This window comes from Pseudomonas sp. AL03 (genome assembly GCF_029960815.1).
In the GTDB taxonomy this organism is placed as follows: Bacteria; Pseudomonadota; Gammaproteobacteria; order Pseudomonadales; family Pseudomonadaceae; genus Aquipseudomonas.
Window position 1 is genome coordinate 169,626 of record NZ_JASBRE010000003.1, and the last position, 115,343, is coordinate 284,968.

The following is a 115,343-nucleotide window of genomic DNA, read 5'->3' on the forward strand; positions in this document are numbered from 1 at the left end:
TCGACACCGCGGGCGATCAAGGGTGTCGGTGCAGCATTGCTGCTGACCTCGGCCCTCGCCTCCATCGGCCACACGTTTCACGATGAAGTGGAACGAGCCAAGGCTCTGATGCGTAATCCAATCCCCGTCCCCTCGACTGCTACCGTCGGCGTTAAGGCTTAAACGACGCCAATACACGCTCGACATTCGCTACCAGCCCCGCGAGTGTGTTTACCGTCCGGAAAAACGCAATCTGGATAGCTGACGCAAATTCCCGTCGAGGTAATAGTCATCGGTCCAGCTGTCATCCGCCGCCAACGGCTGGACCTGTTTGAGCGCGAGTTTCTTGGCGAAATAGCGAAAGCGGTAATGCTCGTAAAACCGCAGCAGCTCCAGACCATAACGGTCCGCCAGATCGGTATTGCCGCGAATGATCAAGTAGTTCTCGTCATTGCCATTGCTGGCCGCGGCACTGAGGTTATGGCTGCCGCTGATGATTGTCGGCGCATCGCTGGTGAAATCTGTCACCACGGCTTTGGTGTGCACCAGCAGGTTGCCCTTCTGGCCTTTCATGTTCTCTCTGAGCCAGCCTTCCAGCCCGGTGTTGAGCAGCGCGGTGGCGGCGAATTCGGCGGTGCGGTCGGCGTGGAAACCGGTGATCCGGCTGGCGGTGTTTTGCAGGCCGTAACGCAAAATGTCGTCGTGGGGCTGGCCGAGCAAGGCGTTCAGGATGTCGTCGGGCAAGGCGAACGCGGTGACGAACAGCACGTCCTTTTTCGCGGCGTTGATGATCTCGACAAACTCATCCAGATCCCCTTTACCCGAGCGCGGTGAGAACCCGGCGAACACCGGTTGCAGCGGATCCATCGGGTTGTTTTGCGTGAGCCACTTTCGGGTGGCGCCGACATCCGCCGGGTTAGCCCAGACCTGCTCGAAGGTGCGCAGATAGCTGGCGCTGACTCGCGTGTCGTCCAGCACATGCACCACGTTGGCCTGGCGGTAGACGCCGTTGGGCGTGAAATTGGTGCTGCCGCAAAGCACCGCTTCGGGCTGCCGCTGTCCCGCTGCGTCGAGCCGGCTCAGCAGCATGAATTTGTTGTGGAAGATGTTATGGGTGACCCGTCCGCGCTTGTTCTCTGCCGGGATGTTTTCCAGGCTGGCCTCGTTCATGGTGGTGTCTTCATCGTCCGGCTGGGCGTGATACAGCACGCGAACGTTTACCCCACGTGCGAACGCTGCATTGACGGCATCGACGATGGCCTGCAATTCATACTCGTAGATGGCAATGTCCAGCGCCCACTGGCCATCTACCGCACGTTCGATAAAACCCAGCAGACGCCCGAGCAAACCGTTTTCCAGCCATTGCCGCGGGGCATCCGGCCAGGCTTCGATGGGCAGGTTCTTGTTGGCGGTGATCAACGCGTCGAGCTCGGGAAATTTACGCTGGAACGCCTGGCTGGCGGCGACCGCACGGTTGAAGATCACGCTTTGGTTATTCGGCAGGCCATTGTCGGAGGTGACCGTCACTTCCAGAAACTCACCCAGTTGCGGCGCATCAACGGTGCCGTAGGCCAGGTGGATTCGGTAATGGATCGTCATCCCCGGATTGACCGCGTAATCGGCCCAGCGAAATTTCTGCAACGGCGCGATATCGCTGGGGGTGGCGTGAAACTGGGGAAACGTATGCACCTTACCGGGGAAGGTCAGCCTGTTGAACAGGAACAGCCAGGGCTTGGGGCCTTGCTGTTTTTCGATGGCGAAACCCAACAGGCCTTTGCGGCGGGGCTCGGCCAGGTCCATGGCCAACAGCACGCCATTGGTGCCGGCGTAGGCCTTGACGCGGAAATCATCCTGATGGTTTACAGCTAGAACACGCATGCTTCACTCCTGTGATTTTTTCGGCTCACGCCATATCATCGATATGTCGATACTCGGCCTGCAACTCGGCAGCCATCACCTTAGCCCGTCCAAGCCGAATCGGCCCGCGTTCGATGTCGATCAGCAGCCCCGGACAATCAAGCGCCGACAACCTTGACCAGTCCTTCAATCGGCCATCGGTGACCAACAACAATCGCTGCTGTTCCGCCGGAAAGCGTTTTTGCCGTGCTGTCAGCCATTGCCCCGCCTCTCCCAGCGCCGCCAGTAACGGCGTACCACCCCCCGCTCCCAGGCCATCAAGCCAGTTGCGTAAACCGGCGGAGGCTTTCAACCCTTGCACTTGCCATTTCGGTAGATTGCCACTGGCGGTCAGCAACGCCAGGCGCGCACGCTGGCGATAGGCCTCGTCGAACAGCTGCGCCAGCAAGCCCTTGGCATCGCTCAACGCTTGATGGCGGCGGGTCGAGGCCGAGGCGTCGACGATCACCAGCCACAGTTCGTGGGGCGAACGGGTGCGCAAGTGAAACAAGACATCGTCGCGATGGCGCGGGCGGCCATTCAGCAATGTGCCGGGCCAATTGATCGAGCCGTTACGTGCCGCGTGACGTTTACCCTGTTTGCCATTGTCCAGCCGTCCGGCGCGGAGTCTGGCATTCGCCCCCGCGTCAGATCGAGGGCGAATGCCTAGGGCTTTTTTGGCCAGCTCGGCACCTCACGTCGTGCGCCGACCGGTAACGCCTGGGCGGGCATTTCCCCCCATTGGCCCTGGCCTTCACTCGGGTTGGTATTTTGGGTCGAGGGCGGCTGACTGTGTTGCGGCGCCGGTGGCGACGGCTCGCGGCGGCGATGGCGCAAGGCAAATTCGGCGACGGCGTCGATATCTTCCTCGGCGATTGCGCTCGCCCCGCGCCACGCTGCATGGGCACGCGCCGCGCGCAACCAGACCAGGTCGGCCCGCAAGCCATCGACGCCAGCGGCAAAGCAGCGCTCGGTAATCTGTGCCAGCGCATGATCGTCGAGAGGGACACTTGCCAGCGCGCTGCGCGCTTTCTGGCAACGTTCGCGCAGAGACTGCTGCTGGCTTTCCCACTCAGCGCAGAAGCTGTAGGGATCGCTGTCGAAATCCAGCCGACGGCGGATGATCTGACCCCGTTCGGCTGGTGCTGTGTGACCACTGAGGACGACGTTCAGGCCAAAACGGTCGAGCAGTTGCGGACGCAGTTCGCCCTCTTCCGGGTTCATGGTGCCGATCAGCACGAACTTCGCCGAATGCCGATGGGAAATGCCGTCACGTTCGATCAGATTGGTGCCGCTGGCGGCCACATCCAACAGCAGGTCCACCAGGTGATCGGGCAATAAATTGACCTCATCAACGTAGAGCACACCGCCGTCAGCCTTGGCCAGCACGCCGGGGGAAAACTGCGCGCGCCCCTCGCTCAGGGCAGCGTCCAGGTCGAGCGTGCCCACCAACCGTTCTTCGGTGGCGCCCAACGGCAATGTCACGAATTGGCCGCTGGCCAGCAGGTCCGCCAGGCCTCGGGCCAGCGTTGACTTGGCCATGCCGCGGGGGCCTTCGATGAGTACACCGCCGATTTTCGGGTCGATGGCGGTCAGGTAGAGGGCGAGTTTTAGATCGTCGGCGCCGACCACGGCTGAGAGAGGGAAATGGGGGGTGTCGGTCATGTCGGGTTTCTCATCATGGTCGGTAGCGGGATCGTTCCCACGCTCTGCGTGGGAACGATCAGCTAACGATCCGTTAGCTGTCTTCTTCTATGTCGAGCAACAAATTTTCTAGCGCTTCGCGATACTCACCCGGCTCCTTCCACATCCCCCGCTGCTGCGCCTCCAGCATCCGTTCAGTCATATCACGCAGCGCATGCGGATTATGCTCACGAACAAAATCCCGGGTCGCCGGGTCCAGCAAATACGCCTCCGCCAGCAATGCATATTGGTGATCGTCGATCAGCTGCGTGGTGGCGTCGAACGCAAACAGATTATCAACCGTTGCCGCCAGTTCAAACGCGCCTTTATAGCCGTGGCGCTTCACGCCGTCGATCCACTTCGGATTGGCTGCCCGCGAGCGGATCACCCGGTTCAGCTCTTCCTTCAACGTGCGGATCTTCGGCAAGTCCGGCTGACTGTGATCGCCATGGTAACTGGCCGCGGCTTCACCACTGAGGCTTTCTACGGCGGCGAGCATGCCGCCCTGGAACTGGTAATAGTCGTTGGAGTCGAGCAAGTCGTGCTCACGGTTGTCCTGGTTTTGCAGCACGGCTTGGACTTGGCTCAGGCGCTGAGCGAACTGCTCTCGCGCCGCAGTGCCTTCGTCAGAACCGCCGTAAGCGTAGCCGCCCCAGTTCAGATAAACGTCGGCCAGGTCATCGCGGCTTTGCCACAGACGACCCTCGATGGCGCCCTGCACGCCCGCGCCGTAAGCACCCGGTTTGGCGCCAAAGATGCGCCAACCGGCCTGACGCCTGGCTGCGTCTTCATCCAGCCCCGATTGCATCAACGCTTCGCGCTCGGCGCGCACCTTGGCGGCCAGGGGGTTGAGGTCGTCCGGCTCGTCGAGGGCGGCGACCGCTTGCACAGCGGCGTCGAACAGACGGATCAAGTTGGCAAAGGCATCGCGAAAGAATCCGGAGACGCGCAAGGTCACGTCCACGCGCGGACGGTCCAGCAGGCTCAGCGGCAAAATTTCGAAGTCGTCGACCCGCTGACTGCCCGTCGCCCAGACCGGGCGCACGCCCATCAGCGCCATGGCCTGGGCGATGTCATCGCCGCCGGTGCGCATGGTCGCGGTGCCCCACACCGACAGGCCGAGTTGGCGCAGGTGATCGCCGTGGTCTTGCAGGTGTCGTTCAAGAATCAGGGTGGCCGACTGGAAACCGATGCGCCACGCGGTGGTGGTCGGCAGGTTACGCACGTCCACCGAGTAGAAATTGCGCCCGGTCGGCAGCACGTCGAGTCGACCGCGACTCGGCGCACCACTGGGGCCGGCCGGCACGAAGCGACCGCTGAGCGCGTCGAGCAGACCGCGCATTTCCGCCGGACCGCAGGCGTCCAGCCGAGGAGCGACGACTTCACGCAGGCTGTCGACGATGGCTTTCACCTCTGACCAACATGATTCGTTCAGCAGCTCAACTTCAGCGCTCAATGCCTGCTCGATCAGTTGCGCCGCGAACAGTTCCAGACGTTCGCGGGTATCACCGGCTGTACGCCAGGCTTCATCGGTGAGGGTTTGCAGTTCAATCGGACGCGGCCCGGTCCAAGGTTCGGCGAGCGCGCAATCCAGCGGATCGAAGCCCAACGCGAACGCCTTGGCCAGCGCCCGCAGCAGACTTGATTGGGCGCCACGCCCATCGCCACGCGGGATACGCAGCAAGGCCAACAAGGTGTCGATGCGCAACCGCCCGGTCGGCGACTCGCCGAACACATGCAGACCGTCGCGGATCTGCGACTCTTTCAAGTCGCACAAATACGTGTCCAGACGCGGCAGCCAGATCGCCGCATCGGCATCACTGTCGAGCTTCTCGTCCAGTTGCAGTTCGCGGTCGATGTGCGTCTCGCGCACCAGTTGCAGGATGTCGCGCTGCAATTCCCGGGCACGGCGCGGATCGAGCAATTGCGCTTCGTAATACTCGTCGGCGAGTAATTCCAGGTTGCGCAACGGGCCGTAGGTTTCGGCGCGCGTCAGCGGCGGCATCAGGTGATCGATGATCACTGCCTGGGTGCGGCGCTTGGCCTGGGCGCCCTCACCCGGGTCGTTGACGATAAACGGATAGATGTTCGGCAGCGGCCCGAGCAACGCATCCGGCCAGCAATTCTCCGACAGCCCGACGCCCTTGCCCGGCAGCCATTCGAGATTGCCGTGCTTGCCGACGTGGATCACGCCGTGGGCACCGTAGGTGTTACGCAACCAGAAGTAGAACGCCAGATAACCGTGAGGCGGCACCAGGTCCGGGTCGTGATACACCGCGCTCGGATCAACCTGATAACCGCGTGCCGGTTGAATGCCGACGAAGGTCAGGCCAAAGCGCAGCCCGGCGATCATCATTCGCCCGCCACGGAACATCGGATCGCTTTCGGGCGTGCCCCAGCGTTCCAGTACGGCCTGGCGGTTGGATTCGGGCAAGGCGTTGAACATCAGCAGATAGTCGTCCATCGCCAGGCTTTGCTGACATGGACGCTGGTCAAGGGTGTCGAGGTCGTTGCTGACGCCACCGAGCAATTGCTGGATCAACGCGGTGCCAGTGTCCGGCAACTCCGCTGGTAGCGGATAACCTTCGGTGTGCAGCGCACGGAGGATATTCAGCGCGGCGGCCGGGGTGTCGAGGCCCACGCCGTTGCCGATACGACCATCACGAGTCGGGTAGTTGGCGAGGATCAAGGCGATGCGCTTCTCGCCATTGGGCACGCGCGCCAGATCAATCCAGCGCCGCGCCAGTTCGGCGACAAAATCCATACGTTCAGGTTGCGGCCGGTAGCAGACCACGTCCGACTGGCTGCGCTCGCTGCGCCAGGCCAAGTCCTTGAAGCTAATCGGCCGGCTGATGATTCGGCCATCCAGTTCCGGCAGCGCGATGTGCATTGCCAGATCGCGTGGACCGAGGCCCTGTTCACTGGCGCGCCAACCGGGCTCGTTGTCCTGGGCGCAAATCGCCTGAATGACCGGGATGTTGCGACGAAACGGTCGCCGGTGCGGCGCTTCGGGGCTGGATTGAGCGAAACCGGTGGTGTTGAGAATCACGCCGGCGTCGACTTCATCCAACCAGTCCTCGACCGCCGTCAGGCAGCCGGGCTCTTTCAAACTGGCCAGCGCAATTGGCAACGGGTTCAACCCCGCCGCTTGCAAACGCTGGCAGAAAATATCGATGAAACCGGTGTTCGCCGCTTGCAGATGCGAACGGTAAAACAGCACCGCCGCCACCGGTTGATCGGCCTGCCAGTCGGCTTGCCAATCGTGAAGGGCTGCGGGGCTTTTTTGCGGAAGGTAGATCGCCGTGCGCGGCAGAGTTTGCGGCTCGGCCCAGGCGTAGTCGCGATCCAGCCAACGATTGGCGAGGCAGCGGAAAAAATCCAGGGCATTGCTCATGCCGCCCTGACGCAAAAACTGCCAAAGCCGATCGCGGTCGCAGGCTGCCACGGTGCTGAGGTCGCTGAGTTCCGGGTCCGGGCGGTCATCGCCGGGCACCAGAATCAGCTGCACGCCGCGCTGGGACAACGCCACCAAGCGCTCCACGCCATAACGCCAATAGGCGATGCCGCCGTGCAGCGAGATCAGAATCACCTTGGCGTGGCGCAGCACTTCGTCGACATACAGGTCGACCGACGCATGATTCTGCACCTGCATCGGGTTGGCCAGGCGCACGCTCGGGTAATCGTCAGGCAACTGCTGCGCCGCTTCGGCGAGCAGCGCGAGGCTGGAGTCGCCACTGCACAGGATCACCAGCTCGGCGGGGGTTTGTCCAAGGTCGGCAATGTTGTCATCCGACACGAAACCGCCGGGTTGGGTCCTGAGCAGGTGCATGGCTTAAACGCTGAGCGCAGCGCGCAATTGCGTTTCGAGTAGAACTCCGTCCAGTTCCTGGCCGATCAATACCAGGCGCGTGGTGCGCGCTTCGTCGGCGCCCCACTGACGGTCGAAATGCTTGTCGAAACGTGTGCCCACGCCCTGGATTAACAGGCGCATTGGTTTGTTCGGGATGGCGGCGAAACCTTTGACACGCAGGATGCCGTGCTGAACCACCAATTGAGTCAACGCGTCCAGCAGCAGGCTTTCGTCTGCCTGGGGCAGTTCGATGGAGATCGAATCGAAAGCATCGTGATCGTGATCGTCCTCACCTTCATGGTGGTGATCGTGATGGCTGTGGCGGCTGTCGATGTGTTCTTCGGAACCGGCGCCGAGGCCGATCAGCACGTCCAGTGGCAGACGACCGCTGCTGGCTTCGATGACTTTTACGGCAGGCGGCAACTCTTCGGCAACTTCCAGGCGCACACGGGCCAGGTCTTCAGGGCTGATCAGGTCGGCCTTGTTGAGGATCACCAGGTCGGCGCTGGCCAGTTGGTCGGCGAACAGCTCGTGCAGCGGCGATTCGTGGTCCAGGTTCGGGTCGAGTTTGCGCTGGGCATCGACCTGGTCCGGGAAAGCCGCGAAGGTGCCGGCGGCGACCGCTGGGCTATCGACCACGGTGATGACCGCGTCAACGGTGCAGGCGCTGCGGATTTCTGGCCACTGGAAGGCTTGCACCAGCGGTTTTGGCAGGGCCAGACCCGAGGTTTCGATGAGGATGTGGTCGAGGTCGCCGCGACGGGCGACCAATTCGCGCATCACCGGGAAGAATTCTTCTTGAACGGTGCAGCACAGGCAGCCGTTGGCCAATTCGTAAACGCGGCCGTTGGCTTCTTCTTCTGTGCAGCCGATGGAGCACTGCTTGAGAATTTCGCCGTCGATGCCCAGCTCGCCGAACTCGTTGACGATCACCGCGATGCGGCGGCCCTGAGCGTTGTCGAGCATGTGCCGCAGCAAGGTGGTTTTGCCCGAGCCGAGGAAGCCGGTAACGATGGTGACAGGGAGTTTGGCCAGTGTTTTCATCGGATGCCCTTTGGCAAGGTGGCGGGCATACGGGACGACGACCGGCAACGCGGACGCGCGTGCCTGAAGAGTTCGCCACCGGATCACCCCGCCCGGTTGAAAGTGAGAATCTGTGTCGAGGCAGGTCTCCTGGCTGACGGCTTGCCAGTCGTTCGACTGACGTTGGCTGCGCCTTCCCGCGGGCCCGATAGACAGGGCTTACAGTGGCGTGGCAGCCAACAGAACCGTTCACAGTTGCGGGGGCAGCCGCGGCATCGACCGCGTTCCCTTCTTAGCTTCGGCAGACGCCGAAGAACCTCGAAAGCGCAAGGCTACGCATCGTCTCGGGGCGGGTCAATGTTCACTTGAGCTCGCGAAGGGCGCGACTCGGCATCCAAGTGAGAACCCTTGCCAATTGACGCCCAACCCCCGCCCATGCTCTCCTACACGCCTTGTTACGGGTGCCCTTCACAGGGTGAAACGGGAAACCGGTGAATCATGTGCTTTACTCTAAAGCCATGTCAGTCCGGTGCTGCCCCCGCAACGGTAAGCGAGCGAAGCGTCAGATCCACTGTGCCAGCAGTTCGGCATGGGAAGGTGATGTTTGCAGGTCAAGGCGAAAGCCAGCGCCCCTCGTGAGCCCGGAGACCGGCCCGCAACACAAAGTGACCATTACGATCACTGAATAACAAACCCGCGGTGGGCGGGCGCTGTTTGAACCCCTGCGCGCCCGACTCGCAGGGGTCTTCCATGCGCTCTATTCACCCGCTGACAGACCAGAGGGAAGCGCCATGTCGATCATCAGCAGTACCGGCAGCAACACCGATAAGAGCACCGCCAGCACCACCACGCCCCTGACTCAACGCCTGACCGCCGCTGTGTGTGCGTCGATCCTTGGCGCTAGCCTGGTGTATTTCGCCGGTTTCTCGCACATCGAAGCGGTGCACAATGCCGCGCACGATACCCGCCACAGCTCTGCATTCCCGTGCCATTGAGACCTGTTTACATGATCAAGCGTATTGCGCAAACCGCAGGGTTCACCGGGCTGCTGGCCGCCCTGTTGCTGACCGTGCTGCAAAGCTTCTGGGTGGCTCCGCTGATTTCGCAGGCCGAGACTTACGAAAAGTCCGAGCCCGCCGCTGTTGCCGTTCACGAACACGCAGCAGGTGTTGTCGCTGCTCACACTCACGACGCCGGAGCCTGGGAACCGGAAGACGGCTGGCAGCGCGTGCTGTCGACCACGGGCGGCAACCTGGTGGTAGCGGTCGGTTTCGCCCTGATGCTTGCCGGTCTTTACACCTTGCGCGCGCCGACTCGTACTTCCCAAGGCCTGCTCTGGGGCCTGGCCGGTTATGCGACGTTCGTGCTGGCACCCACCCTCGGCCTGCCACCTGAGCTGCCGGGCACTGCTGCTGCCGATTTGGCGCAACGGCAGGTCTGGTGGATCGGCACAGCCGCCTCCACGGCGGTCGGCATCGCCTTGATCGTGTTCAGCCGCCACTGGTTGATGAAAGTGCTCGGCGTGGCCATTCTGGCCGTTCCTCACGTGATCGGCGCACCACAACCGGAAGTCCACTCGATGCTGGCTCCAGAAGCCCTGGAAACTCAATTCAAAATCGCTTCGCAACTGACCAACGTGGCGTTCTGGCTGGCCCTGGGCTTGATCAGTGCCTGGTTGTTCCGCCGAAAAAGCGATGGTCAATCCCACGCATGACTGACACCAGCGCAGCGCCGACCCTGGTAGTTGGCCTGGGCTGCCAGCGCGGCTGCCCCGTCAGCACGCTGCGGGCGCTGCTCGATCAGGCGTTACAGGCTCATAAAATCGAACTTCACCAGATCAAGGCTCTAGCCAGCATCGACCTGAAGCGCGAAGAACCTGGTTTGATCGAATTGGCCGAACAGCTAGCACTGCCACTGATGTACTTCAGCAGCGAACAACTGGCCGGCTATCAACCGCAACTCAGCCACCGCTCGGACATCGCGTTCGAACGCACCGGCTGCTACGGCGTCGCGGAAAGTGCCGCCCTGGCCCTGGCCGAACAGTTGGCCCAGGCACCGGCAAAATTGCTGATTTCACGACAAAAATATGCCCAAGCCACCTTGGCATTGGCCTGCGTCGCCTGAAATCCTCAATAATCCCCGTCTTTGATCATGAGCAATCTTCATCTGAAGCTTTGTCCAGCCCCTTTTTCTCACAGGAACCGACGATGACCGTCTACTTCATTGGCGCAGGTCCCGGCGACCCGGAACTGATCACCGTCAAAGGCCAACGGCTGATTCGAAGCTGCCCGGTGATCATCTACGCCGGCTCCCTGGTGCCCGCCGCCGTGCTGGAAGGCCATCGCGCCGAACACGTGGTCAACAGCGCCGAACTGCATCTGGAACAGATCATCGAGCTGATCAAGACTGCCCATGCCAAGGGCCAGGACGTGGCTCGTGTACATTCCGGTGATCCGAGTCTTTACGGTGCCATTGGCGAGCAGATTCGTTACCTGCGCGAACTCGACATCCCTTTTGAGATTATCCCCGGCGTCACGGCCACGGCGGCCTGCGCGGCACTGTTGGGCGCCGAACTGACGTTACCCGATGTGTCGCAAAGCGTGATCCTGACCCGCTACGCCGACAAGACCGCCATGCCCGCGGGCGAAGAACTGGGCAGCCTGGCGCAGCATGGGGCGACCATGGCGATTCATCTGGGGGTCAATCATCTGCAGAAAATCCTGGTTGAATTGCTGCCGCACTACGGCGCGGACTGCCCAATCGCGGTGATTCACCGAGCGACCTGGCCGGATCAGGATTGGGTGGTGGGGACGCTTGAAGACATTGCCGCGAAGGTTGAAGCCAAGGGGTTTCGGCGCACGGCGTTGATTTTGGTGGGCCGAGTGTTGGGCAGTGATCACTTCAGTGAGTCATCGCTGTACCGCGCTGGGCATGCGCATTTGTATCGCCCATAAAAAAACGGCACTCACGGGGCGCCGTTTTTTTATGTTTGCAGCGAACACCTTACTTAGTAGTAGGCGTTTTCTTTCTGCGTGTGGTCGGTGACGTCACGAACACCCTTGAGCTCGGGAATGCGCTCGAGCAACGTGCGCTCGATGCCTTCGCGCAGGGTGACGTCTGCCTGGCCGCAGCCTTGGCAACCGCCGCCGAACTTCAGTACGGCGATGCCGTCTTCGACCACATCGATCAGGCTGACCTGACCGCCGTGGCTGGCCAGCCCCGGGTTGATCTCGGTTTGCAGGTAGTAGTTGATGCGCTCGTTGACCGGGCTGTCAGCGTTGACCATCGGGACTTTGGCGTTTGGCGCCTTGATGGTCAGCTGGCCGCCCATGCGGTCGGTGGCGTAGTCGACTACCGCATCGTCCAGGAAAGCTTCGCTGAACGAGTCGATGTAAGCGGTGAAGCTTTTCAGCCCCAGCGCCGTGTCTTCAGGTTTTTCTTCGCCCGGCTTGCAGTAAGCAATGCAGGTTTCGGCGTACTGAGTGCCAGGCTGGGTGATAAAGACGCGGATGCCGATGCCTGGGGTGTTCTGCTTGGAGAGCAGATCAGCCAGATAATCGTGGGCGGCGTCGGTAATGGTAATAGCGGTCATGGAAACTCCTCGCAGGCTTGGGCGCAGTTTACGCCAATCATCGCGCCGCACAAAGTCCTAGTATTTTTGTCGGGAAAGATGCGCCTGTCGATGAACATCTGATCACCGCAACCCCTGTAGGAGCGAAGCTTGCTCGCGAAAGCGGTCTGATAGTCGACATCTATGCTGAATGTCAGCCCCCTTTCGCGAGCAAGCTTCGCTCCTACAGGGGTTCGGCGGTGCGTGTTCAGGCTTTCAATCAAAGATTCTCGTACCGGTTCATGTCCAGCACGCCCTCTTCCACCGGATCGGTCTCGTGGACGTACCGGCTCAGGTCATGGAAGTAGAACCAGAACTGCGGATGGCTGCGGCGAATACCCCAGCGCTCGACGATTTTTTCGAAGCGATGGGCGTCTTTGGCGTTTTCCATCTCGCCCACAAACTCAGGCACTTGCTCCGCCGGGATGTTGAACATGAAGTTCGGATAGCTGCTGAGCACACCCGGGTAAATGGTCACGGTGTCGAGCCCTGGCTGATACCGCAGCGACTCACCGAGCAGGAACGCCACGTTACTGTGCGCGCGGTTGCGCAGCAGGCTGTAAACCTCGCGTTTGCCGCTCTGGGTTTCGATGCGCAGCAGGGTCGCTTCCGGCAACTGATCAATGACCTTCAATCCGGCCGCCGGACGCGAAGTCAGGCGACTCAAGGCCTGCTCGGCGCTCTGCAATGCCGGATCGATGTTCGGCCGCGAGCAATAAGCGCCGTCACACCGGTTGATCGGATCAGGCTTGGCGTTGAGGTCGCCGTAACGGGCCAGCAACTGCATGGCGAAATCGCGTTTCGGGTCCTTTTGGTCCAGCACCAGCGCCGTCTCTTTGTCGTTATCGATGGACTCGTAGTCCAGCCACATCTTGAATTTCCCGCCGCTCTGGTACCAATCGTCGAGGTAATCATCCCGCGAATCGGCGGGCATCAGACGCAGGAAGTTTTGCTCGGCGCCGTTGCGAATCAAGTCGAAGTACAGGCGCGTTTGCGCCTGATGGGAGACGTTGCCGAACACGTCGAAGTTGACCGCCAATTGATAATAGGTGCGCTCCAGCAGCGGAAAGTCGAACAGCCACATCGTTTGCGGCACGTCACCGATCAGGCCCTTGTTCACCGAGGCGCTGTCGAAATGCCGGAAAATGCTCAGCAGCGCGTTGTCGTCGCCGGCCCACAAGGTCGACCAGCTCGGGGCTGGCGTATCGGCGTAACTGTCACGGCGCAGCGCCTCGTACTCGTTACGCTTGTCGCGATATTCATGCCACAGGCTCAGGACACTGCCGACATCATCGTTCTGCCCCGGCATCGCCAGCAACGGCGTGGCCTGACCGCGGTAGTTCGGATCGATGATGTAGAGGTCGTGCTCTGGCGCCTGGAACAGTGCCCAGAAATTATCGCGGATCACGTCGGTGGCGATCTGACCGCGGCACACCGGGCCGCGAATGAAGGTGCGCACGAAGTATTCGGCGTTATCGAGCATGAACTGATAACGCGCCTGGGCCGGGATCGCCTCGAACGTGCTGAACGGATTGGCCCGACGCTCCGGCCCATAGCCTGGCAACGCGTTGACCTGCCAGTTGCCGTTGTAGAAGAGGCTTTTGATCCGCGCCATCTTCGCCGCGCTCAACGGGTAAGTGATGTGGGTCTTTTGCACAATCACGCCTTGCACCGGCCACAAGCGGTAATACACCTGAGTACCCGGATCGTCATTCGGGCGGCGTGTGTTGATCAGGTCGATCGGCTGGCCGGTCGGCGTGCGTGAACGTACCCACTGAAAGAAATGCCCCGGCTCGCCGTCCTTGAAATAGAGATGAGCGAGAAACCAATGCTCGAACAACCAACGCCCCACCAGGCTCTGTCGCGCGCCCGGTGCGTTGAGCAGGTTTTCCCACTGCACCACCTGCAACGCTTCTTTGGCACTCGGTACAAGGCCTTGCTCGTCAATCGGCGCGCCGGACGCCAGCCAGCGTTGCAGCGTCTGGTATTGCGGGTCGGTCAGGCCGGTGACCGCCAGCGGCATGCCCTCTTGGGGGTGTGAACGGGCGTAGCCGTCGAACTCGGCCGGCATGGCGCACCTGTTTTCCCGGTTAAGACCAAGGACGATGTCTTCCGGCAACCTGGCGTTGGGTTGCAATGGGGTTTTGTGGCCCTGCTCCAGCATCCGTGCCATCAGCGATGCTTGGCTGCCTTGAGCGTCGAGCACCGAATAGAAGTCCTTTTGCTGCCAGGCACGTTTACCGAAAGCGTCATAAAACAGCCGGGTCGGCGCGGCAGCCTGGCTGCGTTCGCCGTCGTAGACCGGGACCTTGGTCGCGCCCCGAGCAGCCCCTTCACCACTGCCCAGAATGAGCTGACAGGCGGAGTCATAGCAGGCGTGGCAGGCCACACACTTTTCGGTGAAGATCGGTTGGATGTCGCGGCTGTAGGAAATCGCAGAGGAAATCACCGGACCTTGCGCGGCGGCGTCCCAGCTTAAAAGCAGCATAAACAGGCTGGTGATGACGCGATTCGACATGTCCCTGGTCTCAATCATGAAAAGCGTCGCGATTCTACCGGTCTGGCCCCCACACCATCATGAGCGATATTCATGCAAAACCGGGACATGCTCTAAAACCACGCAGGTTTGCTATTATCCCGCCCCTTCGTCATGGTCTTTCCGAGTAGTTCAAATGTCCGATCGCAGTGTTCGCCTTCAAGCTCTCAAGCACGCCCTCAAAGAGCGCATCCTGATTCTCGATGGCGGCATGGGCACAATGATCCAGAGCTACAAGCTCGAGGAGCAGGATTACCGGGGCAAACGCTTCGCCGACTGGCCAAGTGACGTCAAGGGCAACAACGACCTGTTGATCCTGACGCGCCCGGACGTGATTGGCGCCATCGAGAAAGCCTACCTGGATGCCGGCGCCGACATTCTGGAAACCAACACTTTCAACGCCACTCAGGTTTCCCTGGCCGACTACGGCATGCAGGGCCTAGCGTACGAGTTAAACGTAGAAGGCGCTCGGCTGGCGCGCAAGGTGGCCGATGCCAAGACCCTGGAAACACCGGACAAGCCGCGGTTCGTCGCTGGCGTGATCGGGCCGACCAGCCGCACCTGCTCGCTGTCGCCGGACGTGAACAACCCCGGCTACCGCAACGTGACCTTCGATGAACTGGTGGAAAACTACACCGAGGCCACCAAAGGCCTGATCGAAGGCGGCGCCGACCTGATCCTGATCGAAACCATTTTCGACACCCTGAACGCCAAAGCCGCGATCTTCGCCGTGCAAGGCGTGTTCGAAGCGTTGGGCATCGAACTGCCGATCATGATTTCCGGCACCATCACCGACGCCTCCGGCCGAACCCTGTCGGGCCAGACCACCGAAGCGTTCTGGAACTCCGTGGCTCACGCCAAACCGATCTCGGTCGGCCTGAACTGCGCCCTCGGCGCCAGCGAGTTGCGCCCGTACCTGGAAGAGCTGTCGAACAAGGCCAGCACCCACGTGTCGGCGCACCCGAACGCCGGCCTGCCGAACGAATTCGGCGAGTACGACGAACTGCCATCAGAAACAGCCAAGGTCATCGAAGAATTTGCCCAAAGCGGTTTCCTGAATATCGTCGGTGGCTGCTGCGGCACCACGCCGGGCCACATCGAAGCCATCGCCAAAGCCGTGGCCGGTTACGCACCGCGCGAGATTCCGGAGATTCCCAAGGCCTGCCGCCTCTCAGGCCTGGAGCCGTTCACCATCGATCGCAGCTCGCTGTTCGTCAACGTCGGCGAGCGCACCAACATCACCGGTTCCGCCAAGTTCGCCCGCCTGATCCGTGAAGACAACTACACCGAAGCCCTGGAAGTCGCCCTGCAGCAGGTCGAAGCCGGCGCCCAGGTGATCGACATCAACATGGACGAAGGGATGCTCGATTCGAAGAAGGCCATGGTGACCTTCCTCAATCTGATTGCCGGTGAGCCGGACATCTCCCGCGTCCCGATCATGATCGACTCTTCCAAGTGGGAAGTGATCGAAGCCGGCCTCAAGTGCATTCAGGGCAAGGGCATCGTCAACTCGATCAGCATGAAGGAAGGCGTCGAGCAGTTCATTCATCACGCCAAACTGTGCAAGCGCTACGGCGCCGCCGTGGTGGTGATGGCCTTCGACGAAGCCGGACAGGCCGACACCGAAGCGCGCAAGAAAGAGATCTGCAAGCGCTCCTACGACATTCTGGTCAACGAAGTCGGCTTCCCGCCGGAAGACATCATCTTCGACCCGAACATCTTCGCCATCGCCACCGGCATCGAAGAACACAACAACTACGCTGTGGACTTCATCAACGCCTGTGCCTACATCCGTGACGAACTGCCCTACGCGCTGACTTCGGGCGGTGTGTCCAACGTGTCGTTCTCGTTCCGTGGCAACAACCCGGTGCGCGAGGCGATTCACTCGGTGTTCCTGCTGTATGCGATTCGCAACGGCCTGACCATGGGTATCGTCAACGCCGGTCAACTGGAGATCTACGACCAGATTCCGGCCGAACTGCGTGACGCCGTGGAAGACGTGGTGCTCAACCGCACGCCGGAAGGCACCGACGCCCTCCTCGCCATCGCCGACAAGTACAAGGGCGATGGCAGCGTCAAGGAAGCCGAGACCGAAGAGTGGCGCGGTTGGCCCGTCAACAAGCGTCTGGAGCATGCACTGGTCAAGGGCATCACCACGCATATTGTTGAAGACACCGAAGAATCCCGTCAGTCGTTCACCCGGCCGATCGAAGTGATCGAAGGCCCGCTGATGTCCGGCATGAACATCGTCGGCGACCTGTTCGGCGCCGGCAAAATGTTCCTGCCGCAGGTGGTGAAATCCGCTCGCGTGATGAAGCAGGCCGTGGCCCACTTGATCCCGTTCATCGAACTGGAAAAAGGCGACAAACCGCAAGCCAAGGGCAAGATCCTCATGGCGACGGTAAAAGGCGACGTCCACGACATCGGCAAGAACATCGTCGGCGTGGTGCTGGGCTGTAACGGCTACGACATCGTCGACCTCGGCGTGATGGTGCCGGCCGAGAAAATCCTGCAAGTGGCCAAGGAGCAGAAGTGCGACATCATCGGCCTGTCCGGCCTGATCACGCCTTCGCTGGATGAAATGGTCCATGTGGCCCGTGAGATGCAGCGTCAGGACTTCCATCTGCCGCTGATGATCGGTGGCGCGACCACCTCCAAGGCGCACACAGCGGTGAAGATCGAGCCCAAGTACAGCAACGACGCGGTGATCTACGTCACCGACGCCTCTCGCGCCGTGGGCGTGGCGACACAGTTGCTGTCCAAGGAATTGAAGCCGGCCTTCATCGAGAAGACCCGCCTGGAATACATCGAAGTCCGCGAGCGCACCGCCAACCGCAGCGCCCGCACCGAACGCCTGAGCTACCCGGCGGCGATTGCGAAGAAGCCGCAGTTCGACTGGAGCACGTACGAGCCAGTGAAACCGACCTTCACCGGCGCCAAGGTGCTGGAGAACATCGACCTGAAGGTCTTGGCCGAATACATCGACTGGACGCCGTTCTTTATCTCCTGGGACCTGGCCGGCAAATTCCCGCGCATCCTCACGGATGAAGTGGTCGGTGAAGCCGCCACGGCGTTGTACGCCGACGCCCAGGAAATGCTTGCCAAACTGATCGACGAGAAACTCATCAGCGCCCGCGCGGTGTTCGGCTTCTGGCCGGCCAATCAGGTGCGTGAAGATGACATTGAAGTCTATGGCGATGACGGCAAGCCGATTGCCAAGTTGCATCACCTGCGCCAGCAGATCATCAAGACCGACGGCAAGCCGAACTTCTCCCTGGCCGATTTCGTGGCACCGAAGGACAGCGAACTCACCGACTACGTGGGTGGTTTCATCACCACCGCCGGGATCGGCGCCGAAGAAGTGGCCAAGGCCTATCAAGATGCCGGCGACGACTACAACTCGATCATGGTCAAGGCACTGGCCGACCGCTTGGCCGAGGCTTGCGCCGAGTGGCTGCACCAGCAGGTTCGTAAAGACTACTGGGGTTACGCCAAGGACGAGACACTCGACAACGAGGCGCTGATCAAAGAGCAATACACCGGCATCCGCCCTGCCCCGGGCTACCCTGCCTGCCCGGATCACACCGAAAAATCCGCGCTGTTCAAGTTGCTGGACCCTGAAGCCGCAGAAATGAAAGCCGGCCGCAGCGGCGTGTTCCTTACCGAGCACTACGCCATGTTCCCGGCGGCAGCGGTCAGCGGTTGGTACTTCGCTCACCCGCAGGCGCAGTATTTTGCCGTGGGCAAGATCGACAAGGACCAGGTGCAGAGCTACACGTCGCGCAAGGGTCAGGAGTTGAGCGTGACCGAGCGGTGGTTGGCGCCGAACCTGGGTTACGACAACTAATAGAGGCAACTCGGTCCGATCGTTCCCACGCTCTGCGTGGGAATGCAGCCCGGGACGCTCCGCGTCCCAAAAGCGGACGCAGAGCGTCCATTGAGGCGTTCCCACGCAGAGCGTGGGAACGATCTATCGCTGCAATATTGTCTATGCTTACGGCTCACACATACGTGACGAGGGGTTTATGGACGATCCAGTCGACAACAAACCGCCGACGTTCTGGCAGATGCTGCACAGCATCATGGCCGCGGCGTTCGGGGTGCAAAGCGGGAAGAACCGGGCCCGGGACTTCACGCACGGCAAGCCGAGTCATTTTGTGATTCTGGGGATTTTGTTCACCGCAGTGTTTGCATTGACGCTGTTCGGCATCGTGCAGCTGGTAGTGCACTTGGCCGGGGTTTAGCGCATCAAGGTTTGCAGAGTGAACGGATAGCGATACGACGCCGGCTGGCCCTTGGCTGAAAGACGACGGAAGTTCACACCGTAATCCGGTGATGCACCCATGGCCAGCAATCGCTTGGCCTGTGCCTTGTCGATCAGTTGCAACAACGGGATCTGCCGGTCACGGCCGCCGTACTGGCTCAGGTCCACGCCCTGCTCAAGGTCATGCAACGCCACCAGTGCCCAGCCGCCCAACGTGAAGTGCCCGCCCAACAACACGCTTATGCGTCCGTCGACCGTCGCCTGCAACGCTGCTGGCGAGGTGTTGACCGCACTGAACAACGCGTCCTTGCCGGGCATCCCGCCCATCTCCGAATACGCCTGCATGGCGCCAAACGCCATTTCGTCATTGGCTGACCACACCAACGAGACCTTCGTGTAACGCCGGAACAGCAGTGTGGCCTGTTCATACGCCCGATCCCGGGTCCAGCCGCTGTAAACCAGCTGGCGCAAGCGCACTTCAGGGTGCTCGGCCAAGGCCCGCATCATGCCTTGCTCGCGCAGTTGCGCCGAAGGTGTGATCTTCAGGCCGGAAAACGCCAGCAACTCGATGACCTGACCGGGGGCCACGGGCGGATGCTGGCGAATCAGTTCCTTGAGCATCAGGTAGCCGCCCTCCTCATCGTTGGGCACCAGGCTGCCCAACCGATCAGCGCGATCCCCCAGCAGACTCAGCTGATTGGCCGTCAACGAAGCGTTGACCATAAACAACTTCACCCCGCTGCCCTCGGCCAGACGCAGGATTTGCGGCGCGACGTACTGTTCGTTGACGAAAACCAGATAGTCCGGACGATTGTCACCCTGCAGCGCCAGGCGAGCTTGCGCCAGCGTGAGCTCGGGCATGCGCTGGGAATAAAGAATCTGTAGGTCAATGCCCAGATCCCTGGCCGCCGCCTGCATGAATTGCGAATAGCTGACCCAGAAAGCTTCCTGAGTGGCTCCGGGATTCAGGAACAGCACTGATTCCGCCCGCGCACCGGGTCCGTAAACCGCGCCGCACATCAGCAGGAATGAGTAGAAAAACTTCAACATTGATCGTCCGAGCCCCCGGCAATTCGCCGCGCATTATAGCCAGCGAAGTCCCGGAAAACGCTTTTATTCGGGTTATTGTCCGACAATCGTCGGAATCGGGTCCGGACGGGGTCGGTTATTGATGGCTGACCCAGAATACCGCTGTGCCCACGACCAGAATGATCAAAAACAGAATGGCCCAAGCATCGACCGTGCTGTCAGGCTTTGAAACTTTGGAAGGGTTGCTCATTGCATCGCCTCTTGTCGGTTTGATCGGTGATTGCAGAAAGACTCGAGCACAGTTAAGACGATGATTGCCCGCACCACAAATGTGGGTTTTACCGTGTTGCTCCTCATTAGTCGTTTTGGTTCTTTACATATACTCAAACATCACTTTTGCGCATAACTGCAAACTGGTATCTTGCCCCGGCTCCGTTGGGAGTGCGCGGCCGTGCGCGCAGAATTGCCGAGGCAGCATCGGAGACTTCTAGGCGAAAAACGCAACTGGATCCGACCGGCCCAAGCCTGAGAACAGGACTTATATGTACGTATACGACGAGTACGATCAGCGGATCATCGAGGACCGCGTCAAGCAGTTCCGTGATCAGACCCGACGCTATCTGGCAGGCGAGCTGAGCGAAGAAGAATTCCGCCCCCTGCGCCTGCAAAATGGCCTTTATATCCAGCGCTTCGCGCCGATGTTGCGGGTGGCGGTGCCTTACGGCCAGCTCACTTCGCGCCAGACGCGAATGATGGCCAGGATTGCCCGTGACTATGACAAAGGCTATGCCCACATCAGCACCCGGCAGAACGTACAGTTCAACTGGCCGGCGCTGGAAGACATCCCGGACATCCTTGCCGAACTGGCGACCGTGCAGATGCACGCGATCCAGACCAGCGGCAACTGCTTGCGCAACGTCACCACCGACCAGTTCGCCGGTGTCGCTGCCGACGAGTTGATCGATCCGCGCCCATGGTGTGAGATCGTCCGTCAGTGGACCACGTTCCACCCGGAATTCGCTTACTTGCCGCGCAAGTTCAAGATCGCCATTAACGGTTCGACGTCCGACCGTGCGGCCATCGAAGTCCATGACATCGGCCTTGAGCCGGTGCACAACGCTGCGGGCGAGCTAGGCTTCCGTGTGCTGGTGGGTGGCGGTCTCGGCCGTACCCCGGTGGTGGGCGCATTCATCAATGAATTCCTGCCGTGGAAAGACCTGTTGAGCTACCTCGACGCCATCCTGCGGGTCTACAACCGCTACGGCCGTCGTGACAACAAGTACAAAGCGCGGATCAAGATTCTGGTCAAGGCCCTGACACCTGAAGTCTTCGCGCAAAAAGTCGACGCAGAAATGGAACACCTTCGCGGTGGCCAGACCACGCTGACCGAAGCCGAAGTGCATCGCGTGACCAAACACTTCGTCGACCCGGACTATAAGGCTCTGGACAACCAGACCGCTGAACTGGCCGAGCTCGACAAACAGCACCCTGGCTTCGCTCGCTGGCGCTCCCGCAATACCCTGGCCCACAAGAAGCCAGGTTATGTGGCCGTGACACTGTCCCTGAAGCCAACCGGTGTTGCACCGGGCGACATCACCGACAAGCAGCTCGATGCCGTTGCCGACCTGGCCGATCGTTACAGCTTCGGTCAGCTGCGCACCTCTCACGAGCAGAACATCATTCTGGCCGACGTTGAACAAAGTCAGTTGTTCGCGATGTGGGGCGAGTTACGTGAACAGGGTTTCGCCACGCCGAACATCGGCTTGCTGACCGACATCATCTGCTGCCCGGGCGGCGACTTCTGTTCCCTGGCCAACGCCAAGTCGATCCCGATTGCCGAATCAATCCAGCGTCGCTTCGAAGACCTGGATTACCTATTCGATATCGGCGAACTGGACCTGAACATTTCCGGTTGCATGAACGCCTGTGGTCACCACCACGTCGGCCACATCGGCATCCTCGGGGTGGACAAGAAAGGCGAAGAGTTCTACCAGGTTTCCCTGGGTGGCAGCGGAAGTCGCGACGCCAGCCTGGGTAAAATTCTCGGCCCGTCCTTTGCCCAGGACGTCATGCCTGATGTGATCGAAAAGCTGATCGACGTGTACATCGAACAACGTACCGAAGACGAGCGTTTCATCGACACTTATCAGCGTATTGGCATTGACCTCTTCAAGGAGCGCGTCTATGCAGCGAATCATTAAGAACAACGAAGTCGTCGACGAAACCTGGCACCTGTTGCCCAAGGATTTCAACATCGACGAAATCACCAATTGCGACGACTACATTGTCCCGCTACAGCTGTGGCGCGAACACAGCCGTATGCTCAAGGCCCGCGACGGCGGGTTGGGTGTGTGGCTGGACGCTGACGAAGAAGCCGAAGAAATCGGTGAAGACGTGGCAGACTTCAAGGTGATCGCCTTGAATTTCCCTGCCTTCACCGACGGCCGCAACTATTCCAACGCCCGTTTGCTGCGCGACCGTTACGGTTTCAAAGGCGAGCTGCGGGCGATTGGCGATGTGCTGCGCGACCAGCTGTTTTACCTGCATCGCTGCGGTTTCGACGCGTTTGCCATTCGCGCCGATAAAGACCCGTACGAAGCCCTTGAAGGTCTCAAGGACTTCTCGGTGACCTATCAGGCCGCCACAGACGAACCGCTGCCGCTGTTCCGTCGCCGTTGATCGTGATGCCTTGAACCTCCATCCGGAGGTTCAAGGCGTTCTCCCCTCCCGTCAAGGCACTGGATGCTCTCCTAGCGGAATTGGCCGTCCCATGGCTATCCAGTTGCTGTAAAGGCGCGCCCGATCTTCCAGCACGGTAAACAACCTGAACGGATTCTCCGCATCGGCGAGTGTCGTTTCGACACATTGCCGCAGCCAGCCCCACAACTCCTCTGAAGCATCCGCTTCACGCAGCAATCGCCATACCCGGGCTTGCAGCAACCAGTAACCAACGCGGAAATCCGCCGTCAGGCTTAACCCGTCCATGCCCCGCAGAAACGCAGCACCCGAGGGTTTTGCCGCGAACCGCTGCCAGATCTCCTGCCGGGATGTCCGCAATAGCTCGTCACCTTCCTCCAGCCACGGTATCGCGCTGCCATAATCAACGCCCGGCTCGCTCAGCCAGAGATTGATGCCGGTGCGCTCCCGATGTTCGACCAGTCGTATCAGCGTATCCTCATCCGTGAGCGGGTTGCCCCAAAGCCGTATCCGATCCTTGGCGACAGCCTGATTCAGTATCGCGTCGGGAACCCGAGTGATCCGGTTGTCGCGCAAATCCAGCGAAGTCAAATACGGGTCATTGGCAATGCCCACCGGGCATCGGGTAATACCGGTGTTTCTCAGGTTCAGAACGCGCAATTCGTTCAAGCCCAGCACCACAGGCGGGACGGCCAACGGATTATCACTCAGGTCCAGCGTTTGCAAACTGAGCAGATCGCAAAAATGCCCGGCGGTGTCTTCTTTGAACGCTAGAAACGTGGCGTTGAGATTCAGTGTTTCGAGCCGGTTCATTTGCCGAATCGTCGAGGGCAGCTCACCCTCCAGCACGCCAGCGGCGTTGAGGCGGCGCAGGTCGACATTTTTCAGATTCAGGGAATGCAGGTTCGGGAAACTCTCCAGAAACGCATTCAGGCTCTCGCGCTCGAGCAGGTGCAATCCGTGCATCGACAGTTCGATGACCTCGTCGAAACGAACGTTCATCGCCGGCAAACGGTGATAGTCCTCAAAATCCAGATTGAGTTTGTAACCGGCAACCCCTTCGCCAGAAAGGACGCGATCGGTGTCAGCCGAACGCTTTTGCCAGATGGCGATCAATTCGTCGGCCAGTTCGTTGCGGGTTTGGCGTTCGTAGTCGATCACGTGCTGCAACATTTCAACATTGTGCGCCGCCACCTGTTGAGCGTTCATGCCTGCAGCGTCTTCATCGCCCAGCGTGAGGAAGTCCAGATCCATATCATCGACATCCAGCAACGACTGATCGACCCAGTAGCGCAGATCAATGCTCAATTGCTGCAACTGTAACTTCAGACTGTCCAGAAGCGCTTGAGCCCCAACGCCCGCCGCTCGAAGCAGTTCATCAGCTTGGGCGTTGGTGAAATCCGGATAAAGATCCTTGACCTGCAGCCGCATCATTTCATGGGTCAGCGCCGCAGCTTGCGGGGTGTGCGGAAATCCGCCGCCGCGCAAACCCTGGGATTCAAAAGGCAATCCGCTATCCATTCGATTCAACCCGAGCATCAGCTCGGAACGTGTGATCGCCTGCTCACCGAGGCGAAGCCGTAATTCGCCGGCCTGATCCAGCGAGCGCAAGGACAACGCCTCGCGCTCCTCGGCAGACAACGCACCGAGTAGCGCGCAAAACAAATCCGACTTTGCGGTGGCGGTATCCGCCGCTGCAGAATTTCGATAGCGGTTACCGGTCTTGATCAACCGACGGCAGTCCGGCGAATCGAGCGGGCCGCAGCGATCCAGTACCCGGCCACTGATCGAACCCTCAAGCACTTCGATTCGCAAGCGCCTGGGCCAACCGGGTAAGCGCCCAAGTGAATGCAGGGCGAGGATATCGGATTCGGGGTGATCGATCGAGTGCAAGTAAAGACTCTCATAGGCGCGATTGAGCCTTACGTGGCCTTGATACTGTCGGGCCTTGCCGTCCAGGCGCTTGAACACCTGAAGCGCCTCGACAGCATCGACCGGCCGCACGATTTCGACGCCCGAGCGGTCCAGGATCTGCTCCACGACGGCTTTCGGCAAACCGGGATACTCCCGTTGAAACAACCGAACCCATTCGTGCTCCGACTGCTGGAGTGCCTGATAACGCGTATTGAACAATTGCGCTCGCGCTGCCGGGTCGACAATCGCTTCAAGCGCCTGATCGAGCTTGAATCGGCTGATGGTGTCGACCAGCAGCGGAGTCGGCGCACGCCCGACCTGCATCAGGCGCAACATGTCGTCGACGGTACTGATTCTGGCGATTTGGCCCAGCACCTCATCACTGAACGAAGCAAACGGGGCGCACACACCACGGATCAGCTCCAACCGTGTCAGCACCGACGGTGGCGCTTGCCCGGGTGTGAGGAGAGCCGTCGCGTCGGGCAGAAGCTCGGTGCTCGGTTCGCTGACGGGCTCCGAGGACTCGTGGAGTGTTTCAGCCACTCTGCCCGCGCTTGCGCCTTCGCCCTTGAGAGCCGCGACAGCCCCGGCCAACGGTAGCGCATTGAGCAAGCCGAACACGGTGCGCGTCACGCCTTCGGAACGTTTTTCGGCGGTTTGGCCGTTGACTGCCTGATTGATGCCGTAGCCGGCATCGATGAGCCCGGCCAGCGCCAACAACCCTTCGCCACCGGGAACAAACAGTGCCAACGGACCAAACTGGTTGATCCACCGCACCAGCGGTTCAACTACCGCACTCAGATTGTCTCGATTGACCTGAGCATCGTCACGGATGGATTTGACGCTGGCCATGGCCGCCCGCTTCATGGTCAACACCAGTTGCGCAAACGGATCGACTGCGGCAGACGCACGCTCAACGTCGATGTAGTCCTGCGGCTCCCAATAGCCGTCATCGTTGAAGAAACCGGCGTTCTTTGTCAGCCTGTGCTTTCTCGGGTAGATCGCCATCCCCTCCAATGCAGTCAAGACACCCGCATGAAAGGTGCCGTCCTCACGGTCATCATCATCAAAGTGCGCGGCCAGGGCTTGTTTTGTGTCAGCCCCCTTTGCTTGCGCCACGACCCATTCGCGCAAGTGGTGGACGTCGACAAACTCATGCAACGGCGAAGAGTTCGCCGGGATGTACAACAAGATCCTGGTGCCCGCGCGTTGGCGAAAGCACCAGATATCAGTCGAGGTGTGGCGATAGATCGTCAGGCGACTGGCCTCGACTTGCGCACTGACGCGGGTCGGGGTTTGCAGGTCGGTGGTGGTCAACGTGCTCCAGGCTTGATCCGCCGGCAATCCGCTTGCCTGCATCGCCAGCGCCAGGCCCTCATGGCTCAGACTGCCTTCCTGATATTGCAGGCAGGCACTCATGATAAACGCTGCCTTGACCGACGTTCTCAGCGCGTACGGTTCGGCCCGCACGATCCGCTCATCAGCGGGCCAGGCAAGATCGAGATAATCCTGAAAGTGAGTCTGCAGATCCAATGTCCACACCCACCGCTTGAAATCGGCTGGTCTGAGGGCGATTTGCGTGGTGGGGCCGAAGGCTTGTGGCACCGTCTGACGGTAGATGCCTTCGTAGGTTTCGTGGTTGCCGCTGCCGTGGTAGGCAAACTCATCGACATTGGCCACGATGTGGACGCAAGGGCCGATGTCGGGCGGCGTGTACAGGCCGAATGCGGTTTCGCCGAAACGACCGTCGCCGACGGTTTGATAGTTGGACAGCAGCGCCTGTAACAGTGTCTGCGAGTTTACCACCCGACCTTGCTGGCTACCGTCCTGATAGGGATGCCCATGGTAGTTGTAGTCGAGCGTTACCAACAAAGTCGTCTGCGGCTCAATGCCCGGCCCCCATTTCTCCTTGATCAACTGTGCGCCGAACTGTTCGGGAGATTGCGGCAGCGCTGTGTTCACTGTCGACCTCAGTTCTTCACCCATCGGCAGGACGGGCGAACTCGGCACACTAACGTTGTCACGCAGATGGTCATTCATATGCATTCCATTGCAAACATAAGGAATAGCACCATAAGCCGCTATTTTTGGATCGGCAGCAGGAAGGATCGTCTGCGCACTTAGGAGAATTCGCTGATGGTTGAGGGCAGGGGGTAATTCGAAGATGACAGGACAAAAAAACCGCGGCGCACGCCACGGTTTCATTTGTTTACGGACGCGCAGTGAAGCTTTACCAGAAGCGTTGTTGAGTCAATCGACTCCACCCGCTCAGCAGCACGCGATCCACCGAGCCACTGGCCGCCATGCCGATGCGCTCTTGCAAGCTTTTGCGTTCGGCGTAGTGCAGGTGATAAAGCTCGGATTTTTTCGCCCGTTCGGCGAGGTACTCATCGCTGGTCTTGAGTTCGTCCACCAATTGCTTGTCCAGCGCCGCGACACCGAGCCAGATTTCACCGGTGGCCACTTCGTCGATGGCCAGTTGCGGGCGATAGCGGGAAACGAAGTTCTTGAACAATTGGTGAGTAATGTCCAGGTCTTCCTGGAACTTCTCGCGGCCCTTCTCGGTGTTTTCGCCAAACACCGTCAGGGTGCGCTTGTATTCGCCGGCGGTCAGCACTTCGAAGTCGATGTCGTGCTTCTTCAGCAGGCGGTTGACGTTAGGCAACTGCGCAACGACACCGATCGAGCCGAGGATTGCGAACGGCGCACTGATGATCTTCTCGCCGATGCACGCCATCATGTAGCCGCCGCTGGCCGCGACCTTGTCGATGCACACGGTCAACGGCACGCCGGCATCACGGATGCGCGCCAGTTGCGAGGAGGCCAGGCCGTAGCTGTGAACCATGCCGCCGCCGCTTTCCAGGCGCAGCACCACTTCATCCTTGGGCGTGGCGAGGGTCAGCAGCGCGGTGATTTCATGACGCAGGCTTTCAGTAGCGGATGCCCTGATATCGCCGTCGAAATCCAGCACGAACACCCGAGGTTTGGCTTCAGGTTTTTTCTTTTGCTTTTTCTCGGATTTAGCCTCGACCTTGCGCAGCGCCTTGAGCTGGTCCTTGTCGAGCAAGGTTTGCTCCAGGCGTTCGCGCAGCCCTTTGTAGAAATCATTGAGTTTGCTGACTTGCAACTGGCCGACCGACTTGCGCCGACCTTTGCTGCGCAACGCCGCGAAACTGGCCAGGACCACCAGAATGGCGATCACCAGTGTCACGGTCTTAGCCAGAAAAACTGCGTACTCGGCAAAAAACTCCACAGGGACTCCTTTAATACGATGCGCTGCAAAAACGCGCGCGGGATTACCTCCAGCATACCCATGCACCGGCTCGGCGGCCAGCCGTGAAACCTCTGGCAACATGCCTGTAACGGGCATTTCAAACAAGCGTATGTTTTTTCATTGACAGCTCACCGTCATCCTCATAACCTCGCCGAACCTTCAACGTACCGGGATGACGCGGACGTGGGCAGTATCTATTTGATTCGACATGGCCAGGCCTCCTTTGGTGCAGACGACTATGACGTCCTGTCGCCGACCGGTATTCGCCAGGCAGAAGTCCTCGGCCAGCACCTCGCTGAGCTGGGTATCAGCTTCGATCGCTGCCTTTCGGGCGACCTGCGCCGCCAGCAGCACACGGCCAACAGCGCACTTGAACAGTTCGCTGCCGCAGGCCTGCCGGTTCCAGCCCTGGAAATCGATTCCGCTTTCAATGAGTTCGACGCCGACGCGGTGATCCGCGCACTGCTGCCGGCCCTGTTACCGGACGAACCCGAAGCGCTGCACATCCTGCGCAATGCCGCGCAAAACCGCGGTGAGTTCCAGCGCATCTTCGCCCTGATCATCGAGCGCTGGCTCGCCGGCACCTATGACACACAGGGGCTGGAAAGCTGGCTGGGCTTCGTCGAGAGAGTGCAAGCCGGTCTGCAGAGAGTCCTCGAAAGCGCCGACAACACCCAGAAAATCGCCGTGTTCACTTCCGGCGGCACCATCACGGCCCTGCTCCACCTCATTACACAAATGCCAGCAAAGCAGGCGTTTGAACTGAACTGGCAAATCGTCAACACCTCGCTCAACCTGCTGAAGTTTCGTGGTCGCGAGGTGGCTCTGTCTTCTTTCAACAGTCATGCGCACCTGCAACTGTTGAAGACCCCGGAACTCATCACGTTTCGCTGAGTCCGGACTATTGTGACCCTGGCTGTATTCACCCAGCTCTAATTACCCAAGAAAGGATCGAACCATGACCTCCGTAGCTGATGCCGTACAAGCAATGAAAGCCAAGTTCAACCCAGCCGCTGCTGCCGGTCTGGACCTGGTATTCGGTTTCCGCATCGACGACACCCAGAACTTCTCGCTGATCATCAAAGACAGCACCTGCGAGCTCAAGGAAGGCGAAAACCCGGACGCCCAAGTCACTCTGGTGATGGACGGCGAAACCCTGAAAGGCATCGTCGACGGTTCGACCGACGGCATGCAAGCGTTCATGGGCGGCAAACTGCGCGCTGAAGGCGACATGATGCTGGCCATGAAACTGTCCGAGCTGTTCCCGGCCTAAGCGCGCCGCTCCCGGCCTTCGGGGGCACGTCTGGCTGCAAACGAATCCCGCCTCTCGAGGCGGGATTCGTCGTTTTTCGGTCTCGGAAAACAGCTACCTGTGGATTTGCCGTCTATATTCCTTCTGGCCGCCTGCGTCAGACATCGGCTGTTTGCCCTCGCTTCTTTTGTGAAGAGCCTTTGCGCGGAGCACTGCCCATGAGCCCACCTGACGACCACGACGGAATTAATCGCCGACGTGTATTGCAAGGCCTTTCGGCAGGTGCCGTCGGTGCCTGGATCAGCCCGCTACCTGCAGGGAGTAAAACCATGCCCGACGCCCCCGCCGACCTCATCCTGTACAACGGACGCCTGCACACCGTCGACCGCAAAAAACCTCAGGCCAGTGCCGTCGCGATCAAAGACGGACGCTTCGTGGTGGTCGGCAGCGATGCCCAGGCCATGGCCCTGCAGGGCCCTGGCACACAGATTATCGACCTGCACGGTCGCACGGTGATTCCCGGCCTTAACGACTCGCACCTGCACCTGATCCGTGGTGGCCTCAACTACAACCTCGAACTGCGCTGGGAAGGCGTTCCCTCACTGGTCGATGCGCTGCGCATGCTCAAGGACCAAGCCGATCGCACACCCACACCGCAATGGGTGCGGGTGGTCGGTGGCTGGAACGAATTCCAGTTCGCCGAAAGACGCCTGCCGACCCTCGACGAACTGAACAAGGCTGCGCCGGATACCCCGGTGTTCGTCCTGCACCTCTACGACCGTGCCCTGCTCAACCGTGCGGCGTTGAAAGTGGTCGGGTATACCCGCGACACGCCGAACCCGCCGGGTGGCGAAATCCAGCGCGATGCCAATGGCGACCCGACGGGCATGCTGATCGCCCGCCCTAACGCGATGATTCTCTACTCGACCCTGGCCAAAGGGCCGAAACTGCCGCTGGAATATCAGGTCAACTCGACCCGCCAATTCATGCGTGAACTCAATCGCCTCGGTGTCACCAGCGCCATCGATGCCGGCGGCGGATATCAGCATTATCCGGACGACTATCAAGTCATCCAGCAACTGGCTAAAGACCAACAGCTCACGGTGCGCATTGCCTACAACCTGTTCACGCAGAAACCCAAGGAAGAGCTGACCGACTTCAAAAACTGGACCAGCACCTCCCACTACGGTCAGGGCGATGACTTTCTACGGCACAATGGTGCCGGGGAAATGCTGGTGTTCTCGGCGGCAGATTTCGAGGACTTCCTCGAGCCACGCCCCGACCTGCCGCAAACCATGGAGCAGGAACTGGAACCGGTGGTCCGCCATCTGGTGGAACAGCGCTGGCCGTTCCGTTTGCACGCCACGTACAACGAATCCATCAGTCGCATGCTCGACGTGTTCGAGAAGGTCAACAGCGACATTCCGTTCGATGGTTTGCCGTGGTTCTTCGACCACGCCGAAACCATCACCCCACAGAACATCGAACGGGTGAAAGCCCTCGGCGGCGGCATCGCGATACAGGATCGCATGGCATTTCAGGGCGAATACTTCGTCGAACGTTACGGCGCCAAGGCTGCCGAAGCCACGCCGCCCATCGCTCGTATGCTCGCCGAAGGTATACCGGTCGGCGCCGGCACCGATGCCACGCGTGTGTCCAGCTACAACCCCTGGACCTCGTTGTACTGGCTGGTCAGCGGCCGCACCGTCGGTGGTCTGGCGCTGTACCCGCAAGGCTTGAGCCGCGATACGGCGCTGGAACTCTTCACCCACGGCAGCGCCTGGTTTTCCTCCGAGCAAGGCAAAAAAGGCCAGATCAAGGTCGGACAACTGGCGGACCTGATTGCGTTGTCGGCGGACTACTTCCACATCGAGGATGAAGCCGTCAAATGGATCGAATCGGTACTGACAATCGTCGACGGAAAGATCGTCTACGGCAGCGTCGAGTTTGAAAAACTCGGGCCGCCTCCAATCCCAGTGGTGCCTGAGTGGTCGCCAGTGACCAAAGTACCAGGCCATTGGAAACCACTGGCGCCGCTGACGGCGCAGGTTCATCAATGTGTCGGGGCTTGCGCGGTGCATGCCCATCGCCATGAACGGGCGCGGTTGTCGTCGGCGCCGGTCAGTGACTTCGCCGGGTTCTGGGGGGCCTTTGGCTGTTCGTGTTTTGCGTTTTGAACTGAGCCGCTAAAAGATCGTAGCCTGCGGCAGCTCCTCGATCCCTGTAGCAGCTGGCGAAGCCTGCGTTCGGCTGCGTAGCAGTCGTAAAATCGGCACATGCGGTGTGTCAGGAAGACCGTGCAGCAGGATTCACGACTGCTGCGCAGCCGAACGCAGGCTTCGCCAGCTGCTACATGAACTGATCCGGCGGTATCCGTTTACAATGCCTGCACTTCCCCCTCCGGCCGCCCCATGGACATCGACCTCGCCCGCACCTTTCTGGAAATCGTCCGCCACGGCAGCCTTGCCGCCGCCGCCGAAAAACTCCACGTCACCCAGACCGCGATCACAGCGCGCGTGCAGAAACTCGAGAGTCAACTGGGCAGCACGCTGTTCGTGCGTAATCGGGCCGGCGCCCGTCTGACGCCTAACGGTGAAGCCTTCGTGGTCTACGCCAATCAACTGGTCGAAACCTGGGAAGCGGCGCGACGGGACTTGCCGTTGCCCGAGGGTTACCGCGACGTGTTGCACATCGGTGGCGAAGTCAGTCTGTGCAACCCGCTGATGCTCAGCTGGGCTGGCGAGTTGCGCGAGAAGATTCCCAGCCACGCACTACGGATGGAAATCCGTGACGGTGAAAACCTGCTGCGTCAACTGGAACTGGGGGTTCTGGATGCGGCGCTGGTCTACCAGCCCGAGTATTGGCCGCGCCTGCAAGTCGAGCAGGTACTGGAAGAAAAACTCGTCCTCGTCCGGCTGGCCGCACGTCCCGATCCCTACGTGTACATCGACTGGGGCCCGGACTTCCGCCGCCAGCACGATGCGGCCCTGCCGGAAAAAGCCAAAGCTGCGTTGAGCTTCAACCTCGGCCCACTGGGCTTGCAGTACATTCTGGAAAACGGCGGCAGCGGCTACTTCCGCACCCGGGTGGTCCAGAGTTATCTAGAAAGTGGTGTGCTGGAGCAAGTGCCCAAAGCCCCGGAATTCAGCTACCCGACCTATCTGGTTTACTCCCGCGACCGCGATTCGGCGACCCTGCAACGAGCCTTCGACTTGCTGCGAGAAGTGATCAAGTCCGACGATGACTGGTCGCAGCGCTGGAACCCGCTGACCTGAGTCCGGTTTGCACCGGATCATGGCGCTTGCGACCTGCTGGTTCAGCCCGCCTGAAACGTCGGGATCGTCTAATCTGCTGGAGATAACAATAACCACAGGTGAACGCAGTGAGGCAGACCACCGAAGCATTCCGCGCTCGCTACCGCGCAGACATTCATCCGCTTTACAACCCATGGCTACACGGCGCCTTTGTGCTGCTGTTCGGGTTGCTGGCCATTGGTGGATTCTGGAGCACCGTGCATCAAGTTCAGCCATTGCAATGGCTGGCAATGCCGCTGGCCCTGCTGTTCTTCAACTTTGGCGTTTACAGCGTGCATCGGCACCTTGGGCATCACAAAAAAAGTTTCGCGCGGATGTTCTACGCCCGCCACGCGGGCGACCACCACAGTTTTTTCGCCCCCGGCCACATGACCTACGACAACGCCAGGGACTGGCGGGTAATTCTGTTTCCGGCCTGGCTGATCGTATTGCACACGGTTGTCATCACCCTGCCCATCTGGTGGCTGCTTAAGCAGTTCGACGCCAACGTCGCCGGAATGTTCGGCGGCTGCCTGGTCCTCGGATACCTGACCTATGAAGTGTTCCACGCCTGCGAGCACTTGCCACCCGCGAACCCCGTCACACGTTTACCGTGGATCCGCCAGATGCGCCGCCTGCACGAACTGCATCACCGTCGTGAGCTGATGCAGGAACGCAATTTCAACATCGTTTTTCCGCTGATGGACTACCTGTTCGGCACCCTCTATTGGGAACCGGAGCCGACCGACCTGCACTTGACGAGAACGCCCATGACGCGCATGCAGCATCAGATCGACATCGCTGGAAACCCGATTGACGTGCTCGCCTACGCCAGCACCGTGACCCGTTGGCCGGAGTGGCATCCATCGTCGCTCAAGGTTGATGGCCAGAACGGTCCGCTGCATGCCGGGGCGCGGTTTGAGGAAGACATCAAGGCTGGCGGGCGTGAGGGACACTTGATCTGGGAGGTTAACGAATACCTGCCAGGACGCCGCTGGAGTGCCTGGGCCCGAGGCGATCACGGGTTGTCTTTAGTGGTGACTTACGAGTGCGAAGCCTTGGGCGACAGCACACGTTTTGTCCGCACCCTGGAGTATCAGTTCAGCGGCCTGGCGATGCGCCTTGCCAACCGACTGCTGCTCAAGCGGCGTATCGATCGTGAGTCGGCAGCGTCGATGCTGGCGTTGCGCGAAATGGCGCAAAAACAGTGGGCCCCGGCAGGAGTCAGCGCGTGAGTCGAACCGTCAAGTTTCGCCATGTGGTGTTGCTGGTGATCGTTGCCATCGGTGCCTTTCTGCTGCTGATGCCGACCAAGGTTCAACCGGTGGCCTGGGCCCCGCCGCCGGCGCCCTCCCTCACCAGCGGAATCTACGCCGACAATCAGCGACTCAAAGGTGTGGAGCGCGTCGGCGCTACGGATATCGACGGGCCGGAAGCGTTGCTGCTGGAGGAAAACGTCCTCATCACGGGTTTGCATGACGGCCGACTAATACGTACAAGCCTCGACGGCAAGGTCACCAAGGTCCTGGCCGATACGGGCGGCAGACCCTTGGGCCTGGCCCGTCACCCCAACGGTCTGCTGGTAATTGCAGATGGGGTCAAGGGCTTGCTGTCACTGGACGCTCAGGGCCGATTGATTCCATTGACCACGACAGCCAATGGTGTGCCTTTCGGTTTCACCGACGACGTGGCCATCGACAAGTCTGGGCACTATGCCTATTTCAGTGATGCTTCCAGCCGCTTTGGCTATGGCAGGGACGGAGAGGCGATCATCGAGCACGGCGGTGACGGCCGCTTGCTGCGTTATGACTTCCAGACCGGCAAGACGGCGGTCTTGCTGGATAGGCTGGAGTTCGCCAACGGCGTGACCCTGGGACCGGACGATGCCTTTGTGCTGGTCAACGAAACGGGTGCCTATCGCATCAGTCGTTACTGGCTGAGCGGGCCGAAAACCGGCACCCACGATCTGTTCATCGACAACCTGCCAGGGTTGCCGGACAACCTCGCGTTCAATGGCCGCGACCGCTTCTGGGTGGCGCTTTATGCACCACGCAACGCACTGCTCGATGCCACCGCGCCGCATCCATTCGTGCGCAAGATGATCGTGCGAGCAATGACTGTCCTGCCTGAACCGGTGGAGAAACGCGCCTTCGCGTTGGGCCTGGATCTGGACGGTAAAGTGATCGCCAACTTGCAGGACGGCAGCCGCGACAACTATTCGCCGATCACTACTGTTCGCGAGTATGGGGAGTGGTTGTATTTCGGGTCGTTGAAGACCAAACATATGGCGCGATTGCCGTTGAGCAAGGCATTGCAATAAATGCAGGAGCGAGCGATTGCCATTACCGCGAATCCACCCTGCTCTTCACTGGAGAACTTTTCTTTGCCGGGGATGAGTGGATCGGTCATGGGGCACCTCGCATGGAGCCGTAAATTCGGACTCTGAACATTCGAGGTGCCGGTATTTATCGCCGTTCCAATTGTTCAGTCACCGATCGTCGGTGACCAGACAGGGCGCGTCAGGACGGCGTCTGGAGCCGATCAACGATCTGTTGCTTAACCAGCACGCGCTTCTCCTTGAGTTTCTTCAGTGCGTCATCGCTGGGCGCATCCGATTGGGCGGTTTCGCCCTTTACGACCTCGGCGTCCGCCTGCGAATACTTGTTGATCAGTGAATCCAGTAACGGATCCTTGGTGCGTTTTTGCTGGATATCTTCCTTTGAAAGTTTGAGATCCTGATAAAGGTCGTGTGGCACCGGCATGGAACACCTCCGTTTGTTGATCGGAGGCAAACGCGATCAATGGCGTTCACCAACCATCAGAATGGCCTTGGTTAGCGGGTTCTGTCGACCGCCTATCAGACCAGCGGTGCCCGTTCGTCGCCCTACCGCAAACGCAATAAAACCTTTGCCCACTCGTCGGCCTCCACAGATTAACGATCACTCGATCACCCATGAAAACCTGTGTGGAGAATAACCAATGGACGGATTTACCCTGCGCCACCTCACGTTGGCCGTTGCCTTGAGTACCAGCATGGGCACGGCTTTCGCTGCCACTTCCAATGACTTCGTCGACAGCGCGGCCGCGGGCGGTATCGCGGAAATCGAAACGAGCCGATTGGCCCTGGAAAAAAGTTCATCGGCGGACATCAAGAAATTCGCCAACATGATGATCACCGACCATTCCAAGGCCAACGATGAACTGGCGGCGCTGGCAAAAAAAAATGACATCGAAGTGCCGGACAACACCACGCTGGTCAAGCAGGCGAAAGAGAAAATCCTCGACATGCGCGATGAATCCTTCGATGCGGCGTACGCCAACAATCAGGTGAAGGCTCACGAAGACACCATCGAGCTATTCAAGAAAGAAGCCAATACGGTGACAGACGACAAAACCAAAGGCGCCACGGAGCTGAAAGGTTTCGCGCAAAAAATGCTGCCGGCGCTGGAGAAGCATCTGGATATGGCGAAAAAGCTCCAGGCTGCGCACCCCAGCAAATAACGCACCCACAAAAAAGGCCGCATCGTTTGATGCGGCCTTTTCAATGGCTTGACTAGCCGCCATCAGTGTCGATATCGGCATCGGTCTCATCCCCAGATTTTGGCCGATCGGGACTCGGCTTGAAACCCGGACTGAACTCATTATCGTTATCCGTGTGGATATTCTTCTGGTCAACCGCTTTGTCTGCGCTTTCGGGTTCGGCGGTTTTTGCGTCTTCTTCAAGACCACGGTCATCGTTCATAAGTACCTCATTCGTCACTGCAAATGCGCGGCTGAAACAGTCGCGCTTTGTAGATTCGAAACCTCCCCGGGGACAGGGTTCCATCGCAAAGGAAATTCAAGGTCAAAAGCCGCAACCCTTTGACTATGCTCAAGTGACGGACACTGACTGATCATCTCACCCTGGAGCCCGTCGATGAAGCGTGACATCCGTTTGCTGATCGTCGACAACAACGTCGCTACGCGCTACGCCCTGCGCCGGCGCCTGGAGCGCTACGGCTATGAAGTGCTCGAAGCCGGCACGGGTAGCGAAGGCCTGGAGCTGATCGAAAGCGTAGCGATCGACGCGCTGATCCTCGACGTCAATCTGCCGGACATGAGCGGTTTCGACATCGTGCGCAAACTGCGCGCCGAACCCGCCACCGCCCTGCTACCGGTGATTCACGTATCGGCGGCCTCGATCCAGACCGGCGACATCATCACCGGCCTGGACGCGGGTGCCGATGCCTACCTGATCCACCCGGTGGATGCGGATGTACTGCTCGCGACCTTGCGCACCTTGCTGCGGGTGCGTGAAACCGAAAATGCCCTGCGCGAAAGCGAGGCGCGGTTTCGTGAAATCTTTGTCAATGTGTCGGCGCCCATCGCGGTGCTGGACGCTGAGTTAAAGGTGCACGAATGCAACCATGCCTTCACGCAGCTGATTCAGGACAACCTCAACCCGGACGCCCTGCGCGAGTGCTTTGCCGAAGACCAGGACGCCGTCATCGAGGAACTGCGTCTGCGTCTGGCCTATGGCGAGCGCTGGAAAGGCACGCTGAGCATGCGGGTCCACGGCGAGGCTCGCGAAACCGAGTGGCAAATTTCGCCGTACCGCACGCCGGAACTGAGCCTGGTGTTTGTCGAGGATGTCACTGAACACCGTCACCGCGAACGCTCGCACCTGGCCCGGCTTGACGACGCCACCACCCAGTTGGCCAAAGAAGTCGCCGAGCGGGCGCGAACCGAAGCTCAGCTGCTGCAAGTGCAGAAAATGGATGCACTGGGCAAGCTGACCGGGGGCATCGCTCACGACTTCAATAACTTGCTGACCGGCATCATCACCAGCCTGGAATTGATTCTGAAACGGATCGCCGCCTCACGCACCGACAAGGTTCAGTTTTACGCCGAAGCCGCCTTGAACTCGGCCATGAGTGCCGCGTCCCTGACCCATCGCCTGCTCGCCTTCGCTCGCCAACAGCCACTCGATACCCGGCCCGTGGACATCAACGAGCACGTGCGTTCCCTTGAGGAACTGCTGGTGCGCACCATCGGCGAGCGCATTGCCCTGAAACTCGAATTGACCTCTAAACCCGCCATCGCCCTGGTCGACCCCATTCAGCTCGAAAGCGCGATGCTCAATCTGGTGATCAACGCTCGCGATGCCTTGCCCCAGGGCGGCAACATTTGGGTCAGCACCTATGCCGCCTATTCCCATGGCGACCCCAATCTGGCCGACGGTGCGTATGTCGCGTTTTCTGTGCGCGATGACGGTACCGGTATCGAACACAGCGTGATCGACAAAGTGTTCGACCCGTTTTTCACCACCAAGCCGCTGGGCCAGGGCACAGGACTGGGGTTGTCGACCCTCTACGGTTTCGCCCGGCAATCGGGTGGCGATGCGCACATCCGCAGCGTCGCCCGGCGCGGCACCGAAGTCACCCTCATGCTGCCGGCCAGTTCCGACTTCACGGCCGACGACGCCGAGTCAACCACCGTCGATCATCAGGGTGACGGCCAACATGTGTTGATCGTCGAGGACACGCCGTCGGTGCGCATGTTTGTGGCCGAAGTGTTGGTGGATGCCGGTTACCGTTGCACGCAGGTGGGCGACATCGAAAGTGCCCTCGAACGCCTGCAACACGACGACTCCATCGACCTGTTGCTGACCGACGTCGGTTTGCCACGCATGAGCGGCCGCGAGTTGGCCGATGTGGCACGGGGCTGGCGCGAAAAGCTGCCGATCCTGTTCATGACCGGTTATGCCGAAACCGCGATCAACCGTCAGGTGTTCCTCGGCAATGGCATGGAAATGCTGATCAAGCCGTTCCAGATCAATGAACTGCTGGACAAGGTTCGACGCACGCTGGACGGTTCGTGACCGATCATCAACCGAGGGTTCTGGCCAAAAACGGTGCGGTCCGGCTCTTCTTGCTTTTGGCGACTTTCTGCGGCGTGCCTGCAATAACAATCTTCCCGCCCTGATCCCCCGCCCCCGGGCCAATGTCGATCACCCAGTCACTCTGCGCAACCACGCGCATTTCATGTTCGACGACGATCACCGTATGCCCCGCCGTCACCAGCGTATTCAACTGTTCGAGCAAGCGATCGACATCCCTTGGGTGCAATCCGGTGGTGGGCTCGTCGAGCACATACAGCGTGGCCCCACGCTGGTTGCGTTGCAGCTCGGTGGCCAGTTTGATCCGTTGGGCTTCGCCGCCCGACAGCTCGGTCGCCGGCTGACCGAGGCGCAAGTAACCCAGGCCGATATCGCGCAGCACCTCCAGCGAGCGGTGAATACCCGGTTGTTCGGCGAATACCGTAACCGCTTCATCCACCGTCAACTGCAACACCTGGGCGATGTTCAAGCCTTGCCAGACGATCGCCAGCGTCTCGGGGTTGTAGCGCGCGCCGTGGCAGGTCGAGCATGGCGCATAGACGCTGGGCATGAACAGCAACTCGACGCTGACAAAGCCCTCACCTTCGCACGTCGAGCAACGGCCCTTGGCAACGTTGAAGGAGAACTGACCGGCGTCGTAACCCTCGGCCTGCGCCTCGGGAGTGGCGGCGTACAGTTTGCGCACGTTGTCAAACAGCCCGGTGTAAGTCGCCAGGTTTGAGCGCGGTGTGCGGCCGATGGGTTTCTGATCGACTTGCACCAGACGCTTGATCGATTCCAGCCCCGTCGTGACCTGACCGCCGCTGACTTGCGGTGCGTCGTCCTCAAGGCTCAACGCTTGCGGCTCGCTGTCACTTGCCGCGCGCCCGAGATGAGCGCCCACCAGCTCCAGCAACGCCTGGCTGACCAAGCTCGATTTACCGGAACCCGAGACGCCCGTCACCGCGGTAAAACAGCCCAGCGGAAACTCGACGCTGAGGTTGTTCAGGTTGTTGCGGGTGATGCCTTCCAGCCGCAGCCATTCGGTCGCCTGGCGGCTGGCTCGGGGCCGGGTGGCCTGCTCGGCGAACAGATAAGCACGTGTCTGCGAGTTCGTCACATCAGCCAAGCCTGGCGGCGGTCCGCTGTACAGGATCCGGCCGCCATGCTCGCCAGCCGCCGGGCCCACATCGATCAACCAGTCGGCGCGGCGCATGGTTTCCAGGTCATGCTCGACCACGAACAAGGTGTTGCCAGCGGCTTTCAAGCGTTGCAGGGCTTCGAACAGTGCCTCGCCATCCGCCGGGTGCAGACCGGCCGACGGTTCATCCAGCACGTAAATCACCCCAAACAACTGCGAACCCAATTGCGTCGCCAGGCGCAGACGCTGCAACTCACCGGACGACAGCGTCGGTGTGCTGCGGTCCAGCGCCAGGTAACCGAGCCCCAGATCAGTTAACGTACTGACCCGCTCCAACAAGTCTTGAGCGATCCGTTGCGCGGCCAGGCGTTTCTCCACAGACAGATTCGGTGTGTGGCGCACATCCGGCGCGTTGGCGTGGCCACTGGCGCCGTGGGCGACTCGCTGCTCACGGGCCTCGCGGGTCTGGCTGTGCGTCAACACCTCGCCCGCCTCGTCGGCCTGTTCGAGGTAACTGTGAGCGGCCACCGGCTTCAGCACTTGCGCCACTTGCAGCAACGGCATCTGCGACAATTCGCCGATGTCGTAACCGGCAAACGTCACCGACAACGCCTCGCGCTTGAGCCGTTTGCCGTCGCACAGCGGGCACGGGCTGCCGAGCATGAATTGAGAGACGCGCTTCTTCATCAGCGCGCTTTGCGAATGGCTGAAGGTGTGCAGGATGTAGCGCCGGGCGCCGGTGAACGTGCCCTGGTAACTCGGCTCCATCTTGCGTTTGAGCGCGACGTTGGTTTCTTCGGGGGTGAGCCCGGCGTACACCGGCACCGTCGGTGTTTCTTCGGTGAAGAGAATCCAGTCGCGCTGCTTTTTCGGCAGATCGCGCCAGGGTTTGTCGACGTCGTAACCCAGGGTCACCAGAATGTCGCGCAGGTTTTGTCCCTGCCAGGCGGTGGGCCAGGAGGCGACCGCGCGCTGGCGAATGGTCAGGCTCGGGTCCGGGACCATCAGGGCTTCGGTGACTTCATAAACCCGTCCCAACCCATGGCATTCCAGACACGCGCCCTGGGGCGTATTGGGCGAAAAGTCTTCGGCATACAGCATCGGCTGCCCCGGCGGATAACTGCCGGCCCGGGAGTAAAGCATGCGGATCAGGCTCGACAACGTCGTCACGCTGCCCACCGAAGACCGCGTGCTCGGTGTGCCCCGTTGTTGTTGCAGGGCCACCGCCGGCGGCAAGCCTTCGATGGAGTCGACGTCCGGCACCCCGACCTGATCGATCAGTCGCCGCGCATAAGGCGCCACGGATTCGAAATAGCGGCGTTGCGCTTCGGCGTAGAGGGTCGAGAACGCCAGTGACGACTTCCCCGAACCGGACACGCCGGTGAACACCACCAGGGCATCCCGGGGAATGTCGACATCGACGTTTTTGAGATTGTGTTCCCGGGCGCCGCGCACCCTGACCATGCCTGAGGGAGGGTTGGAAGTCATGGACCTGCCTTGGTTAAATAGCGGAAAGAACTCTGACGTTTGATCGTTCCCACGCTCCGCGTGGGAACGATCAACGATCAAATCGGGTTAGCCATTGAGCACCGTGCGGACCATCTGTGTGAGCGCCTCGGGACCATAGGGTTTGCTCAGCAGCCAGGTGTCGGGGCTGAGTTGGTGATTGCGCGAAATAATGTCACGGGTGTGGCCCGAGGTGAACAGCACGGCCACCGGCGGCGTCTGCACCTTGGCCCAGGCGGCCAGGTCCGAGCTTTTGATCAGGCCGGGCATGACCACGTCGGTGAAAATCAGGTCCACTGCCGCGCCCTCCAGCAACATCTGCATGGCGACGTCACCGTTGGCAGCCGTCAGGACTTGATAACCTGCTTCGCTCAGTAATTCCACCGCAGCGCTGCGCACCGCCTCGTTGTCCTCGACCACCAGAATGGTTTCGTGTCCGCCTCGTTGTTGCGGATCGTGAAGTGTCGTTTCGCTCTGCATCGGACGCAGGCTGCGAGGGAAATACAGTTGCACCCGAGTGCCCTGCCCGACCACGCTGGAAATCTCGATATGCCCGCCACTCTGCTTGACGAAACCGAACACCATGCTCAATCCAAGCCCCGTGCCCTGGCCGTCGGCCTTGGTGGTAAAAAACGGTTCGAAAGCCTGTGCGAGTACCTGCGGCGACATGCCGACACCCGTGTCAGCCACCGCTGCACAAACATAGTCACCGGCGACGATGCCCTTGCCTGCACAAAACTTGCTATCCAGGACAATGTTCTCGGCGCTCAGGTTAATGGTCCCCTCGCCTTTCATGGCGTCCCGGGCATTGATCGCCAGATTGAGGATGGCGTTTTCCAGTTGATTGCGGTCCACGTAGATGTGCCAAAGGGCTTCATCTGCGCAGACATTGATCTGGAGGGTTTCCCCCAGCGCTCGCTGCAACAATTCACCGAGTCCGTCAAAGACCTGCCGCAGATCGCAGACTGCTGGCGACAAGGGCTGACGACGGGCGAACGCGAGCAATTGCGAAGACAGTTTGGCGCCGCGCTCGACCGCGGCAATCGACGCACTGACCCGGCGCTGCACGTTGGCGTTGTCCGGTTCATGCCGCGCCAGCAAGTGCAGGTTGCCGGCGATCACCTGCAAGAGGTTGTTGAAGTCATGGGCCACGCCGCCGGTGAGGCCGCCGATGGCTTCGAGTTTCTGGGATTGACGCAGTTGTTCTTCAGCGGCCAGCCGCGCTTCGACTTCGTCGGCAACGCGTTGCTCCAGGTTGCGGGTGAACTTGAGCAAGGATTCTTCGGCGGTCTTGCGTTCGTGGATGTCGATCAACACCCCGGGAAAACGGAACGGTTCGCCCTGTTTATTGAACTCGCAGCCACCACTCGCTTGCACCCACAGATAACTGCCACCAGGGCGCTGGACCCGATACTCGGCGTTAAAGGGTTCGCCGGTTTCCACTGATTGATTGATCTGTTCCTGCACCCAACTGCGGTCATCGGGATGGATCTGTGCTTCGGCGATGTCCGTTGGCAAGTCGGTCAGGTTTTGCTCGGGCGGGTAAGAAAAGGTGCGGGCGAAACGCTCATCGCCGGAGAGCACATTACCCTTGATGTCCCAGACGAACGAGCCGAGCAAAGCCCCGGCATTGAGCGCCAGGCGCACCCGTTCGTTGTCGGCGTGATAGGCGTCCTCGGCGGCCTGACGACGGCGTTCGGAAATCACATGCTCGGTGGTCTCGACCACCATCGCCATGACCCCGGCCGGTTTCCCCTCATCATCAGCCACCGGGCTGTAATAGAGGTCCAGCCAGACGTCTTCGGGTATGCCGTCCCTCAAAAGCACAAACTCTTTATTGCGATAGGACAATGTGCCGCCGGCCAGGCAGGTGTCGACCACATGCCGATTGAACTCGGCGACTTCCGGCCAGCCCAGTTCCACCGGGGAGCCCAACAGGTAAGGATGTCGGCCACCGGCAAACGTCGAGTACGCATCGTTATAGATCATGTAACCCGCACGACCCCACAGCATCACCATCGGCAGTGGGGACGCGAGCATCAACTGCACCGCGCTGCACAGGCTTGCGGGCCAGGTGTCCATGCCCCCCAACTCAGTCACGCTCCAGTCGAACGCGCAGATACGCCTGGCCATTTCACCGTTCCAGCCGGCACACCTGTGGCTATCGTCTAGAAACTGCATCGACTGATTGTGTATCCCTGTAGATGAGCTGGCTTGAGGGATTGCAACGGCATGTGGACGGTGCGTGCCCGTTTGTTTCGAGCATTGCGGTCGCCAATGGTTTCATAGAGGTTAGCTGATTCTTCACCAGCAGATTTTTGTGGATTTTCCTGAGGAAAACCCTGTAGCAGCTGCCGAGCCTGCGAGGCTGCGTTCGCAGCCTCGAGGCTCGGCAGCTGCTACGGATCCCACCCTCACACCTCGATCAGGTGCTTGAGCGGGTGGTAGCCGGTTTTCAACGTGGCGGCGACGTCGAGGATCGCTTTCTCAATGCCATTCAAATGCATGCAAGTCAGTTCGATCGCGGCACTTTGATTGCCCGCTTCGATGAACTCGATCAGCCGCAAATGTTCATCGTCGCGGCAGGCTTCATGGCTGTCGTCATCCAGCGCGGCGGCGTACAGCGAGGCGCGGGATATCAGCTTGCGGAACCAGTCCAGCAGCACCGGGTTATTCAGGCTTTGCGCGAGTTTGATGTGGAACTCGCCGAGCAGATGAATCAGCCGCTCATGGTCGCCACTGCGGTGCGCTTCATCCTCCAGCAGCAAGTGATCACGCAAGTCCTGGGTCACGGCGGAATCACGCCGGCGGCAGAGTTCGGTGACGATGCCGATTTCGATCAGACGCCTGGTTTCGAACAACGAACGGATTTCTTCATCACTCGGCAACGACACCGACGCGCCTTTGTTGGGTTCGGTGGTGACCAGCCCGTCGGCCTCCAACTGTTTGAGTGCAGCACGAACCGACGTCCGGCTGACATTAAAAAGTTCGGCCAATGACGCTTCGCCAAGCTTCATGCCGGGACGCAATGAACGTTTGCTGATTGCCTCGTAAACCCCTTGGTAGACACGGTCGACCGTGGTCTCCAGTTTTTTCTCGGACATCTGAACACTCCTATTGCGCGAAACAACCGCCCCCTGGCGATGAGCAGCCATTGAAAAAGGGGGTTGCGCGAGCAGGTTAATCCGGGTATTTCTAAATTGCATCCAGATATTGCATACAATAATTAGAGGAATGCACCATTATGGGTCGTCCAGTCGCAATCGAAGTGCGTAATGTATCTAAACGGTATTCCGACGATCCGGGGTTGGCTCCAGCCCTCGACAACGTTTCAGTCGACATTACCGACAACGAATTCTTCACCCTGCTCGGCCCTTCCGGCTGCGGTAAAACTACCTTGTTACGCACCATCGCCGGTTTCGAACAGGTCAGCGAGGGCGAGATTCGTCTGGCCGGCGAACCGGTCAATGACTTGCCGCCGTTCAAGCGCCGGGTCAACACAGTGTTCCAGAGCTACGCGCTGTTTCCGCACATGAGTGTCGCGCAGAATATCGCCTTCGGCCTCGAGATGCAGGGTCTTGATCGCAAGCTCATCGCGCAACGGGTCGATGAGATGCTGGCACTGGTACAAATGCAACACCTGGCCAAGCGCACACCGGCCGAGTTGTCCGGTGGCCAGCAGCAGCGCGTGGCGCTGGCTCGGGCCCTGGCGCCGAAACCCAAAGTGCTGTTGCTGGATGAACCGCTGTCGGCGCTGGACTTGAAGCTGCGCAAGGAAATGCAGGTCGAACTCAAGCGCGTGCAGAAGGAAGCCGGGATCACCTTCATTTTCGTCACCCACGATCAGGAAGAAGCCCTGACCCTGTCTGATCGCATTGCCGTGATGTCCGCCGGCAAGATCCTGCAGATCGGTACGCCCAACGACATTTACGAACGCCCGCAGCATCAGTTTGTCGCCCAGTTCATTGGCGACATCAACTTTCTCCCCGGCCATCTCAAGCGCGGTCAGCAGAACGAAAAGCTCTTCGTGCCCAATGGCATGCCGGTGGAAATCCCCTGCCCGGCCCAAGGCTTCGACGGCGCGGCCGTGCAATTGGCCTTCCGCCCGGAGCGTTCGCAACTGGTCGACCCTACGCAACCGCATCACCTGCGCGGCGTGATTGAAGCGGTGTTGTATGTCGGCACCGCGACCCTTTACCAATGCCGATTGAACAACGACATCAAAGTCATGCTGCGCGAGAACAACGAAGGCCTGAACCGCGGCCGGGTGGTCGGTGATCGCGTCGCGGTCAACCTGCCGCCCCACGCCTGCCTGTTGATGGAGGCCTGAGATGAGCGTCAGCAGCACTTCTCCCGCCCTTAACCGTGCGCTGTTGCTCAGCCCGGTGGTTTTGACTTTGCTGGCGCTGATTGCCATTCCGCTCGGCATCATGGGCTACATCAGCCTATTGCCACGCAACGTTTACGGTGGCGTCGACTGGCAGGCCAACTGGCAATTGCAAAGCTACGTGCAGCTGTTTTTCCAGGAAGGTTTCGACGGTGAACTGGAACTGAACTGGGTCTACGCCCAGGCGCTGTTGCGCTCGGTGTTCCAGGCCGGTGGCACCACGTTGCTGTGTTTTCTGTTTGGCTTCCCGGTCGCCTTGTGGATGTCGAGCCTGACCCCGCGCCGGCGCAACCTCATGGTGTTGCTGATCACCATTCCGTTCTGGACCAACCTGCTGATCCGCAATTACGCCTGGCTGATCATCCTGCGCGAACACGGCTGGGTCGCCCAAAGCATTAATGCACTGTTCCCCCAGGCCGGTGGCATCACCCTGCTCTACAACGACTTCGCCGTCAGCGTCGGGCTGGTCTACAGCTTCCTGCCGTTCATGATTTTGCCGATCTACTCGACCCTGGAGAAACTCGACTGGCGTCTGGTGGAAGCGGCTTACGACCTTGGCGCCAACCGCTGGCACGCGTTGCGGCGGATCATTCTGCCGCTGTCGATGCCCGGCGTGATTGCCGGTGCGCTGCTGGTGTTCGTACCGAGCCTCGGCGCCTTCATCACCCCGGCGATTCTCGGCGGAGGCAAGACGCTGATGATCGGCAACCTGATCCAGCAACAGTTCGGCACCGCGCGCAACTGGCCGCTGGGCAGTTCGTTGTCGTTCCTGCTGCTGGGGATTCTGCTGCTGTCCCTGGTGCTTTACGCCCTCTATAGCCGCAAGGCCGCCAAGAACCTGCGTCGGGGAGCCACCGCATGATCGCCCTGCACTTGAAAAAACTGCCACTGACCCGTGAATTCAGCCTGTTGATCCTGGCCTACCTGTACGTGCCGATCTTTGTGCTGATCGCCTACAGCTTCAACGCCAACCGCTCGGCAACGGTGTGGACCGAGTTCTCCTTCGCCTGGTACGGACGGATTCTGGCGAACCCGTCGATCCAGACCGCCGCGTTGAATTCGATCATCGTCGCCAGCATCGCCACGGTCTGCGCCACGGCCATTGCGTTGCTCGCAGCGCTGGCGACCTATCGGCCGTTTTACGGACAGAAGATGATCGAGGGCGGGATCAACCTGCCACTGATCCTGCCGGAGATCGTCACCGCCGTGGCCACCCTGCTGCTGTTCATGGCGCTGGGGATCAAGCTCGGTTTGCTGACGGTGATTGTCGCGCACATCGGCTTCTGCATTCCCTTCGCGTACCTGCCGATCCGCGCGCGGCTCAATGACCTGGACAAGAGCTTGCTGGAGGCGGCGAACGATTTGTACGCCAACCCGTGGCAGGTGTTTCGCCGGGTCACCTTGCCGCTGCTGTGGCCAGCGGTGTTGTCCGGGTCGGTGTTGGCGTTCGTGGTCAGCCTCGACGATTTCATCATGACCTTCTTCGTCGCCGGCCCCGGTTCGACAACGTTGCCGGTGTACATCTTCTCGGCGATCAAGTCCGGTGTCACGCCGGAGATCAACGCGATCTCGACCCTGATGCTGGTGATTTCCATCGTGCTGGTGGTGCTGGCCTTCTGGCTGGGACAGCGCGGCAAAAACCAATGAGTCTGGAGCCTGCTGTTATGAATAGAAAGCCTATGAAACTGAAAAGCATGCGTTACGGCGTCGCCGGTCTGGCCCTCAGTTGCTTCACCGTTTTCACCGCACTGGCCGCCGAGCCCAAGCAATTGTTCTTCTACAACTGGACCGACTACTACCCGGTGGAACTGCTGGCCAAGTTCGAAAAGGAGACCGGGATCAAGGTCACCATGGACGGCTACGACAGCAATGAAACCTTGCTGGCCAAGTTACAGGCCGGTGGCGCGGCGTACGACGTGATCGTGCCGTCGCAGTCGATCATGCGCACGTTGATCAACCAGGACCTGCTGCTGGAAATCGACGCCGCGTCCCTGCCCAACTTCCAGTACGTCAAACCGGCGTTCCGCAACCCGAGTTTCGACCCGGGCCGCAAATTCTCCGCACCGTACCTGTGGGGCACCACCGGGTTTTCCTATGACAGTGCGCGGGTGCCCGGCGGCAGGCTGGACGATTCGTGGAAAGAATTCTTCGAACCGCGCAAGGAACTCAAAGGCCAACTCGCCGCACTCGACACCTCCAGCAGTGTGATCAACGCGGCCAGTCATTACCTGAACGTCGACGAATGCAGCGAAAACCCGCAGGACGCCAAGCGCATTCTGGAGCTGCTGCAAAAACAGAAACCGCACTTGAAGATGTACAGCTCGGACAACACCGTCGACCGCATGGCTTCCGGTGAGGTGATCATGATGCAGAACTGGAACGGCTCTACCGCCCGGGCCACGTTGCAAAAAAGCACCATCAAGTACGTGTACCCGCGCGAAGGCCTGGCCATGTTCCAGGACAACTTCGCCGTGCCGAAAAGCGCCCCGCACCCTGGCAACGCGAAGATCTTCATCGACTGGATGATGAAGCCGGAAAACGCCGCGGCCGTGTCCAACGCCATCGCCTACGACAACGGCATTCAAAGCGACAAGTTGATCGACGCCAAATGGCGGGTCATGGACGCCATCAACATGCCCGACGAGTTTGCCTCGCGCCTGCGCCCGGAAAAAGAGTGCAGCAACAAGGCGCGTGAGCTGCAGGATCGGATCTGGTCGAAGCTCAAGGGTTGATTGACTGGCTTGAGACCGAGTCGCGGCCTTCGCGGGCAAGCCTCGCTCCTACGGGATTCGGGTTGAATCACAACGTTGTGATCGACAACGAACTGTAGGAGCGAGGCTTGCCCGCGAAGAGGCCAGCGAATACACCACCCAATTTGAGGCTTGATATGACCCAACCCCGCTGGCTGCGCAATGTGCGGCCCTACGGTTCAACCGCCAAAGACCTGCTGATCGAAAACGGCCTGTTCAAGCAACACCGCCCGGCATCGACTGCGGTCCTCACCGCCACCGACATCGACGGCCAAAACCAGCTCCTCACCCCTGCCCTGGTTGAAAGCCACATCCACCTGGACAAAACCCTCTGGGGCCAACCCTGGCGTGCGAACAGCGCCGGGCCGACGCTCAAGGATTACATCGCCAACGAGCGCCGCGTGCTGCGTGAAGTCGACGCGCCCATCGCTCAACGCGCCGGCGCGCTGCTGGAAAACTGCATCGCCCGTGGCTCGCTGACGATGCGTTGTCACGTCGATATCGACCCGGAATTCGGCCTGCGCCATGTCGAGGCCATGCAGCAACTGCGCGAAAGTTACCGCGACCTGATCGACCTGCAACTGGTGGTGTTCCCGCAAACCGGCCTGATCAGCCGCCCCGGCACCGCCGAACTGATGCGCGAAGCCATGGCCCTGGGCGTTGAAAACGTCGGTGGCCTCGACCCTTGCGGCATCGACAACGACCCGATCGCGCAGCTCGACTTCGTGTTCAAACTGGCCAGCGAATTCGAGCGTGGCGTCGACATTCACCTGCACGACAAGGGAGAACTGGGCCTGTGGCAGATCGCGCGGATCGCCGATTACACCGAGCGCTTCGGGTGTCAGGGTCGGGTGATGATCAGCCACGCCTACTGCCTTGGGATGTTGCCGTGGAGCCAGGTTAAACCGGTGGCCGAGCGTCTGGCGGCACTGAACATCTCGTTGATGAGCTCGGCGCCGGCCGATTGTGCGGTGCCGCCGTTCCTCGCCCTGCGCGAGGCCGGGGTGAATGTCTGTCTGGGTTCGGACGGCATTCGCGATGCCTGGTCGCCCATGGGTAACGGCGACATGCTGGAACGGGCGATGTTGTTGGCGTTCCGGTTCGACTTGAACAAGGACGATGAACTGGCGGCGGCGTTCGAAGCGGCGACGGTGAATGGTGCTCGGGCGTTGGGTTGTGAAGGGTATGGGGTGGAGATCGGCCAGCCGGCGGACTTTTTGCTGATGCCGGTGCAAACGCTGGGTGAGGCGGTGGTGTCGCGGCCGGTGCGCCAGGTTTATCGCGGCGGCGAGCTGATCGCTTCCGGCGGCCAACTGCTGGACAGTCGCTTGTGAAACGGATTGCTTTGAAAGCCCGCTGCGTGGTCGGGTTCGACGGCACACAGCATGTGCTGTGGCGCGACGGCGAAGTGGTGTTCGAAGGTTCGCACATCGTGTTTGTCGGTCGTGATTATCCGGGCCCGGTGGATCAGTGGATTGATTACGGCAACGCGTTGATCGGTCCGGGTTTTATCGATCTGGATGCGCTCGGGGATCTTGATTCGACGGTGCTGACGCTGGACAACGGCGATGAACGCGACATGGGTCGGATGTGGTCCGAGGACTATCTGGCGAGCGGTCCGCGGGAGAGTTACACCGCGGATGAAGAAGTCTTCAAGTACCGCTATGCCTTCACTCAGTTGATCCGCAACGGCATCACCACCGCCATGCCGATCACCTCGATGTACTACCGCGAGTGGGCCGAGACTTACGACGAGTTTTCTGCGGTGGCCGGTGTCGCTGCCGAGTTGGGGCTGCGAACTTACCTCGGTCCCTGCTACATGAGCGGCATGAGTTACTGGCGCGCTGACGGAACCTTGGGGCACCACTGGGACGAAGCGCGTGGAATGGCCGGGCTCGATGCGGCTGTTCGGTTTTTCCATGACTTCGACGGTGCTCACGAGGGTTTGATTCGCGGCGCGCTGCTGCCGGACCGCATCCAGACCTGCACCCCGGCCCTGCTGCAACGCACCGCTGCGTTGAGTCGGGAACTGAACGCGCCGATGCGTTTGCATTGCTGCCAGGGGCTCGGTGAAGTGGCGATGGTCGAGCAACTGCGCGGCGTATCGCCCCTGACCTGGTTGCAGCAACTGGACCTGTTGACCCCGCGCAGTCTGTTACCCCACGGCATCTACACCTCTGGTGATGACGATCTGCAACGCGTGGTGGATGGCGGCGCGAGTCTGGTGCATTGCCCAGTGGTGTTTGCCCGTGACGGCGAGGCGCTGAACTCTTTCGGTCGCTATCGGGCCAAGGGCGTCAACTTCGCCTTGGGCACTGACACTTGGCCGGCGGACCTGCTGGAGAACATGCGCCAGGGTCTGAACATCGCGCGATTGATGGAGGGCGATGGTGCTTTGACCAGTACGTTGGACTTTTACAACGCCGCCACGCTCGGTGGCGCCAAAGCCTTGGGCCGAGACGATCTCGGCCGTCTGGCGCCGGGGGCCAAAGCCGACATCACGGTGTTCAGCCTTTGCGGCCTGCATTTGGGGCCGCTGTTCGACCCACTGAAAAACCTGGTATTGGCCGGGCGCGGTGACGATTGCATCGCCAGCTACATCGACGGCCGCTGCGTCATGCAAAACGGTCAGGTTCAAGGCGTCGACTACCCCGCCCTGCAACGCCAGGCCCAACAACAATTCGAAAAACTGATGCGCAGCCACAGCGACCGGGCCTTCGGCCAACCGGACTGGAAAGGCCTGTTCAAACCGGCCATCCCGTTCGCTGATGACTACAGCGCACACGCGCCGCTGAGCGCGATTGATCCACTTCTTTAGAGAGTTCTGCCCATGCAAAGCTTCGACTTCAGCCAATTGAGTCCGCGAGACAAGTACAAGATTCTGATCGGCAGCGTGGTGCCACGGCCGATTGCCCTGGTCACCACCATCGACGGTGAGGGTCGGATCAACGCCGCGCCCTTCAGCTTCTTCAACGCCCTCTCGGCCGACCCGCCGATCCTCGCGCTAGGCGTGGAAAACTACGGAGACCAAAGTCCCAAGGACACCACTCGCAATATCCAGCTCAACCAGGAATTCACCGTAAACATCGTCAGCGATGCCCTGGTGGAAGCCATGAATGTCTGCGCCGTGCCGTTTGCCCCCGGTTTCGACGAGCTGACTGCCGCCGGCCTTACCGCCATTCCCGGCACCACGGTCAAATGCCCACGAATCGGCGAAGCACCGGTGGCTCTGGAGTGTCGGCGGATGATGGCGCTGTCCATCGGGCAGTCGCGGGAGATTATCTTTGGCGAAGTGCTGATGGCCCATGTGCGGGATGAATTGATCGACCCGAAAACCCTGTATATCGATCAGCTGGGGCTGGATGCGATTGGGCGGATGGGTGGGCATGGGTATGCGCGTACTCGGGATTATTTTGACTTGCCGACACGGTCGTTGCAGGCGTGGACGGATGCCCCGGGGGGTGGGGAGCGGTTTTGGCCTTTGGGTAAATGAGGGCGTGATCGTTCCCACGGCTAACGAAAATCCCGGCTGCGCACACTGATGCCGTCGAGCAATGGACTCAGGTCGCTCAACCGTCCGGCAATCAAATGCCGCACCTCGCCTTCCTTTTCCCAGCGCCCATCAACCTTGAGCAATTGCGAGCCGACCAACACCTGGCGCTGCCGGTCGGCCAAGTCGCGCCAGACCACCACGTTGACGTTGCCGAACTCATCTTCAAGGGTGACAAAGGTCACGCCACTGGCGGTACCCGGCCGTTGCCGACCGGTCACCAGCCCGGCGACGCTGACCGGTCTTCCATGCTCGACATCCAGCAGCTCCTTCGAACTGCGGCAACGCCGGGCCTTCAATTCACCCCGCAACAACGCCAGCGGATGCGGACCGAGCGTGGTGCCGACACTGGTGTAATCGGCTAGCAGGTCCTCGCCCACGGTGGGTTTGGGTAACGACACCGCGCCCTCCTCCTGACTCGGCAGACCGGTAAACAAGCCGAGCTGTTTCTGTACACCCGCCACTTCCCAGCGCGCCCGATGACGGTCGCCGGCCAGCCCACGCAGCGCACCGGCATCGGCCAGTTGCTCCTGGGCGCGGGCATCGAGTCGTGCCCGCTCGCCGAGGTCGGCAATGTCGACAAACGTCCCCTTCGACCTCGCCGTTTCGATGCGCCGGGCATCGTCCTCGCGAAAACCCTTGATCATCCGCAACCCCATGCGAATCGCCGGCTGGGCACCGGTGATCGGTTCGAGGCTGCAATCCCAGTCACTGGCGCGCACGTCCACCGGGCGAATCTGCAAATGATGCCGGCGCGCGTCCTGCAGAATCTGGTCCGGGCTGTAGAAACCCATGGGCCAGCTGTTGATCAGCGCACAGGCGAAGGCCGCCGGCTCGTGGCATTTCAACCAGCAACTGGCGTAAGTCAGCAAGGCGAAACTGGCGGCGTGTGACTCGGGAAAACCGTAGCTGCCGAAGCCTTTGATCTGCTCGAAGATCTGCGCGGAAAATTCTGCCGTGTAGCCGTTTTTCTTCATCCCGGCGGCCAGGCGATCCTTGTGCGGTTCGAGCCCGCCGTGGCGTTTCCAGGCCGCCATGGAGCGGCGCAACTGATCGGCCTCGCCGGGGCTGTAGTCGGCGGCGACAATCGCAATCTGCATGACCTGTTCCTGAAACAGCGGCACACCCAGCGTGCGCTTGAGCACGGTTTCCAGTGCCGGTGACGGATAGACCTCGGGTTCTTCCTTGTTCCGGCGTCGCAGGTACGGATGCACCATCCCGCCCTGAATCGGCCCCGGACGGACGATCGCCACCTCGATCACCAGGTCATAGAAGGTCCGGGGTTTGAGCCTCGGCAGCATCGACATCTGCGCCCGGGACTCGATCTGGAACACGCCGATGGTGTCGGCACGACCGATCATGTCGTAGGTTTGCGGGTCTTCGGCCGGGATCGTCGCCAGGCTCAGGTCCCGATGGCGATGGCGGCGCAACAGATCGAAACAGCGGCGGATCGCACTGAGCATGCCCAACGCCAGAATATCCACCTTGAGCAGCCCGACCGCGTCGAGGTCATCCTTGTCCCACTGAATGATGGTGCGCTCGGCCATGGCGGCGTTTTCCACCGGGACCAGGCTGTCCAGAGGCTGCTCGGAAATCACGAAACCGCCGGGGTGCTGGGACAGGTGTCGAGGGAAACCGATCAGCTGCCCCGTCAGGCTCAGCACCCGGCGCAATACCGGGCTCTCGGGATCGAACCCGCCTTCAAGCAGGCGTTCCACGGGCGGTGTTGCATCACTCCAGTGGCCACAGCAATCGGCCAGGGCGTTGATCTGATCCGGCGGCAACCCCAAGGCCTTGGCCACATCACGCACCGCGCCGGCCGCGTGATACGTGCTGACCACCGCCGTGAGCGCCGCGCGGGTCCGGCCATAACGCTGGAACACGTACTGCAAGACTTCTTCGCGACGCTCATGTTCGAAATCGACGTCGATGTCCGGCGGCTCGTTGCGTTCCCTGGAGAGAAAGCGCTCGAACAACAGCGTGGTGCGATCCGGATCGATTTCCGTGATCCCCAAGGCAAAACACACCGCCGAGTTGGCCGCCGAACCACGGCCCTGACACAGGATTTTTTGCTCACGGGCGAAACGCACAATGTCGTGAACCGTCAGGAAATAGCTTTCGTAGCCCAGCTCGGCGATCAGCTCCAGTTCCTTGTCGATCTGCGTCAGCACCTTGGCCTGCGGGCCTTTTGACCAACGCCACGCGATGCCCTCTTCGGTCAAATGACGCAGCCAGGACGTGGCAGTCTGGCCTTGCGGTACCAACTCCCGGGGATATTGATAACGCAACTGACCGAGGTCGAAGGTGCAGCGTCGGGCGATGTTCAGCGTTTCGTCGAGCAGTGTTTGCGGATAGATCGATTGCAGCGCATCGAGACTGCGCACATGCCGCTCGCCATTGGGATGAAGACGCAACCCGGCCTCCGCCACCGGCACGTGATGACGGATCGCAGTCATGGTGTCCTGCAAGGCGCGCCGGCCGCGAGCGTGCATGTGCACATCGCCGCTGGCCACTGCCGGGATTCGCAGTTCGCCCGCCAGGGTCAGCAGCGCAGCCAGCCGTCGTGTATCGTCCTGGCCGCGATGTAGCTGGACGGCCAGCCACAGGCGTTCGGCGAAGGTCTGCTTCAGCCAGTGGCCCTGTTCAACGTCATCGACAGCGTCCGGCACCCACAACGCCAACAGCCCCGGCAGGGGTTCGCTGAAGTCTTCCCGCAGCACTTGATACTGGCCTTTCTGCGTTCGGCGTCGGGCTCGGGTAATCAGTCGGCACAGGGTTTGGTAACCCTCGAGGTTTTCCACCAGCAGCACCAGTTTCGGGCCGTTCTCGATCCGCACTTCGCTGCCGATGATCAACGGCAGCTCCACGGATTTGGCCGCTTGCCAGGCGCGGACGATACCGGCCAGGGTGCATTCATCGGTGATTGCCAAGGCCTGATAGCCCTGTTTTTTCGCCCGCTGAAACAGTTCGAGGGCACTGGAAGCACCGCGCTGGAAACTGAAGTTCGACAGGCAGTGCAGTTCGGCATAGTCGATGCTCATGCGAACCACCCCTGCAGCCACAACCGGCCGTCCTCACCGACCGCACGATAGGCCCAGCCCTGCTGGCCGGAGCGGGTTTCAATCAGGAAATAATCGCGGCGCACATCGTCACCGTCCCACCACCCGGACTCGATGCGTTCCGGCCCCATCAGGATGCGTGTCGAACCTTCGTGCACCGCCAGCGGTTCAGTCAGCAGCCAGCCCGGTCGTTGCACTGCAGGCAGCCCGCCACAGCGCTGACTGTCGACACTGGCCTGCCACGCGCATTCCGGCCGGTGATCGGCCTGGAACCGCAAACCCTGCACCGCGCCATCTCCCAACCGCGCCCGCAAGCGTTCGCGCAGTTGCTCCCAGGGCAAGGACTGCTGCGGACGGTCGTCGAACAGCTCCTGATACTGGGGAACGAAGGCCGGCAAGTCTTCGGCGCGCAGACGAAAACCGCGCACCGGGGCCTCGACCTGAACCTGTTCCAGCCGCCCTCGGGCCAGTTCGAAGAGCATCGCCGGATCACGTTCGGCGCTGAGCAGGCCGACCTTGATGAGGGTGTCCGGCAACCCGGCATGCTCCAGGTGCAGGTCGAAACGCTGCACGCCGCTGTCCCGCCCGCAAAGAAACGCCGACAGGTCACCGGTCAATCGGCGTAACGGAAACAGCAGCGCCTGATGGGACTGCACATCGAAGTTGAGCTCGATGCGCACATCGAAGCGGTCCGGCGGCAGATAGAACGCCAGCGCCAGCTGCCGTAACCCGAGCAAGGTGTCCAGATGCTTGAGCACCTGGGCCTCGAAACGCCGGGCCAGACTATGGCGAGGCAACGCCTGAACCTGACTCAAAGTGCGCAGCCCCATGCGCGACAACGCCGTGGCGACGCTGGTCTCCAGCCCGATCCGGTCGATGGGCAACTGCCCAAGATGATGGTGCAAGGCTTGATCGTCGGGCACCACCAGACCGTCATACGCGTTGGCCAGCACCCGCGCGGCCGCCGGGTTGGGCGCGGCAACAATCCGATGGCGAAACCCCAGTTCGCCGAGCTCGGTCCGTAACCGCGCCTCGAATTGCGGCCAGGCGCCGAACAATCCCAGGCTGGACTCGATTTCAAACACCACCGCACGCGGGTAATGCACGCTGACCTGAGCGCTGAAGCGGTAGGCCCATGCAGCCAGAAACTGCTGCCAGTGTTCGATCTCGGCGGCATCGTATTCGGCCGTGGCAAACCCTTTGCTCAGCGCCTGCGCGGCGGTCATCGACTGGCCGGGACGCAAGCCCAGCGCCCGCGCCGAACCGTTGACCGCCTGCAACACCCGACGCTGGGCCGGGCCGGTCAACAGCGCCAGCGGCGCATCGGGATCGGAGCGCTGACGCAGTACCGCGTCCAGCGCCAATTGCGGGAAAAGAATGCAGACCCAGCGCATGGCAACCTCAATGCCCCACGGGAAAGGCAATCGGCGCCGAGCGCGCCAACCCGCCCCGGCACTTGAGCACTCGCAATTGCGCAGGCCTGGCGTCGATGGCGATGCGCAAAGCGGCTGGCGAAGGGTTGATGGCTTCATTGATCGAGCGATAGGCGAACGCCAGGGTCGAGCCGGTTTCCGCCGCCACCTGCAAGCGCCGCAGCGCCCGGTCATCAGCCTTGTGCGGCCAGCACAACACCGCACCGCAACTGCCCGAACGCAGGCATTGTTCGGCCGCCCACAGCGCATCGCGCTCGCTGGCCTGGATGATCGACAACTGGCGCAGATCGACCCCGGCGTTCTGCCAGGCCTGGGGATACGGCACGTAAGGCGGTGCCACCAGCACGATGCGCTCGCCCGCGGCCGACAACCGCGCCAACGCCGGCCACACCAGTTGCAATTCACCGACGCCCTGCCCGGCCAAAAGGATTTCGGTCAGCGCCGCTTCCGGCCAACCGCCAGTAGGCAACGCCGCATCCAGCGCGGCATGCCCGGTGGGTTGCGGGCTGACGGCCGGTGGCGCAGGCCGGCCCTTCCAGACCTGGCCGCCATTGAACAGCGTATCCAGCGCAACGACGGCGCCCATCACCCTTGCCTCACCAGGCCGCAGAACACCCCTTCGATGGCCAGGTCCTGATCGGCGTCGACGATGATCGGCTTATAGGCCGGGTTGCGCGGCAGCAGTCGGACAACATCGCCGACTCGCTCGAAACGTTTGATGGTGACTTCGCCGTCGAGTCGCGCGACGACGATCTGGCCGTTGACCGCCTCGGGATTGCGGTGCACGCCCACCAGATCGCCGTCGAGAATGCCGTCCTCGATCATCGAGTCGCCCTGGACCCGCAGCATGTAATCCGGCACCCGCGAGAAGATCGACGGGTCGAGCAGCAAGCGGCTGTGAACCTCGGCATCGGCACCGATCGGCGCACCCGCCGCCACCCGACCGAGTACCGGAATATCCAGCAGCTCGGGCCGCGCCGGTTGCCCGAGCAAACGAATGCCCCGGGCCTGATGCGCATTGACCTCGATGAAACCGGCTTCGGTCAGCGCCAGCACATGCTTGCGCGCCACGCTGCGGGAGGCAAAACCGAACGCCTCGCTGATTTCAGCGAGGCTCGGGGACTGACCGTGTTCAGCGATTCGATCGCGGATAAACGTCAGGATGGCGGTACGGCGGGGAGTTAAAGTCGTCATGGAGTACATTTGTACTCTTTTGCTTTTTTCCTGACAAGGACTTGTAGGAGCTGTCGAGTGAAACGAGGCTGCGATCTTTTGATCTTGCCTTTAAAAATCAAAGTCAAAAGATCGCAGCCTCGTTTCACTCGACAGCTCCTACAGGGGGAGCCAGGTCAGTGACGAGAGTGGCCGGCGTCATCATTCAAGTCACGAGACGCCAGAAAACCTGCGATGTAATCGATGAAAGCCACCACTTTGGCGGTCGCCCGCCGATGGCTCGGGTACACCGCCAGAATGTGCGCGCCAAAGCTGTCCGGATCGATGTCGTAGTCGGCCATCACCCGCACCAGTCGACCGTCGGCCAGATACGGCGCGGCACTCCACAGCGGCGTGTGCAGCAACCCGCGCCCCGCCAGCGCATTGGCCAGCAGCAGGTCGTAATTGTCGCTGCGCAAGCGCGGCGCCTGCGGTTGCGGCAGGCTCAACCGCTGGCCGTCGCGCTCGGCCCACCAGAATTCGCGGCTGAGCAACGGATGGCGATACAGCAACCATTCGTGGTCATCGAGGGTTTGCGGAGTCACCGGCAGCCCCTTGCGCGCCAGATAAGCCGGGCTGCCGCACAACGCCAGACGGTTACTGCCGACGACGCGGGCGATCAACCCCGGCAAGTCGTCATGACCTTCGCGCAACGCCAGGTCGTAGCCACTTTCCAGCAGATTGACGAACTCATCGCACAGGTCCACTTGCAGATTGATCTGCGGGTATTGCTCCAGAAATCCACCACACACCTGATCAAGAAAGGCCTGCCCATAGGCCAGCGGCGCGGTGATTTTCAGACTGCCGCGCAGGCCATGCTGCATTTGCTCGATTTCCTCGCCGGCCTCCTCCAACCGTTGCAATACCTGACGCGCGGTTTCCAGGTAGAGCCGCCCCACTTCCGTCAGCAGAATTCGCCGGGTACTGCGCTCGAACAGCCGGGCGCCAAGCTCGGCTTCCAGGTGATTGACCGCTTTGGTCAGGGCCGAAGGCGTCTTGCCCAGTTGCTCGGCGGCGCGGCTGAAACTGCCCAGTTGCGCCGTGACCACGAACATTTTCAATGCACCCAACTTGTCCATTCTTTTTCCATTCAGGCAAAAACGTTTTTCGTGAGCGAGGCGTTCTGCTTGCCGTGACAAGCCACTAATCTGGCCATCAGACGCAATAACAAGGAAACATTCAATGAAAAAATTCATCCCGAATCTATTGATGGTGGCAGTGTGTTTTGCCTCGTTGGAAGCCATGGCAGCGACCGATCTGGTGTTGCTGAACGGCAAGATTTTCACCGCCGACCGCAGCCAGCCCAAGGTTCAGGCGTTGGCGGTGCAGGACGGCAAAGTGTTGCAGGTCGGCAGCGATGCGCAGATCAAGGCCTTGATCGAGTCGGGAACCAAAGTCATCGATCTGGGCGGCAAGACCCTGATGCCCGGCCTGATCGACAGCCATTCCCACGCGATTTTCGGCGGTCTGGAAATGGCCTCGGCCAACATGGGAGACGAGGTGGTCGACCTCGTTGAGCTGGAAAAACGCCTGCGCGCCTGGCGTGACGATGGCAAAGCGAAACAGGGCGATGTGCTGAGCGTGGCCGGCATGAGTTCCGCTTACTGGGCCCAGGCCGAGGCCTTCGGCAAGACATTCAACACAGGGGAATGGGCCGAAGTGCCCGTAGTGTTCACCGGCAGCGACCACCACACTGCGTGGGCCAACGACGTCATGCTCAAGCGCGCCGGCGTTGATGCGGCGCTGCTGAAAAACCTGCCGGACGCCGAAAAAGACACCATCGGCAAGCGCGCCAATGGCAGCCCCAACGGGTTCCTGGTGGACGCCGGCTGGGATCGCGCCGCGTCAAAAATGCCCGTACCGAGCGCCGCCGACATGCTGAAGGCCGCGCAAACCGCGGTGCGCTACAACAACAGCCAGGGCATCACCGCGTGGATGGACCCCGCCGCCAACGCCGCCCCCGGCGAGCCGGTATTCGCCCTCACTCCCACGGAAAAAACCGTCGGCGTGCTGCCGGTGTACAAGGCGCTGTCGGAAACCGGTGGCATGACCGCTCACGTCGCCGCGCTGCTGGTGGCCAATTCGAAAAGCGTACCGGCCGACCTCGACACCCTGGACAAAGTCCGCCAGCAATTTCAGGGCATCCCCAACCTGACCCTGCCCGGCATCAAGATCTTCGCCGACGGCGTGATCGAATACCCGGCCCAGAGCGCGGCGATGATCGATCCCTACACCAACTCGCACAAACAGGGCGAATTGCTGATCGATCCTAAGCATTTCGGCGAACTGGTCAGCGCCATCGATCAACGCGGCTGGCTGGTGCACATCCACGCCATCGGCGACCGCGCGGTGCGCGAATCGCTGAATGGCATCGCCCAGGCGTGCAAGGATCGCCAGAGCGGCGTGACGCATTCGATCACGCACCTGCAAATGGTCAACCCGAAAGAGTTTGCGCGGTTCAAACCGCTCAACGTCATCGCCTCGATGCAACTGCTGTGGGCCAGCGCCGACGAATACACCCTGGACATGATCAAGCCGTATGTCAGCGCACTCGCCTTCCGCTATCAGTACCCGGCGCACTCCTTGCTCAAACAGGCCGCGACCATCGCGGGCGCCAGTGACTGGCCGGTGTCCTCGCCCAACCCGTGGAACGCCATGGCCCAGGCCATCACCCGCGACGGTCCGCTGGGTGTGCTGAACGCCGATGAACGCATCGACCGCGAAACGATGTTTTACGCCTACACCCTGAACGCCGCCCGTACCATCGGGTTAGAGAAGCAAATCGGTTCGTTGAGCCCCGGCAAGCAAGCTGATTTCATCGTGCTCGACCGTGACGTGTTCAGCGTCGACAACAAAGCCCTGCACGACACCCAAGTGCTGCAAACCTGGTTCGCCGGGCGCGAAGTTTACGCACCGACTTTCTAAGAACAATCACCTGAAACCACTGCCCGCCCCGCGCTCATCGCCGGGGCTCGGCAAGCCTTGCCCAAAAAAACTGCCCATAACAATCACAATAACGGGACGCACCCCATGAAAGCTTTCACCCTGTTCGCCCTCGGTTCTTTGAGTTTGCTGCCTTTGAGCAGCCAGGCGATGCCCTTGAATGACGATTTCTCCGTGCTGGTCGACCTGACTCTCGCCAGCGACTACCGCACCCGCGGCATTTCGCAAACTCAGAACGACCCCGCCGTGCAAGCCGGCGTAACCCTGGCCCACAGCACTGGCTTGTACCTGGGCGCATGGAGTTCAAACGTCGACTTCGGTGGCGGCCTGAAAACCCGGCAGGAAATCGACTACTACGCCGGTTGGCTCTGGCAAGCCACCGACGCCGTCAGCCTGGACGTCGGCTACCTCAAATATGCCTACTCAAAAGAAGGCCAGTTCAACCAGAGCGAGGTCTACGGCATTCTCAACGTCTATGGCGTGAAACTCGCGGCCTATTACTCCGCTGATGCGCCCGGTATCGACAGCAAACAGAGTTCGCTCTACCGCTACGTCGGTTATGAAACTGAATTGCCCTATGGGCTGGGCCTGAAACTGCGTTACGGCGAAATGGATTTCAAAGACCCGCGCCTGTACTCGTCAAACGGTCACGCCGAGGACGCGTACCACGAATGGGAGGCGAAATTGACTCATGATTTGGCCGGCGTGTTGGTGGGCCTCAGTTACATCGATACCGATTTGTCGAAAAGCCAATGCATCAGCAACTACGGGTTCGGCGACGTCTGCACCGCGACGGTGGTGGCGAGTATCAGCAAATCCTTCTGACGACCACTAACCATTGTGGGAGCGGCGATGCGGCGATCCGGTCCCACTGGATGAGCAGGCGTCTCTGGTTTTGATCAACGCATCGAGGGCCGGGACGTAACGCAAACGACCGAGGCTGCGGGTGGCTGCGCCAGCAGTCGTATACCCTGCATGCAAAGTTACCCTGACACACCGCACTACCTGATTTCACAACTGCTGCGTCCGAACGCAGCCCGAGCCGAACGCAGCCTCGCGGGCTCGGCAGCTGCTACATCGGCGGGGCATTCAGCCATGCGTTAATCGCGCTTGAGGATCTGGTCCATCACCCAATCGGTTTTCAATGCCTGTTCGGCCACGGCCGGATGCTGCGCTTCACCCCGAATGTGCGCGTTCATGCCCAACACGTGATGCCACTGAATGTGCGGGTGATTGTCGATGTGCAGGCTGAGTTTTTCATCGGCTTCAAGCTGAACCGGATGTTCATCGAATACGGAAAAGGTAATCCGGCCTTTGCTACCGATCAGTTCGACCCGATCTTCGCGGCGATCTGCAACAAAAATCCAGCAGCCCATACCCAAGGCCCCGCCAGCAAAACGCCAACTGGCGCTGACGGCGTCTTCAGCGGCATACAAACCGGCTTGCCGAGCGGTAAATCCGGCGACTTCGACGATGTCACCGAGCAAGTACTGGAACAGGTCGAAGCCATGGCTGGCCAGGTCGGCGAAATAACCACCACCAGCAATTTCCGGGTCGGTACGCCAGTTATCGGTGCCATCCTGATCCGCCGCCGATGGCGCTTTCGTGAGCGTCCAGGTCAAGTGCCGGACCTCGCCGATCCGCCCCTCTTCCAGCCATTGCCGCACCTGCTGGAAGCGCGGCAGTGAGCGACGGTAGTAAGAAACAAACAGGTGCAGCCCGGCATCGGCAAAGACCTTTTGCATTTCACGGCTTTGCCCGGCATTCAGCGACATGGGTTTTTCGACGCAGCAATGTTTACCGGCGGCGGCCACCCGCAAGGCGTAAGCGTGATGACTGTCAGGTGGTGTGGCGATGTACACCGCGTCCACTTCGGGATCGTTGATCAGCGCTTCGACATCGGTGTGGACCCGAGCGATGCCGTGGCGCGCGGCGTAATCCGTCACCGCTTCCAGACGCCGGCCCATCACCGCCACCAGCGCCGAGCCAGGCACCTTGTAGAAAGCCGGCCCGCTCTTGCGTTCAGCGACGCTGCCACAACCGATCATGCCCCAGCGCACCACGTTCATATTCACTCCCTGATGGTTAGCCGACGCCCAGTGCGCGCAGGTCAAGATGGCCGTCCTTGAGCGGCGGGCACCAGTAGTAGCCGCCGGTGATCGGTCGGCTGATGCGGTACAAACCGTCGGTGATGCCGTCTTCCAGACCGCTCATGCGCCGCAGTTGAGCTTCGAAGGCGTCGAGGGAGAAACCGAAGGCCAGGAACATCAGGCCGGCGCGGTCGCCTTCGATCCAGGGCATGGAACGGCGCACCACGAATGCCTCGGGGGCAAAGCTTTCCTGGGCGGTGCGTTTGACGTGCGCGGAGATCGGCGCGTCGTCGATCTCTTCGTTGTCGCTCAAACGACGGCCCATGATGTTGTCCTTCTCATGGGACGGCATCGCGTGGAAGCCCTTCAGGTCGTGCTGCCACTGTTGGATCGCGGCGAAGCTGCCGCCGACCCTTCCGTCAGCGCCGTCACTTACCAGCGCGGCGGCGACCGCGGCTTCGTCGTGAGGGTTTTCGGTGCCATCTTCGTAACCGGTCAGGTCATGGCCGGTGAGGTGGCGGAAGGTTTCGTTCATCTCCACCAGGCGCAGGGCGGGTGCCAGCGCGGCTTCGATGGCGTTGCTGCGATTGAGCAATTCGCCACGGTCGACACCGTGCAACCAGCACCACAGGGCGTGCTGGGTCGACGGGTTGTCAACGCCGACACCGGTCAACGCTGGAAAGGTGCGCAGGCCTTCGATTTGCCCTTTAAGGGCCTTGACCAGGGATTCACCGAAACCGGCCACTGCCGACTTCCCGTCTACCAGCCCCTGCAGATTTTCCAGCGCGGCCGGCAATGCAGCGGCGGATTGAAGTGCGAAGAACATATGACGGGCTTGAGGCGGTACTGGGGTGGCGAGAATGCCCGGCTGGTAGTAACTCATATGAACTCCTTTAGAAAGAGCGCGAAGTTTAACCGCAGCATCAGCCGTTGTGTGTTTTAAGGCCCTGCCCAAATGCGCTAAATCCGCTAAACCGACCCAAGGGCAGGCGCAACACGGTCTAATCTGAGTGGAACACGACCACAAACACGCCTCTAGCCTCTTGATAATGGGGAAATGGGATGACCGGAAAAACAGCGCGCCAATGCTCGTCATGGTTCCTACCCTCCCTGCTCGCCATCAACCTGGCGCTGACAGCAGGATGTACAGGCAAAGCTGCCACGACTCGCTATTTGGCCCCAAGCACAGGCTCAAGCTGCTTTGCAAAAGCGCTACCCACTGCTGGCGAGGGCGGCCTGGCTTGGGGCTCCACCTTGAACATGGCTCGCAAAAAATCCCTGGATAATTGCATACGCTACGCCGGCCGATCCGGCGGCACGCCGAATACCTGCAAAGTGGTGTTGGCGGAGTGCAGAAATTAGTAGAGCGCCAGTGAGGCGGACGCCCACGTCAGGGAAAATCGAACACAAACGAGGAACAAAGTGGCCTTCGAACCTATGCAAATCCGAGGAACGACAGGATAACCACGACGACCACAACTAAACCGACGATGTAGATGATGTTGTTCATGAAATCCACCTTCCAACCAGAACAGGTTTGCGGCACGAGGGCGTTACAAATACAAAGTACTGCACCTTTGCTCGCAATTCCATACGGCAACACGCAGAGCCCCATTCCCTCATTCGCAATCTTCCCCAGGGCACAAACCCTCAGATGTGTCTACGAATCTGAGGGCGATTCATATTGGCCCTCGCTTCGTCTCAGGCTCAAGCCAGCAGCTCGGTGATCCACCGGGCCTGTCGGGCGACGTCCCGCACCTTCTCCTCGGGCACGGCCTGCCGTGCCCGGGCGAAGTGGGTCAGGGTCTGCTGCTTGTGGCGCAGCATGCGCTGCCACTTGACCAGGAACGCCGGGCTGCGTGCCTGCATCTGCAGCGGGCCGAAGTACAGCTCCTCGGCGGTGTACATCACCGGCCCGGCGCGCTCGGCGACGATGATTTCGTAGTCGAAACGGTTTTCCCGCAGCACTTCCTCGCAGAGGATGCGGTAGCCATTTTCCATTAGCCATTGGCGCAGTGGCTGCTCGCCGCCGTTGGGCTGCAGAATCAGGCGCTCCTGGCCGCGCAGGTGCGCCTTGCCGCTGTCGAGGATGTCGCGGATCGTCTCGCCGCCCATGCCACAGATACTGATCGCCGTAATCCCGTCTCCCGGCTCGATCGCCGCCAGGCCATTGGCCAGGCGCACGGTGATCCGTGGGTCCAGGCCGTTCGCGCGCACGGTACGTTCGGCCGAGCGGAACGGCGTCAATGCCACCTCGCCGGCCACCGCCGCCGCGATGGCGCCACGGCGCATCAACGCCACCGGCAGGTAGCCGTGATCCGAGCCGATATCGGCCAGGCGCGCACCTGCTGGCACATGCGCCACCACGCGCTCCAGGCGCATGGACAATGTCTGTTCGTTCAACTGCCGTTCCTTTTTCAGTGTCCACATCAGGTCAATATCAGCAGGTCGCGAAAGGCGCAAGCACGTACCCCAGCCGTAAGCGGACAGAGCGCGCCAGAACCGGCCTCCAATAACAACTTGAAGTTCCCTGTGATTTTGCCACGCCCACGTTAAGAGAAATCCCCCATAAATGGGCTGTATGACCCGCATCCTATTTCAACTTTTTTGCTGGAGCACTGGCCACAGAATCAGGCTGCCCCGCAAGCGGGGAATTATAGGCTGTTCAATTTTTTGGCATAGAGAATGCTGTGCGTTCACTAGCGCATTAATTGCGAGTTTGAAGCTGTTACCACTGGAAAAACAGCTTTCCTGGGGCACTCCTTGTACAGGCAACCGTTGCCTTGAAAAACACCTGCGCCGAAGATCAGGCGCGCATTGCTAGCCCTTCTGAGGAGTTACTTTCATGCGCATCGAGCCGCTAATCCTCACGCTGGTTCTCATTCTTTTCATTTTTTCGATAGGGGCAGCCTGGAGTCTTATCGGCTTGTTCAGCAGTTAAGAGTCAGTGGGAACCATTCATCACGTTTGGGTGACAGGCGGCGGGTGTGTCGAAAACCGATTAAAAAAAGGGAGGGCGTCCATGCCCTCCCCTCCGCTTTCCAAGCGTCTGCAACAGTACTGATCAGGACCTCAAGTGGCGAGAATGAAGTCTGCGGCAGTGACGGTTGTTGCATCGGCCACACCGACCAGGCGGATGGAGTCAGGTCCTGCGTAGCTGAGCAAGGTATCCGCACCGACATCGGTGATGATGACGCTGCCGGCAAAGGTCGCAGCAGTGACGCCGAACGCGGAAATATCGAGCCGGTCCTGGCCTCCCACCGCGTCGGCATCGAAGCCGATGATCTGATCGGTCCCGAAGCCCGCTGCGAACATGAAGATATCGTTGCCACTGCTGGCAACCATCATGTCGTTGCCGGCACCGCCAGTGACCGTATCGTTGCCAGTACCGCCATCGATAAAGTCATTGCCAGTGCCACCGTTCAGGGTATCCGTGCCAATGCCACCGAACAGTTGGTCGTTGCCGCCGCCACCATTGAGGGTGTCATTACCCACCCCGCCGGTGATGACGTTGTTCAACCCGTTACCGTTACCGACGAAGTTGCCGACTCCGGTGTAGGTCAGGTTCTCGACATTACCGCCCAGCGTGTGGCTGGCCAGCGAAGTCTGCACGGTGTCCGTACCGCCACCCGCCACCTCGACTACCACGTCTAAGGCTGCATCGACGACGTAGGTATCGTTGCCGGCGCCCCCCAACATCCGGTCAGCACCTGCACCGCCATTGAGGAAGTCGTTACCCACCCCGCCGGTGATGGTGTTGGCCTGCGCGTTACCGGTACCGGTGAAGTTACCGGCGCCCGTATAGGTCAGGTTCTCGACGTTGGCACCGAGCTGGTAGCTCGTCAGGCTGGTTTGCACCAGATCGGTACCACCACCCAGCGCCTCGGTGACAAGGTCACCGACGTTGTCGACCACAAACGTGTCGTTGCCAGCACCGCCGTTCATGGCATCCGCGCCGAGCCCACCGTTGAGGGTGTCGTTGCCGTCCTCGCCATTGAGGACGTCGTTGTCGTCTCCGCCGTTGAGGATGTCGTTGCCAGTGCCGCCAAACAACTGGTCGATACCGGCGAGGCCATTCAGCGTATCGTTCCCGCCCAGGCCAAGCAGCACATCGTTTCCTGGGGTGCCGGTGAGGGTGTTCGCCAACTCGTTGCCCTGCAGCACCACGCCCAGTGCCGCAACCGCCACCGTCGCCGCCGAGGTCACCGACTCCAGCGTACCGAAGCCATCGGTGTAGCGCACGATCACTCGCAGTTGCAGATTGACCTGCGCCGCACCAGGGGTGAAGGTCGCAGCGGTGGCGCCGTTGATGTCGGTGAAGGACGCGCCGACACCTTGCTGCCACTGGAAGCTGAAGGTGCCCAGCCCATCCGGATCGGCAATCCCAGCCGTCAGCGCGGTCAGCACCTGCCCTTGATCCGGTGTCGTATCGCTGATCAGCAACGCGCCTGTCGGTGCATCGTTGACGTTGGCCACTGGCCCCAGGATGTTGGAGGAAACGCTTTCGGCCGCACCGAAGTCATCCACGTAACCGACCACCACGCGCACTTCCTGCCCGACCTGAGTCTGGCCAAGCGCGAACGTGCTACCGGTAGCGCCGTCGATGTTGACGAAGCCAAGCCCGTTGCTCGCCTGCCACTGGTAGGTGAACTGCGGATTGCTCAGGCCATCAATGTCGATGATGCTCGCCGGGTCAGCGGTCAACAGCTGGTTCTGCACTGCAAGCCCAGTTACGGTTGGCCCTTCAGTCGGTGCATCGTTGACGTTGTCCACCGGCCCCAGAATGTTGGACGAAACGCTTTCGGCCACACCGAAGTCATCCACGTAACCCATCACCACGCGCACTTCCTGGCCGACCTGAGCCTGGCCAAGCGCGAACGTGCTAGCGGTAGCGCCGGCGATGTTGACGAAGCCAAGCCCGTCGTTCGCCTGCCATTGGTAGGTGAACTGCGGATTGCTCAGGCCATCGAGGTCAATGATGCTCGTCGGGTCAGCGGTCAACAGTTGGTTTTGCACGGTAAGCCCGGTTATGGTCGGCCCTTCGGTCGGTGTACTGTTCCCAGACGAGTCGACGATCTCCAGCGTACCCTTGGCATCCTGGTACACCGCCCGAACGCGGATGTTCAGACCCGCCACATCGTCCGTCACCCGGTAGGTGGTGCCGCTCGCCCGCGATGCCTCGCCAGCGGCGACGAAGGTGATGTCGTCATAGATGCCCGAGCCGGCAATGGTTTCGACCTGCCAGTAGTAAGCCACCCCACCGGTCACCGCGCCGGTCGGATTGGTCACGCTTTGGTTGTCCGCGTCGTGTACCGCCCGATCACTGACGCGCAACAACTGGCCAGCAACCGGCGTTTCGTCACGCACACCGGTGGCAGCATCGAGGATTGCCAGATGACCCGAGGGGTCGTTGTTTTGCGCGGTCCCCACTCCGGACAACTGCGCAACGTCAGCGAACTGCAGTCGCTCGATGCCCGTCAAGCGATCGACGCCATCACGCCCCGCCACCGAGTCGGTCACAATGACCGTGTCGCCATCGATCTCGACGCTGTATTCCCCTGCATTACCGGAGAACAACGCAGTGTCGAAGCTGTCATTGCCGGTCAGAATCTCCCGCACGATGACCAACTGGCCCGGGTTGTAAGTACCGTTCAGCATAAACGGCACCAGTGGCTCCATGCTGTTGAACGTGGCGATTTCCGCGCCAGTGCCGTCAGCGTTCGCCCGTACGCTGATGCGTACGTTCAGCCACTTGTCACCGTCAATAATGTCGTCACCACCGCGACCTTCGATCAGGTCGCTGCCGCTACCGCCGAGGATGATGTTGCCGCCGTCGAAGAACGTCGCTCCGGCGGGCAGCAAATCAGCCAGGCCGTCGATCAGGTCAATGTTGGTCAACACACTGCCGGTTGCACCCGCAGTGGGCAGCGAGGTGGCATCTTCGTTATCACCGCGCAGGAAGTCACCGTGCGATGACCCCGACAGACCTTCCATGATGTCGAAACGCACCTGCGCCGAAGCACCCGAACCCGGTACCGGCGGAACATTGAAAAAGCGGTCGGTGAAATCGATGGTCACGCCCTGGGCGAGCCCCTTGAAGGTTGCCCAGTCATAGCCGGAGCCGCCGATATAGCGGTCACCGAAGCCGAGACTGCCGACCATGATGTCGTCGCCGCCTTCGCCGTTGAACTTATCGTTCTCGTTACCGCCGATGAACACATCGTGGCCGATGACAGGGTCGTTGCCGAGCGGGTCGAAGTTGTCGCCAGGTGCACCGTCCGAGGTGCCCTTCTCGATCCAGTCGTCGCCTTCGTTGCCCATGTCCTGTTCGTTGGCTTTGCTGCCCAGAATGAAGTCGTTGCCGTGGCCACCAATGGCCTCGGAAGCGTCTTCACCGGTCACGATGAAGTCATTACCGAACCCGCCAATGATCAGGTTGACGCCATTGCCACCGTGCAGCACGTCGTTGCCGTCGCCACCCTGGATGTTATCGTCGCCACCGCGGTCGGTGATGATGTCGTCGCCGGCGCCACCGCGCAGTTGGTCGTTGCCGTCACCCCCTTCGATGCGATCGTTGCCGCCGTCACCCCAGACCGTGTCATCACCTTCACTCGAAACGAGGATGTCTGCGCCGTTGGTACCGCCTAGCACGATGTGCTCTTCACCCGAGTACCGGATGTAGTTGGCGTCCGGCCCCGCCGTCAGCGGGTTGTCGCGGAACACCACCTGCTCGCCATTCTCGCCAAGCGGATCGGCGTTGCCCAGGCCATCGTTGTACTGCTTGCTCTGGTCCCTTTCCAGATAGAACCCTGGGTCCGAGAACACCAGCCCCGGCAAGTGCGTGGCCGAGGTGTTGGCCATGATCAGCTTGGCGAACGAGTTGCTTTCCAGTTCGGCATTCATCGACAGGCCAGCGGTACGCTCCAGATAGTAGAAGCGGTCACCGTCCTGCAGTTTTTCCAACTGGTTCTCGAACACGAAGTTGAAGGTCGAGCCGAGCATGCCGCCGAACGGAGTTTTCTCTTCGGCCAGGCCGCCGATCCAGAGGTCGATGGCATCGACGCCCGTAACGGTCACACCTCTCAGATCGTCGGCAGTCCCCAGCACCCCATCCTTGCCGGCCCGCGTCACGTTGGCCCAAGTGCCAGTGCCGTTGAGGAAGTCCAGACGGTCAGCCGGCGCACCCGTACCACCCAATACCAGCGCCAGGGCTGCAGCGCGTTTGCCTTCCAGCGTGGTCGCCGCCGTGATCGTGTCATGAGTGCCATAGGCCGCGATGAAGTTGATCAACGACTCTGGGTGTTTGAGGTGCTGCACCAGGTCGACCCAGCTGGTGTACGGCTTGAGTTGGGTATCACCGGTTTGGCTGTAGATGTCGCGGCGGACCGCATTGAGCGAAGGAATCCCCACGTCGCGGCCACGGGCGATATTGATCGCCGGCAGGTCAAGCGGCAGGCCGAGCAGGTTACTGCGCAGCGCCTCGGTGACGAACTCGTCGATTTCGTTACCGGCTTGCCGAGTCATCCCACGCACGATCGCACTGGTCGCATCCTCGGGCGTTACGCCACTGGCGGCGTACGCCAACGGGTTGAGGAACGCCGCGATCAGGCCGAGTTGCTGATCAGGATTAGCACTGTTCGGATCACCGACCACGTTGAAATCGACGTCGAAGCGATCGACGGTCTCGGTCAGCATCGAGTGGCCAAACCGGTACACGGTGTGGGCGAACTCGGCGACGATCGAGGCATCGAGGTCAACGTCATAGACCTGGGTCGGTGCAAAGAACAGGTCGACGTTAGGCTGGATGGTCCGGGCAAACTCCTCGAACACCAGATGCTGATACTGCATCTCGGTGCCGAACTTGGCAGCCTGGAACAGGCGCTCGCCATTCCACACCAGCGCATCGATCTCCGTCTGGTTGGCGGGTAAACCGCTCACCGGGGTCAGCAGCCACTCGTTGAGGAAGGCCAGGTCACCCGAATCGAGCACGGTGTCCTTGGTCTGCGCGACCAGCCGATTGTGCTCGGAGTGGAAAATCGCATGGACCGCGGTCAGGCCAATGTTCTCGTTGACCCGGCCGTCGCCAGCGATGTAATGCGCATCGAGCAACTCGTTGTCGTAGGCCAGGTTGGCCCCGGTGTGCGGATTGGCCGGCACTGCGTTGCCAATATCGGAATCCGCGTCAGGCACGAGCACGCCACTGCTGAACACCGGCGCTGCATTGTGGGCAATGTCGGCGAGGAACTGGTGACCGGTGCGCACCGCATTGGTCAGGCTAATGGGGGAAAGCGGATTGCCTTCGACCAGAACGTCATCAGCCGTGCCGCCCAGACCGTCAACCCCCTTCATCACGACCATCGGGAAGCCGTTCGGCCCCTTGATGAAATTGCCATAGGCGTCGGTCGCCAACAGCGGCGAGTTATTGACGTCGGCATCGGTCAGGCGGATACCCAGGATGTCGTTGGCCTGCGCCTTGACCACCTTCCAGGTCGCCATACCACCGATTTCGCTGTCGTCTGCAGTCCCAAACTTGCCATCCGCCCCCAGGTCACGGTTAGTGATCAGTCTGCCGGTCGCGATGGGGCCGTTGTCGGTCAGCTCATAACCGCGCAGGAACACCTGGTGCGACGGGTGCGAGCTGTAGGTCTGGTTTTGGTCCACGAATGGCGACGTGGTGTTGGTGTGTTCATGGATGTCGTCGGCCGTGCCGAGAACGCCGTCCGCCCCTGGCAGGTTGGTCGCGCGGGTCAGCACCATGAAGTTGGTGTGGCCACCTGGCACATACAGCGGATCATCCGGTTGCAGCGGGATGAAGATGGTGCCCGAACCGCCTTTGGTCAGCAGGTCCAGACCATGATCGAAGAACTGCCCGAAGAAGGTCATCCAGGCGTTGAACGGCGCGGACAACCCTGCATCCGCCGTGGTGTTCTCGAACAGGTACACATCGTGGTCGTCGGCAGTACCGAACTGACCATCCATGCCGGGGCTGGCGACTATCCGTGTGCCATCCTTGAGCACGTCGTCGTTATCCTCCGCGCCGAAGTTGAGCACACCGTCCGCACCCGGGTCGTAAGCCGTGGCGTAGGCCGCCGGGTTGTTCGACGTCTGGTCGACGATCAGATTACTGATGGTGCGCGGTTGCGAGTCAAACACGTAGCCGCTGGTCTGCTGATACGACGATCCCGGAATGGCCGGCGAGCCGGGGCCGAAGAAGCCGGCAGGCGCACCTTCCGCGGGATTGAAGACCGGATCGGTCACGCGCGGAAAGACGTTATCGGCGGCACCAAACTCGGTGTTGTTGATGCCGTTGAGGTTCATCAGGTTGTTGTTCGAGCCATCGACCGCACGCAGGCCCAACGGCGCGCGGATATTCGGGATCAGCGAAAGGATGTCCTGACCCGCCGCGTTCGCCTCGGCAATCTTGATCTGATCAAGGATGAAGTTGAGGTCGGAGCGGACCATGTGAAGGCCCTCGCCGCCCTCGGTGGCGTTGACGACGGGTGTCTGGGCCGTCGGCACAACCGGCGCGCCGGGTTCCACCACGGCAGTCGGCTGCGAGAACAGCACTTCAGTCGTGCCATGACCATCCTGATAGATCGCCTTGACCCGCAGTGACAGCCCGGCAAGATCAGGCGAGACCTTGAAGGCGGTGCCGTCCGCGCTCTGGAATGCCAGGTCACCGGCAGGCAGCAGAATGATGTCTTCGAAAATGCCGGTGCCCGGGTCGGCTTCGAACTGCCAAAAGTAGGACACCGAGGCGTTGTTGATAAAACCCTGCAGATTACCCACCGCGATGTTGTTCGCATCGCGCACCCCGGCCACGTTCACCGTCAGCGTATCGCCCACTGTGATTGCGCCGCCGTTTGCATCCGTGACGGTTGGCCTGCCGAGCGGTTGTGCATTCAGCCCCGGCACCAGCACTTGCTGGGTATCGGCAAACTGCAGGCGTTCGATATGCAGCAAGGTATCGGTGCCGTCGCGACCCACTTCGGTATCGGTCACCGTCCAGACATCGTCCGCTACATCGGCCGTGCCGCGGGTGTCACGCGTCACCACATACTCGGATTGAAGCCCGGAGAAAATGGCGGTGTCGAAAGCCGCCCCGCCCGTCGAGCTGCCCGGCAGGATTTCCCGCACGGCCTTGAGCTGACCCGGGTTATACGTGCCATCGATCATGAACGGAATCATGTCGACCATGCTGTCGAAGGTGGCAATCTCGGGGCCGGTATGATTGACGTCACCGGCGTCATAGACCGCAATCCTGACGTTGAGCCATTTGTCGCCATCAATCAGATCATCACCACCGCGGCCCTCAATCAGGTCACTGCCATTGCCACCCAGGATGATGTTGCCCGTGGCAAAGCCGGTGGTCGGCAAACCGGCGTCGGCCAGAAACTGCTCCAGTCCGCGGATCAACGCCACATTGGTCAGCGCACTGCCCGTGGTGCCACCGTGGTCGACGATAGTGACCGCATTAACATTATCGCCCTTGAGCACATCGCCGAATTGCGAACCAGACAAGCCTTCGACCTCGGCAAAACGGTCGAGGATCGAGGCCGGCGACGCGCCGACCGGGTTGAACGGCCCGTTGTTCTGGTTTGGCGCGTTGCCGTGTGGCTGCGCCAGCGCGGCCATGGTCAGGTCAACGGTCACGCCGACCCTGTCATTTTTGTGGGTTACCCAGTCGAAACCGGACATGCCGTCCATATTGTCCTGGGCATCGCTGCCGACAAAGATGTCATCGCCACCCTCGCCGATCATTTCGTCGAAGCCACCACCACCGACAAAGATATCGTTGCCGATCGTCTCGTCATTGAGCAACGGCGAGGCGTTATCGCCAGGTGCACCGTCCTGGGTGCCCTTCTCGATCCAGTCATCTCCTTCGTTGCCGGTGGCTGGCAGGTTGGTCTTGGCGCCGAGGATGAAATCGTCACCCTGACCGCCGAAGGTGATGCTGACGTCTTCGGTGGTGATGATGAAGTCCTGGCCATCGCCCCCCAGGATGAGGTTGCCTCCCACCAGCATGCTACCGGCGACGATCACATCATTACCGGCGTTGCCTTCCAGACGGTTGTCGCCGAACGAGTCGGTGATGATGTCATCGCCCGCGCCACCCAGTACCGCATCGTTCCCGGCGCCGCCTTCGAGGCGATCGTTGCCGCCGTCGCCGTAAAGGGTGTCATCGCCATCACCGGAGACAATGATGTCATTGCCGGCGGTGCCGCCCAGGACGACATGGTCTTCACCGGTGTATTGCAGATAATTACTGTCCGCACCCGCGGTGTTGGGGTTGTCGCGGATCACCAGCGGCACGATTTCCACGCCGTTAATCATCAAGCCGCCCGTCGGATCGGCTTTGCCGCCCGCGCCAAGGTTTGTGAACTGATTGGCCTGATTCACTTCCAGGGTGTACGTCGGCGTCAGGAACACGGTGTTCGACAAGTGAGTGACATCGGTGTTGAGCATGATCAGCTTGGCAAAGGAGTTGTTCTCCAGCTCGGTGCCGAAGTTCAGCCCCGCGACGCGCGACAGATAGTAGAAGCGGTCGCCGTTCTGCAACGCCTCCATCTGGGTCTCAAACACGAAGTTGAACGACGAGCCGAGCATCCCGCCGAACGGCATCTTCTGCTCGGCGAGGCCCCCGACCCAGAAGTCGATGTCGTCGACGCCCGTGATCGTTACACCCGTCAGGTCATCTGCGGTACCCAGTACCCCGTCCCTGCCGGCCTTCGTTACGTTGGCCCAGGCACCGCTGCCGTTGAGGAAGTCCAGGCGGTCAGCCGGCGAACCGGCACCACCGAATACCAGCGCCAGGGCAGCATCGCGTTTGCCTGCCAGCGTAGTCGCGGCCGTAATGGTGTCATGCGTGCCATAGGCCGCGATGAAGTTGACCAACGACTCGGGGTGTTTGAGGTTGTCCGCCCAGTCAGCCCAACTGATGTACGGCTTGAGTTGGCTGTCACCGGTTGATTGGTAGAACTCACGCCGCGCCTCATTTAACGTGGGGATGCCAGTGTCGCGACCACGCGCCAGGTTCAGGGCCGGCAAATCGAGGGGCAGACCGAGCAGATTGTTGCGCAACGCTTCGGTGACGAACTCGTCGATCTCGTTGCCGAGCTGGCGGGTCACACCGCGAATGATCGCGCCTGCCGCTTCGTCCGCGGTAGCCCCGCTGCCGGCGAACGCCAGCGGGTTGAGGAAGGCCGCGATCAGACCGAGTTGCGAGTCCGGGTTGTTCGGGTCCGTGAGGAGCGGATTGAATTCGGGGTCGAAGCGATCGACAGTCTCGGTCAACATCGAGTGACCGAAGCGGTACACCACGTGGGCGAATTCGGCGAGGATGGCCGGGTTGATCGAGGTGTCATACCCGTTGGGGGCAAGGAATTCGTCGATCTGCGGCTGAACGGTCCGCGCGAACTCCTCGAACACCAGATGCTGGTACTGCATCTCGGTGCCGAACTTGGCGGCCTGGAACAGCCGTTCGCCGTCCCACACCAATGCTGCGATTTCGGCGGGTGTAGTCGGTATCGCGGCCACGTCGTCGACCAGCCACTCATTGAGAAACGCCAGATCGCCGGCGGCAAGGAGGGTGTCCTTGGATTGCTGGACCAGGCGGTTGTGCTCGGAGTGGAACACATGGTGCACGGCGGTCAGGCCGATGTTCTCGTTCGCCCGGCCATCGCCGGCAATGTAGTGAGCGTCGAGCAGTTCGTTGTCGTAGGTCAGGTTTTTACCGCCCGCGCCAACGGGCTGCGCATTGCCGATATCGGCGTCGGCATCCGCCTGCAGAACCCCGCCGACGACTACCGGCGCGGCATTGTGGGCGATGTCGTCGAGGAAGCCGTGCCCGGTGCTCACGGCGCTGGCCAGACTGATCGGAGCATCCCGGTTGCCTTCGACCAGTTGCGTGACGTCATCAGCCGTCCCGGCGATACCGTCAGCGCCGTTACTGATGCGCATCACCACCTGCGGCATACCGCTCGAGCCCCGAATGAAGCTGCCATACGCATCGGTTGCCAGCAACGGCACGTTGTGCACATCGGCGTCGGTCAGGTTGATGCCGAGAATGTCACGGGCCTGGGCCTTGACCACTGCCCAGGTCGCCATGCCGCCATTTTCACCGTCGCCGTCGTCGGCAGTGCCAAACCTGCCATCGGCGCCGAGATCGCGGTTGGTAATCAGGCGCCCCGTTGCAACAGGGTCACCGGCCGCGTTGAGGACGTACTCACGCAGGAACACCTGATGCGACGGGTGAGAGCTGTAGGTTTGGCTTTGATCTACGAACGGCGAAGTGGTGTTGGGCTGGCCATCATCGGTAGTGCCGACAATTCCGTCCGCGCCAGCCGTACGCACTGCCCGTGACAGCACCATGAAGTTGGTCGGGCTGCCCGGCACGAACAACGGATCGTCCGGCTGCAAAGGAATAAACACGACGTCGGTACTGCTCTTGCTGAGCAGGTCGAGGCCGTGGTCGAAGAACTGGCCAAAGAAGGTCATCCACGAGTTGAAGCCGGCGGTCAGACCAACGTCCGGCGACTGGTTGGGGATGAAGAACACTTCCTTGTCGTCGGCCGTGCCGAACACACCATCGAAACCTGGGCTGATCACCGGGTCTGCACCGCCGTTCGCCGCAACCGCGGCCGGGTTGCTGGCGGTCTGATCATTGATCAGGTTACTGATAATCCGCGGCTGCGGGTCGATCACCGACCCGGTCCCGGCATAGGCCGCTCTGTAAGAGGCATCCAGCAGGCGCAGGAAAGAATTGTCCGCGGCGCCAAATTCGGTTTGCCCGGCGACCAGGTTGTTGTAGCTGCCATCGACGGTACGCAGGCCGAATGGCACCTGACTGTTGGGTAGCAAATCACTGAGGCTGGCGCCGTCGGCATGCGCTTCTGCGATGAAGATTTGCTTGAGGATGAATTCCAGGTCCGACTTGTTGAAATTGGCCATTTAGATTGCCCTCGATCTCTGTGGGGAGGACACGGGACGATAAGAATCCTCCCGCGCCCAGCCAGGTGCTGGCTTGCGCAGTGTGTTGGTTGTTTTTTGGGCGAGCGCTGTCGCGGGAAGGCAAAGCCGTTACACGGCCCCCCGGGATGCGCGCCTGGAATTCGCGAAAGAATGGTTCGCTGAGCGATTAGGCAGAGCGAATCCGAGCCCTGGGTGGGCCATGGAAACTTGAAGAAAAGGCGAATTCCCGGAACAGCCCCTTCACTCTGCAGAAGAACGAAATAATCGACATGGTGTGCTCCCTCGGGAAAATCATCGCGCCTTGCGTTGCCAAAAAGTTGACAGGCTTCAGGCGGGTGGTTCCCTCAATGGATAAGACTAAAGGTGCATAGTGAAAAATTGTCAATTTTACGACGCGCAAACCAGACGATTGGTAATTGACCTCTCAACCAACTGTTTTTTAAAAACTTATAGGCAGTTAATTGCAGCATTAGAGCGAAATGTTATTTCAGATTGTGTCGCCGCCACCTACGCTGCTGCCTAGGAAAAGTTCCGCAGAGATTTGCAGGAGATTCGCCCTAGAGCGACCACCCTGCGTATCGATCAGCTGCCTGCGGATCTACATCTGTTAGCTGTTGCGCCGCAAGGGCAAACGGCTTTTCGAAGAGGGGTCACCCAAATGCACAAACAGTCGAGCAGTCGATCCGAACTGGCTGACGCGCTTTTTCGACTTCGCCGCAGTTTTTACTCGCTGGCAGGGTTCAGCGGCGTCATCAACGTCATGATGTTGACGCCTGCCGTGTACATGCTGCAGGTTTATGATCGGGCGTTGGTCAGTCGCAACGTCACAACGTTGACGATGTTGACCATTCTGGTGATAGGCCTGTTCTTGCTGATGGCCACGCTGGAAATGTTCCGCACCCGCGTGCTGATCCGGGTCGGCAACTGCCTCGACATGGACCTCAATCGACGCATTTTCACCGCAGCATTCGAGCGCAACCTGAACCGCGCCGGAGGTAATCCGGCCCAGGCCCTGCAGGATCTCGCGCAGGTGCGTCAGTTCCTCACCGGCAATGGCCTGTTCGCTTTCTTTGATGCGCCATGGACGCCGATCTACCTGCTGGTCGCCTATCTGATCCACCCGCTGCTCGGACTGATCACGCTGATCGGCTCGCTGATTCTGGTGGGCCTGGCTTATCTCACCGAGAAGGCGACGCAAAAGCCGCTGGCCGAAGCCAATCAGGCCGCCCTCTCCTCCGCCAGCTACGCCAACAACAACCTGCGCAACGCTGAAGTCATCGAGGCCATGGGCATGCTGCCGTCGATCGGCAAACGCTGGTACCAAAGCCATTTGCGCATTCTGGAAATGCAGACCCTGGCCTCCGACCGTGCCGCCCTGATCAGCAGCACCGGGCGCTTCGTGCGTATCACATTGCAGTCGCTGATCCTCGGCGCCGGCGCGCTGCTGGCGATCGAAGGCAAGATCACCCCCGGGATGATGATTGCTTGCTCGATCCTCACCGGCCGCGCGCTGGCCCCGGTGGAACAAGTCATCGCGTCGTGGAAGCAGCTGCTGGGTTGCCGTTCGGCTTGGGGCCGGTTGAACGAGATGCTGAACGAGTATCCGCGCCGGCCACCGAGCATGTCGCTGCAGCGGCCGCTGGGCATGCTGGCGGTGGAGAATGTATATGCCGGTGCCCCCGGCACCAGCAACACGATTCTGCGCGGGGTGAGCTTCAATCTTTCCCCCGGCGAAAGCCTTGGCATTATCGGTCCATCCGCCTCGGGCAAATCCACCCTCGCCCGCCTGTTGGTCGGCGTCTGGCCGGCACAGGCCGGCAAGGTGCGCCTGGACGGTGCGGACGTATTCACCTGGAACAAGGGCGAACTTGGCCCCTGGCTCGGTTACCTGCCACAGGACGTGGAGCTGTTCGAGGGCACCATCGCCGACAACATAGCGCGCTTTGGCGAAGTGGACAGCGACGCGGTCATCCGGGCCGCCAGGACGACTGGAGTGCACGAGATGATCCTGCGTTTAGCGCAGGGTTATGAGACCCGTCTGGGCACCGATGGCAGCCCGCTTTCCGGTGGCCAGAAGCAACGCATCGCCTTGGCCCGCGCGCTGTATGGAGAACCCAATCTGATTGTGCTGGATGAGCCGAACGCCAACCTCGACGACGTCGGTGAAAAGGCCTTGGTCGATGCGTTGGCCCAACTCAAAAATCGCGGCGCCACCGTCATTCTGATTTCCCACCGTCCCAATGTGCTCTGCGCCGTCGATAAGGTGCTGATGCTGCGCGACGGCGGCGTGCAGATGCTCGGCACTCGCGACGAAGTATTCGCAGCGCTGCGCAAGGCCACTGTGATGCCTGCAGGCGCGTCGACTCCGCTGGCCTCCGTCAAAGCACGGGAGTGACTGATCATGCAAATGAGCCAACAAACCGAGATGATTCAGATCGATCCCAGGAACGAGGTGGATCTGGACGTCGGTAAACCCGTGCGCTGGGGCATGTTGCTGGTGCTCGCCGGCTTCGGCGGCTTCCTCCTGTGGTCCTGGCTGGCGCCGCTGGATGCCGGCGTGGTAGCGACCGGCACGGTCAAAGTCACCAGCAATCGCAAAGCCGTGCAGCATCTGAGCGGCGGCACCGTGGAGGCCATTCTTGTTCGCGAAGGCGATGCCGTGAAAAAAGGCCAGGAGGTGGTCCACCTCGACTCGCTGCGTGCCGTTGCCGAACAGGGTGCGGTCAGCGCCCAGTACATCGTCAGCAAGACGGTGGAAAACCGCCTGGAAGCGGAACGTGACGGCCGGGATGTGGTGAACTACGATCCTGAATTGCTCAAGCGCTTCGGGAATGACCACCGCCTGGTGGCCGCCATGGATCTGCAACAACGCCTGCTGGACACCCGGCGCGCCGGCCTCGCTGGCGAAATCAGCATCCTGCAGGAAAACCTCGCGGCGTCGGCGGTGCAGCTCAAGGGACTGCAGCAGGTCTATGGCTCCCGCGCCTCGCAGATCAACTTCCTCAACCAGGAACTGAAAGGCACCCGCGTGCTGGCGGCCGAAGGCTATGTGCCGCGCAACCGCCTGCTTGAGCTGGAACGCAGCAATGCCGACCTCTCCGCCGGCCAGGCCGAGAACCTCAACAACATCGCTCGCGTACGTAGCCAGACCACCGAAATCAAGCTGCGCATCCTGCAGCGCCAACACGATTACCAAAAGGAAGTCGAATCGCAGCTCACCGACACCGCCAAGGAAAACACCACCCTGGCCGACCGCTTGCGTGCGCTGGACTATGAAGTGACCCACACGGTAATTCGCTCGCCGATCGATGGCATGGTCCAGTCCCTGAGCATTGCGACCATCGGCGGAATCATTCAGCCCGGCTTCAAGATCATGGAAATCGTTCCGGACAATGAACCGCTGCAGGTCGACGCGATGATTCCGGTGCAGGCGATCGACAAGATGGTCCCCGGCCTGGCCGTGGACATTGCCTTCCCGGCCTTCAACCATTCCCAGACGCCGAACATACCCGGCCGCGTGAAAACCGTTTCCGCCGACCGCCTGCTCGACGAGGAAAGCAAGGAACCGTTCTACCTGGCTCAGGTAGAAGTCACTCCCGATGGTATGAGCCTGCTTGGCAGCAATCACATTCGTCCCGGCATGCCCGCCAGCGTCACCATCAAGACGGGCGAGCGCAACCTGATGAGCTATCTCCTCAAACCAATGCTCGAACGTGTCGACAGCTCCTTCAAGGAACAATGAAATGGACCGTCATTGCCTGTTCTTCTGCCTGCTGGCGCTGTCCCTCCCGGCCAGCGCCATGGACCTCAAACAAGCCTGGGATCTGTTGCAGTACCAGGGCCCCGTCTACCGCGCCGCTGTGCATGAAAAAGACGCCGGCCTGGAAAACCGCGCCATCGGCCAGGCCGGCCTGCTACCGCAGATCAGTGCCTCGGCCTACGACAACAAGGTCAATGGTACCCAGCGCCAGAGCGGCGTCGAAAGGGATCTCGACTACGACTCCAAGGGCGCTAACGTGCGCTTGCGCCAGCCACTGTTCAACAAACAGAAAATGGCCGAGTACCGCCAGGGTAAACAGCGTGCGGACTACAGCGTCGCGGTGTTCGATGCCAAGAGTCAGGACGCCGCGGTGCGCCTCGCCGAAAGCTATTTCGACGTGCTTTTGGCCAGCGAAACCATCGTCCTCGCCAAGTCCAAGCTGAGCGCCTTCGATGAGCAACTCGCCTCGGCGAAACGGCGCATGGAGCTGGGGGCCGGCACCGTCACCGACATCGACGAGTCGGTCGCTCGCCGCGACCTCGCCGCGGTTGAGCTGATCGAAGCGCAGGACAACCTGGTCAACGCGCGCCGCAAGCTTGAGGAATATATCGGTGAAACCCCCGAATCCCTGACCACCTTGCGTCCGAGCTTCAATACGCCACCGCTGCTACCGAGCAACCTGCAGGACTGGTTGGTCAAAGCCCAGAGCGACAGCCCGCTGATCCATGCGCGCCGTCATAGCAGCGACCTCGCCGAAGAAGAAGTGAAACGCGCCAGGGCCGGCCACTGGCCAACATTGGATTTCGTTGCCGGCTACACCGCGGGCGATAGCCAATCAATCTCCGAGCTCAATCAACGCAACCGCTACGGCTCAATCGGGCTGGAAGTAAACTTCCCGTTGTACAACGGTGGTGGCACCAGCGCGTTGACACGCCAGGCGAGTGCCAATAGCTATAAGGCCCTGGACGAACTCGACGCCACGCGCCAGGAAGTCATCTCCGGCACCACCCGTGAGTATCGCGGCGTACAGAGCGGCGCCACACGTATTCAAGCGCTGGAGAGGGCCGTGGAGTCCAACGAACGCTCGCTGACTTCGACACGCAAAGGCTTCAAAGAAGGAGGCACCAGCACCAACTCGGATGTCCTCAATGCCGAAGAGCTGCTCTTCGTTGCGCGCCACGATCTGTTCGAGGCCAAGCTGCGCTACTTGATGTCGCGCCTGCGCCTGGCCTCTTCGGTGGGCAGTCTGGGCGACGACGATATCGACCACATCAACGACTACCTCGGCCCGGAACTGTTGGTCACCCACTGACGTTCACAATCTCAGCATGAGACCTGGGCCGTTTTCGAGCAGCTCGCTCAGGGACTGAAAGTTCGCTACCACGGCGCAGGGCTGCCCTTGCGTTGCGACAGATACCAACAGGATCGCGGAGTTGGCGTTGATTGCTGGAACGTGTTGATCCTGGGCGATCTTGCCGTTGCCCACCAGACCGAGACGGATCGGTTGCTTCAATGACTCGCGACCGATCAGCGCAGTCGTCAATCGCCCAGACAATCGCGGATTTGCGCGGCCAACACGTGCTGAATACCAGACACAAAAAAGCCCACTGACCGCTACCGGTTCAGTGGGCTTTTCGATTACGCCTCTAGTTACAGAGCCATATCACGAGCAGCATTAGCCTTCGGCGCCTTAGGCGCTTCGGCCGGAGCAGCAGTCGGGGCTACCGCCCGACCCATCACCGGCGGCGGAGTCAGCTGCAACACCTTGGCGGTGTAAGCCCACTCCTGTGCAACCTTCTCAGGACTGCCATTGAGCTGAGTGCCATAACTCGGCACGATCTGATGCAGCTTTTCCTGCCAGGCAGGCGATGCAACCTTGTCCTTGAACACTTTCTGCAGCACGGTCAGCATGATCGGTGCAGCAGTCGAAGCGCCCGGCGATGCGCCCAGCAAACCAGCAATGGTGCCGTCTGCGGAAGCAACGATTTCAGTACCCAACTTCAGCACGCCACCGGCAGCTTCATCACGCTTGATGATCTGCACGCGCTGGCCGGCTTGCCACAGGCGCCAGTCTTCAGCCTTGGCGTTCGGGAAGTATTCTTTCAGGGCGTTGAGGCGGTCTTCGTCAGACAGCATCAGTTGGCCAGCAAGGTACTCGACCAGCGGGTATTCCTTGATGCCGACTTTGGTCATTGGCCAAACGTTGTGCGTGGTGGTGGTGGTCAGCAGGTCCAGGTACGAGCCTTCTTTCAGAAACTTGGTGCTGAAGGTCGCGAATGGGCCAAACAGGATGACGCGCTTGCCGTCCAGGACACGGGTGTCCAGGTGCGGAACCGACATTGGCGGTGCGCCAACGGAGGCTTTGCCGTAGGCCTTGGCCAGGTGTTGCTCGGCGAGGGTCGGGTTTTCGGTGACCAGGAACGAGCCGCCCACCGGGAAGCCTGCGTATTCCTTGGCTTCAGGAATGCCGGACTTCTGCAGCAGGTGCAGTGCACCACCGCCCGCGCCAATGAACACGAACTTGGCGTCGGTGTCGGATTTGCTGCCGTCTTTCAGGTTTTTGTAGCTGACGCGCCAGCTGCCGTCGTCGTTCTTGGTGATGTCTTGCACTTCGCTGGACAGTTTCAAGTCGAACTTTGGCGTGGTCTGCAGGTGCGCAACAAACTGGCGGGTGATCTCGCCAAAGTTGACGTCGGTACCGACCGGACTCCAGGTGGCCGCGATTTTCTGGTTCGGGTCACGCCCTTCCATCATCAGTGGAACCCACTGCTTGATAACAGCCGGGTCTTCGGAGTACTGCATGCCGGCGAACAGCGGGCTCGCTTGCAGGGCTTCGTAACGCTTTTTCAGGAACTTGATGTTGTCATCGCCCCACACAAAGCTCATGTGCGGCGTGGAGTTGATGAACGAACGCGGGTTTTTCAGCACGCCCTGCTGAACCTGCCAGGCCCAGAACTGACGGGAGATCTGGAAGGCTTCGTTGATTTCAACGGCTTTCGGGATCTGAACGTTACCCTTGTCGTCTTCCGGGGTGTAGTTCAGCTCGGCCAGGGCGGAGTGACCGGTACCGGCGTTGTTCCAGCCGTTGGAACTTTCCAGGGCGACGCCGTCGAGGCGCTCGATCATTTCCATCGAAGTGCCGGGTTCCAGCTCGTTGAGCCAAACACCCAGGGTCGCGCTCATGATGCCGCCGCCGATCAGCAGCACATCGACTTTCTTTGCCTCTTCCGCGTGAACGGACGTGATCCCCATCGACAAAGCCAGCCCCAGCAGGGCCGTGTTCATTTTTTTAAACATGTGTAGCACCTATGATAAAACGCCATCCGCCCTTCCATCTTCACTTACGAGCCCCTTGTTTACGGCATTCAGGCAGGATGTCGTGGGTTCTCGCACATGACGATTGGAGGGTGGGCACACAAGGCCGACGTGTCTCCATCGACCTCAGTTTATATGTCCCTACTGAACTGACTTTTTATCATTATTGGCTTCAGCTACTTGAGCGACAGTGATTCTGTTGGCGCGTCTCAAGGACGCGCAAACTGAATAGGTCAAAGCAAGTTGAGGCGAAGAATATCACGACCGGACAAACCCGCGCGTCTGTTGCCGACTTGATAGTCCGGGCACGGGCGCCGGGTCCACTATACTGATTCTGATTTTTCTCGATGAGCCGGTGAGGAGCAGTCATGAGCGACAAAGACGATTTGCGCAAATATTCCTCCCAAGTGGTCGACGGCGTGGAACGCGCGCCCGGCCGCGCGATGCTGCGGGCCGTGGGTTTCACGGACGAAGATTTCAAAAAACCGCAGATCGGCATCGCCTCCACATGGGCGATGGTCACGCCCTGCAACATGCACATCGACAAGCTGGCCATTGAAGCCGAAAAAGGCGCGAATGCTGCCGGCGCCAAGGGCGTCATTTTCAACACCATCACCATTTCCGACGGCATCGCCAACGGCACTGAAGGCATGAAGTATTCGCTGGTGTCGCGTGAAGTTATCGCCGATTCCATTGAAGTCGTCGCCGGCTGCGAAGGCTTTGACGGTCTGGTGACCGTAGGCGGTTGTGACAAGAACATGCCGGGCTGCCTGATCGGTATGGCGCGGCTGAATCGCCCTTCCATCTTCGTCTATGGCGGCACCATCCGGCCGGGCGCCGGCCACACCGATATCATCTCCGTGTTCGAGGCCGTGGGCCAACATGCACGCGGGGATATCAGCGAAATTCAGGTCAAGCACATCGAGGAAGTGGCGATTCCCGGCCCCGGTTCCTGCGGCGGCATGTACACAGCCAACACCATGGCGTCCGCCATTGAGGCGTTGGGCATGAGCCTGCCCGGTTCCAGCTCTCAGGACGCCGTCGGCAGCGACAAGGCCTCGGACAGCTTCCGCGCTGGCCAGCAGGTGATGGAGCTGCTCAAGCTGGACCTCAAACCGCGCGACATCATGACCCGCAAGGCCTTTGAAAATGCGATTCGGGTGGTGATCGCCCTCGCCGGCTCGACCAATGCCGTGCTGCATCTGCTGGCCATGGCGCATGCCGTGGATGTCGAGCTGACGCTGGATGATTTCGTCGAGCTGGGCAAGGTTTCCCCGGTGGTGGCCGACCTGCGCCCCAGCGGCAAATACATGATGAGTGAACTGGTTGCCATCGGCGGCATCCAGCCGCTGATGAAGCGCATGCTCGCCGCCGGCATGTTGCATGGCGATGCGCTGACGGTCACCGGCAAAACGCTGGCCGAAAACTTGGAAAACGTACCCGATTACCCCGAGGATCAGGACGTGATCCTGCCCTTCGACCAGCCGATCAAAAAGGACTCGCACTTGGTGGTGCTGCGCGGCAACCTCTCGCCCACCGGCGCGGTGGCCAAGATCACCGGCAAGGAAGGCCTGCGCTTTGAAGGCACGGCTCGTGTGTATCACGGCGAGGAAGGTGCGCTGGCCGGCATTCTCAACGGCGAAGTCAAGGCCGGCGATGTGATCGTGATCCGCTACGAAGGCCCCAAGGGAGGGCCTGGCATGCGCGAAATGCTTTCGCCAACGTCAGCGGTCATGGGCAAGGGGTTGGGCAAGGACGTTGCGCTCATCACCGACGGCCGTTTCTCCGGCGGTTCACATGGGTTTGTGGTGGGGCATATCACGCCCGAAGCCTTTGATGGCGGGCCGATCGCGCTGATTGAAGACGGCGATAAGATCACCATCGACGCCGAAACACGGCAGATTACGGTCGATGTCTCCGACACCGAACTGGCCGAGCGCAAAACCCGCTGGGTGCGCCCGGAATCCAAGTACAAACGCGGGGTGTTGGCCAAGTACGCGAAGACCGTGTCCAGCGCCTCGGAAGGCGCCGTCACGGATAAATACCTCTAACGCCTCAAAGCCGAAACCGATCCACCGACTGCGAGAGTTTGCCCGCCAGGGTGGACAGCTCATCGGTGGTGGTGGCGGTCCGGCCAATGACCTTGCTGTTGTCTTCGGACATGCCAGCAATCATCTCCACCTGATGGGCGATTTCGTTGCTGGCCAGGCTCTGCTCACCAATCGTGCGGGTGATGTCATTGACCAGTTGAGTGGTGTTCAGCGTGGCGTCGAGGATTTCGCGGATGGCGCGCTCGACGTCGGCGGTCACGGCCATGCCTTTGTCGACCTGCGCCACGCCCGCCTCCATGCTGGTCACCGCCTCGCGGGTGCTTTGCTGAATGCGTGAAACCATCGTGGCAATTTCCTGGGTGGAGGCGCTGGTGCGTCCCGCCAGGCTCCGTACTTCATCGGCCACCACGGCAAAACCACGCCCTTGCTCACCGGCGCGAGCCGCTTCGATCGCGGCGTTGAGCGCCAGCAGGTTGGTTTGATCGGCGATGCCCTTGATCACCTGGATGATGCTGAAAATCCCCTCGGACTCCTTGTCCAGCGTGCGGATCACCTGGGCCGATTGCTGCGCCGAACGCGCAATACCGTCCATGTCGTTGACCACCTGATGGATCACCCGACCGCCATCCTTGGCCAGTGCCTCGGCCTGATTGGCCATGTTCAGCGCCCGCTCGGCATGCCGGGTGATTTCCTCGATGCTCGCGGTCATTTCGCTGGCTGCAGCGGCCATGGTGCTGGCCGCTACGCTTTGCTGCTGGCTGCTACCGGCCACTTCGTGACAGCCACTGCTCAATTGCTCACTCATGCCACTCACGCCGTGGGCGTTGCTGCGCACGACTTCGATCATGCCGCGCAGGTCGCGCTGCATGGTCGCCAGGCTGCGAATCAGGGCGCTGGCTTCGTCCTGCTGAGTCGGCTCGACAATCGGTTCGCTCAGGTTGCCATGGGCGATGCTGTTGGCGATGCGGCTGGCGGTCTGCAACGGGCCCATGATGCTCAGAATCACCCAGCGGCCTTGGGCGAGCAGCAGTAACAGGCTGGCGATGAGTACGCTGCCAAGGGTGAAGTTGGCGTTGCTGATGACTTTTTGAGTGCCGGCGCTGGTCTGTTGGGTGTTGGTTTCGATCAGTTCACTGAGGGCGGCCATCTGGTCTTCCAGCTGGCTGAACGCAGTATTGAAGGTGCCCAGATCTTTTTGAGCAGCCTCCGGATTTTCCAGCGCCAACCCGACGATCCGTTCGGCTGCGCTGATGTAGTTGTCGAGGCTTGGCTTGATCTTGTTCAGGCCCGTTTTGATGGTGTCGTTGACCGGCAGTTTGAGGTTTTCACCGAGCATGTTACGAAAGTGCGCCGCATGTTCCTCGATGGAACTGCGCACCTCGGCTTTGCTGCTGGTGCTTTTGCCCAAGCCCACCACCATCGCGGACAGCACGTCGGCGCGTAACGCGTCGTGCATCATGTCGGCTTCGAGGTGATTACGCAGCGCAGTCATGCTGACCTCGTTGTCATTCACCGCTGCAGCCATCTGGGTGTTTCCCAGATAACTGACCAGGCTCATGATCAATGCGGTGAGCAGGCCGGTGCCAATCAGCAGAATCAAACGTAATTTTATGGACACTCTGTGGATCCTCTCTCGGCACGTTTGTCAGTTGCGTAATGCCAACTGCGGATTGGTTTGCTGAAGAGGCTATCGGCTGGCGCGAGCGGTTATTTAAGCGAATTTCCATACGCGCATGTCTTTACGACATGCGGTATTTCTTGCCGGTTTTGATTGCCCCCTGATCAAGCAGCAGAGAAGAAGTATCGCGTGAGGTGAAAGAAGATCGGCGCCGCGAAGCAAATCGAGTCCATCCGGTCGAGCATGCCGCCGTGGCCTTTGATCATGGTCCCCCAGTCCTTGGCGCTCAAACTGCGTTTGATCGCCGACATGACCAACCCACCCAGGAAACCCATCACCACGATGACGAACGACATCATCAGTGACTGCCAGGAGCTGAAGGGGGTCATCCAGAACATGCACCCGCCAATCAGTGTTGCAAGACAGGCCTCCACCCACCAGCCCCTCCACCGTTTTTGACGGACTCACCAGCGGCGCGACCTTGTGCTTGCCGAAGAGCTTCCCAAACACGTACTGCAACACGTCACTCAACTCGCCAACCCCCGCACCAGACCGCTACAGTGACGCGACCGACACCTGAGAAACGATGAACATGGATGGACTTCACCAAGGAAGTTGCCTGTGCGGCGCAGTAAAATATCGTGTGGCCGCCGAGCTGAAAGCGGTTACCCATTGCCATTGCAGCAAATGTCGCAAGGGCCACGGGGCAGCGTTCGCAACGTATGCAAGCGCGCTCAGGTCAGCGATTACGGTCATTTCGGGCGTCGAAACGCTGAAAACCTATCACTCGTCTGAAGGCGTCGCCCGACAGTTCTGTAGCGACTGCGGCTCTTCGCTATTCTGGTCTGATTCCAAGGGCGCATTTTCGGAGTGGATGTCAGTGGCTATAGGCACGCTGGATACGCCGTTTTTGAGTGAGAAACAGAAACACGTATGTGTCGATTCAAAAGCGCCGTGGTACGCAATCGAAGATCAGTGGCCCAGGACGGGGTGAGCGCATCAGCCAATCAGCTCAGGGGTTATCTGCGGGCCCTCGACACGACCTGGGTGTTGGGCATGGCTGATTGGGAAGCGCTGGACCGCCGTGTTGCTGAATCGTGGTTATGATCAATGCGGCGAAGCTAAATTCACTGATGGGAGGGACCGTACTATGACGACGCGAACTGAAACTGCCATCCTGGCCGGTGGTTGCTTCTGGGGCATGCAGGATTTGCTAAGACGCTACCCCGGCGTGGTGTCCACGCGGGTAGGCTACTCGGGCGGTGATGTGCCCAACGCGACTTACCGCAACCATGGCACACACGCGGAAGCGATCGAGATCGTGTTCGATCCGGACCAGATCACCTATCGTCAGATACTCGAATTTTTCTTCCAGATCCACGATCCGACGACGAAGAATCGTCAGGGTAACGATGTGGGTATGAGCTACCGCTCAGCACTCTTCTATCTCGACGACGAACAGAAACAGGTGGCCGAGGACACAGTGGCCAACGCTGATGCATCCGGCCTCTGGCCCGACAAGGTCGTCACTGAAATCCTGCCCGCAGGCCCGTTCTGGGAAGCAGAGCCGGAACATCAGGACTACCTCGAACACTATCCCAACGGTTACACCTGCCATTTCATTCGGCCAGACTGGAAACTGCCCAAACGAGGGTGATGGTGAGGTCAAAAGCGGTCCCGCCGACGGCTGTCGGCGAGACCGTTGCTGCCCCGGGTGATTTGTAACGCTCTGTATTTTCGTTGGCGATCTTACACAGCGATACATAACCCCCGGATCAGGACACATACGCAGTACATGAAGGTGAAAAAGTGGGTGGCGTCGCAAACCTGCAGGCGCGCCTCAATGTAAGCCTTCCGGGCCTGGACCCTGCTGTCGCACGGGCGGTGGTGGATGGCGCCCACCAGAGGTGCCCGTACTCCAAAGCGACCCGTGGCAACATCGACGTCACGATCACTCTGGTTTAACCAAAACACCCTGTGCGGCCTGCCTTCCCGGCAGGCTGTGCTGGCAATTGCTGCAAGCCGCTCAGTCGTCCTCATGCAACTTGATACCGCGAGCGTGAAGCAGATGCGGGACCACCAGCACCAGCAGCGTTAGCGCGAGGAACGAGGCTGCAATGGGTTGCGTCACAAATACCAGCCAGTCTCCCTCGCTGATGGACAAGGCGTTGCGCAGCTGCTTCTCAGCCATGGGCCCGAGCAGCATGCCGACGATCACGGGCGCGACGGGAAAATCGAAACGGCGCATCAGCACGCCGCCCCAACCAATCGCCAGCATCAGCAACAGATCGAAGGAAGAATGGCGCATGCCGTACACGCCGATGGTGGCAAACACCAGAATGCCGGCGTTCAGGTACGGCCGAGGAATTTGCAGAAGCTTGACCCAAAGGCCCACCAACGGGAGGTTCAACACTAACAGGATCACGTTGCCGATATACAGCGAGGCCAGCAGGGTCCAAACCAACTCCCCCGACGTCTGGAAAAGCATCGGCCCCGGTTGCAGGCTGTAGTTCTGGAACGCGGCCAACAGAATCGCCGCAGTGGCGGACGTCGGTATGCCGAGCGTCAGCAGCGGTACCAAAGAACCCGTCGCGCTCGCGTTGTTGGCCGCCTCGGGACCGGCAACCCCCTCAATCGCGCCCTCGCCCTTGCTGCCAGCAAACTCTTTCGGGTATTTGCTCAGTTTGCGTTCCGCCGAATAGGACAGGAACGTCGGAATTTCAGCGCCACCAGCCGGAATCGAGCCGAATGGAAAACCGATCAACGTGCCCCGTAGCCAGGCGGGAACCGATCGTTTCCAGTCAGAGCGCGTCATCCACAGCGAGGTCAAGCGGTGCCGACCGGTCGCTTCTTCCTTTTGATAAAGCAGGCTGTACAAGGCCTCGCCCACTGCAAACAACCCGACCGCCACGAGCACGACTTCGATGCCATCAACCAACTCCGGCACCTCCAAGGTGTAGCGGGCAATGCCCGAGGTCGAGTCCAGGCCAATCAAGCCGATGGTCAATCCAATCCCGAGCGAGGCGAAACCGCGCAGCATTGAAGCGCCGAGTACCGCAGACACCGTCGTGAAGGACAGCACCAGAATCGCGAAATACTCTGCAGGACCAAACTTGAGCGCCAGCGTGGCGACAATGGGGGCAAACAGGGTCAGCAACACCGTCGCGATGGTGCCGGCCACAAATGAGCCTATCGCAGCCGTTGCCAAGGCCGGCCCCGCCCGACCATTGCGGGCCATGAGATTGCCTTCCAAGGCCGTGACCATGGAGGAAGATTCACCGGGCGTATTGAGCAGAATAGAGGTGGTGGAGCCGCCAAACTGCGCGCCGTAATAGATACCGGCGAACATGATCAAGGCGCCCGTTGGATCGACCTTGGCGGTAATCGGCAGCAGCAGCGCAACGGTCAGCGCCGGTCCAATACCCGGCAAGACACCAATGGCGGTGCCGAGCAAACAGCCGATAAAGCCCCACATCAAATTGATCGGTGTCAGCGCAGCGGAAAAACCAATGGCCAGGTTCGCGAGAGTTTCCACCTTGTTGACCTCCTTCGGCCCGGGTCAGATCCAGGCGTTGACAAGGGGCGGCAGGGAAACCCCTAGCCCGGCGTTGAACAGCCAGTAAATCGGCAGGGTCAAGGCCATGCCAATGGCGAGGTCGCGCACCGGACGGCGACTGCCAAAACCCCGTGCCGAACAGGTGAACAGCAGCGCGGCCGCCAAGACGAACCCGATGAGGTTGATCAGCATGGCCACCCCCACAAGCCCCGCAGTTACCCAGGCTGCGCCGAGTTTGCCGCCGGGCAGCGCTTTGGCAGATTCGTCGCTGTGGTCTGCCAACTCGCGCAAACCACCGGTGATTGCCTGATAACACAGCAACAGACCGACGCCCCCCAGGAACACCGCGACGGCGTACGGATAGACGTGGGCCCCCAGGATGACGAACCCCATTTCGGGAGGAAACCGAAACGCGCCGAACGCCAACATTGCGCTGATGGCTATCACTGCGGCGCCGATCGCCAGTTGTACCGGCACTATTGCGCGAGGCTGGGTCATTTCGAGATCAGCCCGACTTCGACCAGCATCGCACGCAGCCGCACGTGCTCTTCGTCGACAAATTTGCCGAACTCATCGCCGGTCAGAATGTTGGGTGACCATTTGTTGGTGTCGATATTTTCTTTCCAGACCTTGCTGTTGGCAGCGGCCACGACGGCGTCGGTCACTGCTTTGCGCTGCTCAGGCGTGAGATTCGCGGCACCGTAAACACCACGCCAATTGCCGATGGTCACGTCGTAGCCTTTCTCCTTGAGGGTCGGTGCATCGATGCCTTCAATGCGTTCCGGCGCGCCGATGGCGAGTACACGGAACTGGCCGTTTCGGATGTATTGGCCCAGCTCGGCATAACCACCGGTGATTACCTTGATCTGCCCGCCCAAGGCCTGAGCAACGACTTCACCCCCACCCGCGAAGGCGACGTAATTCACCTTGTTGACCGGAACACCTATTTTAGCGGCCAACTCGGCAATACCGATGTGATCGATCGACCCCTTGGAGCCACCACCCCAGGCGATACTGGTCGGCTTGTCTTTGAAGGCTTTCAGCAAGTCCTCCAGGGTTTTGAACTCAGACTCCTTACGGACGGCAATCACGTTGTATTCGGTAAAAAGCCGGGCAATCGGCGTCACGTCCTTCAAGGTAATTGGCGGCTTGTTCTGTTCAATGGCAGCGACCATGATCGCGCCGACAACGAGCAGCGCATCCGGATCGCCCTTGGTGCTGTTGGCGAACTGCGCCAGCCCCAACGTCCCCCCTGCTCCGCCCTTGTTCTCGAAGGTCGTGGATTTGGCCGCGTTGGCCTCGATCAAGGCTTTCCCCAGGACCCTGGCGGTCTGGTCATAACCGCCACCCACAGAACCTGGGGCCATGAATTTGACGGTGTCCAGCGCAAAGGCCGGTGTCACGAGCGCAGCAACGGTAACGGTAACGGCCGTTGCGATGCAGCGGCTGAATCGACGGAACAAAGCGGACATGAGTTGTCTCCCGATTGCATTGTTTTTATAGGTGCCGGGGGAACGTCGATCAGGAAAAAAAACCTGCTCAATGAACATTGGCCTGCGGATAAGCGTAGGCCATGGTTAGGGAGACGGCATTCTACGAATTCGCTATCGTCATTCGACTATAGAACCGGACCCGTTCAAACCAGGAAGGCGAGTACATGGCCAACACTTATGCCAATGACCGCAGCAGCGCGTGGTCGGTGTTTCTCATCTTCCTGGACCTCACCTGAGCCACTCATACCCAAGGATGAGGCGTTAATACCTAGATGTTCGCGTAAACAACCTTCGCATAAGTGACGGGAGTTTTGAGCCCATTAAGACGCCGCATCGCCCCGTTGGCGCGCGAAGCGCCCCCCCCAAAATCTGCCACCAAGGTGTGCCTGATACACCGCATGCAATGGTTTTACGACTGCTGCACTCGAGCGCGGACCGGCGAACGGGGGCAAGCCCCCTCGCCACAGGATGTTCACCAGACTCAAGATCTACGTTAGCGGACTGGAATCAGCCACCCAGCGCACCCTCAGTCATCAGGTATTGGTTTTCAACTTGGTCCACAGACGGGTAGTCAACCGTGCAATGGCAGCGGGGAGTTCCTCGACGGTGAACAACTTGTCCAACACATTCGTCGGCGGGTAAATCGCCAGGTCCTGCTTCACGGCCGGAACAACATACTGATCCGCCGCAAGGTTGGGGTTGGCGTAATGGATGCTGTTGCTGATGTTGGCAATGACTTGAGGCGTCAGCAGGTAGTTCATGTAGGCGTAGCCATTCTTCTCGTGCGGCGCGCTCTTTGGCATGACCACCATGTCGAACCACAGGGTGGAGCCTTCGTCAGGGATGGAATAGGCGATGTCGATGCCGTTGTTGGCTTCCTTGGCGCTGGCGGCCGCCTGCACGATGTCGCCATTGAAACCGATCACCGCGCAGACATTGCCGTTCGCCAAATCGCTGATGTACTTGGAGGCGTGGAAATACTGGACGTAAGGTCTGATCTTGAGTAACGCCTGCTCGGCTTTCTTATAGTCCGCAGGCTCATGGCTGTGGGAAGGAAGGCCCAGGTAATTGAGGGTGATCGGCAGGACCTGCGTTGGGTTATCGATAATCGCCACACCGCACTGGCTCAGCTTTTTAATGTTGTTTTCATCAAAAAACAGATCCCAGGAATGGGTGACATCGGTGTTGCCGAAGATCGCCTTGATCTTCTCGACGTTGTAGCCAATACCCGCCGTGCCCCACATGTATGGATAACCGTATTGGTTGCCCAGGTCATTGACCTCGAGTTTTTTCATCAGCGCCGGGTCAAGGTTTTTCCAGTTGGGCAGCTGGCTTTTATCGAGCTTTTGAACGGCCCCGGCTTTTATCAATCGCGACAGAAAATGGTTCGAAGGGCTCACCACGTCATAGCCGGTGTTGCCAGTCATCAGCTTGGATTCCAGCACTTCGTTGCTGTCGTGAATGTCGTACGTTGCCTTGATCCCCGTTTCCTTGCTGAACGTGGGCAGGGTGTCGTCGGCGATGTAGCCGTTCCAGTTTGAAATATTGACGACTTCGTCGGCGTAAGCGGCTGCCGAAAATGTTGCCAGCACGACCATCAGGGAAATGTTATTGACGCGCATGTTCAATCACCGTGTGTTTGATGAGTTTTTATTGTTTTTTGATCGCCGGGGTTTCTAGATTTCTGTTTTGGCCCTGACCGCCTCCACGCGCATTCGAAGCATGGCACCGATATCGAGCAAGGGACGCGGCGGCAGCCAGCCCGGCTGAGCCCTGCGCATCACCGATTCGAGGATGGACGAGCTGGCACCCGACGCCAGTTCGGCGAGCAAGCGCCCCCAAAGGGTGCCGCGTGCAACGCCCGAACCATTGCAGCCGGCCACCGCAAACACGCCTTCGTCGACCTTGGCAAAATACGGTTGCCCGGTGCGCGAAGCGCTCAAGTGTCCGGTCCAGGTGTATTGAATGTCCTGCTCGGTCAACCACGGAAAACGGCGTTGCAAGCCGAGCACATGGTGTTTGCGACGGTGCAGAAGCTCACTGTCGGATAAATCCCGAGAGCGGTATTCCGCGGTGTTGCGGATCATCACGCGGCGGTCCGGGGTCAGTCGCACCGTGGCGCCCAGTGGCCGGGTGGACAGCACGCCCCAAGGCTCAACTGCACCGAAGGACTTGAACTCCGCATCGCTGAGTGGTCGTGTGAGGCTGGCGCTGAGTTCCATCGGGAACGTCCCGCTGTCCTCTATCCCTGAGCGCGGGATGAACGCGTTCAGGCACACCAGGACTTGCCTGGCCTCAATGCTTCCATCGATGCCATTGGCGCGAATACGCCCTTTACCCAAACGCTCCAGGCCGGTGATATCGGTGTTCTCAAACAGGGTCACCGTGTCTGGCAGCGTATCCAGCAGGCCTTTCACGTATTTCGCGGGTTGCAGCAGTGCGTTGCCGTTGCCGCACCAGATCGCCGCCCGGTAATGCGCGGTGCCCAGTCTTTTGCTCAGCGACTCACCTTCCAGAAAGTCCGCAGAGGCGCCGACAGCGCGTAGCGTTGCCAGTTTGGCCGCGACATCGGTCAGCTTGCCAGGATCGTTGACGGCGAAGTAGTATCCGGATTCACTTAATTCGCACTCAATGCCAAGACGAGCGATGCGCCGGCGCACTTCGTCACTGGCGGCACGGGAAATCGAGGTATCGACTTCAAAACCGGCAACCCCCGGGTTGCCGATCAGCTCATCCTTGACCGGATGCTCGTGACCCACCACGAAGCCCGAATTGCGCACCGAAGCCCCCTGTGCAGCCCGTTGCCTGTCGACAATCACGATCCGCGTCTGAGGATGCATTTCCGCGAGTGTGTGAGCAGCGCACAGCCCGGTGATACCAGCACCGACAATCAGCCAATCGGCTTTTTGCGGGCCTGCCAAAGTTGAGCGAGTTCTATCGAAGTCATCCGCAGGTTTCGCTGTCGATCGAAACCGTGGCCACGGAAGTGGTCGAGCCGGCCATCGACAGCGACGCCTACATCCTCTATCTGCCCGAGCCGTCCAGCGATCCTGACTGCCTGACTTTGTTCGAGGAGGCGCTGGTACCGGCTGCGCCCCCGGCCTGGGCAACACGGCCCAGCCGTTGGAGTCGGTGGCAGACCTCGTACGTTTCCCGCTGTTGCATCGCTCGGCGGACAAGCACGACTGGGTCCAGTGGCTGTCAGCCAATGGCGGCAAGTCACTCGAGGACTACCGCCACATCCCTTTCAACCTTGACGAGTTGGCGCTCGATGCCGCGGCGCGAGGGCTGGGCGTTGCCATGACTGACCTGACCCTGGCAGGCGAATCAATCGAACGAGGCGTGCTCGTCGTTCCGTTCGGCAACCCCTTGAAGACCCGGGGTATTTACGCCTTGAACCTGCAACCTTCCGCCACCTCTCATCCAGCCTGCTCGCTGATCATGCAGTGGTTCGCCCAACAGGCCGAACAGCAAGCCAGAGAAGTTGAGCACTAGGTGCCTCGTCCCAACCCCTCTGTCGCATTTGCAAAAGCCGCGCTCGCCGCTTGAACCAGCTTGCGCCATTCAACGCTGTTGATGAGTCCGGTACGTTCCATCTCATCGGCGGCCTTGAGCAATTCGTCGTACTGCTCTTCAGCATCCATCCGGATTTCGGGCTCTTTCAGGAGCTGGTACCAGGCCGCGAGGGCTTCCCTCTTTTGATCATCACTCATGCTCGAACTCCCAAAGACAGTCTTCGTTTGGAAGTTTTCTCATGGGTGGCCGTTCCTCGATTCCGACGTACGGCAGTCATGCAAACACGCGAGCCATGCATTACAACCGTGTCGTTGCGTTGTCAGCGTAGCCAGCACCCTTACTTCCTCTGCCTGATCCCGCCAGCCTGTTGATGCTGGGCACCGGTTCCGCCATGGCCAGCAGCATCGCGCCGGTCAAGGCCAACAACGTCGTTCTGGTGTACGGTTCCTGGGCCGATGGCCCGAGCTGGTCGGACGTGATCACCCGGTTGCAGGCCGCCGGCTTGCACGTCACGGCGGTGCAAAACCCGTTGACCTCGGTCACCGACGACGTCGCCGCCACCCAACGCGTACTCGATCAACAAGACGGCCCGACCGTGCTGGTCGGCCACTCCTACGCTGTCACCGTGGTCAGTGAAGCCGGGGTCATCCGAAAGTCAGCACATTGGTTTACGTCGCGGCCCGGGCACCGGACGCTGGCGAGGACTTCGTCGCGCTGTCGGCCAAATACCCGCGAACGCTCGGTCCACTCCAATGGCCTGGGCCTGTCGATCGTGGCGACAATCATGCAGCTGCACAATGCGGTGTTCAGGTGGATCTAAAATCTACTTCATCTGAAATGGCAAAAAACACCACCCCCCTTGAGCAGTTTTGGCATAGGCCAATAACGTTGCCGACTCTAGACTCGCCCTACAATAAACGTACTGAAACACAATCGAATCCAGGACTGTTCCAGGGGAACCCGCATGAATCCATCCGACATTTTTGTTATCAGCGCCGTCCGCTCGGCCATCGGCAGCTTTGGCGGTTCGCTCAAAGATGTACCGCCCATTCAATTAGCGACTGACGTTTGCCGCGCCGCCATTGAACGATCAGGGTTGGCCCCTGAACACATCGGTCACGCAGTGATGGGCCATGTGATCCCGACGGAAGCACGTGACGCCTACATCTCGCGCGTGGTGGCGATGAACGCCGGCCTGCCGAAAGAGACGCCAGCCTTCAACGTCAACCGCCTCTGCGGTTCTGGCTTGCAGGCGATTGTCAGCGCCGCGCAAAGTTTGATGTTGGGTGATGCAGGTGCTGCATTGGCCGGTGGCGTCGAGTCCATGAGCCGCGGCGCGTATCTGTTGCCGCAGGCACGCTGGGGCGCACGGATGGGTGATATGCAAGCCATCGACTACATGCTCGGTGCTCTGCACGATCCGTTTGCCGGTTTCCATATGGGTATCACCGCGGAAAATATCGCCGAACGCTATGGCATCACTCGCCAGGCCCAGGATGAACTGGCGCAGGTCAGCCAACAACGGGCTGCCCGGGCCATTGCCGAAGGCCGGTTCATCGAGCAGATCGTGCCGATCGAAGTGGCGTCTCGCAAAGGTACTGTAACGTTTGCGACGGACGAGCATGTCCGGGCAGATGTCAGTGCCGAGCAATTGGGCAAGATGAAACCTGCGTTCAAAAAAGACGGCAGCGTCACCGCCGGCAACGCGTCGGGACTAAATGATGGTGCCGGCGCACTGATCATGGCCACAGGTCAGATGGTTCGCGAGCACGACCTCAAGCCGATGGCCCGACTGGTCGGTTACGCCCATGCCGGTGTTGAGCCTGAACTGATGGGATTAGGACCGATTCCCGCGACCCGCCTGGTCCTCAAACGCGCCGGCCTGACCATTGCCGACCTGGATGTCATCGAGTCCAACGAAGCATTCGCTGCCCAGGCGTGTGCCGTGGCACAGGAACTGGGCTTCGACCCGGAGAAGGTCAACCCCAATGGTTCGGGGATCTCGCTGGGGCATCCCGTGGGTGCTACCGGCGCGATTATCGCCACCAAGGCCATTCACGAACTGCACCGTGTTCAGGGCCGTTATGCTCTGGCGACCATGTGCATCGGCGGCGGCCAGGGCATCGCCGTGTTGTTCGAACGCGTCTGATCGACCCAAACGCTGACGGCGCCCATTGCGGGCGCCGTCTCGTTTTACCACGATGGAATCAGTGCGCAATGCACACCGATTCCAGCTCGGTATAAGCCTCAATGACCGCACGCCCACGGGCAGGGCTATTCGGTTAGGTTGTGCGCAAGTTAATAGACCGGTGACACCACCAAACGCTTTTAAACAAGCACTCCCGAACACCCAGTGATCGCTGCGCGCCCAGCCTCTCTGCGAATAATCCCGACCACTGACAGAGCACTGACGGCAGACGCCGCGGTGGGCCTTGCCCATTGTCTTCTCAAGCGTTAGCGACAGTCTTGAACTCTGGCGTCAAGCCCCAGCAGCTCGACGTTTCGCAGAAGGTTGACTGAAACCGTGTCGATTGAGTGAATGATTGCACAGTGGTGCTAAAGTGAGAGCACGTCACCAGATTCTCCCAAGTCTGCTAATTTCGATGGTGAAGGGGCTTATCAAAAGTATGAGTAGCTTGCCGGTGACGATAACGCTATCAAGCGTGGGCAATTCAACTGATTCTCTTCATCATTGAGCGCGAGGGAAAGCAAATGAGGTCTGAAAATGATTTTTGAGCCCAACAGTACCCGTTCCGTTCTCCAGCGAAGAAGCAGTACCAGTATCGTTGTTCAGGCCGGTCTCGATTGCGTTGCGGTGACCGGTGTTGCGTGGTTTTTGATCAATTATCATATCGGCTTTATCACGCAGGACTACGTCATCCTGCTCCTGTTGCTGCTTGGGGCGTTGGCCGTGGTGTACGACCACTATGCTATTTACCACAGTAATGTTGGATTTACCGTCAAGGCCTTCAAGCTTTTAAAGGCTTGGACTGCCACATTTGGTTTTCTAGTTGCCATGGCCTTTCTTACCAAACAAAGCGAACAGTATTCGCGTTTGTTGGTGGGGGAGTTATTTGTTATTGGATATTTTGCTCAGCTGCTTTTGCACCTGGCAACACGCGAAATGCAGAAGAAGTTTTTGGCCCACCCGACGCAATTGGAAAATTCGCTTATCATTGGTTCGGGCGAGTTGGCCAACTATCTTCACAAGAAAATAAGCAACAATCCCTGGCTGGGTGAACGTATCGTCGGTTGTGTGTTGATTGGCGCGGACGATGATCGAGGAAAGGAAGTTGTGGAAGGCGCACAACGCCTGGCGATACTGGGTGATATCTCAGACCTTGATGACTTAGTCATCAAACACGCCATTCGTACCGTCTATTTCGTGACCCCTCTGGGCGGCTCAGAGGTTATCCAGGATGTTTATTTAAGGCTGTTCGATAAACACATTTCTGTTAACTGGGTGCCTGATATTTTCTCGTTGCGCCTGATCAACCACAGTGTTCGCGAAATTGCCGGCATTCCCGTGCTGACCTTGTCTGAAACTCCGCTGATGGGGATGCGTCTGTTTTTGAAGAATCTCGAGGACAAAGTCCTGGCCTTTCTCATTTTGGTTCTAGCGACGCCATTTCTGGTAGCAGTCGCCATTGCCATCAAAGTCGATAGCCCCGGGCCCGTGTTCTTTCGTCAGAAACGCATGGGATGGAGTGGAGAAGCTTTTCGGATATGGAAGTTCAGAAGCATGGTCGACCATCAGCCGGAAGACGGCATCGTCAAGCAGGCGCAAAAGAATGATCCGCGCATGACCAGGGTGGGAACCTTTATTCGGCGAACCAGCCTGGATGAGCTACCGCAGTTGTTCAACGTTTTGATGGGGGAAATGTCTCTGGTGGGGCCTCGCCCGCACGCTATTCAACACGACGTACAGTACTCGCCCGACGTCTCGGGCTACTTTGCGCGTCACAACATTAAACCGGGCATCACGGGCCTGGCTCAGGTACGTGGCTATCGTGGTGAAACGAGGGATATAGATCAGATGATCCGGCGTGTTGACTCGGACATTGAATACATCAACAACTGGTCGCTGTGGCTCGATTTCGTCATTCTTGTACGGACTGTGTTTGCCTTCTCCGGCAAACATGCTTACTAGCCCGACATTACTCAGAACACCGGGGTGGCATGCTGCCCCGGTATGAATTCAATAGCTGTCATGACGGAAATAGATCTAGCGTACGTTCAACCTCATCGGGGTCGATACTAAAGCCATTGCCCTCTGGCGTACCGACCACAAAACCAAAATTTTGGTGATCGCGATCCGTTAGATATTTGAAAAAACAGAGGAAGCGATTAGGGGGCTGTAACACTAGCAGCGAACCTCCTGGCCGGAGCACATTAACGCCGTGTATAAGATGACTCCCCTCAATCCCTACCACGGTTCTTGCGCCGGCACAGGCCGCCACGATAGTCGGAACATCGGATTTCGCAGGATCGATAATGCGAAAACCTCTGCGTTCACGCAGACGTTCTGCAAGTTCTATTTCATTGCGTAATAATCGCAATTCACCCGTGCCACCCCGCAGAATGAACACGCCTGGGTGATCGCAAATTTTTACGTGTGAGAGCAACTTTTCACCCATCACACGAAAACGCATGTGCTTATGTCGGTTTTGACATAGATCGTCAAAGATCACGAGCTCACGAAAAAATGCGTTACGTAAACGAACCGGCGTCATACCAAGCAAGTCCTCATATCCGGGGGCGTGAAGTATGCCGGTTGTAACGGTGGAAACAAGGTTGGCAGACAGTGCCGTCGTCACCGGAACGCCTTCGTCGCATGCTATTGGATAGGTTATACAATCATCCATTAACCACGAGCCAAACCATTTGTTCCCTCCCGCCGTACAGTACATCGCACCGCGATCAATTTCGTTTTCTACACGAATCTTTGGTAACCATCCAGCTCTAGGCGACAACGAAGATTTGGCAGTACCTTTGTAGAGGGTGCCATCAATTAACCAGACATCTTTAAGCAGGTAGCCTCGTGTTGGCCCATGTTCAACACACCCGACTCCTTCCATTGTGCGACGGGGATGCTCGTAAGGATAAAAAAGCTCCCCTGCCCATCCCGTCACACGTTCGAGCTGATCGGGAAGGAAAAAAGCGGGTGGAGCCATCGAGATTTCGCCTGGAGCAATTTCCCACGCTTTCACGGCTAGACTTTGCAGCGTTAACGACGGTTTCCGTATAAGTCGTGTTTTAAGAATGTGTTTATACGCAGCAAGGCTCCACTGTGATTGGCCGCCACGGGTCAATGCATTACATTCCGACATATCCACCCCGCCATAATGTGGTTATACAAAAACAGCGTTCAAGGCCAAACACGTCAACCGCACTTCTTTAAATCAGCAACCTATTCAGGTGGATACAATAGTTTCCAGGACAGGGAGTAATGTCAGATGAGCGTAGCGGCTGCGCAAGGTGTCGAGAAGTACCTCTTCCGGTTGTCTGGAACAATGAAGGTATATTTTGAATAGTCCACCAAAACCCATTTCACGATATCGCCCCGCGACCTCCTCATCACTCGGCCCGTCCGGTAACCCAAGATGAAGTGTCAGCTTTTTGCCTTCGACAGCAAATAGAGGTGTCTCCCAAAGAAATTGGGCTGCGCCCTCCTTGGGCAGTCGAACAAAGAAATAGCCGTGGTTGCCCAGCGTATCTACATTACCGCCACGCCGTCTTTTCCACTCGAGAAGTCCGTCGTCCGGGCGTGCCAGGCAAGTTCCGATATCATAATAATCAAAACCATTTTCTATCGCCCACTCAAGCGCCATGAACGTGGTAATCGAGTTAATTTCACGTAACTTTTTAGCATCTGAAAATACAACATTGGGATAGCCGAAACGGACCGTGCTCCAGTAGCGTTTTCCTGCCCGGGTAATTACGCACCCAAGATGGCACGCAACAATTTCATCCTCCAACAGAACTAGATCGAGCCGCCCGGCATTTTTTGCCACCCTTTGAACCTCATGCGATTCAATTTGAGAGGCGGATGCTCCATGCCTGGCGCTGGCATAGGGCTTAAGCATTTCCCGATCTGCGATTTCAATTTCGTCATCGTTCAAGGCCTGTTTCATACGATAGCGCAGCCGATTCTTGCGCAGATTTCGACGTAACTCGGTATTGTACCTGGCCGTAATATCCTCAATTGACCTGCTCAGCGGAACGACAGCACTCAAATATTGAGGGACGTACAATGCACCCAAGGTCGGCATTTCACTGACCCACACCGTCCGGTCTGAGTTATCCAACTTGAACGGGCTATCAACCGCTTGAGATTCAGCGCCCAGTAGAACCTTCACAAATTCCCGCTGTGTTTTCCTGCCCACATAGAGAATGTCATGGGTGCTGTCTTCTCGCAGTTTGAACCTGGCAACTTCCCAGCGCCAAAAACATGCCCTCCCACGTATATCTCGCAGCCAGGCGACAGCTTTCCTTAGCTCAAAGCGAATTGAAGGAGATATTAACTTACGCATGAATGCTGTTATGTATTTTTTCATTTGGTTATCAGTACAATTCAAGGAAGGGCCATTTGAGTTTACAAATCAATAACCTAACTACTCGAAATGAAAGCTCGACAGCTGAGTACCCGTCAAGTCGATAATTCCAACCTGAGTAAAGGTGCAACGCCGGGGTTTTGCAAGATACTTCAGACGTGTTTTTTAAGGCGCCAGCCAGGCGTCAAATACCTGTAACGTCAGGAATCCCTGTAGATCAATGTGCGCAACAAGAACATCGGATTACCCACCACATAGCGACTGAATAATCGCTTTGGTTCACCGATTAGCCTGAACACCCACTCACAACCGAGACGACGCACCCATTGCGGAGCACGAGTCACCTTGCCGCCGAGAAAATCCAGAATCGCCCCTCCGCACACGACCAGACATGGCACGCCGCTGGCGGCTAACCTGGCAGCAACAGCTTCTTGCTTGGGCATGCCCATCCCCAGCACCACCAATTCTGGCTGCAACTGCCGGGCAAGGTTTATGTAGGCATCCACCTCAGCAAAACCATGGTGAGCAGAGACGACATTTACCGCAAATATCGCTTCGCTACGCTGCACCGCATTGGCGAGAAAGGGCTCTTCAGTACCCCAGAAAGCCACGCGCCGGCCCTTGAACGCTGCCAGTAATTTGGGGATGAAATCGGTGCCATTCATATTTAGCCCCGGCGCTAAGCCGAATCGACGAAACAGGATCGCCATGCCAGAGCCATCCCGTAATAACACGTCAGCAGCCGACAGCGCGTTATAGTAATCAGGGTTACCCGCCACCAAGTTCATGGCATGGGCATTGACGAATCCAAGCACCGTCGTCGACTCAGTCTTGGATAAAGCGTCAATCAATCCTTGTTCATCACCCACATCACTGACCACCCTAAGTTTCTGGATAATCGTTTGCCAGTTGTGCCGCCAAGCCAAAACACGCATTAAATGTCATCTCGCTTGGACCGCACCCATTCAACTTGGCGCTTAAGCACAAAACCTATGTACAGAGGGATTTTCTTCAGCGCGTAGAACGGCGCATACAACAAGGCCGAAAAAGAGATGATCCCGCGACCAAATTGGCTCCAGGCCAACAAGATAGTCACGCTCAATATTGCCACCCCGACAGAAGCTATCAATGCGGGCACCAAAGCACCGCCGAGCATAAATACTAGCCATGACAGGCTAAAGAACGCCCCCAACACTAAAGTCAGTAAGGCCAATGGAGGCACCCATAAATCCACCGTCATAGCCAGCAGGCTCCAGTTACGCCGAGTAATCGACTCTACTACCAGCTTTGGCGCATCACCAAGAATGACCCCTAGATGACCATGTTCCCAGCGCGTACGCTGAGTAGTTAAGCCTTCATCGCTGCGCGGAAAATAACTGGTCACCAGAGCATCGGGGCAAAAAAAAGGCGGCTTGCCGCTTCGGCAAAAATCCAGGCCCATCTTCAAATCTTCAACAATGTGGCCACTGGCTAAATTGATCAAAGTCAGATCCCGCCAGACTAAAGCCATTCCCGTGCCCATTAACTGACAGGGCAAACCAAGCCTCGTCCAACCATGCGGCCGCACCCGATTCTTCACACACCAGGCAAACTCGGCAAGCCGGACTTTTAACCCGGAACCTGCTGGAGCACGCATTAAATTAAGTGCTTGCGCTGGCCGCCCTGAATCGATGCAACAGATTGCCAAACGCTCGATAGAACCCTCAGCCACCTGGCAATCCGCATCGATAACAATCATGACGTCCGGCGCGTCGCTCGCTAAATGATGCACCCCACAGTCCAGCGCATAACCCTTGCCACGCTGCTGATCATTGCTGCGCTCCACCACCTCGGCGCCCGCCGTGCGGGCCAGCGCGGCCGTGTCGTCAGAACAATTATCCGCCACCACCAATAGTCGATCACCCAAAAGCAGCTGCGGCCGAATGCTGTTTAATGTCGCGACGATGATCGAGGATTCATTGTGTGCCGGTATCAACACCGCCACCCGAGGTCGCGATCCTTGCGCCGACGAGCGCGATCGCGCAGGCAGGCAGGCCATCAGCACCTGCACAAACAGCACCAACACCGGCAGGAGGATGAGTATCAGCAGTGAGCTGAACAGCCAACTAAGTAACGTGATCATGCTTGCGCCCTAAACAAATTAGCCAACTTGGCCACTTCAGTATCGATGTCGTGGCGCTCCAGCACTCTCTGATAAGCCGCCTCGCCCATCCGCTGCAACACCTCGACAGGTTGCGCGAGGCAGTTCGCCAGCGCCGCCGCCAACTCATCGACAGCTCCAGCGGGAAACAACCAACCGTTCTCACCCTGTCGCACTAACTCGGGAATGCCCGCCACATAGCTCGTCAGCACAGGTCGGCGCAACGCCATGGCTTCCATGATGACCACCGGCAAGCCCTCGGCGAAGCTTGGCAACACCAAGGCCCGCGCCGCAAGAATTTCCGCACGCACCTGTTCGCTGCTGATCCAGCCGGTAATTCGCACCTGCGCCTGCAAGCCATGCTGTGCAATCAGGGCTTCGATTGGCGCACGCATTTCCCCATCGCCGGCCAGTACTATCTCGAACTCCACGTTTTGCGCTGCCAGGATGCGGGCGGCCTCAAGCAACAACAGTTGTCCCTTCTGCTCACACAAACGACCCACGCAAACCAACCGCGGCGCGGATGGGACGGCAACGGCCGGCACATCGTGAAACGCCCGCTCCAGCCCACAGTGCACCACCTTTACCCTTGGCCAGTGCGCGTGAGCCACCCAGCGAAACAGCTGGCTGCGCCCATAAGAACTGATCGCCGCGACAAAAGCCGCGCGCCGGACTTTCTCGCCCAAATGAATGAACTGTGGTTTGTCGAACTCTTCCGGGCCGTGCACGGTAAAGCTGTACGCTGGCCCGCCGAGTGCATTGGCCAGCATCACCACCTCGGTTGAGTTAGTGCCGAAATGCGCGTGCACATGCTCGGCGCCGAAAGCCTGCAACCAAGACAGCACGCGACATGCCTCAAACAAATAGACCACATGGTACGGCCAGGGTCGATCGGCACGCCGGCCCATGCGTAGCGCCAGCCACAGCGCCGAAAAAAAGCGTCGCGGCTGGGCGCGCAGCACCTGCAGCGCAGGCACTAACAGGCCTTTGACTCCGCCCTGCAGCACATAACACGTTTTACTGCGTTCGGACACGTCCTCGGCATCCACCAACTCGGCATCCCAGCCACGCAGAGCAATGCGCTGCACCACAAAGCCCAGACGCTCTAACGCCAAAATCTCGCGACGAATGAAGCTATGGCTGACCTTGGGGTATTGATTGATGAAATACGCGATACGCATAGGAACCAAGCTTAGTTGTCGTTGCGGTGGATTATTACTGCAGGTAATCCCACAGCAGTACAGGTAACAGGAACATCAATTCGCAACACGGTGGCTGCTATAACTGCCTACCAACACGTTGTCTATTTTTTTAAAAGTATCATCTAGAAGTTCGTAACGTCTGCGGTACATGGCGCGTTTTTTTGAAGGAATACTTTCAAGCGCCTTCTTGGACGGGACCATGGGAATCTCAAAAAAATCTTCGCGCTCTGACGGAGTCGCTCCATGCTCCAGCCAGATCAAATCATAATTGGCCGCAAGCTCTTTAGCTTTTTCAGCACCGAAGTACGGATGACGATGATGACGATACCCATCCCCTACCGCATAAATCCTCCCAACACCAATATTGATTGCAATATATTTAATCACTTCAATCAGAAAACTTCTTGGCCGAAGACCTTCAAAATCTTTTGTCAGGTCCCTATAAATACTCAAGGACCGATCACTCTCCACGCCTTTGTGTATTCCTTGAACTGCACCGATAAAAATGCACAACTCAGTGTCCGTGCGACACAAGGTGAATGCTATTGATGCAATACGTAAATCGCCCTGAAACAGGTTCAACACCAACTCCCCTTCACGCATGAACCATACCGGACGATCCAGAACCAAGGAACAACCCGCCGCGAACGCCGATAAATCGCTCAACATCAAACTTTTATTTCGCCCCAGCAGCAACAGCTGCGGACAGCTTTTGGTGACGACTTCGTAATGCGAGGCTAATACGCTAAGTTTATTCTGAGAACTCCAGCTTCTACTGATGTATGGCCAATGAACAACACCCACACAATCCCCGCCCAACTGCTCAACACCGGACTTCCCAAGAGCGTTCGACATGCGCCAGAAAAACAATTTTAGTTCAGACCAGTTTTTTACGACTAAAATCAGCATTTTAAACTTATTATTCAACGCTCTTAACGAATACCCTGCATGTAAAAACAATACGCTTTTTAATATCACCCAATTATTCATCGCAGTCTCACTTGTATTCGATCAACGCCGTCTTGCCGGCGCCGAATCTGTTCAAAAGAAACTTGACTTGCCCGAGCATCTCGGGAAATTTCCCCAGCACGAGAAAGAAAGCCCGCAGCCAGTTTTCGCGCGTGGATCTATCGCCCCTGCGGGCCAAGCGCGCGACCTGCAATGGATAGACCAGCAGCAGAGGCAGCCCAAACCACCCCAACATCAAACTCGCGATAACAGTCGCCAGCGGGACACCTAATCCCCAGAACCAGGCACGGCGCGACTCACGTAACCAATGCTGCTCTGGTGCCGCCCCATGCAAAAATGCGCCCTCGGCATAGGCGTAACCACCGCGCAGGGTACGCTGCCACCATTGGCCGAACCGGGTCATGGTGGCATCGTGCAAAGTCATTTCCTCACCCAGACGCCAGACCTTCCATCCATTCCTACGCAGACGTATACACAATTCAGGCTCTTCCCCGGCAATGAGATCCGGTCGAAACCCGGACGCTTCGGCGAAGGCGTCAGCCCGCATCAGCGCATCGCCACCACATGCCCTGGCCTCACCTACCGGCGTATCCCATTCGAGATCACACAGTAAGTTGTAAACCGAGTGCTGTGGAAAACGTTCGCGGCGCCGTCCACAGACCACCGCGACGTCAGGATGTGTATCAAGAAAGGCCTGTGCCTGGGGCAGCCAGCCACCGACAACCTCGCAATCACCATCGACAAACTGCACATAACGCATCGCTGGCAATAAGCGTTGCACACAGGCGAATCCTTCATTGCGCGCGCGCGCAGCCGTAAAGGGAATCGTCATATCCAACTCGACCACGGCGACCCCAAGCGCCAAGGCAATCTGCACTGAACCATCCGTTGATCCAGAGTCGACATAAACGACCTTCTGCGCCGCACCGACCAGTGAAGCCAGGCAACGTTCCAGACGTGGACCTTCATTGCGACCGATAACAACGACACCCATACCCGTAGCCATGGCGTTCACTCAGCGACGCAATTGAAGTAATCCATCCGGTGGTTCATGTGCATTCCCTCGCTTCTGCGTACTTCCTTTTCTTGATAGTCGCAGGCACACCCACTGCCACCGAGTCGTCTGGCACATCGGTCAGCACCACAGCATTGGCACCAATCACGACATTGTTACCAATGCGGATATTGCCCAGCACCTTGGCCCCTGAACCGATATCAACATTGTTACCCATCACCGGGGCAATCGGCTCATTCACATTCTTAAGGCCCACGACGACGCCATTGCGAATACGGCAATCATCGCCAAACTGCGCATAGCCACTGATCACGATTCCGCCGAAATGATCGATGACGAAGTTACGCCCGATCACAACCTCACACGGCAGCTCGATACCCGTGACGATCTGCACCAGTTTGAAGAGCACTTTGTATATAAAGGAAAGCAATTTACGCAACAGCGCTGGGCGCACACCGTAGCGCCAGCGCCCAAAACGATAAACCACCATCACCCAAAACCCCTGAGCCCCCCAATCTCCCGCGTAGGCACGCAAGTCAGCACGTATGTTTTCGAACATAAATTGCTCTACCGTGTGGGTTGGCTAGCGAATTTGGTATCACGCAGCAACGCCCAGGTCACACGAGCATGCTGCCAACACGCCCCTATGGCAGCCCAGTCGTGGCCTTTCACTATCGCCTTGAGCGCCAAAATCAGATCACCCAGACTCACCAACACCATATGTGCGGCCAAACCCACTAGACCGTGGTGCTTGCGGAAGTACAAAAGCTCACTTTCGATTTGTAATGTGGGCAGCTGGTGACAAATCGCATTGAGTTTGTCAACAGACTTGGCACTTTCACCGCCGATATGCACCACCGTGGTATGCGGGTAGTAAACCACCTTCCAGCCCGCCTGTTTAACGCGCTTGCAGTGATCTACCTCCTCGAAATAAAGGAAGTAGCGCGGATCGAACAAGCCAACCTGGTCGATGACTTCACGGCGGATCAGGTAATAGCACCCGGGCACCCAGTCGCACTCACGCACCGAAGCATGATCCCAAGCCATGTCGTCGACCCTCTTCACCCCAGGGAAAAAGCGCTCAAGCCCTGTGCGCGAGAGGAAGACATTCAACGGCGTCGGAAAATAGCGGCAGGAGGCTTGCAAATCTCCCTCTCGTCCAACCAACCGAACGCCCAGGACACCACAATCAGGATGAGTCTCCATATAGTCGAGGGTCGTGCTCAGCGTATCCGCAGCAACGAAGGCATCGGTATTGAGGAGCAACGCATACTTGCCCTGCAGGTGTTCAACCAATTGATTGTTGGCACGCCCAAAGCCAACATTATTTTCATTGGCCAGCTGCAACGCTTCTGGACAAATAGTTGCCAGACACTCCAGCGAATTATCGGCAGAGGCATTGTCCACCACCAAATAGCGTGTGCGGCCCACACTATGAGACTGGCGTAACGCATTAAACATCGGTTGCAACAGAGCCGCTGTATTGTAGTTAACGACCAATACATCAAGGGGAGCACTAACCATTGGGCTGCTCGCCAAAAAAATGTTGTACTCTCATTGCTTTAAGCTTTGGTTCAACTTCCGGGTCATATAAACCATTGCGCTGCCTGATGAGGTCAATCCACGGATAAGTGGCGCAGCGCTCTTCGACTTTCGCCAACAGCTCTTCCAATGTACAGATAACCTTGGCTGGATTTCCCCCAACCACTACCCCAGGCGGAACATCTTTTACTACTACAGCACCGGCGGCGACAATTGAATCTGGACCAATAGTCACACGCGGCATGATGATAGCGCCATAACCGACAAAACAATTATCACGTATGTCGATAGGGCCGACAGAGTCAAGTTTTGTACCAAAGCGTACATCGAGCAAGCCGACTATGCCATCGTGGCCGAACAGCGTGCAATCAGATAAACCTACATTATTTCCGAGTCGCACTAGCGTAGGATCAGTTATGTTGCACCCAAGATTGATCCATACGCCTTTGCCGATGGAGTGCAGAGATCCCCATCGAGCGAGGTGCTTAGCCCATTCATACCCGTCCGGTTTACAGAATTTTTTATAGAGCGAGGTTCCACGCCCCGTGGTTTTGGCAATATGAGCAATAGTACGCTTTAGTAGACCAATCATCCTGTCAGCCTCAATAATTCAGCGATATACATCTGTGCCAGGGTTAGATACACCCTGATTCTTGATTACCACTACCCTAAGCGTAGACGTCTCCCTGAAATTCAACACTCAAAAAAACCACAAATGCGTCCACTCAGGAATACCTGCCCACCACCGGGCCCATTTGATGGTTAAGATAATCCGCCAGCCGTAGAGCAAGCTGCAAAAGAGGCATCGTGGGGTTACAGGCACCGCCTGTAGCGAAGACACTGCTGCCCGCAACGTAAAGATTCTCGACACCGAACACTTTGCAGTTCTCGTCGACAACGCCAAACTCAGGCGACGTCGACATCCGTGTGGTCCCCATATGATGAGCATGGGGATTGACCTTCAGGCGCAAATCGACGTCATACACGCATTCTTCCAACTTGACAAAGCCCAGCCCTGTGTCAGCAAAACACTTTGCCACTTCGAGCCCGATGGACTTGATGGTATTTCTGTCTTCGGGGCTTAGTTCCCAATGAACGTTTACCTTTCTCATCCCTAACGCATCTCGCTCGTCCAGCAACGAGAGGCGGCTATTGGGGTTGGGAAACTGCTCGATCAGCGTGCCGAGCACCCCATCCCCAGGGCAATTGAACTTGGCAATAAATTCAATCTTGTGCGCCGCACCCACTTCGCAGACGAGGTTCTCGAAAAAGCTCTTGATGGCAGCCATTCGCCCATAGGATTTCACTTCAGCTACAAGCGAGGCCGTCACATTCCCTTTACCTGACCTGTGCTCCATCACGAATGCATCGGTCGTGAAGTACTGTCGAGCATCGGTACCCTGCCCGTCTTTCAGGATGAAGGTACCCAGATCGACGTTCAGATGTTCCATGAAACATCTACCCGCGTAACCATCCTTGCTGACGATACCGCCAGCTGCCAGGGACTCACTGTTGAGCAGTTGCCTGGCATTCTCGATCGCGCCCGTCGCCAAAATGAATTGTTTTGCCGTGACTCGCTCTCGATGCAGTTCGTAGTCCGAGACGACCACTGTCGCTATGCTGCCGGTCTTGCTGTCAAACTCAAGATCGACACAGTTGCAATTGATGAAGACATCAAGCCCCTCGGTCTCATTAAGTTCCTTGGCATATTTTTGTGCAAATCGCGTCGGCGGGCTTAGCAGGAAACGATCAGCTTCAAATTCGACGCCGTCCAAAGTCGCATTGATAGCCTTGAATCCAGAGAGCGGCGGAAGATCTACAATATCCATGGCCGCCGGCAGATTACGCTCCATCTCGGAATACGCGATGGGCCAACCGGGTAAGCGCACCGGAGGGCCCACGGTAAAGTCGGACGGTTCAAAGGGACGGCATCGCCCGGCCCAGTGATTGGAGGTCCCGCCAAGAAAGCGCAAGCGTGTTTCCTCAGCGTAGACCTCGAGGCCTGACGATGAGACCTTGTAGAGGTTTTGCGAGGCCGGTGAATACTCGTGCCCACCGCCCTCGACAAGCACCACACGCCGACCATTACCGGCTAAACGCAAGGCCAGCGTAATGCCGGCTGGGCCCCCACCTATGATGCAGACGTCATAGTGGTCGCGGAGTTCTTTCTGCGATTGGTAGTCTTTGATCATGCTTGTGTTTGCCGAAAATGCTGGGCAGGCAGCACCCATCCGTTGATTACAACAAACTCGGATTTAGCAGCAGAAGACCGAGCAACGGCTTTGGAAAAGCCGAACATAAACCCCCCAAGACTCAACAGGACAAATGCCTGGAGGAAGCCTCTGCGACCGTTCACAGAGGTATTCAAATCAGTTTCTCTCATGATTCAAAGCTCCACGACATCGAGATTACGCTGGAAATTTCAACTGCACATCAAGGTCACATTTTTTTGGCGGCCGCCATCAACACCTCAATGGCGACGCTGTGCCACAGCTTTGGAAACATCAAGAGAAATAGATCAAATCAAAGCCAGTTAGCAATACTCGTCAACAACTCCCCACACAAAGCCCCCACCGCCAGCATTGGCAGCACTACCAGTTCACGCTTGAGATTGAACAGCCCCAGACGACAATTGACATAAAAAACCAGGATAAGCGTAGGAAACGTATATAAGGCTGCGCCCCAAATCGCATATTCGACCCCGCCAATCGCCAGCAGCAGAGGCAGCAGCACCCACAACGCGACCACGCGAATAATGTTATCCATGGCCTGGTATTTTGTGTGCCCCAAGGCAATCCAGACCTGATGCGCCAGCATGTAGCGCATTGTGAAAAAAGAGAGTGAAAGAATGGCCATCATGTTCCCGGCCTGGGCGTAACGCTCATCGTACAAAACGCTGATGAGCAGTGGACTGCCAGTCAAGAACAGCCCACATAAAAACAGACAGGCAAGATCGATCATCAATTTCAAGCGGTAGTACAAAGCCTGGAGCCGTACGGTGTCATTAGTTCTTGAGGCCTCACTGAAGGCCGGCAAGGCCACGGCCCCGAATATCTTTTGCAACCCAAGCTGAACAGCTCCCAAGATCAGCACGGCAATGGAGTAAACGCCCAGTTCACTGGTCGTCATGCTGCCGCCGAACCAGATACGATCACCGTACATGGCCAATACGCCCACTGCCGACGACAACAGTATCCAACGGCCGAAGCCGACTAATTCCTTGAGCGCAGAACGTTCCCACTGCAGACGGTTAGGCGGGCCCTCGAACCAGAAATGCCCCACCAGCGTGCTGACCATCGCTGAGACCAGACCCGCAGCCACCAGTGACCAGATGGACCTGGTGAAGTAACCGATGCCCAGCATCACCAACAGCCCGGTGAGCTGGGACGCAAACTCGGTGAGTACCACTTTCTTTTGCTGGAAAGCGCGCACTGCCAGGTCGATTTTCGTCGACTGAAAACCAGTGATGATTGCCGAGAAACTGGTCACGGCCAACACCAGCGGCAACTCGGGTGCGGCGTAGGTGGAATTGACCGGCCACAGATTGTGGGTCTGTGCAAACCAGGCGAGGGCCGCGAGGAGAAGTGTCGAAGCAAAAAGGATAAAGCCGCGCACGATCTGCACGGTCCAGATGGTATTGAGAAACACCGGATCGTCGCCACGCGGACTCTGAATAATGTTCTGGCGCAAGCCGACGTCGGAAAGCAAGTGCAGAACCAGCGAAACGGTGATGGCGATCATCATGATGCCGAACATCTCCGGCATCAGCAGACGGGCCATTATCAGGTTGCCGCCCAAGCGAAAGGCTTGAGACGTAACCAGCGCCCCGAGATTCCATGCCCCAGCAGAGATCGCTCGCTTACGAAGGCCCAACGATGGCGACAAATCAACTAACGACATAACATCATCCCCGGACTCAATGGCTCAAAAGGAACTATAGTCGCCTTTGGCCATTCCACTAGCCGTCGCTCATCAATCAATAAGTCCAATCATCCATGCCTGAGCACTTCCGAGCGTTAATCGTCATTCTGGTCCTTGCCGGCATCGTTTTTGCCATGGCACGTCGACCAGCAGCAGACCTGATTCCCGACCGTGATTTCACTCGTCGGCGCAATCTGTGGTTCGTATTGACGCTACTGGCCTTTGTTTCGCACAGTTTCTGGGTGTACGCGGGCATTGCCGCGATCGTTTTGACCTTCGCACGAAAAAGCGAACGCAATCCCGTGGCGCTATTTTTCCTTCTGCTGTTTCTCATCCCGCCGGCCCCGGCAGAAATTCCCGGCTTCGGCCTGATCAACTATTTTTTTACCCTGAACCATGTTCGTCTACTGGCACTGTGTGTGTTGCTTCCGGCTTTTTTCGCTCTGCGCAGGCGAGCAGACACGGTCCCTTTCGGGCGCACCTGGCCTGACAAGCTGTTAGCCGCCAACATCGTGCTGACGAGCCTGCTTTACCTGCGAGACACCACGGTCACCGACACCTTGCGCCAAATGCTCTACCTGTTCATCGAAGTTTTTTTGCCTTACTACGTTGCCAGCCGGGCGCTGAAGAACCTCAGCGACTTCAAGGACGCTCTGTTCGGTTTTGTACTCGCCGCCATGGTGCTGTCGCTTATAGGTCTCTTCGAATTTTCCAAGCACTGGCAGCTGTACAGCGCGGTTGTCAACGCCATGGGCATGCAATGGGAGTCCGGCTACTTGAGTCGTGGTGGCTCATTGCGCGCCAGCGCCACCACCGGCCAGGCCATTGCGCTGGGCTTCGTCATCAGCGTGGCCATCGGCTTTTACCTGTACTTGCAGGAGGATGTACGTAGCAAATTGCAGCGCAGCCTCGGCGCGCTGTTGCTCGCCGGTGGTCTGTACGTGCCGCTGTCGCGTGGACCCTGGGTCGGCGCAGCCGCCATGATCGTCGTGTTCATCGGCACCGGCCGTAAAGCGGTCAAACGCCTGATGCTGCTGGCGGCTGCCGGGGTGCTCGCCCTTCCCTTGCTGGCCGTCGCGCCGGGCGGGCAAAAAGTGCTTGATCTGCTGCCGTTTATCGGCACGGTGGAAGTAGAAAATATTACCTACCGGCAGCGCTTGATTGATAACGCCGTGATCGTTATCCAGCGCAACCCTTGGCTGGGTTCTTTCGATTACCGCAGCACACCGGAAATGCAGTCCTTGACTCAAGGCCAGGGGATCATCGATATCGTGAACACCTATATCGGCGTAGCGCTGTCGTTCGGTTTGATTGGTTTGACGCTTTTCGTGGTTTTTTTCGTCAGTGTTCTGCAGGGCATCCGCAAGGGGATGCGTTCGTTCCCCAACGAAGACGATGAGGCACGCCGACTCGGACGTGCACTTCTGGCGACGCTGGCCGGGATCCTGATCACCATCGTTACCGTTAGCAGTATCACGGTGATCCCTGTGGTGTATTGGTCGGTGGCTGGACTGGGAGTTGCCTATGCTCAGATGGCGCGCAGGCTCAAGCACACTTCAACTGCAGTCACTGCGAGTGCCAACCTTCAACTCAGGTAATTCCAATGACCACTCTGTTTCGCCGCACTCCTATGCAGCTCCTGGTTCTCCTGTGCCTTGTTGTTTGGCCGTTCAGGACCTGGGCGTCGGACTGGGTCGTCAGTGTGGATGAGCGCAACGGCCTGCCAATGCTGGTGCGTGGTGGCAGTCCGGTAGTTGCTACGACATTCTCGTTCTTTGGGAAGAGCTGGGACTGGACGTATTTGCAGACCGAATTCAAGGTCAACACCCCTTATCGATACTCCCTTGCAGGCAAAAACAAAGCGCTGGATTTCGACTTGACTGCGCAGATTCAGAAGCAAGACGAGCATAAGTTGACCTGGAACTTTACCCTGGATGCACACAGCATGAAGTGGGGCGTGTCAGGTGGCGGCATCGTCTTCACGTTCGACCCCGCCCTTTTCGCTGGAGAAATGGGCGAGCCCACTTTGCTACCCGACAACCGCGGCTGGTCCTGGGGCAATGCACAAGGGCGACGCATCGAAATGCGCTTCGAGCCCGCACTGGCGAGTGTGTACTTTGAACCGGGCGATAAATCCGAGGTGCGTGCTTTTTTCTACAAGAACACGATCAAACCAGGCCGCCAGGATTTTACAGCCACCTTGAGCGTTTCTGGCGATGTAGCGCTCGGCCCAACCAATACCGAGCGCTTCGGGCTGTCGGACCCAAAGAGCTGGCCGACTGACAAGCTCGACTGGAAAACCTCGCCGGTCGACCTGTCCTTTCTCAACGCTCAGGAAAAACCTGCAGGCAAGCGCGGTTTCATCAAAGCCTCCGGCGAGCAATTGCTATTTGCGGACAACACTGCGGCGCGTTTCTGGGGCACCAACCTTTCGGCCTACACGCTGTTCCTCACGCCAGACGATGCAATCAAGCTGCAGGCCAAACGCCTGT

81 protein-coding genes, 5 pseudogenes and 2 riboswitches (1 of these 88 only partly in view) are annotated in these 115,343 nt (G+C 59.4%); of the genes and pseudogenes, 39 read left to right on the forward strand and 47 right to left on the reverse strand.

The annotated features are described in order from the left end of the window. Positions 1 to 210: 210 nt before the first annotated feature. From QK293_RS04870 to cobW, 5 genes are all read right to left on the reverse strand, one after another. Entirely contained in the window at positions 211 to 1,857 is a 1,647-nt protein-coding gene (locus QK293_RS04870; protein WP_282375939.1) for a phospholipase D-like domain-containing protein, read from the reverse strand. Between the two features lie 25 nt (positions 1,858 to 1,882). Then, complete coding sequence (locus QK293_RS04875; RefSeq protein ID WP_282376087.1) at positions 1,883 to 2,488, reverse strand: VWA domain-containing protein; 606 nt, start codon at positions 2,486 to 2,488, stop codon at positions 1,883 to 1,885. 53 nt (positions 2,489 to 2,541) lie between these two features. After that, positions 2,542 to 3,540: an AAA family ATPase gene (locus QK293_RS04880; protein WP_282375940.1), complete on the reverse strand. Its 999-nt coding sequence runs from the start codon at positions 3,538 to 3,540 to the stop codon at positions 2,542 to 2,544. 73 nt (positions 3,541 to 3,613) lie between these two features. After that, on the reverse strand, positions 3,614 to 7,387 hold the full coding sequence (gene cobN / locus QK293_RS04885; protein ID WP_282375941.1) for a cobaltochelatase subunit CobN: 3,774 nt from the start codon (positions 7,385 to 7,387) through the stop codon (positions 3,614 to 3,616). Positions 7,388 to 7,390: 3 nt separating this feature from the next. Further along, positions 7,391 to 8,452, reverse strand: a complete 1,062-nt coding sequence (gene cobW / locus QK293_RS04890; RefSeq protein WP_282375942.1) for a cobalamin biosynthesis protein CobW — start codon at positions 8,450 to 8,452, stop codon at positions 7,391 to 7,393. A gap of 101 nt (positions 8,453 to 8,553) precedes the next feature. Continuing rightward, positions 8,554 to 8,767: riboswitch (cobalamin riboswitch) on the reverse strand. Positions 8,768 to 8,873: 106 nt separating this feature from the next. Next, positions 8,874 to 9,103, forward strand: a riboswitch (cobalamin riboswitch). Positions 9,104 to 9,222: 119 nt separating this feature from the next. Between cobW and QK293_RS04895 the strand changes: the two genes are divergently transcribed. The 4 genes from QK293_RS04895 to cobM all read left to right on the forward strand — a co-directional run bounded on the left by QK293_RS04895 (position 9,223) and on the right by cobM (position 11,385). After that, entirely contained in the window at positions 9,223 to 9,426 is a 204-nt protein-coding gene (locus QK293_RS04895; protein WP_282375943.1) for a CbtB-domain containing protein, read from the forward strand. A gap of 11 nt (positions 9,427 to 9,437) precedes the next feature. Beyond that, the gene (locus QK293_RS04900) at positions 9,438 to 10,145 is read left to right on the forward strand and encodes a CbtA family protein (RefSeq protein ID WP_282375944.1); all 708 of its coding nucleotides are present in this window, start codon (positions 9,438 to 9,440) and stop codon (positions 10,143 to 10,145) included. Beyond that, positions 10,142 to 10,555: a cobalamin biosynthesis protein gene (locus QK293_RS04905; RefSeq protein WP_282375945.1), complete on the forward strand. Its 414-nt coding sequence runs from the start codon at positions 10,142 to 10,144 to the stop codon at positions 10,553 to 10,555. Before QK293_RS04900 ends, QK293_RS04905 begins: the two co-directional genes overlap by 4 nt. A gap of 83 nt (positions 10,556 to 10,638) precedes the next feature. After that, positions 10,639 to 11,385, forward strand: a complete 747-nt coding sequence (gene cobM, locus QK293_RS04910) for a precorrin-4 C(11)-methyltransferase (protein WP_282375946.1) — start codon at positions 10,639 to 10,641, stop codon at positions 11,383 to 11,385. Between the two features lie 53 nt (positions 11,386 to 11,438). Here the strand turns inward: cobM and nfuA are convergent, their stop codons facing one another. Then, entirely contained in the window at positions 11,439 to 12,023 is a 585-nt protein-coding gene (gene nfuA / locus QK293_RS04915) for a Fe-S biogenesis protein NfuA (RefSeq protein WP_007898222.1), read from the reverse strand. 238 nt (positions 12,024 to 12,261) lie between these two features. Then, positions 12,262 to 14,559, reverse strand: coding sequence for a fatty acid cis/trans isomerase (locus tag QK293_RS04920; protein WP_282375947.1), 2,298 nt, complete (start codon positions 14,557 to 14,559; stop codon positions 12,262 to 12,264). Positions 14,560 to 14,713: 154 nt separating this feature from the next. Between QK293_RS04920 and metH the strand changes: the two genes are divergently transcribed. Then, entirely contained in the window at positions 14,714 to 18,424 is a 3,711-nt protein-coding gene (gene metH / locus QK293_RS04925) for a methionine synthase (protein ID WP_282375949.1), read from the forward strand. 178 nt (positions 18,425 to 18,602) lie between these two features. Beyond that, the gene (locus tag QK293_RS04930) at positions 18,603 to 18,821 is read left to right on the forward strand and encodes a DUF2970 domain-containing protein (protein WP_282375951.1); all 219 of its coding nucleotides are present in this window, start codon (positions 18,603 to 18,605) and stop codon (positions 18,819 to 18,821) included. Here the strand turns inward: QK293_RS04930 and QK293_RS04935 are convergent. Next, entirely contained in the window at positions 18,818 to 19,891 is a 1,074-nt protein-coding gene (locus QK293_RS04935; protein WP_282375952.1) for an ABC transporter substrate-binding protein, read from the reverse strand. The two genes, QK293_RS04930 and QK293_RS04935, sit on opposite strands and share 4 nt — an antisense overlap. A 521-nt stretch (positions 19,892 to 20,412) precedes the next feature. Between QK293_RS04935 and QK293_RS04940 the strand changes: the two genes are divergently transcribed. Together QK293_RS04940 and QK293_RS04945 are read left to right on the forward strand one after the other, a co-directional pair. Continuing rightward, positions 20,413 to 22,071: a nitrite/sulfite reductase gene (locus QK293_RS04940; RefSeq protein ID WP_282375954.1), complete on the forward strand. Its 1,659-nt coding sequence runs from the start codon at positions 20,413 to 20,415 to the stop codon at positions 22,069 to 22,071. Next, on the forward strand, positions 22,055 to 22,549 hold the full coding sequence (locus QK293_RS04945) for a DUF934 domain-containing protein (RefSeq protein ID WP_282375956.1): 495 nt from the start codon (positions 22,055 to 22,057) through the stop codon (positions 22,547 to 22,549). Before QK293_RS04940 ends, QK293_RS04945 begins: the two co-directional genes overlap by 17 nt. A gap of 51 nt (positions 22,550 to 22,600) precedes the next feature. Here QK293_RS04945 and QK293_RS04950 read toward each other — a convergent pair whose 3' ends face one another. Then, on the reverse strand, positions 22,601 to 26,521 hold the full coding sequence (locus QK293_RS04950; protein ID WP_282375958.1) for a DUF6543 domain-containing protein: 3,921 nt from the start codon (positions 26,519 to 26,521) through the stop codon (positions 22,601 to 22,603). A gap of 190 nt (positions 26,522 to 26,711) precedes the next feature. Beyond that, positions 26,712 to 27,734: a protease SohB gene (gene sohB / locus QK293_RS04955; protein ID WP_282375960.1), complete on the reverse strand. Its 1,023-nt coding sequence runs from the start codon at positions 27,732 to 27,734 to the stop codon at positions 26,712 to 26,714. 204 nt (positions 27,735 to 27,938) lie between these two features. Here sohB and QK293_RS04960 point away from each other — a divergent pair, with 204 nt between their 5' ends. From QK293_RS04960 to QK293_RS04985, 6 genes are all read left to right on the forward strand, one after another. Further along, positions 27,939 to 28,649, forward strand: coding sequence for a histidine phosphatase family protein (locus QK293_RS04960; protein WP_282375962.1), 711 nt, complete (start codon positions 27,939 to 27,941; stop codon positions 28,647 to 28,649). A gap of 64 nt (positions 28,650 to 28,713) precedes the next feature. Further along, complete coding sequence (locus QK293_RS04965) at positions 28,714 to 29,028, forward strand: SCP2 sterol-binding domain-containing protein (protein WP_282375964.1); 315 nt, start codon at positions 28,714 to 28,716, stop codon at positions 29,026 to 29,028. A gap of 308 nt (positions 29,029 to 29,336) precedes the next feature. Continuing rightward, complete coding sequence (locus QK293_RS04970) at positions 29,337 to 31,184, forward strand: amidohydrolase (RefSeq protein WP_282376088.1); 1,848 nt, start codon at positions 29,337 to 29,339, stop codon at positions 31,182 to 31,184. Positions 31,185 to 31,418: 234 nt separating this feature from the next. After that, complete coding sequence (locus tag QK293_RS04975) at positions 31,419 to 32,282, forward strand: LysR family transcriptional regulator (protein WP_282375966.1); 864 nt, start codon at positions 31,419 to 31,421, stop codon at positions 32,280 to 32,282. A 107-nt stretch (positions 32,283 to 32,389) separates the two neighbouring features. Further along, a complete protein-coding gene (locus QK293_RS04980; RefSeq protein ID WP_282375968.1) occupies positions 32,390 to 33,535 on the forward strand; it encodes an SRPBCC family protein in 1,146 nt (381 codons plus the stop codon). After that, positions 33,532 to 34,620 carry an SMP-30/gluconolactonase/LRE family protein gene (locus QK293_RS04985; protein ID WP_282375970.1) on the forward strand — a complete coding sequence of 363 codons (1,089 nt, stop codon included), beginning with the start codon at positions 33,532 to 33,534 and terminating at the stop codon, positions 34,618 to 34,620. The genes QK293_RS04980 and QK293_RS04985 overlap by 4 nt, the downstream gene beginning before the upstream one ends. 199 nt (positions 34,621 to 34,819) lie before the next feature. Here QK293_RS04985 and QK293_RS04990 read toward each other — a convergent pair whose 3' ends face one another. Continuing rightward, entirely contained in the window at positions 34,820 to 35,062 is a 243-nt protein-coding gene (locus QK293_RS04990; RefSeq protein ID WP_282375974.1) for a hypothetical protein, read from the reverse strand. Between the two features lie 217 nt (positions 35,063 to 35,279). Between QK293_RS04990 and QK293_RS04995 the strand changes: the two genes are divergently transcribed. Then, positions 35,280 to 35,801 carry a DUF4142 domain-containing protein gene (locus QK293_RS04995; protein ID WP_282375976.1) on the forward strand — a complete coding sequence of 174 codons (522 nt, stop codon included), beginning with the start codon at positions 35,280 to 35,282 and terminating at the stop codon, positions 35,799 to 35,801. Positions 35,802 to 35,853: 52 nt separating this feature from the next. On the opposite strand, the gene QK293_RS05000 is transcribed toward QK293_RS04995, so the two are convergent. Continuing rightward, positions 35,854 to 36,042, reverse strand: a complete 189-nt coding sequence (locus QK293_RS05000; protein ID WP_282375978.1) for a hypothetical protein — start codon at positions 36,040 to 36,042, stop codon at positions 35,854 to 35,856. A 174-nt stretch (positions 36,043 to 36,216) separates the two neighbouring features. Between QK293_RS05000 and QK293_RS05005 the strand changes: the two genes are divergently transcribed. After that, positions 36,217 to 38,160 (forward strand): response regulator, encoded by a 1,944-nt coding sequence (locus tag QK293_RS05005; RefSeq protein WP_282375980.1) that lies wholly within the window; start codon positions 36,217 to 36,219, stop codon positions 38,158 to 38,160. 7 nt (positions 38,161 to 38,167) lie between these two features. Here the strand turns inward: QK293_RS05005 and QK293_RS05010 are convergent, their stop codons facing one another. The 3 genes from QK293_RS05010 to QK293_RS05020 form a co-directional block, all read right to left on the reverse strand. Continuing rightward, positions 38,168 to 40,786 (reverse strand): excinuclease ABC subunit UvrA, encoded by a 2,619-nt coding sequence (locus tag QK293_RS05010; protein WP_282375983.1) that lies wholly within the window; start codon positions 40,784 to 40,786, stop codon positions 38,168 to 38,170. 87 nt (positions 40,787 to 40,873) lie between these two features. Beyond that, complete coding sequence (locus QK293_RS05015) at positions 40,874 to 42,985, reverse strand: ATP-binding protein (RefSeq protein ID WP_282375985.1); 2,112 nt, start codon at positions 42,983 to 42,985, stop codon at positions 40,874 to 40,876. Positions 42,986 to 43,218: 233 nt separating this feature from the next. Then, positions 43,219 to 43,908 carry a GntR family transcriptional regulator gene (locus QK293_RS05020; protein ID WP_282375987.1) on the reverse strand — a complete coding sequence of 230 codons (690 nt, stop codon included), beginning with the start codon at positions 43,906 to 43,908 and terminating at the stop codon, positions 43,219 to 43,221. Positions 43,909 to 44,048: 140 nt separating this feature from the next. Here QK293_RS05020 and QK293_RS05025 point away from each other — a divergent pair, with 140 nt between their 5' ends. The 7 genes from QK293_RS05025 (at position 44,049) to QK293_RS05055 (ending at position 51,434) form a co-directional block, all read left to right on the forward strand. Further along, on the forward strand, positions 44,049 to 45,134 hold the full coding sequence (locus tag QK293_RS05025; protein WP_282375988.1) for an ABC transporter ATP-binding protein: 1,086 nt from the start codon (positions 44,049 to 44,051) through the stop codon (positions 45,132 to 45,134). A gap of 1 nt (position 45,135) precedes the next feature. Next, entirely contained in the window at positions 45,136 to 46,053 is a 918-nt protein-coding gene (locus QK293_RS05030) for an ABC transporter permease (RefSeq protein WP_282375989.1), read from the forward strand. Then, positions 46,050 to 46,838 (forward strand): ABC transporter permease, encoded by a 789-nt coding sequence (locus tag QK293_RS05035; protein WP_282375990.1) that lies wholly within the window; start codon positions 46,050 to 46,052, stop codon positions 46,836 to 46,838. The genes QK293_RS05030 and QK293_RS05035 overlap by 4 nt, the downstream gene beginning before the upstream one ends. A gap of 32 nt (positions 46,839 to 46,870) precedes the next feature. After that, entirely contained in the window at positions 46,871 to 47,923 is a 1,053-nt protein-coding gene (locus QK293_RS05040; protein WP_282376089.1) for an extracellular solute-binding protein, read from the forward strand. A gap of 155 nt (positions 47,924 to 48,078) precedes the next feature. Beyond that, positions 48,079 to 49,275, forward strand: a complete 1,197-nt coding sequence (locus QK293_RS05045) for an amidohydrolase family protein (RefSeq protein ID WP_282375991.1) — start codon at positions 48,079 to 48,081, stop codon at positions 49,273 to 49,275. Further along, positions 49,272 to 50,759 (forward strand): amidohydrolase family protein, encoded by a 1,488-nt coding sequence (locus QK293_RS05050; protein WP_282375992.1) that lies wholly within the window; start codon positions 49,272 to 49,274, stop codon positions 50,757 to 50,759. Before QK293_RS05045 ends, QK293_RS05050 begins: the two co-directional genes overlap by 4 nt. Positions 50,760 to 50,771: 12 nt before the next feature. Beyond that, complete coding sequence (locus tag QK293_RS05055) at positions 50,772 to 51,434, forward strand: flavin reductase family protein (RefSeq protein ID WP_282375993.1); 663 nt, start codon at positions 50,772 to 50,774, stop codon at positions 51,432 to 51,434. Between the two features lie 20 nt (positions 51,435 to 51,454). Here the strand turns inward: QK293_RS05055 and QK293_RS05060 are convergent, their stop codons facing one another. The 5 genes from QK293_RS05060 to QK293_RS05080 all read right to left on the reverse strand — a co-directional run bounded on the left by QK293_RS05060 (position 51,455) and on the right by QK293_RS05080 (position 58,274). After that, a complete protein-coding gene (locus QK293_RS05060; protein WP_282375994.1) occupies positions 51,455 to 54,553 on the reverse strand; it encodes an error-prone DNA polymerase in 3,099 nt (1,032 codons plus the stop codon). Beyond that, complete coding sequence (locus tag QK293_RS05065; protein WP_282375995.1) at positions 54,529 to 55,944, reverse strand: DNA polymerase Y family protein; 1,416 nt, start codon at positions 55,942 to 55,944, stop codon at positions 54,529 to 54,531. The genes QK293_RS05060 and QK293_RS05065 overlap by 25 nt, the downstream gene beginning before the upstream one ends. Before the next feature lie 7 nt (positions 55,945 to 55,951). After that, entirely contained in the window at positions 55,952 to 56,569 is a 618-nt protein-coding gene (imuA, locus tag QK293_RS05070) for a translesion DNA synthesis-associated protein ImuA (protein WP_033061610.1), read from the reverse strand. Beyond that, positions 56,569 to 57,186: a transcriptional repressor LexA gene (lexA, locus tag QK293_RS05075; RefSeq protein ID WP_282375996.1), complete on the reverse strand. Its 618-nt coding sequence runs from the start codon at positions 57,184 to 57,186 to the stop codon at positions 56,569 to 56,571. Before lexA ends, imuA begins: the two co-directional genes overlap by 1 nt. 146 nt (positions 57,187 to 57,332) lie before the next feature. Continuing rightward, a complete protein-coding gene (locus QK293_RS05080; protein WP_282375997.1) occupies positions 57,333 to 58,274 on the reverse strand; it encodes a LysR family transcriptional regulator in 942 nt (313 codons plus the stop codon). Positions 58,275 to 58,377: 103 nt separating this feature from the next. Between QK293_RS05080 and QK293_RS05085 the strand changes: the two genes are divergently transcribed. Together QK293_RS05085 and QK293_RS05090 are read left to right on the forward strand one after the other, a co-directional pair. After that, complete coding sequence (locus QK293_RS05085) at positions 58,378 to 60,120, forward strand: amidohydrolase (RefSeq protein WP_282375998.1); 1,743 nt, start codon at positions 58,378 to 58,380, stop codon at positions 60,118 to 60,120. A 105-nt stretch (positions 60,121 to 60,225) separates the two neighbouring features. Next, positions 60,226 to 60,963 carry a TorF family putative porin gene (locus tag QK293_RS05090; RefSeq protein ID WP_282375999.1) on the forward strand — a complete coding sequence of 246 codons (738 nt, stop codon included), beginning with the start codon at positions 60,226 to 60,228 and terminating at the stop codon, positions 60,961 to 60,963. A gap of 275 nt (positions 60,964 to 61,238) precedes the next feature. Here the strand turns inward: QK293_RS05090 and QK293_RS05095 are convergent, their stop codons facing one another. After that, the gene (locus QK293_RS05095; RefSeq protein WP_282376001.1) at positions 61,239 to 62,207 is read right to left on the reverse strand and encodes a Gfo/Idh/MocA family oxidoreductase; all 969 of its coding nucleotides are present in this window, start codon (positions 62,205 to 62,207) and stop codon (positions 61,239 to 61,241) included. A gap of 16 nt (positions 62,208 to 62,223) precedes the next feature. Next, positions 62,224 to 63,111: a Dyp-type peroxidase gene (locus QK293_RS05100; protein WP_282376002.1), complete on the reverse strand. Its 888-nt coding sequence runs from the start codon at positions 63,109 to 63,111 to the stop codon at positions 62,224 to 62,226. 179 nt (positions 63,112 to 63,290) lie between these two features. Here QK293_RS05100 and QK293_RS05105 point away from each other — a divergent pair, with 179 nt between their 5' ends. Then, the gene (locus QK293_RS05105; protein ID WP_282376003.1) at positions 63,291 to 63,590 is read left to right on the forward strand and encodes a hypothetical protein; all 300 of its coding nucleotides are present in this window, start codon (positions 63,291 to 63,293) and stop codon (positions 63,588 to 63,590) included. Between the two features lie 345 nt (positions 63,591 to 63,935). Here the strand turns inward: QK293_RS05105 and QK293_RS05110 are convergent, their stop codons facing one another. After that, complete coding sequence (locus QK293_RS05110) at positions 63,936 to 64,631, reverse strand: tRNA (adenine(22)-N(1))-methyltransferase TrmK (protein WP_282376090.1); 696 nt, start codon at positions 64,629 to 64,631, stop codon at positions 63,936 to 63,938. Between the two features lie 669 nt (positions 64,632 to 65,300). After that, positions 65,301 to 76,178, reverse strand: a complete 10,878-nt coding sequence (locus tag QK293_RS05115) for a peroxidase family protein (RefSeq protein ID WP_282376005.1) — start codon at positions 76,176 to 76,178, stop codon at positions 65,301 to 65,303. A gap of 679 nt (positions 76,179 to 76,857) precedes the next feature. Between QK293_RS05115 and QK293_RS05120 the strand changes: the two genes are divergently transcribed. Genes QK293_RS05120 through QK293_RS05130 form a run of 3 tightly spaced genes read left to right on the forward strand, consistent with a single transcriptional unit; the run spans position 76,858 to position 81,271 of the window. Then, a complete protein-coding gene (locus QK293_RS05120; protein WP_282376007.1) occupies positions 76,858 to 78,594 on the forward strand; it encodes a type I secretion system permease/ATPase in 1,737 nt (578 codons plus the stop codon). A 6-nt stretch (positions 78,595 to 78,600) separates the two neighbouring features. Further along, positions 78,601 to 79,941 carry an HlyD family type I secretion periplasmic adaptor subunit gene (locus tag QK293_RS05125; protein ID WP_282376009.1) on the forward strand — a complete coding sequence of 447 codons (1,341 nt, stop codon included), beginning with the start codon at positions 78,601 to 78,603 and terminating at the stop codon, positions 79,939 to 79,941. A gap of 1 nt (position 79,942) precedes the next feature. Beyond that, a complete protein-coding gene (locus tag QK293_RS05130) occupies positions 79,943 to 81,271 on the forward strand; it encodes a TolC family outer membrane protein (RefSeq protein ID WP_282376011.1) in 1,329 nt (442 codons plus the stop codon). A gap of 27 nt (positions 81,272 to 81,298) precedes the next feature. On the opposite strand, the pseudogene QK293_RS05135 reads toward QK293_RS05130, so the two are convergent. After that, a pseudogene (locus QK293_RS05135) lies at positions 81,299 to 81,472 on the reverse strand (gfo/Idh/MocA family oxidoreductase); the annotation flags it as partial. 137 nt (positions 81,473 to 81,609) lie between these two features. Further along, positions 81,610 to 83,256, reverse strand: coding sequence for a malate dehydrogenase (quinone) (gene mqo, locus QK293_RS05140; protein ID WP_282376013.1), 1,647 nt, complete (start codon positions 83,254 to 83,256; stop codon positions 81,610 to 81,612). Positions 83,257 to 83,642: 386 nt separating this feature from the next. Between mqo and ilvD the strand changes: the two genes are divergently transcribed. After that, entirely contained in the window at positions 83,643 to 85,325 is a 1,683-nt protein-coding gene (gene ilvD / locus QK293_RS05145) for a dihydroxy-acid dehydratase (RefSeq protein ID WP_282376015.1), read from the forward strand. 4 nt (positions 85,326 to 85,329) lie between these two features. On the opposite strand, the gene QK293_RS05150 is transcribed toward ilvD, so the two are convergent. Both QK293_RS05150 and QK293_RS05155 read right to left on the reverse strand, forming a co-directional pair. Further along, a complete protein-coding gene (locus QK293_RS05150) occupies positions 85,330 to 86,943 on the reverse strand; it encodes a methyl-accepting chemotaxis protein (protein WP_282376017.1) in 1,614 nt (537 codons plus the stop codon). A 164-nt stretch (positions 86,944 to 87,107) separates the two neighbouring features. Next, a pseudogene (locus tag QK293_RS05155) lies at positions 87,108 to 87,483 on the reverse strand (phosphatidate cytidylyltransferase); the annotation flags it as partial. Positions 87,484 to 87,535: 52 nt separating this feature from the next. Here QK293_RS05155 and QK293_RS05160 point away from each other — a divergent pair. From QK293_RS05160 to QK293_RS05170, 3 genes and pseudogenes are all read left to right on the forward strand, one after another. Then, complete coding sequence (locus QK293_RS05160) at positions 87,536 to 87,937, forward strand: GFA family protein (RefSeq protein WP_282376018.1); 402 nt, start codon at positions 87,536 to 87,538, stop codon at positions 87,935 to 87,937. 156 nt (positions 87,938 to 88,093) lie between these two features. After that, positions 88,094 to 88,600 carry a peptide-methionine (S)-S-oxide reductase MsrA gene (gene msrA / locus QK293_RS05165; protein WP_282376019.1) on the forward strand — a complete coding sequence of 169 codons (507 nt, stop codon included), beginning with the start codon at positions 88,094 to 88,096 and terminating at the stop codon, positions 88,598 to 88,600. Positions 88,601 to 88,770: 170 nt separating this feature from the next. After that, positions 88,771 to 88,908, forward strand: a pseudogene (locus tag QK293_RS05170) (peroxiredoxin); the annotation flags it as partial. A 61-nt stretch (positions 88,909 to 88,969) separates the two neighbouring features. Here QK293_RS05170 and QK293_RS05175 read toward each other — a convergent pair. The 5 genes from QK293_RS05175 to QK293_RS05195 all read right to left on the reverse strand — a co-directional run bounded on the left by QK293_RS05175 (position 88,970) and on the right by QK293_RS05195 (position 94,913). Then, a complete protein-coding gene (locus tag QK293_RS05175) occupies positions 88,970 to 90,478 on the reverse strand; it encodes a tripartite tricarboxylate transporter permease (protein WP_282376020.1) in 1,509 nt (502 codons plus the stop codon). Between the two features lie 24 nt (positions 90,479 to 90,502). Further along, positions 90,503 to 90,997, reverse strand: a complete 495-nt coding sequence (locus QK293_RS05180) for a tripartite tricarboxylate transporter TctB family protein (protein ID WP_282376021.1) — start codon at positions 90,995 to 90,997, stop codon at positions 90,503 to 90,505. Beyond that, positions 90,994 to 91,971 (reverse strand): tripartite tricarboxylate transporter substrate-binding protein, encoded by a 978-nt coding sequence (locus tag QK293_RS05185; protein WP_282376022.1) that lies wholly within the window; start codon positions 91,969 to 91,971, stop codon positions 90,994 to 90,996. The genes QK293_RS05180 and QK293_RS05185 overlap by 4 nt, the downstream gene beginning before the upstream one ends. Positions 91,972 to 92,525: 554 nt before the next feature. Then, complete coding sequence (locus QK293_RS05190; protein ID WP_282376023.1) at positions 92,526 to 93,614, reverse strand: polyamine ABC transporter substrate-binding protein; 1,089 nt, start codon at positions 93,612 to 93,614, stop codon at positions 92,526 to 92,528. A gap of 54 nt (positions 93,615 to 93,668) precedes the next feature. Continuing rightward, positions 93,669 to 94,913 carry an FAD-binding oxidoreductase gene (locus tag QK293_RS05195; protein WP_282376024.1) on the reverse strand — a complete coding sequence of 415 codons (1,245 nt, stop codon included), beginning with the start codon at positions 94,911 to 94,913 and terminating at the stop codon, positions 93,669 to 93,671. On the opposite strand from QK293_RS05195, the pseudogene QK293_RS05200 reads away from it, so the two are divergent. Continuing rightward, a pseudogene (locus QK293_RS05200) lies at positions 94,907 to 95,487 on the forward strand (LysR substrate-binding domain-containing protein); the annotation flags it as partial. The gene QK293_RS05195 and the pseudogene QK293_RS05200 overlap by 7 nt on opposite strands. On the opposite strand, the gene QK293_RS05205 reads toward QK293_RS05200, so the two are convergent. Continuing rightward, complete coding sequence (locus tag QK293_RS05205; protein ID WP_282376025.1) at positions 95,484 to 95,705, reverse strand: hypothetical protein; 222 nt, start codon at positions 95,703 to 95,705, stop codon at positions 95,484 to 95,486. The pseudogene QK293_RS05200 and the gene QK293_RS05205 sit on opposite strands and share 4 nt — an antisense overlap. Positions 95,706 to 95,899: 194 nt before the next feature. On the opposite strand from QK293_RS05205, the pseudogene QK293_RS05210 reads away from it, so the two are divergent. The 3 genes and pseudogenes from QK293_RS05210 to QK293_RS05220 form a co-directional block, all read left to right on the forward strand. Beyond that, a pseudogene (locus QK293_RS05210) lies at positions 95,900 to 96,240 on the forward strand (alpha/beta fold hydrolase); the annotation flags it as partial. A 232-nt stretch (positions 96,241 to 96,472) separates the two neighbouring features. After that, positions 96,473 to 97,657 carry an acetyl-CoA C-acyltransferase family protein gene (locus QK293_RS05215; RefSeq protein ID WP_282376026.1) on the forward strand — a complete coding sequence of 395 codons (1,185 nt, stop codon included), beginning with the start codon at positions 96,473 to 96,475 and terminating at the stop codon, positions 97,655 to 97,657. Between the two features lie 576 nt (positions 97,658 to 98,233). Continuing rightward, on the forward strand, positions 98,234 to 99,658 hold the full coding sequence (locus QK293_RS05220) for an undecaprenyl-phosphate glucose phosphotransferase (RefSeq protein WP_282376027.1): 1,425 nt from the start codon (positions 98,234 to 98,236) through the stop codon (positions 99,656 to 99,658). A 58-nt stretch (positions 99,659 to 99,716) separates the two neighbouring features. On the opposite strand, the gene QK293_RS05225 is transcribed toward QK293_RS05220, so the two are convergent. From QK293_RS05225 to QK293_RS05285, 13 genes are all read right to left on the reverse strand, one after another. Then, entirely contained in the window at positions 99,717 to 100,838 is a 1,122-nt protein-coding gene (locus QK293_RS05225; protein WP_282376030.1) for a glycosyltransferase family 61 protein, read from the reverse strand. Between the two features lie 84 nt (positions 100,839 to 100,922). Beyond that, positions 100,923 to 102,065: a hypothetical protein gene (locus QK293_RS05230; protein WP_282376031.1), complete on the reverse strand. Its 1,143-nt coding sequence runs from the start codon at positions 102,063 to 102,065 to the stop codon at positions 100,923 to 100,925. Positions 102,066 to 102,262: 197 nt separating this feature from the next. Continuing rightward, positions 102,263 to 102,997 (reverse strand): WecB/TagA/CpsF family glycosyltransferase, encoded by a 735-nt coding sequence (locus QK293_RS05235; protein WP_282376032.1) that lies wholly within the window; start codon positions 102,995 to 102,997, stop codon positions 102,263 to 102,265. Next, entirely contained in the window at positions 102,997 to 104,184 is a 1,188-nt protein-coding gene (locus QK293_RS05240) for a glycosyltransferase (protein WP_282376033.1), read from the reverse strand. The genes QK293_RS05235 and QK293_RS05240 overlap by 1 nt, the downstream gene beginning before the upstream one ends. Further along, the gene (locus QK293_RS05245) at positions 104,181 to 105,383 is read right to left on the reverse strand and encodes a glycosyltransferase (protein WP_282376034.1); all 1,203 of its coding nucleotides are present in this window, start codon (positions 105,381 to 105,383) and stop codon (positions 104,181 to 104,183) included. Before QK293_RS05245 ends, QK293_RS05240 begins: the two co-directional genes overlap by 4 nt. Positions 105,384 to 105,458: 75 nt before the next feature. Then, positions 105,459 to 106,394: a DUF535 family protein gene (locus QK293_RS05250; RefSeq protein WP_282376035.1), complete on the reverse strand. Its 936-nt coding sequence runs from the start codon at positions 106,392 to 106,394 to the stop codon at positions 105,459 to 105,461. 7 nt (positions 106,395 to 106,401) lie between these two features. Then, positions 106,402 to 107,379, reverse strand: a complete 978-nt coding sequence (locus tag QK293_RS05255; RefSeq protein ID WP_282376036.1) for a glycosyltransferase family A protein — start codon at positions 107,377 to 107,379, stop codon at positions 106,402 to 106,404. A 43-nt stretch (positions 107,380 to 107,422) separates the two neighbouring features. After that, on the reverse strand, positions 107,423 to 107,947 hold the full coding sequence (locus QK293_RS05260) for a serine acetyltransferase (RefSeq protein ID WP_282376037.1): 525 nt from the start codon (positions 107,945 to 107,947) through the stop codon (positions 107,423 to 107,425). Positions 107,948 to 107,955: 8 nt separating this feature from the next. After that, positions 107,956 to 108,912, reverse strand: coding sequence for a glycosyltransferase family 2 protein (locus QK293_RS05265; RefSeq protein WP_282376039.1), 957 nt, complete (start codon positions 108,910 to 108,912; stop codon positions 107,956 to 107,958). Continuing rightward, positions 108,905 to 109,522 (reverse strand): acyltransferase, encoded by a 618-nt coding sequence (locus QK293_RS05270; protein WP_282376040.1) that lies wholly within the window; start codon positions 109,520 to 109,522, stop codon positions 108,905 to 108,907. The genes QK293_RS05265 and QK293_RS05270 overlap by 8 nt, the downstream gene beginning before the upstream one ends. Positions 109,523 to 109,655: 133 nt before the next feature. Beyond that, a complete protein-coding gene (locus QK293_RS05275; RefSeq protein WP_282376041.1) occupies positions 109,656 to 111,122 on the reverse strand; it encodes a GMC family oxidoreductase in 1,467 nt (488 codons plus the stop codon). After that, complete coding sequence (locus QK293_RS05280) at positions 111,119 to 111,313, reverse strand: hypothetical protein (protein WP_282376042.1); 195 nt, start codon at positions 111,311 to 111,313, stop codon at positions 111,119 to 111,121. The genes QK293_RS05275 and QK293_RS05280 overlap by 4 nt, the downstream gene beginning before the upstream one ends. Before the next feature lie 140 nt (positions 111,314 to 111,453). Further along, positions 111,454 to 112,830 carry an oligosaccharide flippase family protein gene (locus QK293_RS05285; RefSeq protein WP_282376043.1) on the reverse strand — a complete coding sequence of 459 codons (1,377 nt, stop codon included), beginning with the start codon at positions 112,828 to 112,830 and terminating at the stop codon, positions 111,454 to 111,456. A gap of 95 nt (positions 112,831 to 112,925) precedes the next feature. Here QK293_RS05285 and QK293_RS05290 point away from each other — a divergent pair, with 95 nt between their 5' ends. Next, positions 112,926 to 114,449 (forward strand): O-antigen ligase family protein, encoded by a 1,524-nt coding sequence (locus QK293_RS05290; protein WP_282376044.1) that lies wholly within the window; start codon positions 112,926 to 112,928, stop codon positions 114,447 to 114,449. A gap of 5 nt (positions 114,450 to 114,454) precedes the next feature. Then, a protein-coding gene (locus tag QK293_RS05295; protein WP_282376045.1) for a glycosyl hydrolase family 5 crosses the window boundary here: on the forward strand, positions 114,455 to 115,343 show its 5' end (the start). The gene runs 1,736 nt beyond the window's last position; the window shows 889 of its 2,625 coding nt (coding positions 1-889); its start codon is at positions 114,455 to 114,457; the stop codon falls past the right edge of the window.

What these genes read in the sequence shown, in the direction of transcription:
- QK293_RS05100 (WP_282376002.1), bottom strand. Translation starts at nt 63,111, where the DNA reads ATGAGTTACTACCAGCCGGGCATTCTCGCCACCCCAGTACCGCCTCAA.
- QK293_RS04995 (WP_282375976.1), top strand. Translation starts at nt 35,280, where the DNA reads ATGGACGGATTTACCCTGCGCCACCTCACGTTGGCCGTTGCCTTGAGT.
- QK293_RS05065 (WP_282375995.1), bottom strand. Translation starts at nt 55,944, where the DNA reads ATGCGCTGGGTCTGCATTCTTTTCCCGCAATTGGCGCTGGACGCGGTA.
- QK293_RS04975 (WP_282375966.1), top strand. Translation starts at nt 31,419, where the DNA reads ATGGACATCGACCTCGCCCGCACCTTTCTGGAAATCGTCCGCCACGGC.
- QK293_RS05280 (WP_282376042.1), bottom strand. Translation starts at nt 111,313, where the DNA reads ATGAGAGAAACTGATTTGAATACCTCTGTGAACGGTCGCAGAGGCTTC.
- QK293_RS05040 (WP_282376089.1), top strand. Translation starts at nt 46,871, where the DNA reads ATGAAACTGAAAAGCATGCGTTACGGCGTCGCCGGTCTGGCCCTCAGT.
- QK293_RS05265 (WP_282376039.1), bottom strand. Translation starts at nt 108,912, where the DNA reads ATGGTTAGTGCTCCCCTTGATGTATTGGTCGTTAACTACAATACAGCG.
- QK293_RS04965 (WP_282375964.1), top strand. Translation starts at nt 28,714, where the DNA reads ATGACCTCCGTAGCTGATGCCGTACAAGCAATGAAAGCCAAGTTCAAC.
- QK293_RS05260 (WP_282376037.1), bottom strand. Translation starts at nt 107,947, where the DNA reads ATGTTCGAAAACATACGTGCTGACTTGCGTGCCTACGCGGGAGATTGG.
- QK293_RS05270 (WP_282376040.1), bottom strand. Translation starts at nt 109,522, where the DNA reads ATGATTGGTCTACTAAAGCGTACTATTGCTCATATTGCCAAAACCACG.
- QK293_RS05275 (WP_282376041.1), bottom strand. Translation starts at nt 111,122, where the DNA reads ATGATCAAAGACTACCAATCGCAGAAAGAACTCCGCGACCACTATGAC.
- QK293_RS05225 (WP_282376030.1), bottom strand. Translation starts at nt 100,838, where the DNA reads ATGTCGGAATGTAATGCATTGACCCGTGGCGGCCAATCACAGTGGAGC.
- QK293_RS05025 (WP_282375988.1), top strand. Translation starts at nt 44,049, where the DNA reads ATGGGTCGTCCAGTCGCAATCGAAGTGCGTAATGTATCTAAACGGTAT.
- QK293_RS05080 (WP_282375997.1), bottom strand. Translation starts at nt 58,274, where the DNA reads ATGGACAAGTTGGGTGCATTGAAAATGTTCGTGGTCACGGCGCAACTG.
- QK293_RS05160 (WP_282376018.1), top strand. Translation starts at nt 87,536, where the DNA reads ATGGATGGACTTCACCAAGGAAGTTGCCTGTGCGGCGCAGTAAAATAT.
- QK293_RS05250 (WP_282376035.1), bottom strand. Translation starts at nt 106,394, where the DNA reads ATGAATAATTGGGTGATATTAAAAAGCGTATTGTTTTTACATGCAGGG.
- ilvD (WP_282376015.1), top strand. Translation starts at nt 83,643, where the DNA reads ATGAGCGACAAAGACGATTTGCGCAAATATTCCTCCCAAGTGGTCGAC.
- QK293_RS04940 (WP_282375954.1), top strand. Translation starts at nt 20,413, where the DNA reads ATGTACGTATACGACGAGTACGATCAGCGGATCATCGAGGACCGCGTC.
- lexA (WP_282375996.1), bottom strand. Translation starts at nt 57,186, where the DNA reads ATGTACTCCATGACGACTTTAACTCCCCGCCGTACCGCCATCCTGACG.
- QK293_RS05125 (WP_282376009.1), top strand. Translation starts at nt 78,601, where the DNA reads ATGCAAATGAGCCAACAAACCGAGATGATTCAGATCGATCCCAGGAAC.
- QK293_RS05015 (WP_282375985.1), bottom strand. Translation starts at nt 42,985, where the DNA reads ATGCAGTTTCTAGACGATAGCCACAGGTGTGCCGGCTGGAACGGTGAA.
- QK293_RS04930 (WP_282375951.1), top strand. Translation starts at nt 18,603, where the DNA reads ATGGACGATCCAGTCGACAACAAACCGCCGACGTTCTGGCAGATGCTG.
- cobM (WP_282375946.1), top strand. Translation starts at nt 10,639, where the DNA reads ATGACCGTCTACTTCATTGGCGCAGGTCCCGGCGACCCGGAACTGATC.
- QK293_RS05285 (WP_282376043.1), bottom strand. Translation starts at nt 112,830, where the DNA reads ATGTCGTTAGTTGATTTGTCGCCATCGTTGGGCCTTCGTAAGCGAGCG.
- QK293_RS05010 (WP_282375983.1), bottom strand. Translation starts at nt 40,786, where the DNA reads ATGACTTCCAACCCTCCCTCAGGCATGGTCAGGGTGCGCGGCGCCCGG.
- QK293_RS05255 (WP_282376036.1), bottom strand. Translation starts at nt 107,379, where the DNA reads ATGGCTACGGGTATGGGTGTCGTTGTTATCGGTCGCAATGAAGGTCCA.
- QK293_RS04945 (WP_282375956.1), top strand. Translation starts at nt 22,055, where the DNA reads ATGCAGCGAATCATTAAGAACAACGAAGTCGTCGACGAAACCTGGCAC.
- QK293_RS05105 (WP_282376003.1), top strand. Translation starts at nt 63,291, where the DNA reads ATGACCGGAAAAACAGCGCGCCAATGCTCGTCATGGTTCCTACCCTCC.
- metH (WP_282375949.1), top strand. Translation starts at nt 14,714, where the DNA reads ATGTCCGATCGCAGTGTTCGCCTTCAAGCTCTCAAGCACGCCCTCAAA.
- QK293_RS05240 (WP_282376033.1), bottom strand. Translation starts at nt 104,184, where the DNA reads ATGATCACGTTACTTAGTTGGCTGTTCAGCTCACTGCTGATACTCATC.
- QK293_RS04950 (WP_282375958.1), bottom strand. Translation starts at nt 26,521, where the DNA reads ATGAATGACCATCTGCGTGACAACGTTAGTGTGCCGAGTTCGCCCGTC.
- QK293_RS05220 (WP_282376027.1), top strand. Translation starts at nt 98,234, where the DNA reads ATGATTTTTGAGCCCAACAGTACCCGTTCCGTTCTCCAGCGAAGAAGC.
- QK293_RS05005 (WP_282375980.1), top strand. Translation starts at nt 36,217, where the DNA reads ATGAAGCGTGACATCCGTTTGCTGATCGTCGACAACAACGTCGCTACG.
- QK293_RS04970 (WP_282376088.1), top strand. Translation starts at nt 29,337, where the DNA reads ATGCCCGACGCCCCCGCCGACCTCATCCTGTACAACGGACGCCTGCAC.
- QK293_RS05180 (WP_282376021.1), bottom strand. Translation starts at nt 90,997, where the DNA reads ATGACCCAGCCTCGCGCAATAGTGCCGGTACAACTGGCGATCGGCGCC.
- QK293_RS05085 (WP_282375998.1), top strand. Translation starts at nt 58,378, where the DNA reads ATGAAAAAATTCATCCCGAATCTATTGATGGTGGCAGTGTGTTTTGCC.
- QK293_RS04895 (WP_282375943.1), top strand. Translation starts at nt 9,223, where the DNA reads ATGTCGATCATCAGCAGTACCGGCAGCAACACCGATAAGAGCACCGCC.
- QK293_RS05030 (WP_282375989.1), top strand. Translation starts at nt 45,136, where the DNA reads ATGAGCGTCAGCAGCACTTCTCCCGCCCTTAACCGTGCGCTGTTGCTC.
- nfuA (WP_007898222.1), bottom strand. Translation starts at nt 12,023, where the DNA reads ATGACCGCTATTACCATTACCGACGCCGCCCACGATTATCTGGCTGAT.
- imuA (WP_033061610.1), bottom strand. Translation starts at nt 56,569, where the DNA reads ATGGGCGCCGTCGTTGCGCTGGATACGCTGTTCAATGGCGGCCAGGTC.
- msrA (WP_282376019.1), top strand. Translation starts at nt 88,094, where the DNA reads ATGACGACGCGAACTGAAACTGCCATCCTGGCCGGTGGTTGCTTCTGG.
- QK293_RS05000 (WP_282375978.1), bottom strand. Translation starts at nt 36,042, where the DNA reads ATGAACGATGACCGTGGTCTTGAAGAAGACGCAAAAACCGCCGAACCC.
- QK293_RS05185 (WP_282376022.1), bottom strand. Translation starts at nt 91,971, where the DNA reads ATGTCCGCTTTGTTCCGTCGATTCAGCCGCTGCATCGCAACGGCCGTT.
- QK293_RS05020 (WP_282375987.1), bottom strand. Translation starts at nt 43,908, where the DNA reads ATGTCCGAGAAAAAACTGGAGACCACGGTCGACCGTGTCTACCAAGGG.
- QK293_RS05045 (WP_282375991.1), top strand. Translation starts at nt 48,079, where the DNA reads ATGACCCAACCCCGCTGGCTGCGCAATGTGCGGCCCTACGGTTCAACC.
- QK293_RS05095 (WP_282376001.1), bottom strand. Translation starts at nt 62,207, where the DNA reads ATGAACGTGGTGCGCTGGGGCATGATCGGTTGTGGCAGCGTCGCTGAA.
- QK293_RS05190 (WP_282376023.1), bottom strand. Translation starts at nt 93,614, where the DNA reads ATGCGCGTCAATAACATTTCCCTGATGGTCGTGCTGGCAACATTTTCG.
- QK293_RS05235 (WP_282376032.1), bottom strand. Translation starts at nt 102,997, where the DNA reads ATGCGTGTTTTGGCTTGGCGGCACAACTGGCAAACGATTATCCAGAAA.
- QK293_RS04990 (WP_282375974.1), bottom strand. Translation starts at nt 35,062, where the DNA reads ATGCCGGTGCCACACGACCTTTATCAGGATCTCAAACTTTCAAAGGAA.
- QK293_RS05115 (WP_282376005.1), bottom strand. Translation starts at nt 76,178, where the DNA reads ATGGCCAATTTCAACAAGTCGGACCTGGAATTCATCCTCAAGCAAATC.
- QK293_RS04870 (WP_282375939.1), bottom strand. Translation starts at nt 1,857, where the DNA reads ATGCGTGTTCTAGCTGTAAACCATCAGGATGATTTCCGCGTCAAGGCC.
- QK293_RS04920 (WP_282375947.1), bottom strand. Translation starts at nt 14,559, where the DNA reads ATGTCGAATCGCGTCATCACCAGCCTGTTTATGCTGCTTTTAAGCTGG.
- cobW (WP_282375942.1), bottom strand. Translation starts at nt 8,452, where the DNA reads ATGAAAACACTGGCCAAACTCCCTGTCACCATCGTTACCGGCTTCCTC.
- QK293_RS05215 (WP_282376026.1), top strand. Translation starts at nt 96,473, where the DNA reads ATGAATCCATCCGACATTTTTGTTATCAGCGCCGTCCGCTCGGCCATC.
- QK293_RS05035 (WP_282375990.1), top strand. Translation starts at nt 46,050, where the DNA reads ATGATCGCCCTGCACTTGAAAAAACTGCCACTGACCCGTGAATTCAGC.
- QK293_RS04905 (WP_282375945.1), top strand. Translation starts at nt 10,142, where the DNA reads ATGACTGACACCAGCGCAGCGCCGACCCTGGTAGTTGGCCTGGGCTGC.
- QK293_RS05205 (WP_282376025.1), bottom strand. Translation starts at nt 95,705, where the DNA reads ATGAGTGATGATCAAAAGAGGGAAGCCCTCGCGGCCTGGTACCAGCTC.
- QK293_RS05245 (WP_282376034.1), bottom strand. Translation starts at nt 105,383, where the DNA reads ATGCGTATCGCGTATTTCATCAATCAATACCCCAAGGTCAGCCATAGC.
- mqo (WP_282376013.1), bottom strand. Translation starts at nt 83,256, where the DNA reads ATGTTTAAAAAAATGAACACGGCCCTGCTGGGGCTGGCTTTGTCGATG.
- QK293_RS05055 (WP_282375993.1), top strand. Translation starts at nt 50,772, where the DNA reads ATGCAAAGCTTCGACTTCAGCCAATTGAGTCCGCGAGACAAGTACAAG.
- QK293_RS05290 (WP_282376044.1), top strand. Translation starts at nt 112,926, where the DNA reads ATGCCTGAGCACTTCCGAGCGTTAATCGTCATTCTGGTCCTTGCCGGC.
- QK293_RS04900 (WP_282375944.1), top strand. Translation starts at nt 9,438, where the DNA reads ATGATCAAGCGTATTGCGCAAACCGCAGGGTTCACCGGGCTGCTGGCC.
- QK293_RS05120 (WP_282376007.1), top strand. Translation starts at nt 76,858, where the DNA reads ATGCACAAACAGTCGAGCAGTCGATCCGAACTGGCTGACGCGCTTTTT.
- cobN (WP_282375941.1), bottom strand. Translation starts at nt 7,387, where the DNA reads ATGCACCTGCTCAGGACCCAACCCGGCGGTTTCGTGTCGGATGACAAC.
- QK293_RS05090 (WP_282375999.1), top strand. Translation starts at nt 60,226, where the DNA reads ATGAAAGCTTTCACCCTGTTCGCCCTCGGTTCTTTGAGTTTGCTGCCT.
- QK293_RS04880 (WP_282375940.1), bottom strand. Translation starts at nt 3,540, where the DNA reads ATGACCGACACCCCCCATTTCCCTCTCTCAGCCGTGGTCGGCGCCGAC.
- QK293_RS05230 (WP_282376031.1), bottom strand. Translation starts at nt 102,065, where the DNA reads ATGAAAAAATACATAACAGCATTCATGCGTAAGTTAATATCTCCTTCA.
- QK293_RS05130 (WP_282376011.1), top strand. Translation starts at nt 79,943, where the DNA reads ATGGACCGTCATTGCCTGTTCTTCTGCCTGCTGGCGCTGTCCCTCCCG.
- QK293_RS04935 (WP_282375952.1), bottom strand. Translation starts at nt 19,891, where the DNA reads ATGTTGAAGTTTTTCTACTCATTCCTGCTGATGTGCGGCGCGGTTTAC.